Origin of the sequence: Mycobacterium sp. UNC410CL29Cvi84, from assembly GCF_000686745.1 — a bacterium.
In the GTDB taxonomy this organism is placed as follows: Bacteria; Actinomycetota; Actinomycetes; order Mycobacteriales; family Mycobacteriaceae; genus Mycobacterium; species Mycobacterium mucogenicum_B.
This window is the reverse complement of the sequence record NZ_JMLM01000009.1, coordinates 169337-280820: the sequence shown is the minus strand read 5'-3', so window position 1 is coordinate 280820 and position 111484 is coordinate 169337. Positions and strand designations below refer to the sequence as shown.

Below are 111484 nucleotides of genomic sequence, written 5' to 3'. Positions count from 1 at the left end.
GATGCCATAGCGCCCGTGCCCACGCCTGAGCCGGCACCGGCGGCCGACTCGCGGCCCGCCGAAGCCCCGGCGCCTCCCGTGTTCGAACCGACCGGCGACACCGCGCCCACGCCCGCGGCTGAGTCGACGCCCAGTCCCGCTCCGGTAGCCGGTGTCACTAAGCCCCCGGCGCCGGTGCGCACCCCGGTCGGTTATGTCCTCGGCGGCGGCGTAGTGCCACCGGCGGTGCTCGCGGACTTGGTGGCCCGCGGCGCCAAAGTCCGCACCGTCGCCTCAGCCACCGATCTGGACGCGGTGCCGCGCTACCGGCCCTCGACCGCGATCGATGAATTCGTCCGCATGCGGGCCATGACATGCATGTTCCCCGGCTGCGACCAGCCCGCCACCCACTGCGACCTCGACCACACGATCCCCTGGCCGGCCGGGCCAACCCATCCAGGCAACCTCAACCCGAAATGCCGAAAACACCACCTACTCAAAACGTTCTACGGCGGCCCCGACGGCTGGCAGGACCGTCAACAGCCCGACGGCACCATCGTGTGGACCGCGCCCACCGGCCACACCTACACCAGCGTGCCCGAGAGTCGAATCCTGTTTCCCCGCAAGATCACCGACACCCCGCTACCGGACGGGCCGCCGCCGGACGCCCCCGATCTGGACACTCCACCGGCGCCCGGCCGGGGCGTCATGATGCCCATCCGCCGCCGCACCCGCGCCCAGAACCAGGCTCAGCAGATCGCCTACGAACGCGCCCTCAACCAGGCCGATATCGACGAACGCGAAGCCGCACAAGAAGCATTCGACCGCCTACGTAAAGAACGCCAAGAACGCGAAGCCGCCGAGGCTGCCCCGGCCGCCGAATCAGCAGAGCAACAAGACATCCCGCCGCCACTCTGAGTGCGGCGTGAATACCCCTGAAAAGGCATGACTTTCAGGGGTATTCGGGCGTGAGCCGCAACGGGGATCAGCGGCTCCATGCTGGCTTCTCAACACCGAAGTTGCCACCGCTGACCACCTCGCGCCGGAAGAATACAGACAACCTTGCCTTCTCCGCCGCTAGCGGGAGCGTACCCCCGTTGCCGGTCGCTACACTGCAGGTCAGGACCTTCTTGAGCACAGTCGATTTGATGCTGAACCGGTATAGGACTGGAGGCGGTGTCATGGGTGCCGAAGCTGAAGTCTCAGGCGGACTTTCATTCGAATTGTCGCGGTTGGCGCGCACCTTGCAGAGTCAACAGGTCATGGACCTCGATTCCGACCGGCTGTTGCTCGAAGTCACCGAAACGGCCACCCAACTGCTGCCCAAGGTCGCACATGGTGGCGTGACGCTGGTTGTCAATCGCCGCCGCCGAACAGTCGAGTCGGTCGCGGCCACCGGAGCGATCCCCAGAACGCTCGACAGGTTGCAGGACGAACTTGGCGAAGGACCGTGCCTGGAATCGATCTGGAACCTGTACACCGTCCGTGTCGCGGACTATGCGACGGAGCCGCGGTGGCCGACCTTCGTCGCCGCGTTGCTCGCACAGACGCCCGTGCGCTCGAGTTTGTCCATTCAGCTCTACACCAATGAGAACGAGCTCGGGACGCTCAACTTGTACTCAGAAGAGGCCAACGTCTTCACCCATGACGTCGAGGAGACTGCCCTGACGCTGGCCGCTCACGCCGCGATCGGACTCGCCAACGCTCGCCGCGGCGACGAGCTCCAAAGTGCGTTGGCTTCGTGGGACATCATCGGCCAGGCCAAGGGCATTCTGATGGAACGGTTCAACATTCCGGTCGGCGCGGCCTTCACGATGCTGACGAAGCTGTCGCAGGAATTGAACATCCCCTTGTACGAAGTCGCACGCAAACTCATCTTCGACGAGCACCCACCGAAATAGAAGCTCGGCAGGTGGTGGGCACCTGCCGAGCTTCTGATAGTGGAGCGAGTGACGGGATTCGAACCCGTGTGAACGGCTTTGCAGGCCGGTGCCTAGCCACTCAGCCACACCCGCACTGATCACCACAGTGCCAGTCAACGGTTCGGCCGCCCAGGGTTGAGATCGCGGTGATTGCTACCCCTCGCAGCAATCCCCCACCGGCCGACCCACCACCGGGCCACCCTGCGGCCAGCCGGCCGGTGAGTCCTCCCACGGCTCCTGCCGGCCGTACGGGGTCAGATCCAGGAACGGATATCCGACCGCCGAGTGGTCGAGCCCGCGCGCGTATGCCGAATACGTGTGGAACACCTCGTCGCCGCGGCGCAGGAAAACGCTTGCGCCAGGCCAGTCTCCGCGCAGGTCGTCATCGGTCCAGCCGTCGGCGTGCAGTTCATCGAGCGTCTTGTAGTTGTATTCGACCGGCGCTCGCGCCCGGTCGAGTGTCACGTGGAAGTCATAGGTGAAGTCGCCGTTGCGCGACGAGTACCACGGGAACGTCCAGCCGTGCTGGTCGCGGTAGCGGGCAATGCTCGCATACGGCGCACGGGACACGCACGCGAACGTCACACCCTTGCCGTGCAACAGCTCTCGGTCCCCTTCGGTGAACGTGAGATCGGCCGCGGCAGTGCAGCTCGGGCAGCCGGCATCGACCGCGTCGATCCACATGAAGTGGTGGATGTAGAGCTGATTGCGGCCCTCGAACATATCGAGCAGGCCGACGGCACCATCTGGTCCGTCGAAGACATAGTCCTTCTCGACCTTCACCATCGGGAGCCGACGGCGTTCGGCGTTGACAGCGTCGCGCAGGTGCGTCGCTTCCCGCTCCCGGGCCAGCAGCTTCGTGCGGGCCCCGAGCCATTCCTCCCGCGTGACGACGTCGGGATAGGCAGTTGGTTGCGCGGACATGGGCATCACTCCTTGTCAGAAATCGGCCTATACAGAGACAGACTTCGACTGCCGCCAAAAGTCATCGGCGCGCGTTAGTTTGTCCCTCATGGAGTGGCTGGCAGATCCCGCCTTTTTCGGCGGTCCCGGGCAGGGTTCGCGTCAGATCATCGAACTCGTGGTCGCGTTCGGCCTGACCGCACTGATCGGACTCGAACGGGAAATCCAGGGCAAGAGCGCCGGGCTGCGCACCCAGACCATCGTCGGTACGGCGGCGGCGCTGATCATGCTGGTGAGCAAGTACGGGTTCGGCGACGTGCTGACCCCGGGTCTGGTGGTCGTCGACCCGTCACGTGTTGCGGCCCAGATCGTCTCGGGCATCGGGTTCCTGGGTGCGGGCATCATCATCGTGCGGCGTGGTTCGGTGCACGGGCTGACCACCGCCGCCTCGGTATGGGAGTCGGCGGCGATCGGCATGGCGGCCGGCGCCGGACTACTCCTGCTGGCCACCGTGATGACCGGGATGCACCTGCTGATCATCATCGGGTTCATGCCGCTCGCTCGACGGCTGGCGGCGCGGCTGGGCGGGTCGGTCCGCCTGCACATCACCTACGCCGACGACCGCGGCGTCCTACGCGATGTATTGCAGGCGTGCGGCCGGCGCGATTGGCAGATCACCGACCTCGAAACCGATCCGTCCGGCGAACCGCTCGGTGCGCCGCCCGGCCATGTCGGGGTTCAGCTGACGCTCGGTGGCGCGGGAGTCTTACGAGCCGCGTCGGTGCTGGCCCTGATCGATGGCGTGGCGGGCGTCCGCCAGCTGGAGGAAGACCCCGACTAGGTCAATCCGCGATCGCCCGGCTGACGTGTCCGGCGATCATCTCGTAGACGCCGCGCGTGATGTCCGTTGCGTTGCTCATGATGTTGTAGCCGTGGTCGACGCCGGGAACCTCGTAGTACTGTGCCAAAGCACCGACGGCCTCCAGCTTCTGGGCATACCGCCATGCTTCATCGCGCAGCCGGTCGTACTCGGCGGTGACGATCAATGCGGGGGCGATGCCGTCGATGCCGTCGGCGTTGGGGCCCCATGCCGGTGAGGCCAGCCGATCGCGGCGCTGTGCGGGGTCCGGGATGTACGCGGTGTCGAACACCTCGCTCATCCACGGCCGCATCACGGCCTTGTCCCCCAGCGTGGAATGCTTGTCCTTGCTGGCCGTCACCAAATCCAGTGGCGCATAGTGCAACATCTGCAGCTTGACCTCGGGGCCGCCCTGTTCCAAGGCGAGCCGGGCCGCAGCCGCCGAGAGACTGCCGCCGGCGCTCTGACCACCGACGCACAGCTTGTGGCCTTCCCATCCGCGCTCGGCGGCAGCTGCCCAGACGAGAACGTCGTACACCTGCTCGACGGGGGCAGGAAACCGGTGCCCCGGAGCCAACACGTAATCCGTATTCACCACAACAACATTCGCGTGCGCAGCGAGGAAACGGCACCAGGGATCGTCCTGTTCACGGTGGCCGACGACGAAGCCACCACCGTGAACATTCACGTAGACGCCTGCCGCCTGGTCACTCGGTTCCGGCCAGTACACCGTCGCCGCAGTGTCGCCGTGCCGGGTCGGAATCACGACCGACGTTGTGTTCCCTGCGATTTCAGGAAATCGAACACCTGGCTTGGGCGCGGGATTGATGGTCGACGAGAACAGCCGCGCGACAGCATCGGCAACGACGGGCTTGGCGAGGATTGACACGAAACCGACTGTACCGACGCCAGAACCGAAACCGTGGCCGCGATTAACCCACGCCCTTACCTGCCCTGAAGGACGCCACGCAGCCCAGCGCCGCCAGCCCGGCGAAGACCGCGAACAGCCACGTGGCACCGATAGCATCGGGCCGATCGACGGTGTTGACGACAATGCCCGCCAGACCGGCGCCAAACGCCCCACAGATCAGCTGCACCGTGTTGATCGCCGCCGCGGCCACCGTGCCCTGCGCGGGATCGTCGACCCGGCCCATGGCCCACACCGACAGGTGCGGCCATGCCATGCCGACGCCGGTGCCAGTGATCAGCAGCGAGAACGCCCAGACCGCAACCACCGCCGGGGACGCCCCGTCGACCTGACTCAGCGCCGCGGCGCCCAGGCCGATCGCCATCACCAACGGCGCCACCGCCACGATGCGCACCACCCGGGCGGGTGTGGTGACCGAGGCACTGACGATCTCGCTCACCGTCCAGCCGACGCTCAGCGCAACCGCGAGAAAGCCCGCCGTCAACGGCACCAGACCGGCCAGCCGCTGCCCGTACAGCGGCACGTACATGTCGGCCATGGTGGCCGCCATCAGTACGCCCAGGGTCACATAGATCCACTTGAACGGGCCGGGCCCGTAGGCGGTCTGCGGCAGCACGCTCACCGGCATCCGCCGATCGACGACGATGAAGACCCCGACCAGCGCCACACCGGCGGCCAGCAGCACCACCATCACGGGCACGCTGCGCTGGATGCCCGCGACGCTGATCGCCATTGCAGCGGAGCCGAGAATCACCAACGACCACAGCGGAATCCGCAGCGGCTCATGCTCCCGATCCCCTGACCTGCCCGGCAGACTCAGCGGCACCAGGACCATCACCGCGACGGTCAGGATCGCCAGCGCGCCGAACGCCCAGCGCCACACGCCCAGTTGCGCGAACAAGCCGCCCGACGAGGGGCCGAGCAACGTCCCGACACCCCACATCGCCGACACCAGGGCCGACGCCTTGGGCCAAAGCGATTGCGGCAGAGCCGTGTTGATCACGGCGTAGCCCAGCCCGGCCAGCGTGCCGCCCGCGGCGCCCTGCACCACGCGGCCGGCGAGCATCACCTCCATGGTCGGTGCCAGGGCGCACACCACACTGCCGAGCGCGAAAACACTGAACCCCAACAGATATGCGCGCCGCGGTCCGAACCGCGCCACCATGGCGCTGACGGTCGTCGCCGCCATCACCGACGCGACCAGGTACACCGTCGTGACCCAGGCATACAGGCGTCCGCCGCCGATGTCGGTCACGGCACTGGGCAGGAGGCTGATGGTCAGGAACTCGTTGGTCGCGTACAGCGCAACGCCACCGGCCAACACCGTCGACGCACCCAGATATCTGGGACCCAGCAGTTCCCGCCAGCTGCCGATCGTCACGGGGTCGGCGCGCATGTCGGTCACGTCCGCGACGCTAGGGGCTCAACCGCGGTTGAGGTCAAGGAGCGCTCATTTCAGGCCGGCCGCGTCCATCCCGCGCAGTTCCTTCTTGAGGTCGGCCACCTCGTCGCGAATGCGCGCCGCCAGCTCGAACTGCAGATCCCGGGCCGCGTTCATCATCTGCTCGGTGAGGTCCTTGATCAGGTCCGCCAACTCGGCACGCGGCATGTTCGCCGTGTCGCGGCCCTCGACGATGCCGGCGCTGACCGCACGCCCCGGCTCGCCCTGGGCCCGGCGACCGCGGGAGGCATTGCGGCCCGAACCGCCGATCTCGACGGTCTCGGTGTCCTCCGCCTCGCGGTACACCTGGTCGAGGATGTCGGCGATCTTCTTCCGCAACGGCTGCGGGTCGATGCCGTTCTCCTCGTTGTAGGCGATCTGCTTGGCGCGGCGACGTTCGGTCTCCTCGATGGCCGCCTGCATGGAGTCGGTGATCTTGTCGGCATACATGTGCACCTCGCCGGACACGTTGCGCGCCGCGCGGCCGATGGTCTGGATCAGGCTTCGCGTCGAGCGCAGGAAGCCCTCCTTGTCGGCATCGAGGATCGCGACGAGCGACACCTCGGGCAGGTCCAGGCCCTCACGCAGCAGGTTGATGCCGACCAGGACGTCGTAGTCGCCGAGCCGCAGCTGGCGCAGCAACTCCACACGGCGCAGCGTGTCGACCTCGGAGTGCAGGTAACGCACCCGAATGCCGGTCTCCAACAGATAGTCGGTGAGGTCCTCGGCCATCTTCTTGGTCAGCGTCGTCACCAGCACGCGCTCGTCGCGTTCGGTGCGCTTACGGATTTCCCCGATGAGGTCGTCGATCTGGCCCTTGGTCGGTTTGACGACGATCTTGGGGTCGACCAGACCCGTCGGGCGGATGACCTGCTCGACGAACTCGCCGCCGGACTGGGCCATCTCGTAGGAGCCGGGTGTTGCCGACAGGTACACCGTCTGGCCGATGAGGTCGGCGAACTCCTCCCAGGTCAGCGGCCGGTTGTCGACCGCCGACGGCAGCCGGAACCCGAAGTCGACGAGGTTCCGCTTGCGGGACATGTCGCCCTCGTACATGGCGCCGATCTGCGGCACCGTGACGTGCGACTCGTCGATGACGAGCAGGAAGTCCTCGGGGAAGTAATCCAGCAGCGTCGCCGGCGCCGAGCCCGCGGCGCGGCCGTCGATGTGCCGCGAATAGTTCTCGATGCCCGAGCAGAACCCGACCTGCTTCATCATCTCGACGTCGTAGTTGGTGCGCATCCGCAGCCGCTGCGCCTCCAGGAGCTTGCCCTGGCCTTCCAGCTGGGCGAGCCGCTCTTCCAGCTCCTGCTCGATGGTCGAGATCGCCATCGCCATGCGCTCCGGGCCGGCCACGTAGTGGGTGGCCGGGAAGATGCGCAGCGAGTCGACCTTGCGCACCACGTCACCGGTCAGCGGGTGCAGGTAGTAGAGCGCCTCGACCTCGTCACCGAAGAACTCGATGCGCACCGCCAGTTCCTCGTACGACGGGATGATCTCGACGGTGTCGCCGCGCACCCGGAACGCGCCGCGGGTGAACGCCACGTCGTTGCGGTTGTACTGAATGTCGACCAGCAGGCGCAGCAGCCCGTCGCGCGGCACGTCGTCGCCGACCTTCAGCTCGACGGAGCGATCCAGGTACGACTGCGGGGTACCCAAGCCGTAGATGCACGACACCGACGCCACCACCACGACATCGCGGCGGGACAGCAGGCTGGACGTCGCCGAGTGGCGCAGCCGCTCGACGTCGTCGTTGATCGAGCTGTCCTTCTCGATGTAGGTGTCCGTCTGGGCGATGTACGCCTCGGGCTGGTAGTAGTCATAGTACGAGACGAAGTACTCGACGGCGTTGTGCGGCAACATTTCCCGCAGTTCGTTGGCCAGCTGAGCGGCCAGGGTCTTGTTGGGCGCCATCACCAGCGTGGGACGCTGCAGCCGCTCGATGAGCCAGGCGGTGGTCGCGGACTTACCGGTACCGGTGGCGCCGAGCAGCACCACGTCACGCTCTCCCGCGGCGATCCGCCGCTCGAGTTCGTCGATGGCTGCCGGCTGGTCACCCGCCGGTTCGTACGGGCTGACCACTTCGAAGCGCCCGCCGGCCCGCACCATGGCGTCGACCGGCCGGTATTCCGAGTGCGCGAGGACGGGGTATTCGGTCGCGAAGGCCATGAGTACCAGGGTAGAGGCGGGCACCGACAGGCGCTGCCGACCGCCGGACGAGCGCGTACGCTGGCGCCATCCACGCACCCAAACACGAGACGTTCGATCTGGCTGCCCGCACGAACACCGATCCCAAAGGCATCGTGCGGGCCGTCGACGTGTATCGGGTGGAACCGTGGGGCCTGTACATGGCCCGTCCCACGCCCGGACGTCCGCAGTTCTACTACCTGGAATCGTGGCTGCTGCCGTCCATCGGCCTGCGGGCGAGCATCTTCCATTTCAATCCGGGATACGAACGCGACCAGGACTTCTACCTCGATGTCGGCCGGTTCACCGCCGGTGAGCAGTCCTGGACGTCGGAGGACCACTATCTGGATCTGGTCGTCCGGTCGGGCAAGAGCGTCGAGTTGGAGGACGTCGACGAACTTCTCGACGCGGTGCGTCACCACCTGCTGAGCACCGACGACGGCGAACGCGCCATCACGACGGCGACGGCCGCCATCGAAGGGCTGGCTCAGCACAATTATCAGCTGGGTAATTGGCTAGCCAGTCTCGGTATGTCACTGACCTGGCGCGACAGGTAATGTCAACAACCATGACATCGATCAGGCGCGGACGCATGGCCGCGGCATCGCTGGCGTGCGCCACCGCAGTGGCCACGAGCACCTCCCTGTTTCTCGCCGCGACGGCAGCTGCCGATCCGGCACCGCCGGCCCCGCCCGCACCGCCGGCGGTTCCGGCCGGCGACAGCACACCGCCGAGCGCGGGACCGCACAACGTCACCTACCGGGCCCGGATCGACGGGGTGTCCCGCGGGACACTGATCACCTATCGACTCACCGACACGCAGCTCAACTCCGCGACGCCCTCGTTGCTCCCGGGCGAGTCGTTCGAAGCCTCGGCCGTGCTCAACAACGCGGCGAACGCCGGCATGCAGGTGTCGATCCAATGGCCGTACTCGGCCAGCCTGCACTGCGAGATCCTGGTCGACGACGAGATCGTCGCCCAGGCCGACCAGTTCGTCGCCCCGCGCCTGACGCCGCAGCGCCAGGACCCCGGCTACGGCGTGCTCAGCTGCGGTTCGGTGACCGACTTCGACCCCAGCCAGCAGTACAGCGCCGAGCTACCGGGCACCCCGGCCGCAACGCCGGTCGCGCACTAAGGGCGCCAACCGGTTTCGTCGGCCCAGGCCCAGGCCCGTCGGTACGCACCGGCGAGCCAGGGCTCCTTGGCGTCGGCGTACTCCCCGCTGGTGGCCGGCGCAGCAGCCAACGCGTCGTGTTTGAGGGCCAGGTACTCGACCCGCTCGTCGGGGTTGGCCGCGATCCACGCCGGGAACAGCAACGCGAACTGCTGGCCGGGCCAGCCGTCGACGCGGATGTGCACGTTGGTCGGCCGGCCAGGATCGGCCGACGCGTGAAAGCGCTTCTGCCACAATGCCTTGTCGTCGGTGTGGTCGAATTCGGCGACCGTGCTGCGGGCATCGTCCTTCGCGACGTCTTCGTTGATATCCGCGACCCGCGGGTAGCCGGCGGCCAGCAGCAGGTCGGTGAGCTCGTCGGCCACCTCGAGTGACGGCACGGTCACCTGGATGTCGATGACGTCCTTGGCGTCCAGGCCCGGCACGGCCGTCGACCCGATGTGGTCGACCCGGACCGCCCGGTGGCCGCACGTGGTGCGCAGCCGGGCCAGGATGCGGCCGGCCTGCTCGGGCCAGGTCTCGTCATACGCCACCACGGCCGGTGCGATATTCGCCGGCACACCGGCCTGGACGTTGCGGGCGAACGGGACGATGCGCTGCTCCCACAGCTCGCGGGCCGCGGCCGCCAGTTCGTCGGCGCTGCCGTGGTTGTCCAGCCAGACGTCGGCGACGGCCTGACGCTGCTCGACGGTCGCCTGCGCCGCGATCCGGGCGCGGGCGTCCTCCTCCGAGAAACCGCGGTACTCGATCAGACGCGCGACCCGCACGTCCACGTCGGCGTGCACCATGACGACCAACGGGAACAGCGGCGCCATCTGCGACTCGACGAGCAGCGGAATATCTTCCACCACAACCGAACCCACCGGCGCGGCCTCGATGAGCTCGGCACGGCGCTTGCCGACCAACGGGTGCACGATGCCGTTGAGGGTCTTGCGCTTCTCGTCATCGCTGAACGCCACCGCGGCCAGCGCCGGCCGGTTGAGCGAACCGTCGGGCAGCAGGATGTCCTCACCGAAGGCCTCCACCAGGGCGGCCAGCCCTTCGGTGCCGGGTTCCACCACCTCACGGGCGATCACGTCGCCATCGACGACGATGCCGCCTTCTGCCGCGAAGGTCGATGACACAGTGGATTTTCCGGCGCCGATGCCGCCGCTCAGTCCGATACGAAGCACCGGGTCACCCTATCGGCCGCACAAACAAGAAATGCCCCGACCCAATGGGCCGGGGCATTTCTTGTTGACCTACTTAGGCGTTGCCGGCGAGCTTCTCGCGCAGCGCCGCCAGCTGGGCGTCGCTGGCCAGGGTGCCACCGGTCGACTCCTCGGAACGCGAGGAACCGCTGGTCGCCGGACGGGCAGCTGCCTCGGCGTCGGCCGCGGCGAACTTCTCCATCTGGGCGGTGTGCATCTTGTGGCGACGCTCGGCCTCGGCGTACCGGGCCTCCCACTCGTCACGCTGCTTCTCGAAGCCTTCCAGCCATTCGTTGCTGTCGGCGTCGAAGCCCTCGGGGAAGATGTAGTTGCCCTGCTCGTCGTAGCTGTCGGCCATGCCGTACTTCGACGGGTCGAACTCCTCGGTGTAGTCCTCGTTGGCCTGCTTGAGGCTCAGCGAGATGCGGCGACGCTCCAGGTCGATGTCGATGACCTTGACCATCGCGTCGTCGCCGACCTGGACCACCTGGTCCGGGACCTCGACGTGGCGCTCGGACAGCTCCGAGATGTGCACCAGGCCCTCGATGCCCTCTTCGACGCGGACGAACGCACCGAACGGAACCAGCTTGGTGACCTTGCCCGGCACGATCTGACCGATCGCGTGGGTGCGGGCGAAGTGGCGCCACGGGTCTTCCTGAGTCGCCTTGAGCGACAGCGAAACCCGCTCGCGGTCCATGTCGACGTCCAGCACCTCGACGGTGACCTCGTCGCCCACCTGAACCACCTCGGACGGGTGATCGATGTGCTTCCAGGACAGCTCCGAGACGTGCACCAGGCCGTCCACGCCGCCCAGATCGACGAACGCGCCGAAGTTGACGATCGAGGACACGACACCCTTGCGGATGGCGCCCTTGGTGAGCTGGTTGAGGAACTCGCTGCGGACCTCGGACTGGGTCTGCTCCAGCCAGGCGCGACGCGACAGGACCACGTTGTTGCGGTTCTTGTCGAGCTCGATGATCTTGGCCTCGATCTCCTTGCCGATGTACGGCTGCAGATCGCGGACACGGCGCATCTCGACGAGCGATGCGGGCAGGAAGCCGCGCAGACCGATGTCGAGGATCAGGCCGCCCTTGACGACCTCGATGACGGTGCCCTTGACGGCCTCGTCCTTTTCCTTGAGCTCCTCGATGGTGCCCCAGGCGCGCTCGTACTGAGCCCGCTTCTTGGACAGGATCAGACGGCCTTCCTTGTCCTCCTTGGTGAGGACCAGGGCTTCGACCTCATCGCCCACGGAAACGACCTCGTTGGGGTCGACGTCGTGCTTGATGGAAAGTTCGCGGGAAGGAATGACACCTTCGGTCTTGTAACCGATGTCGAGCAGGACCTCGTCGCGGTCAACCTTGACGATGGTGCCTTCGACGATGTCGCCATCGTTGAAGTACTTGATGGTTTTGTCGATGGCGGCGAGAAAATCCTCGGCCGAGCCGATGTCGTTGACGGCTACTTGCGGCGAGGTGACGGAGGGACTTGGCATGTGGTGGATGGCTCCGGACAGGTTTAATCGTAGGGACAAATTGCTTGTGTTCTTGTGATGCGTCGCGGCGTTGCCGCCTGGCGCTTCACGCGCACCCATAGCCCATGTGGACACAGGTACTTGTTGAGGGTACTAGACCCGTAGACGCAGGCCAAACGCGGTCTGCTCCACTGCAGGGGAATGACGTTCCGCCGATAGTCTTCGTGTCGTGTATCCCGCTCCGTCGCCCGTGCCGCCGCCATATCCATACCTGGCGCCGATGCCGCGGCGAATCCGCAAGGTCGGTGCGCCCCTCGGCGTGATCATCGGGCTCGGTGTGCTGATCGGCTGCGTCCTGATCCTGACCACCCTGACCAACCCGATCGGCATGACCATCGGGTTCGTGCTGGCCAGCATCGCGACGGCAGTGGTGCTGCTGACCTACCTGTGGTTCGACCGCTGGGAGCCCGAGCCGCCGCGGCTGCTGATCTTCGCGTTCGTCTGGGGCGCCTCCATCAGCGTCGTCATCTCGGTGGTCCTGGAAACCATGTCGACGCCGCTGCTCGGCAAGGACGGCTTCGCCGCGATGGCCATCGGCGCACCGGTGATCGAAGAGGCCGCCAAGGGCGTGTTCCTGCTGCTGATGATGACCGGCCGGCGCCGCAACGAACTGAACTCGCTGACGGACTGCCTGGTCTACGCGGGTTTCGTGGCCGCTGGCTTCGCGTGGCTGGAGAACATCTTCTACATCGCCATGGGCGAGACCATCGCGCATTCCCTGCTCACCGCCGCCCTGCGGCTGATCATGGGCCCGTTCGCGCATCCGCTGTTCACCAGCATGACCGGCATCGGCGTGTACCTCGCACTGCAGCACCGCGGCGCCGGCGCCAAGGTGCTCTACATCGGGCTCGGCTACCTCGCCGCGGTGGTCATGCACATGTTGTGGAACGGCTCGACCGTCGTAGGCGCCGGCGCCTACTTCGCCGTCTACCTGTTCTGGATGGTGCCGATCTTCACCCTCGCCATCGTCACCGGCGTGCTGGGCCGTCGCCGCGAGCAGCGGGTGGTCGCCGAGAAGCTGCCCGGGCTCATCGCCTCCGGCCTGATCACCCCGAACGAGGCGACGTGGCTCGGCTCGATGCGCACCCGCAAGGCGGCGATCGCGACGGCGACGCGGATCGGCGGCGCACCGGCCGGTAAATCAGTGAAGGAATTCGCCGTGCAGGTCGTCGAGCTGGCATTCGTCCGGGACCGCATCGACCGGGGCCTGGCCGACGAGCGGACCTATCAGCGGCACGCCGAGGAGGCATACTGGCTGACCGCGACGCGGGCGCAGGCGCCGGTGCTGCAGTGGCTGACGAATTACCGGGCGGCGTGACTTAACTATTTGCGCGGGCCAGCGATACTTCTTGCATGCTCGCGCATCTTCTCGACGTCCTGCCGGCGTTCCTGGTCGCGTCGGTGATCCTGGCCGCGCTGCCCGGACCGGCGACGGCCCTGTTCCTGCACCGATCGGTGCGCGACGGCCGTAAGGCGGGTCTGGCGGCAGTGGTCGGCAATGAGATCGGCGTCTGCGGGTGGACGCTGGCCGGCGGCGGCGGGCTCTCGATCCTGCTGACGGCCAACCACTGGCTGTCGCTGGCGCTGCACGTCGTCGGCGCCGCGATCTTGATCTGGCTGGGCATCAGCGCCTGGCGCAGTGCCAAGCACCCCACCGACATGGCCGTGACCCTGCCCCTGCGTGGACGGACCCCCGGCGCGGCGTTCCGCGCGGCGCTCGTGTCGATCGCCGCCAACCCGAAGGCCGCGGCCTTCGGCATCGTGGTGCTCCCCCAGTTCCTGCCGGCCGGCGGCCCGGTGCTGCCGACGCTGCTGGTACTCGCCGCCATCCAGTTGGTGATCGACACCTCGTGGTGCGTCGGCGTCGTGCTCGCGGCCGACCGGGCCCGGAACATCTTGAGCCGCACCCACATTCGCCGGCGCATCGAACGCGCCATGGGCGCGATCCTCGTCGCGCTCGGTATCGGCCTGGCCGCCGACGCTTAGTGCGCGGCGGCGTCCCAGCTGGGGCCGTAACCGACCGACACCTCGAGCGGCACGTCCAGCGGGTAGGCGCTGCCCATCTGCTCGCGGACCAGCGTCTCGAGTGCGTCCCGTTCGCCTTCGGCGACCTCGAACAACAACTCGTCGTGCACTTGGAGCAGGACTCGTGACTTCAGCCCGGCGTCCTTCATGGCGCGGTCGACGTTGATCATCGCGACCTTGATGATGTCGGCGGCACTGCCCTGGATGGGCGCGTTGAGCGCGGCCCGCTCGGCGGCCTCGCGGACGTTGCGGTTGCTGCTGTCGAGTTCGGGCAGGTAGCGCCGGCGGCCGAGCACCGTCGAGGTGTAGCCGTCCTTGCGGGCCTGTTCGACGACCGAGTGCAGGTAGTCGCGTACCCCGCCGAACCGGTCGAAGTACTGGTCCATCTGCTGTTTGGCTTCTTCGGTCGAGATCTTCAACTGCGACGCCAGGCCGTAGGCCGACAACCCGTAGGCCAGGCCGTAGGACATGGCCTTTACCCGACGGCGCAGCTCGGCGGTGACCTCTTCGCTCGGCACGCCGAAGGCCCGTGACGCGACGAAGGTGTGCAGGTCCTCGCCGGTGTTGAAGGCTTCGATCAGGCCGGCGTCGCCCGACAGGTGCGCCATGATGCGCATCTCGATCTGGCTGTAGTCGGCGGTCATGAGCTCGGAGAAGCCCTTGCCCACCACGAAGGCCTCACGGATCTGCCGGCCCGCTTCGGTGCGGATCGGGATGTTCTGCAGGTTCGGCTCGGTCGACGACAACCGGCCGGTGGCCGCGATCGTCTGGTTGAACGTGGTGTGGATCCGGCCGTCGGAGGCAACCGCGTTCAGGAGTCCGTCGACGGTGACCTTGAGCCGGGTCGCGTCGCGGTGCGCCAGCAGGTGCTGCAGGAACGGGTGCCCGGTCTTGTCCAGAAGTGATTGCAGCGCATCGGCATCCGTGGTGTAGCCGGTCTTGGTGCGCTTGGTCTTCGGCATCTCGAGCTTGTCGAACAGCACGACCTGGAGCTGCTTGGGCGAGCCCAGGTTGATCTGCTCACCGATCGCCGCGTAGGCGGCCTCGGCGGCGTCGCGAATCTGGTCGGAGAACTGGCTCTGCAGCCGGCCGAGCAGGTCGATGTCGACGGCGATGCCGGCGTTCTCCATCTCGGCGAGGGCGCGCTGCACCGGAAGCTCCATCTGGCCGAGCAGTGCCAGCGAGTCGATGCGGGCGAGTTCCACGTCCAGCGCGTCGGCCAGATCGCCGACCGCCGCGGCGCGCACGATCAGCGCCTGGACGGCGGCGTCGTCGACCTCGTCGGGGTCGTCGAGGAGCGAAAGCTGTTGCTCTTCCTTGGTTTCCGCGCGTAGTTCGCGGCCGAGGTACCGCACCGACAGGTCGTCGAGGGCGAAGCTGCGCTGTCCCGGGCGGACCAGATAGGCGGCCAGCGCGGTGTCCGACGTGACGCCGGCGAGGTTCCAGCCGCGGCCCAGCAGGTCATGCCACGCGAGCTTCGCCTCGTGCAGCGCCTTCGGCGGGCCCGGATCGGCCAGCCATGACGCCAGCGCCGCCTCGTCCTCGGCGTCCAGCCGCGCGGTGTCGATGTAGACGCCCTCGCCGCTGGCCGACACGATCGCGACCGCGGTGGCATCGGCGTCGAAGGCCTTGTGCGTGCCGGCGACGGCCATGCCGAAGCGGCTGCCGTTGCTGTGCTCGGAGAGCCAGGCCGCCAGGGTGCCCGGCTCCAGCAGTCCGCCGCGGACGTCGAAGCCGAGCTCGACCTCGGGCTCCACGGGCGACAGGGTCTCGAACAGCCGGTCCCGCAGCACGCGGAACTCGAGGTCATCGAACAGCTGGTGGATGCGGTCGCGGTCCCACGGCTGCACCCGCAGCGCCTCCGGGGTGTGCGCCAGCGGCACGTTCCGGACCAGGTCGGTCAGCTCACGGTTGAGGATGACGCTCGAGAGGTTGGCCCGCAGCGAGTCACCGACCTTGCCCTTGACCTCGTCGACATGGTCGACGAGCGCCTGCAGCGAGCCGTACTGGTTGATCCACTTGGATGCGGTCTTCTCCCCCACGCCGGGGATGCCGGGCAGGTTGTCGCTCGGGTCGCCGCGCAGGGCCGCGAAGTCCGGGTACTGCGTCGGGGTGAGGCCGTACTTCTCCACCACCGCCTCGGGAGTGAAGCGGTGCAGATCGCTGACGCCCTTCTTCGGGTACAGGACCGTCACGTCGTCGGTGACGAGCTGCAGCGAGTCACGGTCGCCGGTGACGACCAGCACCCGGAAATCCTCGGCCTCGGCCTGCGTGGCCAGCGTGGCGATCAGGTCGTCGGCCTCGAAGCCGTCTTCGGCCAGCACCGTGATGCCGAGTGCGCCCAGCACCTCTTTGGTGATGTCGATCTGGCCGCGGAACTCGTCGGGGGTGGCGGCCCGCCCCTCTTTGTACTCCGGGTATTTCTCCTTGCGGAAGGTCTTGCGGGAGACGTCGAAGGCGGCGGCGACGTGCGACGGCTTCTCGTCGCGCAGCAGATTGATGAGCATGGCGGTGAAGCCGTACACCGCGTTGGTGGTCAGCCCGCCCTGCGTCTTGAAGTTCTCGGCGGGTAGCGCGTAGAACGCTCGGAACGCCAGTGAATTGCCGTCCAGCAGCATCAAGGTGGGCTTGGTGGTGGGCGGGGCGTCCGTTGCGGTGGGGCTCACGGCCCTAACTCTATTCAGGCCCACCGACAGCGAGTAACCGCCGCGCCATGTTCACCAGCTCGCGGGCCGCGGGGCTCATCGGCCCGCCGGCCCGCCACGCGAACACCAGCCGCCCGCGCAGCGCCGGCGTCAGCTTGATCAGGTGCAGGTCGGTACGCGACCGCACCATCGATTGCGGCAACACGGCGACCCCCAAACCCCGCGCGGCAAGGTCGGCCAGCGCCTGCGGCGTGCTCGCCTCGAATGCGACGTGCACGTCGACGCCGACATCGGCGCACGCCGCGTCGAACTGGTGCCGGATGCCGGTGCCGACGGGCAGCGCGATGACGGCGCGGCCGGCCAGCTCCGCCAGCCGGAGAGTGCGCCGGGTGTGCCACGGATCGTCGAGGGCGACGGCAGCGACGATCGGCTGGTCGGTCACGACGACGGCGGCCAGCCCGGCCGGCAGCTCGCTACCGACCGACACGATGGCGGCGTCCAACTGCCCCGTGCGGACGCCCTCGATCAACGCGTCCGAGTTGTCGGTGCCGAGCGTGATGTCGACGAGTCGATGGGCCGCGTGGAACCGGGCCAGCAGGCTCGGCATGTCGACGTCGTGGGCGGTGACCGTGCCGATGGTGACGGCGCCGCGCACAAGGTCGCTCAATTCGGCGACCGCGGTCCGCGCATCGGCTGCCGCGGCGAGGGCCGCCCGCGCGTACGGCAGGACGGCCTGCCCCGCCGCCGTCAGCCGGACCTCCCGGCGAGCGCGGTCGAACAGCGGCTCGCCCAATTCGCGCTCCAGCCGGGCGATCTGGGCGCTGACCGCAGGTTGCGCGACGTGGATGCGCTCGGCGGCGCGGGTGAAGTTGGCTTCCTCCGCGACGGCGACGAAGTACTCGAACTGCCGCAGTTCCATAAGCAATGATTATAGTTTGTGGACCAGATCGATATTGGACTTATGGTTCTGGTGCGCTGAGGCTGGAGACATGACACCAGTACTCATCGCCGGCGCCGGTATCGGCGGACTCACCACAGCCCTGACGCTGCACGCGCGCGGCTTCGACGCGCTCGTGCTGGAACGCGCACACGACCTGCAGCCGTTGGGCGTTGGCATCAACCTGCTGCCGCATGCCGTTCGCGAACTCACCGGACTCGGCCTCGGCGACGCGTTGACCGCCATGGCCGTGGCCCCGTCGGCCATCCGCTTCTACTCCCATCGCGGCGACCTGTTGTTCACCGAGCCGCGTGGGCTGGCCGCGGGCGACGCCTACCCGCAGCTGTCGGTGCACCGTGGGCGGCTGCAGATGATGCTGCTCGACGCGGTGCGCGAACGTCTCGGCGCCGACGCGGTCCGCACCGGCAGCGGGGTCACCGGATTCCGGCAGCGCACCGACGGCGTCGTCGTGGACACCGCGGCAGGCGAGGTCGCGGGCTCTGCCCTCGTCGGCGCCGACGGCATCAATTCCGTGGTGCGCGCGGCCCTACATCCGGGCCATGACCCGTTGTTGTCATCCGGCATCACCATGTACCGCGGGGCCAGCGACATCACGCCGTTCCTCGACGGGCAGACCATGGCAATCGTCAAGGCCGACAACGGTGTTGACCTCATCACGTATCCAATCGGCGGCGGCCAGGTGAACTGGGTCCTCCAGGTGCCCACCGGGCAGCCCGGCCCGCTACAGGGCGACGCGAAATGGAACGCGCCCGCGACGGCCGACGACGTCCTGCCGCACGTGGCCGACTGGAACCTCGACTGGCTCGACATGGACGCGCTGATCGGCCACAGCCCAGCGCTGTTCAGCTACCCCATGGTCGACAAGGACCCCCTGCCCCACTGGGGCGACGGCCTGGTGACGCTGCTCGGCGACGCCGCCCACCCGATGTACCCCGTCGGTGCCAACGGTGCGTCGCAGTCGATCGTGGATGCGCGCGTACTCGCGGACGAACTCGCGGCTCATGGCTTCGCCGGGCTGCGCGACTACGAGAAGTCCCGGCGCGCCGAGACCGCTGACGTCATCGCCGCCAACCGCGAGATGCACGTCGCGGGGGCGTCGCGGGCGCCGGCGGATTTGGCGCGGGTCACCACCCGATACCGGACGGAGACGGCGAATAGCACCCGAGGCGGCGCAACTGCTCACTGATCGCGTCCGCCCGGTCCGTGATCACCGCGATGTGCCCGTCGGGCCGCACCAGCACGTAGGAGCCGGCCGGCACGTCGTACTCGGGTCCGGGCACCAGGCGCACCTGCGGGACACCGAAATCGACTGCTGCTCCGCCGAATTCGAGCACCGTCCAGTGCGGTCCACGGAAGACGTCGAACAGCCGGCGGCCGTCCGGCAACAGACCGTCGGGGGCGCGGTCACCGGCCTGTAGCGCGCCCGACGCGCGCTCCCCACCCGCCAGAGGCCCGCCCCGGTAGCTGATGTCCAGCTGATGGATGGCCGACGGCGCCGGCCCGGTCGCAGCGAAGCCCTGGCGGTGCAGCGCACCACTGAGCGCAAGTACGTTGGCCGCCACCGGCATCCGTTCGGCGGCGTAGCTGTCCAGTAGTTCGTCGGGCGCGCCGGCCAGCACGGCGGCCAGTTTCCAGCCGAGGTTGTAGGCGTCCTGCACGCCGGTGTTGACGCCCTGTCCCCCGGCCGGCGAATGGACGTGGGCGGCGTCACCGGCCAGCAGCACGCGACCCAGCCGGAACTGTTGTGCCATCAGCAGATTCACGCGGTACTCCGAAATCCACCGCAGGTCCGACAGCACGACATCGCGTCGCCCCGAACGCTGGTCGAGCAGTTCCCGCATGCCACCCAGGGTCAGTGCGGGCGGGTCCTCGCCCGGCGCCATCGTCACCACCAGCTGGAAGTGTTCGGTGCCCGGCAGGTTCCACAACGAGAACCGCTTGGTTTGGTCGCCGTCACGCGTCAGCAGGTGACAGCACCGGCCGTCGAGCCCGGTCGCGCGGACGTCGCCCACGATGATGCGTTCCTCGGTCAGCGCGCCGCCGAGAAACGCGACGCCGGACGCCTTGCGCACCGTGCTGCGACCGCCGTCCGCCCCGACGAGATAGTCGGCACGGATCGGGCCGCGGTCGGTCTGCACCGTCACACCATCGTCGTCTTGCTCGAAACCCGTTAACTCGGTACCAAATTCGATGATCCCCCCGAGTTCAGCGAACCGCGCCGCGAGGATCTGGTCGGTTCGCCACTGCGGGATCAGCCAAGTGAAGGGATACGGCACGGCCGGCGTGGCCGCGAGTTCGGGCAGGCCCAGGAGCTCGTAGATCGGCTTGGTCCAGACCACCTCCGCGCCGCGGTACAGGCGCATGGGTGGAAACGTCTCGCCGGCCGCGAGTACCGCACCGATGACGCCGAGGTCGTCGAACACCTCGAGGGTGCGCGGCTGCAGTCCCTTGCCGCGCGAACCTGGAAACAACGCCTGCGCCCGGTCCAGCACGCGCACCGGTACGCCGCGGCGCGCCAGCTCGATGGCGAGGGTCAGTCCGGTGGGTCCGGCGCCGGCGATCACCACGCTCATCGGGCACCGCCCAACAGCGGCAGCAGCACGTCGTCGATGAGCTGCGCACTGAAGGCGGCGTCGACGGGACGGTCGAGGTGCATCTGGCGCAGGATCATCGCCTCGGCGACGTCGTGGATCAGTTCGACGTCGGTGTCGGCGGCGATGTCGCCCCGCGCGATGGCGCGCTGGAGCGCGTCGTGGAACGGCGAAAGCTCCTCTTTGTCGAGATGCTGGCGGATGGCCTCGGCGAGTTGTTCGTCGTGGCGCATGAGCGTCGCGAGTTCCGCCGTGACCCGCGTCAACGGGTCGGCGACATTCGCGGCGACGGCGTCCATCACGGCGAACAGGTCGCTGCGCAGCGCCCCGGTATCGGGCATCGACGCGTTGCGGGCGGCGTCCGCGGCGTCGAGCGTGGCCCGGACGAGTTGAGCCTTGTTCGGCCACCGGCGATAGATCGTCGCCTTGCTTGCGCCCGCCCGAACTGCCACCGCGTCGGTGGTCAATGCCGCGTAGCCCCGCTCGACGAGCAACTCGGCCGTCGCCGCGAGCACCGCCTGTTCCCGCTCAGCTCCTCGCACCATGGCCAAAGTGTACGAAACAGTTTCGTACACTTCAATCAGGTTTTCCCGGCTGCCGGGATAAAACTGCAACACGTTTCAGTTTCTGGCCTGTCGGCAGTTACGCTGAGCTCGTGCCAGGAGTGACGGACGCCGGGAGTCAACCGGCAATTGAAGGTTGGTGGGACACCGACGAAAACGGTGCGCCACACCTGATCGGGGCCAAGTGCCCGCAGTGTGGGACCTACGTTTTCCCGCCCCGCGCCAACAACTGCCCCAGCCCAGCCTGTGACAGCGACGTGCTCGAGCCCGTCGCGCTGTCGCGCCGCGGCACGGTGTGGAGCTACACCGAGAACCGGTATCCCCCGCCGGCGCCGTACCCGGCCGCCGACCCGTTTGAGCCGTTCGCCATCGCCGCCGTCCAGCTGGAGGCCGAAGGCCTCATCGTGCTGGGCAAGGTCGTCGAGGGCACGCTCGCCGCGGACCTCAAGGTCGGCATGGAGATGGAACTGACCACCATGCCGCTGTACACGGACGCCGACGGTGTCGAGCGGACCACTTACGCGTGGAGGATCGCCGAATGAGCACGCCCGAACCGCTGTACATCCTCGGCGCGGGCATGCACCCGTGGGGCAAGTGGGGCCGCGACTTCACCGAGTACGGCGTCGTCGCCGCCCGCGCCGCGCTGGCTGAGGCCGGCCTGGACTGGCGTCAGATCCAGCTGGTCGCCGGCGCCGACACCATCCGCAACGGCTACCCCGGCTTCATCGCCGGTTCGACGTTCGCCCAGAAGCTGGGCTGGAACGGCGTGCCGGTGTCGTCGTCCTACGCCGCATGTGCCAGCGGTTCGCAGGCCCTGCAGAGCGCCCGCGCCCACATTCTGGCCGGCTTCTGTGACGTCGCGCTGGTCATCGGCGCCGACACCACGCCCAAGGGTGCCTTCGCCCCGGTCGGCGGCGAGCGCAAGAACGACCCCGACTGGCAGCGCTTCCACCTGCTGGGCGCCATGAACCCGGTGTACTTCGCCCTGCTGGCCCGCCGCCGCATGGACCTGTACGGCGCCACCTCCGAGGACTTCGCCCAGATCAAGGTGAAGAACTCCAAGCACGGCCTGAACAACCCGAATGCCCGCTACCACAAGGAGGCTTCGGTCGAGGACGTGCTGGCCAGCCCGGTCGTCTCCGACCCGCTGCGGCAGCTGGACATCTGTGCCACCTCGGACGGCGCGGCCGCGCTGATCGTGGCCAGCGCCGACTTCGCGCGCAAGCATCTCGGCTCGCTCGACGGTGTGCCGTCGGTGCGCGCGATCAGCACCGTCACCCCGCAGTACCCGCAGCACCTGCCCGAATTGCCGGACATCGCAACGGATTCCACCGCGGCCATCGCCGGACCGGAACGGGTGTTCAAGGACCAGATCCTCGATGCGGCGTACGCCGAGGCCGGCATCGGACCCGACGACGTCAACCTCGCGGAGGTCTACGACCTGTCGACCGCGCTGGAACTCGATTGGTACGAGCACCTGGGCCTGTGCGCCAAGGGCGAAGGCGAGCAGCTGCTGCGCTCCGGCGCCACCACCATCGGTGGCCGCGTGCCGGTCAACCCGTCGGGCGGTCTGGCGTGCTTCGGTGAGGCGATCCCCGCCCAGGCCATCGCGCAGGTGTGTGAGCTGACGTGGCAGCTGAAGGGGCAGGCCACCGGCCGCCAGGTCGAAGGTGCCCGCGTGGGCGTGACCGCGAACCAGGGCCTGTTCGGCCACGGTTCGTCCGTGATCGTCGCGCGCTAGTTTCCGAGCCGCCGAACGTGCGGGACACTCGACCAGTGATGATCTCGGTCCGGGTCAAGCCGGGCAGCCGCAAAGGGCCACTCGTCGAAACCGACGACGACGGCACGCTGGTCGTGTACGTCCGCGAGCAGGCGGTCGACGGCAAGGCCAACACCGCGGTGATCCGGGTGCTGGCCGAACATTTCGACGTACCGAAGTCGCGGGTCGAGCTGGTGTCCGGCGCCGCGGCCCGGATCAAGCGGTTCCGGATCGACGAATAGCGCGGATACTGCAGTCATGCCACGGATCACCGCCGTCCTCGGCGACATCACGCAGCAGGACGTCGACGCGATCGTCAACGCCGCCAACAGCGCGATGCGTGGTGGCGGCGGCGTCGACGGCGTCATCCACCGGGCGGGTGGGCCCGCGGTGCTCGCTGATTGCATCGAGCGTTTCCCGCACGGGCTGGCGACCGGCGACGCCGGCTGGACCACCGCAGGCAATCTCCCGGCCCGTTGGGTCATCCACACCGTCGGGCCGAATTACCGCGCGGGCCAACGCGATCCAGAGCTGCTGCGGTCCTGCTACCGGCGGTCACTCGACGTCGCGGACGAACTCGGCGCGCAGAGCGTGGCGTTCCCGTTGATCAGCGCGGGTATCTATGGCTGGCCGTTGGACGACGCGATCGCAATTGCACTCGAGACGGCCTCCGCCGCCGATACCGCCGTCACCGTCGTCAGATTCGTGGCGTTCAGCGACGATATCCACGACAAGATCCAGCGCCACCTGCCGTAGGCCCCAGCTCAGGCGACGCCGAGGTAGGCAGCTCGGATGCTGTCGTCCGTCAGCAGATCCCGGGCATTGCCGCTGCGGGTGACGGCGCCGGTCTCCAGGATGTAGGCCCGATCGGACCGACTCAATGCCTGCTGCGCGTTCTGCTCGACCAGCAGCACCGTGGTGCCCTGAGAGTTGATCTCGGAGATGATCCGGAAAATCTGCGAGATGACCATGGGCGCCAGACCCATCGACGGTTCGTCCAGCAGGAGCACCTTGGGCCGGGCCATCAGCGCGCGGCCGATCGCCAGCATCTGCTGCTCGCCACCGGACAGCGTGCCGCCGGCCTGCGACCGCCGTTCGGCCAGCCGCGGAAACGTCGTCAGTACCCAGTCGAGACGCTCGTCATGGTCATGCTTGGACTCGAATTTGCGCCCATAGCAGCCCATTTCGAGATTCTCGACGATGGTCATGCCCGGGAAGATGCCGCGGCCCTCGGGCGCCTGGATCAGGCCCGCGGTCACGCGGCGATGCGCCTTCATCTTCGAGACGTCCTCGCCGTCGAACCACACCGAGCCCGACGACAACGGCAACAGTCCGGAGATGGCCCGCATCATGGTGGTCTTGCCCGCGCCATTGGAGCCGAGCAGGGTGACCAGTTCACCCTTCCGGACGACCAGCGAAACACCGTGCAGCGCTTGAATTCTGCCGTAGTGGACGACGGCGTCACGGACCTCCAGCAGCACCGGCCGCGGGTCGAGGTCGGTGGACTCAGAGCTGGTCATCGGGCACCCCCAGGTAAGCGGCGATGACCTTCGGGTCTTCGCGGATCTCGGCCGGTAGGCCTTCGGCGATCTTGCGGCCGAACTCCAGCACCACGATCCGGTCGGTGACACCCATGACCAGCCGCATGTCGTGTTCGATCAGCAGCACGGTGTAGCCGTCGTCCCGGATCGCCTGGATCAGCTCGATGAGCGCGGACTTCTCGCTCGGATTGAAACCCGCGGCGGGCTCGTCCAGGCACAGCAGCTTCGGCTCGGTGGCCAGGGCCCGGGCGATCTCCAGCCGGCGCTGGTCTCCGTACGAGAGGTTCCGCGCCTTTTCCTCGCCGCGGTGCGCGATGCCCACGAATTGCAGCAGCGCCGCGGCACGTTCGATGGCATCGCGTTCCTCGCGGCGGTGCCGCGAGGTGCGCAGCAGCGCGCCCGGGACCGACGTCTTGTGCCGGGCGTCGGTGCCGACGACGACGTTCTCCAGCGCCGTCATCTCGCCCCACAGCCGGATGTTCTGGAACGTGCGAGCGATGCCGCGCCGCGTGATCTCGTGGCGCTTGATCTTGCCGAGCGGCGCGCCGTCGAACATCACCGATCCGGACGACGGCCGGTACACGCCGGTGATCGCGTTGAAGCAGGTGGTCTTGCCGGCGCCGTTGGGACCGATGAGACCGAGAATCTCGCCGCGCCGGATATCAAACGTCACCGCATCGAGCGCGGTGAGCCCGCCGAACTTGACCGTGAGATCGGTTGTGGCCAAGAGCTTCTCACCCTCGGCGACCTGCACGTCACGGTGCAGGGCGGCGAGTTCCTCGTCGGGCGCGGGCTCGAAGGTGTCGCTCATGCCGCCGCCTTCGTTTCGTCGGCATTGCGCAACAGCGCCCGCGCGGACTTGCCGTACGTCAGGAGCTGCTGGCGTACCGGGAACAGACCCTGCGGCCGGAAGATCATCAGCACGACCAGAGCCAGGCCGAAGAACAGGTACTTGAGGTCGCCGAGGTTGATGCCGAGGAAGTGCACCCCGAGCAACCGGTTGGGCAGGTACACGATGATGAACGCGCCGACGATCACGCCGAGTTTGTTGCCCTGGCCGCCGAGGACCACCGCGCACAGGAACAGCATCGAGTTGATGATGTTGAAGGTCGGCGGCGCGACGTACTGCACCTGGCCGGCATACAGCGCGCCCGACAGGCCGCCGATGCCCGCGCCGATGACGAACGCCCACAGCTTGAACTTGAAAGTGTTGACGCCCATGACTTCCGCGGCGTCCTCGTCCTCGCGGATGGCGACCCACGCCCGCCCGACGCGGCTGCGTTCCAGGTTGCCGACGAGCAGCAGGATGCCGACCATGAGCGCCAGTCCCAGCCAGAACCACCACGTGCCGTAGTTGGCGCTGCCGGCGGAGTTGCCGCTGGAGAACACCCCCGTCGGGAGTTTGTCGGTCTCCCCCAGCCGCGGATAGGCGATCTGGTTGAGGCCGCGGGCGCCGTTGGTCAGGTCGGAGAGGTTGTCGGCGAGGAGCCGGATGATCTCACCGAATCCCAGCGTCACGATGGCGAGGTAGTCACCGCGCAGCCGCAGCGTCGGGATACCCAGCACCAGGCCGGCCATGGCCGTGACCGCCATCGCCAGAGGGACACAGGCCAGCCAGGCCCAGTCCTTGTCGAGGAAGCCGTCGACCCCGACCTGGTTCCAGGGGCTGTCGGGGCTGGTCAGCAGCGCGACGGTGTAGGCGCCGACGGCGTAGAACCCGACATAGCCGAGGTCGAGCAATCCCGCTTGGCCCACAACCACATTGAGGCCGATCGCGATGATCGCCACCATCGCGAACTGCGCCATGGTGCCGCCGAAGCTGATGCCGGGCGTGTTGAGGAACGCCGGCGTGTGTAGCGGTAGGTACGCCACCAGAAGGAACACGAAGACACCGAAGGCCCACTTGGCCGGCCTCGACTGCTGGTCCCACCACTGGCGGATCTGGTCACCGGGCGCCAGCAGGTACCGGGCGCGGCCCTCATTTCGATGCTGCCCGCTCATGCGCGTGCCTTCCCGAGACTTTCACCGAGTATCCCGGTGGGACGGATCAACAGCACCAGCACGAGGAGGACGAACGCCACCACGTCGCGCCATTGGGTGCCGAAGAACGCCTGGCCGTAGTTCTCCATGATGCCGAGGATCAACCCACCGAGGAGCGCGCCCCGCAGGTTGCCGATACCGCCGAGCACGGCGGCCGAGAATGCCTTGATTCCCAACAGGAATCCGCCCGAGTAGATGATGCCCTGCGGCACCTTCAAGGTGTAGAGCAGCGCGGCGGCGCCCGCGAGCAGGCCACCGATGAGGAACGTCGTCATGATGATGCGCTCGCGGGACACGCCCATGAGGGTGGCGGTCGTCGGGTCCTGGGCGACGGCGCGGATACCGCGGCCGAACTTGGTGCGGTTGAGCGCGATGTCGGTGAGCAGCGCCAGCACGATGGCCGCCACGACGATGACGATGGTGACGTTCGAGATGTTCGCGCTGAAGAGCGTGAACTGAGTCTTGGGCTGCACCAGGATGATCGGCTGCTGGGCATTGCTGCCGCCGAATCCCTTGAGAATCTTCGGCAGCACGAAGTGCACGAATTCCTGGAGGACGAACGACATGCCGATGGCGGTGATGAGGAACGTCAGCCCCCGCGCGTTGCGGCGGCGCAGCGGCCGGTAGGCCACGACCTCCAGCCCGACGGCCGCGGCGCCGGAGACCAGCATCGCGACCACCATGGCGATGCCCAGATAGAAGATCGTCAACCCGACGCCCAGGTTGTAGGCGTTTCCGCTGGGCTTGAACCCGAGAATGATCTCCAGCGCGAAGTACGCGCCGAACATGCCGAGCATGAAGATTTCCGAGTGCGCGAAGTTGATCAGTCGCAGCACACCGAACACCAGGGTGTAGCCAACGGCGACCAGGGCATAGATCGCACCCCACGACAACCCGTCAACCGTCAACTGCCAGAACCCGTTCACCAGGTTGTCGACGTTGAAATTGATATTGGCCGCGGTGCACACGTAGTGGCCGACGCAGTCGGATGTCATCGGGTGGCGGCTCCTCGGTTATCGCGGTGGTGAGAGTCCAGGAACGACGACGCGCCCGGCACGGGGTCCGGACGCGTCGTCGTCTGCAGGTTCCTACTGGACCTTGTAGATCCAGATGAGGTTGGTGGTCAGCTCACCCTTGTTGTTCCACTGGTACTTGCGGGCCACACCCTGGCCTTCGTACTTGGTCACGAAGTCCAGCAGCGCGGGCCGCGTGACGGCGCCCGAGTCGATGCCCTTGACCAGGATGGTGCCCAGGTCGTAGCCCTCGGTGCTGTAGGTGCCGGGCTCCTGGCCGAACTTCTTGGTGTACTCCTCGGCGAACTGCTTGCTCGCCGGGCCGCACGGGCAGGACAGGATGGCGCCCTTGGTCGCCTCGCCGCCCTGCTTGACGAACTCGGGGTCCTTCGTGCCGTCGGCGCTGGCGAACGTTGCGGTCACGCCGCCGTCCTTGAGCTGCTGAGCGAACGTCGCGGCCTCGGCGTAGTAGCCGCTGTAGAAGATCGCGTCCGGCGCGGCGCCCTTGATCTGGGTGACGGCCGCCGAGAAGTCCTTGTCGCCCTTCTTGACCGAGATGTTGCACGCCGAGTCCGCAACCGGTCCCAGCGTGGTGCGCACGGCCGTGGCCAGGCCCAGGCCGTAGTCGGTGCTGTCGTCGACGACGCAGACCTTCTTGTAGTTGAGCGTGTTCTTCAGGTAGTTCGCGACCGACGGACCCTGCACGCCGTCGTTGGCCAGGCCGCGGAAGAAGGTCTTCCAGCCGTTCTCGCTCAGCGTCACGTTGGTGGCCGACGCGGTGGCGGCGACGAGGCCGGCCTGGTCGAAGACGGTGCCGGTGGCCTTGGTCTCGCCGGAGAAGGCGGGGCCGACGAGGCCGATGGTGAACTTGTCGTCGACGATCTGCGGCGCGATGCCCGTCGCCTTCTGCGGGTCGCCCTCGGTGTCGAAGGTCTTCAGCGTCACCTGGCAGCCGGGGTTCGCCGCGTTGTGCTTGTCGATGGCCAGCTGCACGCCGTCCTTGATGTTGATGCCCAGTGCGGCATCGGGGCCGTTCAGCGCGCCGGCCATGGCGATGTTCACCGGCGGGCAGGTGGCCTTGCCGTCACCGGCGGGATCGGCCGGAGTTGCGCCGGCGGCGCCCTTGACCTCGGCGCCGTTCTCGTCGATCTGCACCTGCTCGACGATCTTGAGATTCGAGCCGGCCGCGCCGCTCTGCTTCGGCTCAGATTGGCTGCATCCCGCCAGACCGAACACGATCAGACCGGCACTGCCGACTGCAAGAGCATTACGAGCTACGCGACTGCGCACGCTTCACCTCCGGGTCATGGTTACGTGGCACCGGATTCGGCCTGCACTCTTCGCAGGTGGGGCCGACTCCGCTGCTTCGCGTAGACAGTAACCAACACGGCGCGGCTATACGCGCTGTTGAGCGATGCTGCCCGACGTTGTCTTCATCGGACCTGTGTAAATGCTGCGGCCCGAAACACAGAGTTAACGGGACGCGGACGCAGGACTCAGCCGGCTGACGGTTCCGTCGCTTCCGCGGCCGGCGGATCCAGCGTCTCGACGACCACCTCGGCCACCCGTTTCATGGTGGTGCGCCGGTCCATCGCCGCCCGCTGAATCCACTTGAACGCCTCGGGTTCGGTCATGCCCTGCTTGGTCTGCAGGATGCCCTTGGCCCGCTCGACGAGCTTGCGCGTCTCCAACCGGTCGGACAGCGAGAGGACTTCCTTCTCCAGCGCCGTCAGCTCACCGAAGCGGCTGACCGCCACCTCGATGGCAGGCACCAGGTCCGTGATGGAGAACGGCTTGACCAGATAGGCCATGGCACCCGCGTCGCGGGCCCGTTCGACCAGCTCACGCTGGGAAAACGCGGTGAGGATCACAATGGGCGCGATGCGCTTGGCAGCGATCTCGGAAGCGGCGTCGATGCCGTCACGGCGCGGCATCTTCACGTCCATGATCACCAGGTCAGGCTTGAGCTGCTCGGCGAGTTCGACGGCCTCCTGGCCGTCGCCGGCCTCGCCGACGATCTCGTAGCCCTCCTCGCGGAGCATCTCCGCCAGGTCCAGCCGGATGAGCGCCTCATCCTCGGCCACGAGAACACGGCGCGGTGCGACTTCAGATGTTGACCCGGTCATCCCCGTATTGTCGCGTGAGCCGTCAAATGAAGCGACCTCGGGGCGCGGCGTGGCCCCGAGAATCACATCAACTATGGTGGTACACCGCACCCGATCAACCGGTGTGACGCCCTCGTATCCCAACTGGCAGAGGAAACGGATTCAAAACCCGTGCAGTGTGAGTTCGAATCTCACCGAGGGCACCAAAACTCGCCGCTAAACTGCACGCATGGGGGCACTGCGAGTCACTGCGGATGGACTGTTCGCCGTTGCCGGACAACTCGAGCAGCATGCCCAAGCTCTGTCGGCACACATCACCAGCGGTGCGCCGTTGCCTGAGGGCCAATCCACCGCGGATGTCGTCGCCGAGATCCAGTCGCACATTGATGCCGCGTCCGCCGCACATGCCGAACGGATCTGGTCTGTCGCCTCCTCACTGACCGCCGCCGGCCGCGCCTATACCGACTCCGACAGCTCTGCCTCGGCAGCATTGGCGGAGTAGCCGTGATGGCCGAACTCGAGTTGCCGACGCTGGCACAGATCACCGATTGGGATGTGCAACACCTCGTCGACGCTGCCGCGCAATGGAACAAGACCGCCGACCTGTGGGAGAACTCGTTCCACGACGTCTGGCAGGGCACCCTGCGCCCCGGCGGCACCACGTGGGAGGGCAGCGCGGCGGAAAACGCGCAGGACATCGCGTGGCGCGACCTCGTCAAGGTCCGTGGATCAGCCGATGCGCTGCGGGCCGCCGCGAGTATCGCCCACACCGGCGCGGCGTCGCTGTCCGATGTGAAACGACTGGCGCTCAACGCAATCGACGAGGCGCGCACCAACGAGTTCACCGTCTCCGAAGACCTGTCGGTGACCGAGGTCAGGTACCGGTTCGTGGCCAGGGAGCGCGAGTCGCGCGAGTCGATGGCCGACGACCACTCTGCCGACATTCGGCACTTCGCCGCGAATCTCGTTGCGCTGGACCGGGATATCGCGCACCGCCTCCGCGCGACCATGTCCGGGATCGGCGCCCCGTTCTATTCGGTCTGAGCCGTAAAACCTGAGCGCCTCCCCGGCGCATGACACGCCAGGGAGGCCTCGCCCAGACCCGGGTTATGCGCCCTGATGCTGGTGTGACTTGCCGTCCGCCGGCGAAGTCTTGCCACCGGTGTCGCTGTTCGACCGCCCCGCCGGCTTGGACGGTTCACTGGCCGCGGGGGTCGGCTTCTTCGCCTTGCCCGGCTTCTTGCCCTTGCCCTTGGTGGCCGGCTTGTCCTGGGCCGCACCGTCTTTGGCCGGCTTCTTGGACTCGCCCGTGCCCTTGGGCGCCTCCGACGCCGGCGAATCAGACTGCGGCGACTCCGCTTTCGGGGTTTCCGCCTTCGGGGTTTCTTCCCTGGGGCTCTCCACCTTGGGCGTCTCGGCCTTGGGCGTCTCTTCCTTCGGGGTTTCTTCCTTCGGGGTTTCTTCCTTCGGGGATTCAGCCTTCGGGGTTTCGGCCTTCGGCTCTTCCGCCTTGGGATCCGCTGTCTTGGGCTCCTCGGTCTTGGTCTCCACGGCCTTCGGGTCGACAGCTCCGGCGGTTTCGTGCTCGACAGCGTCGACGACCTTGACGTCGCCCGATCCCGACTTGTCGCCGGCCTTGACGTGGTCGGCGGTGTCCTTCGAACCACCCACCTGAGACTTCAGCTCAGTCGCGGCCCGGTTGACCTCCGACAGAGTGTCCGCACTGATCGCAGCGGCGGGCGCCAGGCTCGCAGTCACATTCGGTTGCGCCGCAGCCGGTTTGAAGATGCCTGCCAGCAGGCTCTGGAACGCCTTGACGGCATTGTTGACCGCGGTCTGCAGCGATGCGGTGAACGACGCGAAGGCTTTCTGGGCCTGAGCCAGCGCCTTCTGAATCAACTGGGCCAGCGCCACGATCGGCGAGACGATGACCGGCGGCAGACCGATGGCATCCGAGATCACCTTGACCGCCAGCTTCGCCGTCCAGTCCGCCTGGAAGATGCCGTAGCCGGTGTCCGTGCCCGGCGTGCCGTCGCGGGTGGTGTAGATGAATATCGGGCCGGTGTAGGTCAGCGCCCGCCAGGCAGTGATGAAGTCCGAGATGAAATCGGCCTGCTTCTGGTTGCTCGTGGGGTCGACGACGCCGAGTTGGTCCAGCACGGTCTGGAAGCCGTACTCGGTGGCCCAGATCAGCTTGTCACCGTCACCGTTCTGCACCATGATCGCCCGCATCTGCTGCAGCTGGTACAGCGGCGCGAGTGGGTTCAAGGCACCCTGCGAGAACTTCAGCACCTGGTTGAACTCGTACGGGTGGAACGAGATCGCATCGAAAAAGCCTTTGGCGCCGGCGGCATACATCGCGGCCAGGAAGGTCTGTGGAGACGACGTGAGTCCGAAGAAGTCCTGAATCGGCGCCAGGGCGCCCGCGATGACCGAGGCCGTCGGGTCCACACCGGTGGTCCCGTCGCCGCCTTTCAGGGTGGTGTAGACGGCCTTCAGGATGGCGGTGTATTTGGCGGCATCCATCGGCTGGAAGAACGTGAAGCTGTTGGGCTCGTTCCAGACCTCGTACGCGGAGATGACGTCGCCGTAGCGCGTGGCCACCTGCTTCACGAAGTCCGCGTAGACGGCTGGATCGGGTGCGCCGGCACCCGGGGTGGTGCCGCTGGGCGCCGCCCACAAGGGGGTGTGACTGATGACCGCCAGCACACCCATGTTGTGGGCACGCGCGGCGTCCATCACGTTGTTCATCAGAGTCCAGTTGGCGTCATTCGCCGCATCATTCGGACCCGTCATCTTGATCAACGCCCATGGGACGAAGACCCGGATGTTCTGCACCCCGATGGACTGCAGCTGGGTCAGGGTCTTGTCGATATCCGCCGGCGACAAGCCATAAAGGCTCGAGTCGGCGATGCCGATGGTCGAATGCGTGTCATCGATCTCGGCGGTGGGTACGACGTCGAGCGCGACCGTCCGGGTCGGCGCGGGCGTCACATGGCTGTAGGTGCAGATGACAGCCAACGGCATCAATACGACAACAACTCTCAGCATGAGAGCACGGACCAGACGGTTCACCGCAGTCCCCTTTCCGCCCTGGTCGTCGCCCCTCGACAACGACGCGTGGCAGTTAATTTACTGCTCCGACAACAATTTAATGAACTCAAATCCGAAATCTGATTGAAATAATCCGATCGTGCGAATCAAGCAAATATAGAGATGCCCTAAATACCCCTGGTATGTTCACAAACAGCTAATCAATATCGGTTTGCAAAATTGCCATGAGCAAGCATTCGTTTAGTATTTCCCCAGTTCACGCAGCTTTATCGACTTACAAGTAAGCCATTCGACGCAGCTGTCGAATATTTGGCAATTTTGATATTGATCGCGGCTGACCATACTTTTCGGTTGCGGCGAAGGGACACCCGGTACCAACGAATATCCCACTCAGCGAGCCCTCCTAAATGGCCACAGCGACTGGCCAATAGGGGTCCCGCAACCACTCCGAAGCGGCCCCGGCGGCGGCGCCGCGGCGGCCCGCTGTTCGCCTTCAGCGCAGTATCCGCAGGCGGGCACCAAATGCGGCCCCGCGCGTCTACCCTGAATCCATGGCGATCATGGACGACGCTCGCCTCTCCGGTGGCGCCGCGACCCCGGCCAGCGCCGATTTGGTCGCTGCCGTCCGCCGTTCGGTCTGTGTGCCGACCGCGACCGTCCGCGAGTGCCTGCGTCCCGACGCCGACATCCTGAGCCCGACGGTCGCCCGCAGCCGCCGGATTCTGACCCGCACCAGCCGCCTCGGCGCGGTGCTCAGCGTTTTCTTCGCCTTGCAGGCGTTGACCACAGGGCCTCACACGATGTGGATCGGCGCGGTCAACCTGGCCGGCGCGGTGCTCTTCCTCCTCGTCCCGGCGCTCTACCGGTTCGGCGAGCTCGTGGCCCCGGCGGCATTCATCCTCATCGCCTACGCCACGGTCACAGTCGTGACCATCAATGTGGGCACCGGCTCGGGAATTCTGCTGTATCTGACCGTTTCCGGTGCCATCGCGCTATTGATCGTGGGTCTCGAGCACGTGGGATTCGCGGCCGCCGTCGCCGCCGTCGGCATCGTCACCGCCAGCATCCTGGAATTCACGGTCCCGGCACACACCGGAGCGCAGACCGAGATGGAAAGCCGGGTGTCGTTCGTCATCATCGCGGTGTCGGCCTGCCTCATCGTGATGGCGACGGTCTGGTCGGTGCTGCGGGAGAACGCCATCGCCCAGCGCGCCATCCAAGCCGAATACCTGAGGTCCGAGACGCTGCTGGCGAACATCCTGCCCGAGTCCATCGCGCAGCGCCTCAAGGATCCCGCGCATTCGGTGATCGCCGACAAATTCGACGACGCCTCAATCCTTTTCGCCGACATCGCCGGCTACACCCAGCGCGCCAGCGACACCGCTCCGGCCGATCTGGTCCAGTTCCTGGACGCGCTGTACACCGGGCTCGATGCACTCGTCGACCGACACGGCCTGGAGAAGGTCAAGACGAGCGGTGACTCCTACATGGTGGTCAGCGGTATCCCGCACGGCCGGGCCGATCACCTCGAGGCGCTGGCCTGCCTGGCCCTGGACTTCGCCGACTCGGTCCGCGAACTGACCGACCCGAAGGGGCGTCCCGTCCCGGTCCGCATCGGCATCGCCGCCGGCCCCGTCGTGGCCGGTGTGGTGGGGTCACGCAAGTTCTTCTACGACGTCTGGGGCGACGCGGTGAACGTCGCGTCCCGCATGGAGAGCACCGATGTCGCCGGGCGAATCCAGGTGCCGCACAACGTGTATGAGCGTCTCCAGCACGCCTACGAATTCGAGGAGCGCGGCGAGATCGACGTCAAGGGCAAGGGCCTGATGCGCACCTGGTACCTGGTCGGGCGAACCTCCGCGGCCGGCTCGTCGCGAGCCGACGGTGCTCAGTCCAGCCCGTGCTCGATGGCGTAGCGCGCCGCTTCCACCCGATTGGCCACCTGCAGCTTGCGGAACGTCGCCTGCACGTGGTTCTCGACGGTGCGGTGACTCAGGGTCAGACGCTCGGCGATCTGCTTGGCGGTCAAGCCTTTTGCCACGTAACGGAGGATCTCGGTCTCCCGTTCCGTGAGCCCCGCGGCCGGGTCCGCTCCCGGCGCCTTGGCGATGCGCCGGTGCTCCCCCAGCACCAGACCGGCCAGGCCCGGAGTGAACACCGCACGCCCCTCACCCGTCGCGCGCACCGCGTCGGCCAGCTCGGCCTTGGAGGCGCTCTTCACCAGATACCCGGTGGCACCGGCCTTCACGGCCTCCAGCACGTCGTCGCGCTCGTCGGAGGCCGACAGCACCAGCACCCGGCTCGCTGGTGAGACCGCCAGCACCTGAGCGGTCGCCTCGACGCCGCTGCCGTCGGACAGACGCATGTCCATCAGCACCACCTGCGGCTTGACCACCGCGGCCCGGCGTCCCGCGGCCGCGACGCCGTCGGCGGTGGCCACCACGGTGAAGCCCGAGTCCTCGAGGTCACGGGCGACGGCGTCCCGCCAGATCGGGTGGTCGTCGACGACCATGACCGTCAGCTGCGGCTCAGACATCGCCGGCCGCCCTGGGCACGGTCAGCTCCCACTCTGTGCCGGCGCCCGGCGACGTCGTCAGCTCGGCCGTACCTCCGAGTGATTCCAGCCGTCCCACAATGGATTTCGTCACACCCATATGTCCCTCCGCAGCCGCCTGCGCCAACCGTCCGTCGGCGATCCCCACCCCATCGTCGCGGATGCTCACCACGACCTGTTCGCCGAGGTCCTCGACGAGGACGAAGGCCCGGGCCTGCGGGCCCGCATGCGCGACCGTGTTACCCAGCACATTGGCGACCGCGGCATCGAGTTCGCCTGCCACGGCGGCGTCGAGCAGCACCGGGTCCGGCGGCACGCTCACCGCGACGCGATCACCCGCGCGGCCACGGAGCATTTCCCCGACGTCGACCGACCCGCCCGTGGCCTCGTCCAGGCCGGAACTGACCAACCGGCGCAGCGCCCGTTCCTGCTCGCCGGCCAGCTGCGCGAGTTCCGTTGTCTCGCCACCGATTTCCCGCCCCTTGCGCGCCACCAGGGCCAGCACCTGGATGGCGCCGTCGTGCACCTGCCGGGACAGCCGCTCGCGCTCCGCGGTTGCCGCTGCCAATCGGATGGCGCGCTGCAGCTCCGCGTGGGCACGGCGCGCGGTCTGTGCGGCCATCCCGACGGCGAGCCCCACCGCCAACTCGATGACGAGCGTCGCCTGCCGACCGAGATTGGGGTCGAAGTAGCCCTTGAGCACCGCGCCGGCCGCCGTCACCAGCAGCCCGACGCCCATTCCGGCCGGCGGCCCCAGCTGAATGGCCGCGGACAGCGTCGCGTTGGTGGCCCACAACGTCGTCGGCCACGACTGGTTGCCGGCGATCCACGCCGGGGACGCCACCAGGTCGGTCGACAACACCAGCAGGATGACGACCACCACCTCGGCCAGCACCCAGGCCTTCCGTCGGCCGAAACCCTTCAGATAGGCCACGGCACACGCCAGGCTCCAGGCGATGAGGACCCCGAACAGCGCCCACGTGACGGTCGGGTGACGCAGATCGTCATTCACCGCGAGCTGAAAACCCAGGGCGTACAGGCAGCTGAGAAGCCGGAAGCCCTGCGCCGCCCGCCACAGCGGGGCGGCCGGGTCCGGTTCTGAGGCCAGGTGAACAGCCACTACATCACTTTGGACAGAAAAGCCTTCGTGCGTTCATGTTTCGGGTTGGCCATCACCTCGCGCGGGGCGCCGCGCTCGACCACGACTCCGCCGTCCATGAACACCAGCTCGTCGGCCACCTCGCGGGCGAAGCCCATCTCGTGCGTGACCACGATCATCGTCATGCCCTGTTGCGCAAGCTTCTTCATGACCGCGAGCACATCGCCGACCAGTTCCGGGTCTAGCGCCGAGGTCGGTTCGTCGAACAGCATGAGCTTGGGTTCCATCGCCAACGCGCGGGCGATCGCGACGCGCTGCTGCTGGCCGCCGGACAACTGCGCCGGGTACGCATCAGCCTTGCTGGACAACCCCACCTTGTCGAGCAGGTCCCGCGCACGACTCACCGCCGCGTCCCGCTTGACGCCCTTGACGTGCAACGGCGCCTCGATGATGTTCTCCAGCGCGGTCCGGTGCGGGAACAGGTTGAAATGCTGGAAGACCATGCCGACATCGCGGCGCTGGCGGGCGGCCTCCTTGGGCGGGAGTTCGTGCAGCTTGCCCCCGCGTTCGCGGTACCCGACCAGCTCCTCGTCGACGTACAACCGCCCGGCGCTGACCTGTTCCAGGTGGTTGATGCACCGCAGGAACGTCGACTTTCCGGAACCGGAGGGACCGACGAGCACGAGGACCTGGCCGCGCTCGACTTCGAGCGAGACGCCCTTGAGCACGTCGAGGGCACCGAAGCTCTTGCACACCTGTTCGGCGCGCACCATGGGGGTCATGCGGGCACACCCCCGTGGTCGCCCATCTGCGCCAGGGCAAGGGCCTCGAGCTGTTTGGTCGTCAGCTTGCGCGACGCACCCCGCGAGAAGTACCGCTCCAGGTAGAACTGTCCGACCATCAGCACGCTGGTGATGACCAGGTACCAGGTCGCGGCGACCAGCAGCAGCGGGATGGGCTGGAAGATCACCGCGGAGATGTCCCGGGTGCGGGTGTACAGCTCGAGCGTGTACGGCACGGCCGTGACCAGCGACGTGGTTTTCAGCATGCTGATCAGCTCGTTGCCGGTCGGCGGCACGATGACCCGCATCGCCTGCGGGAGAACGGTGCGCCGCATGGTCATCCACCACGACATGCCGAGAGCGACCGACGCCTCGGTCTGCCCCTCCGGGACGGAAATGATTCCGGCACGGATGATTTCGGCCATGTAGGCGGCTTCGTTGAGGCCCAGGCCGATGAAGGCCATCTCGAACGCCAGCGACAGTCCCTGCAGCTGGATGTGGAACAACGACGGACCGAACGGCACCCCGATCTGGATGTTCTGGTAGATCGACGGAAACAGGCCCCAGAACACCAGCTGCACGTACACCGGAGTACCGCGGAAAATCCACAGGTAGCCCCACGCGACCGCACGGAACACCGGGTTCGGCGACAACCGCATCACGGCCAGGACGACGCCGAGCACCAAGCCGATCGCCATCGCATAGATGGTGAGCTGCACGGTGTTCCACGCCGCCTCGGCCACCCGCACGTCGAGCAGGTACTTGAGATAGGTGTCCCAGCCGTACGCGGGGTTGGTCGCGGCTCCGTAGAGGAACAGCCCGGCGACAGCGATGATCGCGAAGGCCCCGACCCACCGCCAGGGATGTCGCAGTGGTACCGCGTGGATGGCGGCGGGACCGCTCGGGTCCGCCGCTGACTCAGCAGCCGTCACGTCAGCTGGTGGCCCCATTGATGACCGGCTTGTCGATCATTCCGGCCTGCACGCCCCAATTGGTCGCGATCTGCTTGTACGTGCCGTTGTCGATCAGGTGCTGCAATGCCTGCAGCAGCGACTGTGCCAACGGCGAGCCCTTCTTCACCGGCCACCCGTAGGGCGCTGAATCGAACACCTCGCCGGCCTGCACGAGCTTGCCGCCCGCCTGCTTGATCGCCCACAGCGTCACGGGCGAGTCCGCGGACATGGCGTCGGCCTGGCCGACGACAACGGCGTTGGCGGCCTGGTCCTGGTTGTCGAACTTCACCACGTCGATGGGCGGCTTACCGGCGTCGGTGCACGTCTTGGACTTGGCGGGCAGTTCCTCGGTGTCCTGCACCGTGGTCGACTCGACGGCGACCTTCTTGCCACAGGCGTTGTTGGGGTCGACGTGGTCACCTGCGCGCTGCGCCCACAGGCTGCCGGCCGAGAAGTAGGTGACGAAGTCGACCTGCTGCTCACGCTGCTTGCTGTCGGTGAAGGACGACATACCGACGTTGTAGGTGCCGGCCTGGATCGCCGGGATGATCTTCGAGAAGTCCGATTCTTCGCGGTAGTCGGCGGTCAGACCCAGCGTCTGCGCGATGGCGTTCATCAGGTCGACGTCGAATCCGACGACCTTGCCGCTCGGGTCCTTGTACTCGTTGGGCGCATACGGGATGTTGACGCCGACGATCAGCTTGCCGCTGGACTTGATGGCCTCCGGCACCGTGTTGGCGATGGACTCCACCTTGGCGGCGGGAGCCGCCGACGAACTCGATGCGGGCGAGCTGGATTCGGTGTTCTTCGTGCACCCCGACAGCGCCAACGCGCCACTGGCCGCCACCACCACCGCAATGCGCCACGCCGTGCCCCGACGGGTCTGACTCACACCTGACACGTTGCCTCTTCCTTCGTGCTCAACTCTGCCCCAGCCACAGCTGCCATGACACCCCGCCAGCGCGCATCGGTCGGCGTGCTGCGTTGGAGAGCACCTTAATGGCACGGTGGTCGCCAAGCAGCCCAATCGCCAGTTGTCCACATCTAGAACCACCGAAAAACAGTGTTGTCCGAACTCTGCGCAGCCTCCGTCAAATATGTGAGACTGCGTCAATGACCACGCAAACTCCGCCAAGTCTGTTGCAGCATCTGTGGAAAACCGAGCTCATCGCCGGCTTGATCTCCGTGGTACTGGGCGCCGCCGTGTTGGCCCAGCCGGGCATCTCGGTCGCGGTGGCAGCGATCTTCTTCGGGGCCTATCTGCTCGTCACCGGTATCGGCCAGGTGGTGTTCGCCTTCAGCCTGCACATCACCGCGGGCGGACGCGTACTGGCCTTCATCAGTGGCGCGGCATCTCTGGTGCTCGCGGTGCTGGCCTTCCGTCATATCGGCGATGCTGTGCTGCTGCTGGCCATCTGGATCGGCATCGGCTTCATCTTCCGCGGTGTGGCCACCACGGTGTCGGCGATCAGCGATCCGGGGCTGCCCGCCCGCGGGTGGAACATCTTCCTCGGCATCATCAGCCTGATCGCCGGTTTCGTCGTCCTGGGTTCGCCGATCGAGTCGATCGGCACGCTGGCGCTGGTGACGGGCATCTGGCTGGTGGTCACCGGCGTCGCCGAAGTGATCACCGCGTTCGGAATCCGCAAGGGCGCCAAGGCCGTTGACAAGGCCATCCACGAGGCGGCGACCAACGCCTGAGTCCACCGACCGTCTGCAGTTGTGTGGCCGGGCGCACGTGTGCGCCTGGCCACACAATTCGCTGTTCGGCGGGTCTGGACCACCGACCGGATGAACTACTACAGTAAGTCGTAGACCAATCCCTCCGGCTCGGGGAAGGCCCCATGGACGCACTGGACGTATCGAGGTGGCAGTTCGGGATCACCACCGTCTACCACTTCATCCTGGTCCCGCTGACCATCGGCCTCGCGCCGCTGCTGGCCGTCATGCAGACCATCTGGGTGGTGACGGGCAATCCGGCCTGGTACCGGCTGACCAAGTTCTTCGGCAAGCTGTTCCTGATCAACTTCGCCCTCGGCGTGGCCACGGGCATCGTGCAGGAATTCCAGTTCGGGATGAACTGGAGTGAGTACTCACGATTCGTCGGCGACGTGTTCGGCGCACCGCTGGCGCTGGAGGGCCTGGCGGCGTTCTTCTTCGAATCCACCTTCATCGGCCTGTGGATCTTCGGCTGGACCAAGCTGCCCCGCCTGGTGCACCTGGCGTGTATCTGGATCGTCGCGTTCGGGGTGAACGCGTCGGCGTTCTTCATCATCTCGGCCAACTCGTTCATGCAGCATCCCGTTGGCGCGCACTACAACCCGGAGACCGGCCGGGCGGAGCTGACCAGCATCTGGGAGCTGCTGACCAACAACACCGGCATCGCGGCGTTCACGCACACAGTCGGCGGCGCCATCCTGACGGCCTCCACGTTCGTCGCGGCGATCAGCGCCTGGTGGATGGTGCGCAGTGGCAACACCGAGGAATCGCGCACCATGTTCCGCCCCGCCGCCGTGCTGGGCTGCTGGGTCGCGCTGGTCGCCGCCGCCTCGCTCACGCTCACCGGCGACGCCCAGGGCAAGCTGATGTTCGTCCAGCAGCCCATGAAGATGGCCTCGGCAGAATCGTTGTGCCACACCCAAACCGATCCCGATTTCTCGGTCCTGACCATCGGTACCCACAACAACTGCGACAGCGTCGTGCACGTCATCGAGGTGCCGTACGTACTGCCGTTCCTCGCCGAGAGCAAGTTCGAGGGCGTCCGACTCGAGGGCGTGCAGGACCTGCAGAAGGCCTACGAGGCCAAATACGGTCCGGGTGACTACCGGCCCAACCTGTTCGTGACCTACTGGTCCTTCCGCATGATGATCGGATTGCTCGCGTTCCCTGGGCTTTTCGCGCTCACCACGCTGTGGTTGACACGCAAGGGCCGCATTCCCACGCAACGCTGGTTGAGCTTGTTCGCGCTCGTGACGCTGCCCATGCCGTTCCTGGCCAACAGCGCCGGCTGGGTCTTCACCGAGATGGGCCGCCAGCCCTGGGTGGTCGCCGCCAACCCGACCGGTGACCCCAACCTGCACCTGACCATCCGGCAGGGCGTGTCGGCGCACAGCGCAGGCACGGTGTGGATCTCGTTGCTCACCTTCACCGCGCTGTATGCGGCGCTCGCCGTCGTCTGGTTCTGGCTCATCCGCCGCTACACGCTCGAAGGGCCCCAGGAACACGACGCCGAACCGACACCACCGACCCCACCCGACAGCGACGACGTCGCCCCACTGTCGTTCGCGTACTAGGAAGGGGCAGCCATGACACTCCAGCATCTGTGGTTCATCATCCTGGCCGTGCTCTTCGTGGGCTTCTTCGTCCTGGAGGGCTTCGACTTCGGCGTCGGCATGCTCATGGAGTTCTTCGGCCGCGCCGCCGGCGGTGACGAGGCCGACGCCGAACGGCACCGCCGCGTCGCGCTCAACACCATCGGTCCCGTATGGGACGGCAACGAAGTCTGGCTGCTCACCGCCGGCGGATCCATGTTCGCGGCATTCCCCGGCATGTACGCCACGCTGTTCTCGGGCCTCTACCTGCCGCTGCTCGCGATCCTCGTCGGCATGATCGTCCGGGTCTGCGCCATCGAATGGCGCGGCAAGATCGACGACCCGCAGTGGCGCCGGTGGGCCGATATCGGCATCGCCCTGGGATCGTGGCTGCCCGCCGTGCTGTGGGGCGTGGCGTTCGCCTCCATCCTGCGCGGCCTCCCCGTCGACGCCCACCATCAGATTCAGCTGTCCTTCGGTGACGTCCTCAACCCGTACTCGATACTCGGCGGCCTCGCCACGGCGAGCCTCTTCGCGTTCCACGGCGCGGTGTTCGTCACGCTGAAAACCCAAGGGGCCGTGCACGACGACGCGCGCCGCTTCGCCACCCGACTCACCGTCCCGGTGACCCTGATCGTCGCCGGATTCGGCATCTGGACCCAGGTGGCCTACGGCAACGACGTGACCTGGATCGCGCTGGGAATCGCTGTCGTGGCACAGCTTTCGGCAGTCCGCCTGGTGTGGACGCGCCGCGCCGACGGGTGGGCGTTCGCCGCGACGGCCGTCGTCGTCGTCGCGGTGGTCGCGCTCCTGTTCAGCTGCCTGTACCCGAATCTCATTCCCTCGACCCTCAATCCGGCATGGAGCCTGACGATCCACAACGCGTCGTCGTCGCCCTACACCCTGAAGGTGATGACCTGGGCCGCTCTGGTGTTCACGCCGTTGGTGATCGGCTACCAGGCATGGTCGTACTGGGTGTTCCGGCAACGGATTTCGGCCGAGCAGATCCCGGCCTCCATCGGTCTGACCCGAAACGGCGGGCTGCACTGACCCGTTCGTCGACCAACCCCCGCATGACCGCCGGCCTGCGGCGGCATCTGGCGGCCACGGTCGGCAGCGGGGTCGTCATCACCGGCGCGGCGCTCGCCGCGGCAGTGCTCACCGCGCAGGTGGTGGCGGGGGTCATCACCACCGGCGCGCCACTATCGCACTGGGTACCCCAACTGCTGGCGCTCGCCGCACTCTGGTCGCTGCGTGCCGGCGCCCAGTGGTGGCAGGCCAGGCTCAGTCAGCACGGCGCCACCGCCATGATCGCCGATCTCGACGCGCAGGTGCTCACCGCCGTCACCGCGCTGCCGCCGCAGCGTCGACAGGCCGTGCACGACGAGGCCGCGATCCTGCTGACCCGCGGGCTGGACGGGCTGCGACCGTACTTCACCCGCTACCTGCCCGCGGTCGTCATGTCCGTGCTGCTGACCCCGGCGGCCGTCATCGTGATCGCCTGGTACGACGTGAAATCCGCGATCGTCGTGCTGATCGCGCTGCCGCTCATCCCGCTGTTCATGGTGCTGGTCGGTGTCATGACCACCGAGCGGTCGGCGGCCGCACTCGCCGCCATGGCCACGCTGCAGTCGCGTCTGCTCGACCTGATCGCGGGCATCCCCACGCTGCGTGCCCTGAACCGCGCCGAGGGCGCCGCGCCGCGCATCACCGAACTGTCCGACGCACACCGGCGTTCGGCCCTGGCCACGCTGCGGATCGCGTTCCTGTCGGCGCTCGTCCTGGAATTACTGGCGACACTCGGGGTGGCGCTGGTCGCCGTCGGCGTCGGTCTGCGCCTGGTCAGCGGCGGCGTCACCCTGCCGGTCGCGCTGACGGTGCTGCTCCTGGCACCCGAGGTGTTCTGGCCGCTGCGCCGCGTCGGCGTCGAATTTCATGCCGCCCAAGACGGCAAGGTCGCCTTCGAGCAGGCCTACCGGCTGCTGGAGAACGCCGGGCAACCCGAGTCCGGCACCGCCCGGATCGGCGCACGGCCGACCATCGACCTGAAACAGGTCAGCATCGAGGGCCGGGATGGCCCGGCTCCGCACAATCTGACGTTGCGGGCCGAGCCCGGCTCGGTGACTGTCCTGACCGGACCCAATGGCAGCGGAAAAAGCACAGCGCTGCAAGCGATTCTGGGGCTGACGACGCCCGACGCCGGCCGGGTGTCTCTCGGCGACGGCGAGCTCCGCGTCGAGGTCGGAGCGCTGGACCGGCAGCACTGGTGGCAACAGATCGGCTGGCTGCCGCAACGGCCCGTGCTCGTCCCGGGCACCGTGCGCGAGAACCTGGAATTGCTCGGCCCGCTGCCCGATCTCGACGGCGCCTGCCGTGCAGCGGGATTCGACGAGGTTCTGGCCACCCTGCCCGCCGGACTGGACACCGTGCTGGGCCGCGGCGGCTCCGGGCTGTCGCTGGGCCAGCGGCAGCGGCTGGCACTGGCGCGCGTACTCGGCCGGCCCACTCCGGTGCTGCTGCTCGACGAACCGACCTCACATCTGAACGCCGAGCTGGAACTCCAGGTCCTCCAAACGATCCGGGCCCGTGCCGAGGCCGGCGCGACCGTCATCGTCGTCGGACACCGGGCCACCGTGCTGGCCATCGGTGACGAGATCGTCCGGGTGGGAGGTGCGTCCCGTGTCCACAGTTAGATTCGCGGTCGACCTGCTCCGGCCCCGGCTTCCCCGCCTGGCGCTGGCCGTCTTCCTCGGGTCCGCGGCGCTCGGCAGCGCCCTCGCCCTGGCCGGGGTGTCGGCGTGGCTGATCACCCGGGCCTGGGAGCAGCCGCCGATCCTGGAGTTGACGGTCGCGGTGGTGGCCGTCCGGCTGTTCGGCATTTCCCGTGGCGTGCTGGGCTACTGCGAACGCCTGGCATCGCACGACGTGGCGCTGCGCGCCGCCGGCCGGGCCCGCACCGAGCTGTACCGGCGGCTGTCGGCCGCCCCGCCGGCGACGGTGCTGCGCCTGAGCAGCGGCGAATTGGTTTCGCGCGCAGGCGCTTCCGTCGACGACCTGGCCGACACCCTGGTGCGCGCCGTGCTGCCCGCCGCCGTGGCGACGGTGCTGTCGACCGCCGCGGTGATCGTCATCGCCGTCATCTCCCCCGCTGCCGCGCTCGCCCTGACCGCCGGACTGGTGGTAGCCGGAGTCTGGGCGCCATGGCAGGCGGCCCGCGCCGCGGAAGCCACCGAACGTCTTGCCGCAGCACACCATTCGGACCGTGACGCCGCCGTCATGCTGGCACTCGACCATGCCGCCGAACTGGCCGTAGCCGGCCGCCTCAGCGGTGTCATCGCGCAAGCCACCGCGGACCACCGCCGCTGGGGCGACGCCGCCGACCGCGCCGCCCGGCCCGCCGCCATCGCCGCCGCGGTTCCGATTCTGGCCACCGGTGCCAGCGCCATCGCCGCGATCCTCGCCGCCATCTCGCTCACGTCGGCGGTCGCACCCACGACATTGGCGATCCTCATGCTGCTGCCGCTGTCGGCGTTCGAAGCGACCGGCGCGCTGCCCGCCGCGGCCGTGCAGTTGACGCGGGCCCGTATCGCCATCACGCGGCTCACCGGCATGCTGGCCGAGCACCCCGACGACCGCGCCCTCGTGGCCGTCCCGCCGCTGCAGGTCGTACCCGGCGAACGGATTGCCGTATTGGGCGCCAGCGGTCGGGGCAAGACGACGCTGCTGCTGTCCACCGCCGATCGCCTGCGCGAAACCGATTCACCGGCAGGGTTTTTCGCCGAGGATGCGCACCTGTTCGACACCACGCTGCGGGACAACCTCCTGGTGGCCCGGGGCGACGCCACCGACGACGAGCTCATCGCCGCGCTGGCAAAGGTCGGCCTGGGCCCCTGGCTGGCGACGCTGCCGGACGGGTTGTCGACCCTGCTGATCGGCGGCGCTGCCGCCGTCTCCGCCGGACAGCGGCGCCGCCTGCTGCTCGCCCGTGCCCTGCTGACCGACTTCCCCGTCGTGCTCCTCGATGAACCCACCGAGCATCTCGACGCGGCGGACAGCCACCGCCTGCTCGCCGAACTCCTCACTCCCGGCGCATTGTTCGGCGCCGACCGGGCGGTCGTGGTGGCCACGCACCACCTGCCGCCGAGCCTGCACTGCACGGTGCTGAACCTGGACCTCAGCAAAGACGGGTACCCTGCGCAGTCATGAGCATGTATCCCGGTGGTGGGTATCCCCCGCCGCCACCGCCGCCGTACGCCAACCAGGGATACGGGGCATACACGTCGGCGCCGCGCAACGGCATGGGAACCGCCGCACTGGTTCTGGGCATCGTGGGACTGCTGACCTCGTGGTCGGTGGTCGGTGGACTGCTGTTCGGATTGGGCGCCGTGGCGTGCGGCGTCCTCGGCCGCGGCCGGGTCAAGCAGGGCCTCGCCGACAACGGCGTGGTGGCCGGTGCGGGCATCGTGCTCGGCGCGCTGGCGACCGTGCTGGCCGTCGTGTTCGTCTTCGTCGCGATCGGCTTCTACCGCCAGGTCGGGTTCGGTGACTACACCGACTGCATGACACGCGCCGGGCAGGACCAGAACGCACAGAACACCTGCGTCCAGGATTTCCGCGGCCGCATCGAGAAGGAGTTCGGTGTCACGGTCGGCTGAGCCGGGCCCCGTGACATACCAAAAGCCTTAGCCCGGAAAGTGTTTGACGATGCCTTCCTGGGTCACCGTCGCCAGCACCTGGCCGGCGCGGTCGAAGAAATGGCCGGACGCCAGGCCCCGGGAATCGGCGGCCACCGGTGACGTCGTCGAATACAGCACCCACTCGTCGAACTTGATGGGCCGGTGGAACCAGACGGTGTGGTTCATGGTGACCGCGAAAATCCGGTCGTGACCCCACGACAGGCCGTGGGTGGTGATGATCGAGTCCAGCAGCGTCGTGTCCGACGAATAGACCAGTGCCGCGGCGTGCAGCACCGGATCGTCGGGCATGGCACCCATGGTCTTGAGCCACACGCGGTTGTGGTCGAGCTTGCCGCCCTTGTCCCGCATCACCCAGGCCGGGTCGTTGGTGTAGCGCCATTCGATGGGCTTGAGCGCCTCGACGAACAGCGGAACGGTCTCCTCGTAGCCCTTCAGCAGGTCGTCAATCGTGGGCAGCGACAACGGATCCGGCACCACCGGGGCCTTGACCGAGTGCTCGAGACTGCGCCCGCCGGCCAGGTGCGACACCAGTGCCGTCGCCAGCAGGGTGTCGCCCTGCATGACGTCGACGCGGCGGTTCGCGAAGCGACGTTCGTCGCGCAGCCGGACCACCTTGAACTCCAGGTCGCGCTCCGGATCGCCACCGGCGATGAAGTGGGTCGACAGCGTCGTCGGCGGCAGCTTCGGCGGCACGGTGCGGCTGGCGGCGACGAAGGCCTGCGCCATCATCTGGCCACCGAAGGTACGGACCGGGTTCCGGCTCGGATGACCACCGGTGAAGGTGTCGTCATCGACCTGGGTGACGTCGAGAACCTTGAGCAGTTCCTCGAAATCAGCAGTCGTCACGCGTCGCTCCCGGTTAGTGATCTTCCTCCCCGATCCGGTGCACGTGGATCAGGTTGGTCGAGCCTACTGTGCCCGGAGGCGCACCCGCGACGATGACCACCAGGTCACCGCGCTTGTAGCGGTCCAGCTCCAGTAGCGCCTTGTCGACCTCCTGGATCATGCCGTCGGTGCTTTCCATCTTCGGGACGATGAACGTCTCGGTCCCCCAGGTCAGTGCCAGCTGGCTGCGCACCTCGGGCAGGTCAGTGAAGGCCAGCAGCGGCAGCGGCGTGTGCAGGCGGGACAGCCGGCGCACGGTGTCGCCCGACTGGGTGAAGGCGACCAGCGCCTTGGCGTCCAGCCGCTCGCCGATGTCGCGGGCCGCGTAGGAGATGACGCCACGTTTGGTGCGCGGCACGTGTGTCAACGGCGGCGCGTCCGTGGAGTTCGCCTCGACAGCTTTCACGATGCGCGCCATGGTCCGCACGGCCTCCAGCGCATGCTTGCCGACCGAGGTCTCACCGGAGAGCATGACGGCGTCGGCGCCGTCGAGAATCGCGTTCGCGACGTCCGAGGCCTCGGCCCGGGTGGGCCGGGAGTTCTCGATCATCGACTCCAGCATCTGGGTCGCCACGATGACGGGTTTGGCGTTCTCCCTGGCCATCTGGATGGCGCGCTTCTGCACCAGCGGCACTTCCTCGAGCGGCAGCTCGACGCCCAGGTCACCACGGGCGACCATGATCGCGTCGAAGGCCAGCACGATGGCCTCGAGATTGTCGACGGCTTCGGGCTTCTCCAGCTTGGCGATCACCGGCACCCGGCGCCCCACCGAGTCCATCACCTCGTGCACGAGTTCGATGTCGGCCGGCGACCGGACGAACGACAGCGCGATCAGGTCGACGCCGAGCTTCAAGGCGAACTTCAGGTCTTCGATGTCCTTCTCGGACAACGCCGGAACGGACACGTTCATCCCGGGCAGCGACAGGCCTTTGTTGTTGCTGACCGGCCCGCCCTCGGTGACGGTGCAGACGACGTCGTTGCCGTCGATCTTGTCGACCACCAGGCCGACCTTGCCGTCGTCGACGAGCAGGCGGTCACCGGCGCGGGCGTCCTCGGCCAGCTGCTTGTAGGTGGTCGACACGCGATCGTGGCTGCCTTCGCAGTCGTCGACGGTGATCCGCACCGTTTCGCCGGTGTGCCACTCGGTGGGACCGTCGGCGAAGCGACCGAGCCGAATCTTGGGGCCCTGCAGGTCGGCGAGAATGCCGACCGCGCGGCCGGCGGTGTCGGACGCCGCCCGCACGCGCTTGTACGCCGTCTCATGATCGGCGTGGGCACCATGGCTGAAATTCAGCCGCGCCACATCCATCCCAGCTTCCACCAGCGCCAGTACGGTCGCGTCGGTAGACGTAGCCGGGCCCAGGGTACAGACGATTTTTCCGCGCCTATTCACGGTGCATGAGCATAGTGGATCGATTCAGATAACGGCCCGTCGGGAGCGCCGTCGGCGCCTCGAACATCAGCCGAACAGCGAGTTGCTGGGCGGTGTCCGCAGCTCAGCGCGCTACGGCTGGGTGAACGTCGGCACCAGAGGGAAGCCCGGCAGATTACGGATCACCGTCCACACCAGCATCGCCACCAGAGCCGTCACCAGCGGTGGCGCCACCGACAGGCGGCGTCGCCAGCACACCACGAGCCAGACGGTCAGCAGCGGCAATCCCACGAGCGCGAAGACGTTGTCGACGACGGCAGCCGAGAAGTCACCGTGCAGCACGTCGTGCGTCATGCGCAGCCCGCCGCACAGCGGACAGTTCCAGCCGGTCAGAGCCTTGAATGGGCACGGCGGAAACCCGAATCCGGGGCGGTGCGGGTCGGCGACGCCGATGTACGTGAGGGCGGCCGCCGCCGCGGCCCCGGTGCCGGCCGCTCCCGCCACACGCGCGACCCTGGCGGCTGACGTCATCAGTCCATGATGCCCGGTGGGGGCTCGCTCGCCGCGGACTGAACAGGGAATTGGTACGTGCGATGTGCAAGTGCGAACGTCGGTGACCCCTCGACACCGACGTCCGCCGCGCGAACCCAGCGACAATATTGCCGTATTGTAACGGTTCGGGCAAACGTAGGCGAGGGTTATTGGCGCAACTGGCCGTGCCGGATCAGCTCGTTGACGGACTCTTCCCACCTGGCCAGCTCGGGATCAGAAGTGAACGACGCCTGCAGGTGCCGGTCGAGATGTCGGCGCAAGATGATCGAGCCCAGCGTCAGGACCAACGGATTCAGCCCGGCCCAGACCACGTCGAGCCCCTCGGCCGCGTCCCCGCTGTCGACCATGCGCTGCCACCGGTCGATGCCGATCCGCGCCATCGCGTCGAATATCGCTATGCCGCTTGGTGTTTCAGAAGCCACCGCCCGGCCCAGATAGTCCATGACCACCAGGTGGTCGGTGAGCAGGCCATGCACCGCCCTGCCGATCGCGGCAACCGAATCCGGGCCGGGGCTTTCTAGCGCGGCGAACATGGTCGAGCTGATGAGTTTCATCGCCACGTCGTCGACGGCCTTGATCAAACCGTCCTTGGTGCCGAAATGGTGCTGCACCAACCCCACTGACACGCCCGCGGTATCAGCCACCATCTGCAACGTCGCATCGGACGTGCCCCGCTGCGCAAACACCGTCAGCGCCGCATTGAGGATGCGGTCCTGCCGAGACTGCTGCAACTGCGCTCCGTCGGCTATGTCATCCACAGGAGACATCCAACCACCGCACAACCGATAACGACCGGCGACTGCGGAACATACCGTTCGCATGAATGTGCAGCTTGTGCGCACTTTTGCCCCGGGGTGGATGTGAGGTCGCGGTGGCCCTGCGCCTACGAAGTGGGTTTTGCGCCCTCAGTTCAGGGTCAACGGCGAGGGGCCGCCCGGCCGCGTTGACTCTGCGCTGACGGCGTTCGCCACTCGCACTTTTGCGCCCTCAGTTCAGGGTCAACAGCGAGGGTCGCCGAGCGTGCGCACAGTGCGTCCTCGGCGCCAGATCCGCGATCTGGCCGCACATTCGCGGCCCTGCAGGCTTGGCTCAGCCCTGACGGCGCCACCAACGACGGCGCGGGGCGGGCGGCTCCCACACGGGAACCCCAACGGGCTCAACCTTTTCGGTGACTGCGGCCTTCGGCGCAGCTTCTTCAGCCGGCTCAGAGTCGGCGTCGGCTTCATCGGCAGTTTCGTCGGTGCTGTCGTCGGCGTCTTCGGCTTCGTCAGCGTCTTCGGCCTCGGAATCCGTTGCTTCCTCGGACTCCTCCGCTGCGTCCTCGGCATCAGCACTGTCGTCGCCGTCGACGACATCAGTCTCCGCGGCGGCTTCGTCAGCGTCTTCAGCTTCGGAATCCGTTACTTCCTCGGACTCCTCGACGGCTTCAGCTTCCGCGGCATCCTCAACATCAGCGCTGTCGTCACCGTCGGCGACCTCAGTCTCCGCGGCGGCCTCGTCAGCCACCTCGTCGGATTCCGTTGTCCCCTCGGACTCCTCGGCTACCTCGACAGCTTCGGCTTCTTCGGCGTCATCAGCATCGACGTCGGACTCATCGGCCTCGACCTCCGCACCCTCGGAATCCGTTGCTTCCTCGGACTCCTCGGCCACCCCGACAGCTTCAGCCTCCGCGGCATCCCCAACATCAGCGCTGTCGTCGCCTTCGGCGATCTCCGCCTCAACGTCTTCGGCGTCAGCAGCCTCGGCTTCCGCCTCCGCGGTCTCGGGCTCTTCGGCATCCAGTTCTTCGGCCTCGGAGTCGGACTCGTCTGCTGCCTCGACTGCCTCGGAATCGACTGACTCGTCGGCGGATTCGTCGACGGATTCCTCGACCGCGCCCTCGGCGTCGCCGGCCTGCTCGGCGAGCGCCACGGTTTCGTCGGATTGGGTCTCGACGGCGTCGGCCTCGTCAGCGACGTCGGCATCGCCGTCCGAAGCGGCAGCGGCGCCGGCTGCGACAGCAACGGGCACGGCCAACAGGGCGCCCTCGGAGTCGGCCTCTTCGTCGGCTTCTTCGGCCTGCCGGCCACCGAGCGTCGACGGATCCTCACGGCCCCGCGGCGCCACCATCATGTAGACGACGGCACCGATGAACACGAACGTCGAGGTGAAGGAGTTGACGCGGATACCGGCGATCAGCGTCGCGGTGTCGCTGCGCATCAGCTCGACGCCGAAGCGGCCGACGCAGTAGGCGGCGACGTACAGCGCGAACAGCCGGCCGTGACCCAGCTTGAAGCGGCGGTCGGCCCACAGGAGGATGAAGAAAACCAGGAGGTTCCACAGCAATTCGTAGAGGAACGTCGGGTGTACGACCTCATAGACCTGCCCGGTCGAGACGCCGTTGAGCAGATGCGGGTTCACGACGCCGGAACCGTCACTGCGCTGGAAGATCTGGAGGCCCCAGGGCAGGTCGGTCGGCCGGCCGTACAGCTCCTGGTTGAAGTAGTTGCCGAGCCGGCCGATGGCCTGGGCCAGGATGATGCCGGGTGCGATGGCGTCACCGAACGCGGGCAGCGGAATTCCGTGCCTGCGGCAGCCGATCCAGGCGCCGACGCCACCGAGCGCGACCGCACCCCAGATACCGAGGCCGCCGTCCCAGATCCGGACGGCACCGGCGAAGCCCGCGCCGCCCTCGGCGAAGTAGGTGCGCCAGTCGGTCATCAGGTGGTACAGGCGACCACCGACGAGGCCGAACGGCACCGCCCACAGCGCGATGTCATAGATGACGCCCGGTTCACCACCGCGCGCGACCCATCGGCGATCGCCGATGATCAGCGCGGCGATGATGCCGGTGATGATGCAGAGCGCGTAGGCCCGGATCGGTACTGGCCCCAAGTGCCAGACGCCCTGGGCCGGACTCGGGATGTATGCCAGCAACGATGTGGTCACGCGGAAACTTTCTGTCGTACTCCGTGGGCCAGTTCTTCGGACAAAGCGCGTACCGCGGGGATGCCGCCGTCACCCAGCGCCGACACGAGCGCCGAGCCGACGATGACGCCGTCGGCGTAGGCGGCGATCTCGGCTGCCTGTTCGCGCGAGCGCACACCGAGGCCGACACCCACCGGGATGTCCGACACGGCACGCACCCGCGACACCAGTTCCGGCGCCATGTTCGACACGGCGTCGCGCGCACCGGTCACGCCCATGGTCGACGCGGCGTAGACGAACCCGCGCGAGGCCTGCACTGTGGCGGCCAGCCGCTCCGGGGTCGACGACGGCGCCACCAGGAAGATGCGGTCCAGGTTGTGGGCGTCGGAGACGCCGAACCATTCGTCGGCCTCGTCGGGGATGAGGTCGGGCGTGATGAGCCCGAGCCCGCCTGCCGACGCCAGGTCACGCGCGAAAGCGTCGACGCCCCAGCGCAACACCGGATTCCAGTAGGTCATGACGACGGCGTGCCCGCCGGCGTTGCTGATGGCCTCGACGGCCTTCAACGCGTCACGGACCCGAACCCCGTTCTGCAGAGCGGTGTTGGTGGCGGCGGCGATGACCGGGCCGTCCATGCCCGGATCGGAGTACGCGACGCCGACTTCGATGATGTCGCAACCGGATTCGGTCATCGCGACCATCGCGTCGATGGACGTCTGCACGTCCGGGTAGCCGGTCGGCAGGTACCCGATCAGCGCCGAACGCCCTTCGGCCCGGCACGATTCGAACAATCCAGCCAGTCGGCTCATGACGCTTCCCCAGTCTCACCCTCCAGTAGACCGAACCATTTCGCGGCGGTCTCGACGTCCTTGTCGCCGCGGCCGGACAGGTTCACCACGATCACCGAACCCGGGCCCAGCTCGCTACCCAGCTTCAACGCGCCCGCCACCGCGTGCGCCGACTCGATGGCCGGGATGATGCCCTCGGTGCGGCACAGAAGCCCGAACGCTTCCATGGCCTCGGTGTCGGTGACCGGCCGGTACTCGGCGCGGCCGATGTCCTTGAGGAAGGCATGTTCGGGACCGACGCCCGGGTAGTCCAAACCAGCTGAGATGGAATGCGATTCGATGGTCTGGCCATCCTCGTCCTGCAGCAGGTAGGAGAACGAGCCCTGGAACGCACCCGGCGACCCGCCGGTGAATGTAGCTGCGTGCCTTCCGGTTTCGACGCCGTCGCCGGCCGCTTCGAAACCGACCAGGCGCACCCCCGGATCGTCGATGAAGGCGTGGAAGACGCCGATGGCGTTCGATCCGCCGCCGACGCACGCCGTCACCGCGTCGGGCAGCCGGCCGGCCTGCTGCTGCACCTGGACCCGCGCCTCCATGCCGATGACGCGCTGGAAGTCGCGCACCATGACGGGGAACGGGTGCGGCCCGGCCGCGGTGCCGAAGCAGTAGTAGGTGTCGTCCGCGTTGGTGACCCAGTCGCGGAAGGCTTCGTTGATGGCGTCCTTGAGGGTCGCCGAACCGGCCTCGACCGACACCACGGTGCCGCCGAGCAGCCGCATCCGGGCCACGTTCAGCGCCTGCCGTGCGGTGTCGACCGCACCCATGTAGACGACGCACTCCAGGCCGAGCAGCGCGCAGGCCGTCGCGGTGGCGACGCCGTGCTGGCCGGCGCCCGTCTCGGCGATGACGCGGGTCTTGCCCATGCGCTTGGCCAGCAGAGCCTGCCCGAGCACGTTGTTGATCTTGTGAGAACCGGTGTGGTTCAGGTCTTCTCGTTTGAGGAAGAGTCGCGCACCGCCGGCATGTTCGGACAGTCGCGTCGCTTCGTAGAGCGGCGACGGCCGGCCGGTGTAGTGCTGCTGCAGCCGGTCGAGCTCGTCGAGGAAGGTCTGGTCGGTGCGGACCTTGTCGTAGGCCGCGGTGACTTCCTCGATGACCGCCATCAGGGCCTCGGGTACCAGCCGGCCGCCGTAGGCACCGAAGTGCCCCTTGGCGTCGGGGTCGTGGCTCGTGGCTTCGGCGACCGCCGCGCTCATCCGCGGCAATTCAGTACCTGTGTGATCAGACATGAGAACTCGGGCTGCTTCTTCGCGCAGGAGCCCGCAATTCAGCGGGCTGGTTTCGGGCAGGACGGGTGCGTGCCGGCCGTCACCAGGTCGGCGACGGCGCTGCGGGGGTCGCCACTGGTCACCAGGCCTTCACCGACCAGGACGGCGTCGGCGCCGGCACCGGCGTAGGCCAGCAGGTCGGCGGTGCCACGCACTCCCGACTCGGCGATCCGGATGATGTTGCTCGGCAGACCGGGTGCGATGCGGCCGAAGCAGTCGCGGTCGACCTCAAGGGTCTTGAGGTCGCGGGCGTTGACGCCGATGACCTTGGCACCGGCCTGGATGGCGCGGTCCGCTTCTTCCTCGGTGTGCACCTCGACCAGCGGGGTCATCCCGAGCGACTCGGTCCGGTCGATCATCGAGGTCAGCACCGACTGCTCCAGTGCCGCGACGATCAGCAGCAGCATGTCGGCGCCGTGCGCCCGGGCCTCGTGAATCTGGTACGGGGTGACGATGAAGTCCTTGCGCAGCACCGGGATCGACACCGCGGCACGCACGGCGTCCAGATCGGCCAGCGAACCGTTGAAGCGACGCTCCTCGGTCAGCACGCTGATCACGCGGGCACCGCCGGACTCGTAGGCCTTGGCCAGCTTGGCGGGATCGTCGATCTGCGCCAACGCCCCCTTGCTGGGGCTCGCCCGCTTCACTTCGGCGATGACGCCGATGCCCGGCTCCCGCAGCGCGGCGAGAGCGTCCTTGGCCGTCGGCGCCTTCTTGGCCCGCTCCTTGACCTCGGTCAGACTCAGCGCGGCTTCGCGGGTGGCAACATCAGCGCGAACTCCCTCGATGATGGAGTCGAGCACGGTCCCCGAAGTCATAACGCGTCGTCGTCCTTCCGTGCCGGTTCGGCAAGCCAGATGATCATCTCGAAGGGTAGTCGCCAGGGCGGCGCAGACTGCCACCGGGCCACGCTCATTTCCCGCCGCCGTCGTTCTGGGAGGGATCAGGTCCCTCGTTCCGGGTCGGATCATGGCCTTCGTCCAAGGCGTCCCAGATCATCCGTTCGGACATGCCGTCGGCGGCTTCTTCCTGTGCCGCCGCGCGGCGCGCGGCCGGCGCGGCATATTTCGACGTGGCCGGCGCCGCAGCACTCTGACCGGCCGAACGCATCAACAAAACGGCTCCGACCAGCGTCAACACGGCGGCGGCCAGCGTCACCCCGGCACCCCAGTAGTGCCGCTGCGTGCCCACGAGGAACATGACCGCGATCTGTGCCATGTCGGCGGCGCGCACCGAGACGTCGGTGACCACCCACAGGCTGATGGCCAGATATCCCATCCCGGCGCTCGCGACGGCGACCAGCAGCGCCAGCAGTCGCAGCGCCCAGCCCCGCACGGCGAGCGCCGCCACCGCGGCAGCGCCGGCCAGCAGCGCCAGCGGGATGAGGGCCGTGGACCAGGCCGCGCCGGACAGCGTCGTCGTCTTCGGCTGGCCCAGCCCGTCGAACGACGACACGTCGACCCAGGGCAGCCGGGAGGCGCCCCACAGCATCAGCGCGGCGACGAGCAGCAGCACCTGAGCGGTGCGGGTGGTCCTCACGGCTCGCTCAGGGTCTCGGCGGCCGCGATCGCCGCCAGGACGGCCTTGGCCTTGTTGGACGACTCGTTGTACTCGTACGGCCCGTTGGAGTCCGCGACGACGCCGCCACCGGCCTGCACGTAAGCGGTGCCGCCGCGCATCAGCGCGGTGCGGATCGCGATGGCGAAGTCGGCGTTACCAGCGAAGTCGAGGTACCCGAGCACACCGCCGTACAGGCCGCGGCGGGTCAGTTCGACCTCTTCGATGAGTTCCATGGCCCGGACCTTCGGCGCCCCCGACAGCGTCCCGGCCGGGAAACAGGCGGTGACGGCGTCCAACGCGGTCTTGTCGTCGGCGAGGTGGCCGGTGACGGTGGAGACCAGGTGCATGACGTGGCTGTAGCGCTCGATATGGCTGTAGTCCTCGACGCGGACGGTCCCCGGCCGGCAGACGCGGCCCAGGTCGTTGCGGCCCAGGTCGACCAGCATCAGGTGCTCAGAGCGCTCCTTGTCGTCGGCGAGGAGCTCCTTTTCGAGCAGGATGTCGTCCTCCTCGGTGGCGCCGCGCCACCGGGTGCCGGCGATGGGGTGTGTGGTCGCCACCCCGTCCTTCACGGTGACGAGCGCCTCCGGGCTGGAGCCGACGACCGAGAAGTCAAGGCCGCCTTCGGCATTGGGCACGTTGAGGAGATACATGTACGGGCTGGGGTTGGTCACCCGCAGGACCCGGTACACGTCGATGGGGTCGGCGGCGGTGTCCAGCTCGAAGCGCTGCGAGGGCACCACCTGGAACGCCTCGCCGGCCTCGATGTCGCCGACGAGCTTCTCGACGATGGCCGTGTACTCCTCGACCGTGCGCTGCTGGCGCGGTTGCGGCTGTGGGCGGCTGAAGGTCGCGATGCTCGACGGCAGCGGCTCCCCCAGCGCCTTGGTCATGACGTCGAGGCGGGAGACGGCGTCGTCGTAGGCCCAGTCGACGCGCTCGTCGGTGCCGTTCCAGTTGACCGCGTTGGCGATGAGCGTGATGGTGCCCTCGTGGTGGTCGACGGCGGCCATGTCGGTGGCCAGCAGCAGCACCATGTCCGGCAGTTTGAGGTCGTCGACCGCCAACTCCGGCAGCCGTTCCAGCCGGCGCACCATGTCGTAGGCGAAGTAACCCACCAGCCCGCTCGACAGTGGCGGCAGCCCCGGCACCGGCGCGGTCTGCAGCAGCGCCAGGGTGTCGCGCACGGCCTGCAGCGGGTCGCCGCCGCTCGGTGCGTCCTGCGGGGTGTTGCCGAGCCAGACGGCTTCGCCGTCACGGACCGTCAGCGCCGACGGGGCGCCCGCACCGATGAACGACCATCGCGACCACGAGCGCCCGTTCTCGGCCGATTCCAGCAGAAACGTGCCGGGACGGTTGGCGGCCAGCTTGCGGTAGGCCGACAACGGCGTCTCGCTGTCGGCGAGCACCTTGCGCGTCACCGGCACGACACGGTGCTCGGCGGCCAGCGCCTGGAATTCCTCACGTGAGGTCGTCTTCACGCGGTCATCCTCCCAGAAGTAGCGTGGCAACCATGAAACGTGGTGACGTCGTCGCAGAGTTCAATCTCCCCGACCAGACCGGGACGAACCGCAGCCTTTCCGAACTGCTGGCCGACGGGCCGATCGTGCTGTTCTTCTACCCCGCGGCGATGACGCCGGGCTGCACCATGGAGGCCTGCCACTTCCGGGACCTGGCGGCCGAGTTCGCCGCGGTCGGTGCGTCCCGGGTCGGGATCAGCATGGACGCGGTCGAGAAGCAGGACAAGTTCGCCGAGAAGCACAGCTTCGACTACCCGCTGCTGTCGGACACCTCCGGCGCGGTGGCCGAGGCGTTCGGTGTGAAACGTGGCCTGCTCGGCAAGCTGATGCCCGTCAAGCGGACCACGTTCGTCATCGACACCGACCGCAAGGTTCTCGAGGTGATCGCCAGCGAGATCTCGATGGACTCCCACGCCGACAAGGCGCTCGAGGTGCTCAGGGCGCGTTAGCCGCCCGGATCACCGCCGCCAGTGACGCGGTGAGCACCGAGTCACTGCGGCCGCACGACCAGCCGCCGCGGTGTTCGAGGTAGGTGACCGCCGTGTCGCCGATCGACTGCTGGGTGAGGCTCAGGATCTCGACGGGCCGGTCCACATCGGCCAGCGCCTGGGTCAACGCCTCGACCGGTCCGACGCCGCGGTGCGTACTCGTGCGGGCGATCCCGTTGACGGTCAGGGTGATCTCGGTGGTGTCGTCGCTGCTGGCGTGCCAGTCCTTCAGCTCCACCGGGCCACTGCAGCCCAGGTATGTCGCCTCGAACAGCTCGTACAGCTCGGCGGCGGTCACCTCGGCGCCACTGCCGTCGGTGTGGGTCTGCACATGCCGCGCGAAGTCGATCTGCAGCCGCCGCGGCAGGTCCAGTCCGTACCCGGTGTTCAGCAGGTAGGCGATGCCGCCCTTGCCGGATTGTGAGTTCACCCGGATGACGGCGTCATAACTGCGGCCGATGTCGGCCGGATCGATCGGCAGATACGGCACCCGCCAGTCGATTTCGCGTTCGGGCTGCCCGGCGGCTGCGGCTCGCGCGCGGTGCTCGGCCATGCCCTTCTTGATCGCGTCCTGATGCGTTCCCGAGAACGCGGTGTGCACCAGGTCGCCGACATACGGATGCCGTTCGTGGATCGGCATCCGGGTGCAGTGCGATACGTTGCGGGCGATCGCGTCGATGTCGGAGAAGTCGATCATCGGGTCGACGCCCTGCGCATACAGATTGAGCGCCAGGGTGGCGATGTCGACGTTGCCGGTGCGCTCGCCATTGCCGAACACGCAGCCTTCGACGCGTTGCGCGCCGGCCAGCACGGCCAGTTCGGCGCAGGCCACGCCGGTCCCCCGGTCATTGTGCGGGTGCACCGACAGGATCACCGCGTCGCGCCGGGCCAGGTTCCGGTGCATGTACTCGATCTGGTCGGCGTACACGTTGGGCGTCGCAACCTCAACGGTGGCAGGCAGATTCAGGATCACCGGCCGGCTCGCGGTGGCGTCCCACAGCTGCGTCACGGCGTCGCAGATCTCCAGCACATAATCGGGCTCGGTGAGGTTGAACACCTCCGGCGAGAACTGGAACCGGACGTTCGGCATGTCCTCGGTCAGGGTGAGCACGTCGAGCGCGCCGTGCAGGATCAGGCCGCGCAGCTCGTCGCGGTCCTTGCCCAGCACGGTGTTTCGCCATGTGGGCGCGGTCGCGGTGTACATGTGGATGACGACGTCGTTGCGCATACCTCGCACCGATTCGACCGTCCGCTCGATCAGGTCGCGGCGGGCCGGGGTGAACACCGCGATGGTGACATCCTCTGGTGCGATGTCGGTTTCGGCCAACAGCCGGACGAAGTCGAAGTCGGTTTGGGATGCCGACGGGTAGCCGACCTCGATCTCCTTGTAACCGATGGCGACGAGTTGCTCGAAGAATCGGCGTTTGCGCTCCGGGTCCATCGGCTCGGCGAGGGCCTGATTGCCGTCGCGCAGGTCGACGGGCACCCACAGCGGCGCGGTGGTTATTCGGTTACTGGGCCAATCCCTTTCGGCCACGGGAACATCCACCCGATTGAAGACATCGGTGTAGCGATGCCACGGCATGGGTGACGGCTGTTGACGGTTCCAGGAAGTGCTCATGAGTGGTCTGCTTTCGGTCAGGGATGAAAGTGACCGGTCGCGACAGAGCCCCACGGCAGGGGGCCGGTCGTTTCAGACCCCGCCGCGGCAGCCAAGGAGAAGCACGCGCGTCATGATGGGTAGACTATACACAACTCCTCAGACAAGTAGAGAGGCATCATGGTCGCGCAGGTACAGCGTCAACCCCTGGCGGCGCAAGCCGCGCAGCTCCTGCTGACGCGCATCAAAGACGGTGAATGGGCGCTCGGACAACGACTTCCGGGCGAGACGACGCTGGCCGCACAGCTCGGCGTCGGCCGCTCGACACTGCGCGAAGCCATCCGGGAACTGGCCGGGAAGGGCGTCCTCGACAGCCGTCAGGGTGCCGGTGTCTTCGTCACCGCCCTCGATGTCTCCGACGACTGGGACACCGTACTGCGCAGCGCGAACATCGCCTCGGTGATCGAGGCCCGGATCGCCATCGAGGCCGAGGGCGCGGCCCTGGCCGCCACCCGCCGCACGCCGGCCGACCTGCGCACCATCCGGCGCACGCTCGCCGCGCGCGGCGCCGTCGGCCAGTCGGTGCCCGAACACGTGGATGCGGACATGGCGTTTCACCGGGCCGTGATCGCCGCGGCCCACAATGACGTGCTGACCCAGCTGTTCGACGCGTTCCTCCCCCGACTGCGGCTGGCCATGATCGACATGCTGAAGATCCGCCCGATCACATCGGAGCCGTGCGACCACGCCCTGCATCAGCAACTCGCCGACGCCATCGTGGCGCGCGACCCCGACGCCGCGGCGGCCGCGAGCCGCACCCACCTGAGCGCTTTGAAGGAGTCGTTCACATGACCCCGGTCCTCGAACTCGACAACGTCACCTTCCGGCGCGAGGGCAAGCAGATCATCGACGGCGTCTCGCTGACGGTGCACGAGGGCGAGCACTGGGCGCTGCTCGGCCCGAACGGCGCAGGCAAGAGCACGCTGCTCGGCTTCTGCGGCGCAGTCACGTTCCCGACGACGGGCACCGTGCGGGTGCTGGGCGCACAGATGGGCCGCACCGACCTGGCGCCGCTGCGACGGTCGATCGGTCACGTCAATCCCCGGCACCGGTTGCAGTACCCGCTGACGGTGCGCGAGGTGGTCCTGACCGGCGTCACCGGCACCATCGACATCGCGGCACGCTGGACACCCACCGCCGACGACATCGCACGGGCCGACGATTTGATCGGCACCGTCGGATTGACCCACCGCGCCGACGCGGTGTGGCCGACGCTCTCGCAGGGCGAGCGTGGCCGGACCCTGATCGCCCGCGCGCTGATCGCCGAACCCCGGCTGCTGCTGCTCGACGAGCCGACCACCGGCCTCGATGTCGCCGCGCGCGAGCAGCTGCTGGAAACCCTTGATGCGCTGGAGCATTCACATCCCGAGATGGCGTCGATCCTGGTGACGCATCACCTCGAGGAGCTGCCGACGTCGACGTCGCACGCGCTGTTGATTTCCGACGGCCGCACTGTCGCGGTGGGCCCGGCGGTCGAGACCGTGACGACCGATCATGTGACAGAGGCCTTTTCGCACCCCATCGAGGTCGGCTGCGACCACGGCCGGTGGTCGGCGCGCGCCAAGGCCGGCCGGGTCATCGCGTAACTCTGACCGGGATTTGTGCACGATTTTCCGCGCTTGCCGCGGAAAATCGTGCACAAATCACTGGGTGGCGAACTCGCGGGCCTGCAGATACGCCCGCCAACCTCCGAATTCCGAGATGTCGGGCGCCGCGATGGCCCCCTCGTCGGCGCACACGAACCCGGTCTCCCAGGACCCGTCGTCGAGCTCGACCGCCGCCAGCCCCATCGGAGTCGGGAGGGCCGCCAGGAAGGTCCCGAGCGCCGCCGGCGAGAGCGACCAACGCTCCACCTCGAAAGCCCGTCCACCATGGGGCAGCCGCACCAGCGCGGGCTTGCCCGACGGCAGCGCTGTCATCCGATAGCGCTCGGCCGTGCGCGCCGGCCCGTCCCACCGCGCCCCGAGATCGTGGAGCTGACCGGCCAGCGGCTGATCACGCAGATGCGCTCCGGCCACGACCAGCGTCAGCACCCCGGCGCCCGCGCGCTCGGGCCAGGACGCCGCCGCACCGCGCTCGCCACCGCCCAGGCGGGCCGCGATGTCCGCGACCACGGCGTCATCGAAGGCCCGGCCCAGCACCGTGACGCCGAATTGTGCTGTGGTGCCGTCGGATTCGACGACCTCGCCCGCCGGAACCGCGACGCCGCACATGTCGAAGAGATTGCAGAAGTTGGTATACGTACCGATCCGGGCGTTGACCGCGACCGGGTCGGCCGCCACCTCGGCGAGCGTCGGGTGCAGCGGAGCGGTGGGGACGAGCAGCGCGTCGCACTCCCCCAGTGCCCGGAAGGCCCGCTCTCGCAGGCGGTCCAACTCACGACGGTCACGCAGCAGCCCGGTCGCGGTGTGGGAGCCGCCGGCGGTGATGATGGCCGCGACCGTCGGGTCCAGACCGGCGTCGGCACCGGCACCACTGATGAAGTCCCCCACCGCTTCCGTGCGTTCGGCGACCAGTGCCCCGTCGTACAGCAGCCGCGCGGCGGCCAGGAAGTCCGTCAGGTCGATGGGGACGATCCGCATCCCGGCGTCCCGCGCGGCGTCGACCGCGCGCTGGAACGCGACGTCCCAGCCGGGAGCCAGCGCCGGTAGCTCGGCGGGTACCGCCAGCACCGGCTCGGCCGGGGCGGCGAAGCGCGTCGACGCGGGCCACGGCCGCTGCGTCGTGGTTGCCATCACGGCCATGGCGCTCTCTGCCGTGGCCAGGTCACGCGCCAGGATCGTCACGCAGTCGTAGCTCGGGCAGGCCGGGACGACGCCCGTCGTCGACACCAGCCCGATCGTGCCCTTGATTCCGACCAGGCCCTGGAACGCCGCCGGCACCCGGCCGGATCCCGCGGTGTCCGTGGCGATTCCGATGTCAGCCGCACCGATGGCCACGGCGACGGCCGAACCCGACGACGAGCCGCCCGAGATCCGGTCCGGCCGCCGCGCGTCCCGCACCGCGCCGTAGGGGCTTCGAGTGCCGACGAGCCCGGTGGCGAACTGGTCCAGATTGGTCTTGCCGATCACGACCGCGCCGGCCGCCCGCAGCGCCGCCACCACCGGCGCGTCGGCATCCGGGGTGTAGGCGTAGCCCGGGCACGCCGCCGTGGTCGGCAGGCCCGCGACGTCGACGTTGTCCTTGACCGCCAGCAGCTGACCGGCCAGCGGTCCCTGCGCCTGTGCGACCTCGCGGCGCACGGTGTCCTCGTCCCGGACGGTGATGAAGGCCTCCGGTCGCTGCGTGATGGCCGCGTAGGCGGCGCTGATCCGGTCCGTCATGCGACTTCCTGTCCTGTTGTGGCGCACGGCTTCTTGCGCGCGCCGATCTCGCCACTGGCCTCCCAGCGGGCCCGCTCCTCGTTGCGGGCGGCGGTCATCCGCTGTCGTACCGCGGCGATGTCGTCGGCTTCCCTCGACAGGAAGTTGAGATAGTCCGCGATGCGGAACTCACCGTCGGTGATGTCGACCGTGCCGCGTCCGGCGGCGACGTCGGCCCGCAGGTCGGTCAGTTCCTCCGAGGACACCGGGTACCACGACACCTGGTCGAAGAACCGCAGCAGCCACGGCTGTTCGGGCTCGAAACCCGGTGCGGACAACGGGTATCGGTGGTTCCACACCTGCGTGGTGCGGCCCATCAACTGGTAGCCGCCCGGGCCTTCCATACCGTAGATGCACAGGTAGGCACCGCCGATCCCGACCGCGTTCTCCGGCGTCCAGGTGCGCGCCGGGTTGTACTTGGTGGTGACCACCCGGTGGCGGGGATCGACCGGGGTGGCGACGGGGGCGCCGAGGTAGACATCCCCCAGACCGAGCACGAGATAGCTTGCCGCATGGACGATGTCGAACACCTCCTGCTGCGACTCGAGGCCGTTCATCCGCCGGATGAACTCGATGTTGCTCGGGCACCACGGCGCGTCGTCGCGCACACCGTTGCGGTACCGGTCGATGGCGAGCCGGATGGTCGGGTCGTCCCAACTCAACGGCAGCCGCACCGAGCGGCTCGGCAGCACCAGTTGGTCGACGGGTCCGAGCGCGGACTCGAGGTCGAGCACGAAAGCCGTCATCGCCTGGTGGTCGGTGAGCGCGGCGTCGAACTTGACCTGCAGCGAACGGATCCCGGGCGTCAGGTCGATGATTCCCCGGGGCCGGTGCGCGTCGATCGCGGTGTGCAGCGCGTGCACCCGCGCCCGCAGCACGAGATCCAGTGTCATCGTGCCGTATTCGACCAGCAGGTTGTCATCACCGCTGCGGCGCAGGGTCATCGACGTCGTACCGTCGCCGGTGACGCCGCGGTGCAGGACACCGTCGTCGCCGTCACCGCGCGGGCTGCGCACCACCGGGGATGCCGCGCGCCGCGAGGTGCCCAGGGCCGCCAGCGGTGCCGCGGCACTGGCCCGCACCGGTACGAAGCGCACCCGATCGCCGGGCGTGAGCTGCCCGAGCTTCCAGCGGTCCGCCGACGTCACCGTCACCGGGCAGACGAAACCGCCGAGGCTGGGTCCGTCCGGACCGAGCAGGATCGGGGTATCGCCGGTGAAGTCCAGGGCGCCAACCGAATACGGGGTGTCGTGGATGTTCGACGGGTGCAGGCCGGCCTCACCGCCGTCGGGCCGGGCCCACTGCGGCTTCGGCCCGACCAGGCGCACACCCGTGCGGTCGAGGTTGTGGTCGACCAGATACGTGGCCTCGTAGAGGCTTTCGATGTCGGCGCGGGTGAAGAACTCCGGCGCGCCATGCGGTCCTTCGGTGACCGCCAGGCGCCATTCGTGGCCGATCGACGGGATCTCCTCATCGGTCAGCCGGCGCGGTCGTCCCCCCGGGGTACCCAGATCGAGACGGTCGCCGGCCGCGAGGGCCCGCCCACCGGCGCCGAACTTCCCGAGCGTGAACGTCGAACGCGAGCCGAGGTACGCCTCGGCCTCGATACCACCGGCCACCGCGATGTAGATGCGCATGCCGACGCCCTGCACCGCGCCGATCTCGAGCACACCGCCCTCCGGGACGGCGATGGGTGCCCACTGCCGTGCCGGGACCCCGTCGAGCGTGACCGATACCGGGGCGCCGGTGACGCAGACGACCGTCGCCTCGTCGAATCCCAGTGTCGGACCGGCCATCGTGGCCTCCAGGCCGGGTGCGCCCTCGGCGTTACCGACCGCGAGGTTGGCCAGCCGCAGTGACAGGTCGTCCATCGGGCCTGACGGCGGAACGCCCACCTGCCAGTAGCCGATGCGGCCCGGCCAGTCCTGGACGGTGGTGCTCGGCCCGGGCCGCAGCACGGTAAGGGCGGATGGCGCCATTCCGGTACTCCTTCGAATGCAGAACGCGGTGCGAGAGAACGTGGATCAGGACGGGCGGGTGACGATCATCCGCACCGGTGTCGGATCGAAGCCGTTGCACGGGTTGTTGATCTGCGGGCAGTTGGACACCAGCACGAGGACGTCGGTGTCGGCGCGCAGCGCCACCCGCAGTCCCGGCGCCGACAGCCCGTCGACGATGCCGAGCGTGCCGTCGGCCTCGACCGGCACGTTCATGAAGAAGTTGAGATTCGGTGCCAGGTCACGCTTTCCGAGGCCGTAGCGGGCGCCTTCGATCAGGAAGTTCTCGACGCACGCGTGCTGATGACGGGTGTGGTGGCCGTAGCGCAGGGTGTTGGACTCCTGCGAGCAGGCGCCGCCGACGGTGTCGTGATTGCCCACTTCGTCGGCAACAACAGTCATCAGTGCCCCACCGTCGCTGTCGCGCAACACCGTTCCGGTGCTGACGAACAGCGACTTCTGCGCCGTGATGGTGGTCTGGGCGCTGTACCGGCGGGACGTGTCGTGCGCCCCGTAGATCAGCGTGTCCACGGCCTGGTTGCCGTGCAGGTCGACGATGGTCAGCACATCGCCGGCCGCGACGATGGCCGACCAGGGACCGCGGGCCTCGACGATCTCGTCGAGGATGGTCGTGCCGGACACCAGCGCGGGGACCGAGTCGATGACGGTGCTCATGCGGGAACTCCTTCGGTGAGGTGCAGTGCGGTCCAGACGTCTTCGGTGTTGCGGTGCGCGCGTTCGTATTCGGGTCCGATCGTTTCGGCTCGGGCGGCCAGGTCGGCGAGGTCGGCGGGTGCCGACCAGGCCAGCACCTCCAGATCGGACGTGTCGAAGGTCGGCGATTCGTCGAGCGGGTGCGCGGTGTTGGCGATCGCCACGATCACCGGCAGGTGCACGAGCAGTTCGATCGCCGTGCCGGCTCCGGCCGAGCCCGTCGACACCAGCTGGCCCGCGTCGTCGGCGCGGACGCCGTGGAAGAACGACACGCCAGGGCCGACGTCGCGCGGACCCAGGCCGTGTTTGAGTGCGGCGAGCACCAGCAGCTCCCGGCCGGCCGGGCTGTCCGAGTGCGCGCTGCCGGCCCCGTAGCGGGCTTCGTTCTGGGATCGGGTTGTGGTGCCGCACAGGGCATCGTGGTGGCCCGAGGTGTCGGCGACGATGGTCGCCAGCACCCGTCCCTGGTCATCGAGCAGCGGGTGCCCGGTACCGAGATACGCCTGCCATGGCACCTTGACGGTGTCGGCGGTGTTCAGGCGCTCCCAGGGGGCGTCGGCGCGCCACAGCAGCAGGTGCGCGCACGCGCGGCCGTCGATGTCGGTGAGCCGCAACCGCGTTCCGCGGTCCAGCACCTTGCTGGTGTAGCGGCCGCCGGGCACCGTCTCGGCCCAGGTCAGGCGGTCGGCATCGACACCGGCCGGCGGTGTCGGCCACTGCGATGCCGGGACGACGGGCATGGCTGCGGTGTGGGTGCCGGCTTGCGCACGGGCGTGTGCGCGGGCGGCGGCGGTCGTCGAGGTGGTGGACGAAGAACTCACGAGAATCCTTTCGGCAGTTGTGGATTGGACGGGGTCAGAGCGACCCGACGGGGCGCGGGTGGGTCCGTCGGTACGGGAAGCACAGGGCGCCGAGCGCGACGATGGCGACGATGGTGAACGGCCCGGCCCACACCAGCAGCGGCATGGTGCCCGTCGGGTCGTAGATTTCCGGCCGCGGCCAGGCCAGGTTGATCACCATGGCCACGCCGTACACGACGGCGAAGATGTTGACCGGCAGACCCCAGCGGCCCAGCGAGAACAGCGGCCGGCCGCCGGCGTCGGTAACCGAAGCGTCCCAGCGCATTCCACGCAGCCGGTGCGCCAGGAGCGGCGCCGTCACCAGCAGGTAGGCGATGTAGATCGCGATGATGCAGACGCTGGCCAGGGTCGCGAAGATCGCGGAGTTGCCGACGTTCACCAGGAGCACACCGACGCACGCGACACCGACGACGATCGCGGGCGGAATGGGCGTCCCGGTAGCCGGATTGACGCGCGACAGCAGCGACGAGAACGGCAGCCGCTGGTCGCGTGCCATGGAGAACATCAGGCGGGTGGCCGCGGTCTGAATTGCCAGGGTGCAGATGAAGATCGCGATCGCCACGTCGACGAGGAGCAGCGTGCCCCACGGCGAGGACAGCACCGCACCCAGCACGTAGGGCAGGCCTTCGGTCGCCAGACGGCCGTCGGTCAGGCTCGGCGCCGCCATGAGTGCGCCGACGATCATCAGACCGCCACCGAGTGCCGAGACGGTGAGCGCCGACCGGATGGTGCGGGGGGCGACCCGACGCGCGTCGCGGGTCTCCTCGGCGAGTTCACCGGCCGAGCCGAAGCCGACCATGACGTAGGCGGCCATCAGGCCCGAGGCGATCCAGGCCCAGCCGTAGCCCGAACCCGCGCCGCCGGTATCGAAGACGACCTGCGGACCGCGCTGTGCGTGCGTGAAGAAGACACCGACGACGGCGATCACGCCGATGATCTCGCAGCACACGCCGATCGTCGCGACCCGCGACATCCAGCGCACCCCGATGCAGTTGATCGTGGTGGTGATGATCAGCAGCGCGGTACCCAGCAGCACGGCGTTGGCGGCGCCGTCGGCGGACGTCAGTGCGGTATCGGTGCCGATGATCTGGAAGCCCGACCACACCGCCGGCAGCACCACCTGCAGCGCGATCGCGGCGGCGGACGCCGTGATGATCTGGGCGACGATCATGAACCAGCCACCGAACCAGCCGACGACCTCACCGCCGAGGCGGCGGGCCCACTGGTAGATGGCCCCCGAGATCGGGTAGCGGGCCGCGAGTTCGGCGAAACACAGGGCCACCGCGAACTGTCCGATGAACACCACCGGCCAGGTCCAGAAGAACGCCGGACCGCCGAAACTGTATCCGAGGCCGAACAATTGGAAGATCGTGGTGAGGATCGACACGAACGAGAAACCGGCCGCGAACGAGGCGAACTTGCCCAGCGAGCGGTGCAGCTGTTGGTCGTAGCCGAACTCGGCGAGATCGTCGTGATCTGCCGGCGACGTGTTGGTCAATGTCATCCGATTCCGATTCTGCGAGGCCTAATACCTGTCAACTGACAGAATTAATGGGAAGCGTGACGCAGAGGGGTCACCGACGTTTCCGACGTGGGTCGCGATGTAACAGTTGCGTTTCACGCGAGCCGACGCTGCGCGGCTGACCGCAAGTGGCACAGTAGTGGCATGAGCCGCCCCGGCCGTCCCCGTCATCGCGATGCCCTACGCCCCGGCAGTACCGCCGTCGAACAGATCCTCGATGCCGCCGGAGAACTGTTTGTGACACAAGGCTTCACGGTGACCTCGACGCGGTCGATCGCCGAGGCCGTCGGCATCCGCCAGGCCTCGCTGTATCACCACTTCCCCAACAAAGAGGCCATCCTCGAGGCGCTGCTCGACGCGACGGTGGTGCCGTCGCTGGAGTTCGCGCGGCGCGTGACGCGCTCGGTGGACAATCCGAAGGCGGCCCTGTGGGCGGTGACGGCCGGTGACGCGGCCAACCTGCTGTCCGTGCCGTGGAACCTGGGCCGGCTCTATCTGCTGCCGGAGGTCGACGGCATCGAGGGCTTCCACCGCCGGCGCCGCGAGTTGCACGCCGTCTACCGCGAACTGGCGGTCGACGCCGTGGGCGGCCGCGACGAGTTCCGCTGCGGCCTGCCGGTGCGCCTGACCGAGACGGTCATCGCGCAGCGCGTCGACGATCCGGACATCACCGGTGACGAGGTGGCCGAAGCCATCGCCGATGCCGCCCTACGGGTGCTCGAGGTCGACGTCGACGACGCCCTGCGGGCCGAGGGACGCGCGCTGGTGAAGCAGCACCTGGCCGAGCCGGATTAGGCCTCGGGCGCGAGCAGCTGGTCGGCGTCGAAGCAGCTGTGGTCGCCGGTGTGGCAGGCCCCACCGACCTGGTCGACCTCGAGCAGCACGGCATCGCCGTCACAGTCCAGCCGCACCGAGTGCACGTACTGCGTGTGGCCCGATGTCAGACCCTTGACCCACTGCTCACCACGTGAGCGGGAAAAGTACGTCGCCTCACGGGTTTCCAGGGTGCGGGCCAGCGCGTCGTCGTCCATCCAGGCGACCATCAGCACGTCGCCGGTGCCGCGCTGCTGCACCACGGCGGTGAACAGCCCGGCCTCGTTGCGCTTGATGCGGGCGGCGATATTCGAATCGAGACTCATCAGTGCCCTCTGCTCTTCGCGCAAGCGCTCATCGCACCGTGATCCCTTCGGCCGCCATCGCTTCCTTCACCTGACCGATGGTCAGCTCGCGGAAGTGGAACACGCTGGCCGCCAGGACCGCATCGGCACCGGCCTGCACCGCGGGCGCGAAGTCGCCGACGGCGCCGGCTCCCCCGCTGGCGATCACCGGCACGCTCACCGCGGCGCGCACCGCCCGCAGCATCGCCAGGTCGAACCCGGCCTTGGTGCCGTCGGCGTCCATGGAGTTCAGCAGGATCTCCCCGACGCCGAGTTCGGCTCCGCGCGCGGCCCATTCGACGGCGTCGATGCCGGTACCGCGGCGGCCGCCGTGCGTCGTCACCTCCCAGCCGGACGGGGTGGGCTCGGAGCCTTCCGGCACGGTGCGGGCATCCACCGACAGCACGATGCACTGCGAACCGAACTGGCGCGACAGCTCCGACAGCAGCTCGGGCCGGGCGATGGCGGCGGTGTTGACCGAGACCTTGTCGGCACCGGCGCGCAGCAGCGTGTCGACGTCCTCGACCGAACGCACGCCGCCACCCACGGTCAGCGGGATGAACACCTGCTCGGCGGTGCGGCGCACCACCTCGAGCATGGTCGAGCGGCCCGACGACGACGCGGTTACGTCCAGGAACGTCAGCTCGTCGGCACCCTCTGCGTCATACGCGGCCGCCAGCTCGACGGGATCACCGGCGTCCCGCAGGTTCTCGAAGTTGACGCCCTTGACCACCCGGCCGCCGTCGACGTCCAGGCACGGGATGACGCGTGTTGCGAGACTCACAGGTAATCCTCCGGAATGCCAACGGATTTCACGATCTCCAGCATCCTCTCGTGCACACCGGGCGCGGCGGCCAACGCAGATTTCGAATCGGCCGTCCACGGCTCGCCGGCCAGGTCGGTGACGATACCGCCGGCGGCCCGGACCAGGGCCACACCCGCGGCGTGGTCCCAAATGTGGTGACCGAAGCTGATCGCACCGCCGAGGATGCCGGCGCCGACGTAGGCCAGGTCGAGGCCCGTGGCCCCGTGCATGCGCACCCGCGAGCATTCCCGCGTCAGGCCCGACAGGACCGCATTGCGCCACCGGCCCGGGAACCGGCCCTTCGAATCGATGTTGAAGGTCTGGATGCCGATGATCGATTCGGCCAGTGTGGTCGGGGCCAGCGGCGGCAATACCGTGTCACCGTCGCGGACGGGACCGTCCACGGTCGCGACGTAGCGCTGGCCCATGAACGGCAGCCAGGTCAGCCCGGCGACCGGAGTGCCCCGCCACAGCAGGCCGAGCAGGATCGCCGCCATGGGCGAACCGGCCGCGTAGTTGAACGTGCCGTCGATCGGGTCGAGCACCCACACCAGTTCGGAATCGATGGGCTCGCCACCGTATTCCTCACCGTGCACACCGATTCCGGTCGCCGACGTCAGCGCCGCGACGACCTGGCGCTCGATGGCGAGGTCGATCTCGGTGGCGAAGTCGTTGCCCTTCTTGCGAACTGCCGCGTCGGCCTGGTGGCCGGCGATGAACGGGGCGACGGCGTCGTCGAGGATGCCGGTCGCGGTCGCGACCAGCTCTGCCAACCTCGCCGATTCGATCACTTAACCGCAGCCAGCGCCTCAGGCAGCGTGAACCGCTCTGCGTACAAAGCCTTTCCGACGATGGCGCCCTCGACGCCCTGCCCGGTGAGCGTGGCGATGGCCCGCAGGTCGTCCAGGCTCGACACGCCGCCCGACGCGATGATCGGTGCGGTGGTGCGGCCGGCGACCGTGCTCAGCAGATCGAGGTTCGGGCCCGTCAGCGTGCCGTCCTTGGTGACGTCGGTGACGACGTAGCGCGAACACCCTTCACTATCAAGGCGTTCCAGCACCTCCCACAGGTCGCCGCCGTCGGTCTCCCAGCCGCGGCCCCGCAGCCGCCAGCTGCCGTTCTCGAACTGCACGTCCAGACCGACCGCCACGCGGTCGCCGTACTCGCCGATGGCGCGCTTGCACCACTCCGGGCTCTCCAGCGCGGCGGTACCGATGTTCACGCGGGCACAGCCGGTGTCCATGGCCGCCTTGAGTGAGGCGTCATCGCGGATGCCGCCCGAAAGCTCCACTGCGACATCGAGTTTGCCGACCACCTCGGCCAGCAGTTCCCGGTTGCTACCGCGGCCGAAAGCGGCGTCCAGGTCCACCAGGTGCACCCAGTCGGCACCGTCGCGCTGCCAGGTCTGCGCAGCCTCCAGCGCCGAACCGTAATCGGTCTCGCTGCCGGCCTTGCCCTGCACCAGCCGCACTGCCTTGCCGTCGACCACATCAACGGCCGGCAACAAAATCAAACTCATAGCCCCTCAACCCAATTCGCCAACAGCGTCGCACCTGCGTCGCCGCTCTTCTCCGGATGAAACTGTGTCGCCGACAGCGCGCCGTCTTCGACGGCGGCGATGAACGGCACGTGATGCGTGGCCCAGGTGACCTTCGCGTCGGGATGGCCACCCCACTGCTGGGCGGCGTAGGAATGCACGAAGTAGAACCGGGTGTCCGCGTCGAGCCCCTTGAACAGGGTGCTGCCGGCCGCGGCATCGACGGTGTTCCAGCCCATGTGCGGAATCACCGGCGCGTCGAGCCGGGTGACCTCGCCGGGCCACTGGCCGCAGCCCTCGGTCTGCACGCCGAATTCCACGCCCTTCGAGAACAGAATCTGCATGCCGACGCACACACCCAGCACCGGGTGACCCGCAGCCAGCCGGTCGGCGATGATCTTCTCCCCGCCGATCGACCGCAGACCCGTCATGCAGGCCTCGTAGGCGCCGACGCCGGGCACCACCAGACCGTCGGCGGCAGCCGCGGCAGCGGCGTCCGAGGTGACCTCGACGTCAGCGCCCACCCGCTCGAGGGCGCGCTGCGCGGACCGGAGATTGCCCGAACCGTAGTCCAGAACGACGAGTTTCTTGGTCACAGAGTGCCCTTGGTCGACGGCACCCCGGCCACGCGTGGGTCGGGTTCGACGGCCTGACGCAGCGCGCGCGCCACGGCCTTGTACTGCGCCTCGGTGATGTGGTGCGGGTCGCGGCCGTACAGCGTGCGCACGTGCAGCGCGATCTTGGCGTTGAATGCCAGCGACTCGAACACGTGCCGGTTGATCACGGTGTGGTACGGCACCGACGACCCGGCGATGGTGAAGGACACCATCGACTCGGGTTCGCCGGTGTGCACGAAGTACGGACGGCCCGAAACATCAACGGCCGCATGGGCCAAGGTCTCGTCCATCGGGATGAACGCATCGCCGAAGCGGCGGATGCCCTTCTTGTCGCCCAGAGCCTGGCCGAGCGCCTGACCGAGGACGATCGCGGTGTCCTCGACGGTGTGGTGGCCCTCGATCTCGACGTCGCCCTTGGCGTGCACCGTCAGATCGAAGCTGGCGTGCGTGCCCAAGGAGGTCAGCATGTGGTCGAAGAACGGCACCCCGGTGCTGATGTCGACCTGGCCGGTGCCGTCGAGGTCGATCTCGACGACGATGCTGGATTCCTTGGTGGTGCGTTCCACGCGGGCACGGCGGGTCATGAAACTCCTTGTGGGGCTAGTTCCGATGCGGCGAGCTTGGCGCTGACTTCCAGCAGGGCGTCGTTCTCCGAGGCCAAACCGACGGTGGTGCGCAGGAATCCAGGAATCCCGACGTCGCGGATCAGCACACCGGCGTCGAGGTAGCGCTGCCAGGTCGCCGCGGCGTCGGCGAACTCACCGAACAGGATGAAGTTGGCGTCACTGGGGATCACCCGGAAACCCATGTCGGACAACGCCGCTGCCACCCGGTCCCGCTCCGCCGCCAGGGTGGCGACGCTGCTCAGCGTCTCATCGGCATGGCGGAGCGCCGCACGCGCGGCCGCCTGCGTCAGCACCGACAGGTGATACGGCAACCGCACCAGCAGCATCGCGTCGATCACGGCGGGGTCCGCCACCAGGTAACCCAGCCGCCCGCCGGCGAAGGCGAACGCCTTGCTCATGGTGCGGCTGATGATCAGCTTGGCCGGGTACTCGGCGAGCAGCGCCACACCGCTTGGCTGCGACGAGAACTCGCCGTACGCCTCGTCCAGGATCAAGACGCCCGGGGTGACGTCGAGCAGGCGGCGCAGGTCGTCGAGCGGAACGCTCTGCCCGGTCGGGTTGTTGGGGCTGGTCACGAAGACGACGTCGGGCTGCTGCGCCTCGATCGCGGCCACGGCCACGTCGACGTCGAGACCGAAATCGGTCGCCCGGGTCGCCGACAGCCACTCGGTCTGAGTGCCGTCCGAGATGATCGGGTGCATCGAGTACGACGGCACGAACCCGAGCGCGCTGCGGCCCGGCCCGCCGAACGCCTGCAGCAGCTGCTGCAGGATTTCGTTGGAACCGTTTGCCGCCCAGAGGTTTTCCGCCGTCAGCGCGACACCCGTCTGCGCCTGCATGTACGCGGCCAGATCGGTACGCAGCGCCGTGGCGTCGCGGTCCGGGTACCGGTGCAACTCGGTGGCAGCCACGGCGACCGATGCGGCGACGTCGTCGACCAGTGCCTGCGTCGGCGGGTGCGGGTTCTCGTTGGTGTTGAGCCGCACCGGAACGACGAGTTGCGGTGCGCCGTAGGGCGATTTGCCGCGCAGGTTCTCCCGCAGCGGCAGGTCGGCCAAGGAAATCTTCTTGCCCATCAGAGCCTTCTGTTCTTCGCGCAAGCGCTCATCAGCGTTCGAACCTCCGGCGTACGGCCTCACCGTGCGCCGGCAGGTTCTCGGCATTGGCCAACGTGATCACGTGACCCGCAACATCTTTCAGGGCCGCCTCGGTGTAGTCGACGACGTGGATGCCACGCAGGAACGTCTGCACCGACAGGCCACTGGAGTGCCGCGCGCAGCCGGCGGTGGGCAGCACGTGGTTGGACCCGGCGCAGTAGTCGCCGAGGCTCACCGGCGACCAGGCGCCGACGAAAATGGCACCCGCCGAACGGATTCGGCCCGCAACCTCCGCGGCGTCGACGGTCTGGATCTCCAGGTGCTCGGCGGCGTAGGCGTTCACCACCCGCACGCCGGCGTCGAGGTCGTCGACAAGCACGATGGCCGACTGCTTGCCGTTCAGGGCGACCGTCACGCGCTCGCGGTGCAGCGTCGTGGCGACCTGCGCGGCCACCTCGACATCGGTGGCGTCGGCCAGCTTCTCACTGGTGGTGACCAGCACGCTGGCGGCCATCTCGTCGTGCTCGGCCTGGCTGATCAGATCGGCGGCGATGTGCACCGGGTCGGCCGAGTTGTCGGCCAGGATGGCGATCTCCGTCGGGCCGGCCTCGGCGTCGATGCCCACCTGGGAGCGGCAGATGCGCTTGGCGGCCGTGACGAAGATGTTGCCCGGCCCGGTGATCATGTCGACCGGCGCGAGTTCTTCGCCGGTCGTGTCCACGCCGCCGTACGCCAGCAGCGCGATGCCCTGGGCACCGCCGACGGCCCACACCTCGTCGACCCCGAGCAGGGCCGCCGCGGCGAGGATGGTCGGGTGCGGCAGTCCGCCGTGGTCCTTCTGCGGTGGGCTGGCGATCACCAGGGAGTCGACGCCGGCGGTCTGGGCCGGGACGACGTTCATCACGACACTCGACGGGTAGACGGCGTTGCCGCCCGGTACGTAAAGCCCCACACGCTCGACGGGGACCCACCGCTCGGTGACGGTCGCGCCCGGGGCCAGCGTCGTGGTGGTGTCGGTGCGGCGCTGGTCGGCGTGCACGGCGCGGGTCCGCTCGATCGCGACCTCGAGGGCCACCCGCACGTCGGCGGGCAGGCGGGTCAGCGCGGCGTCCAGCTCCGCCTTGGGGACGCGCACGGCCGCCGGCCGCACCCCATCGAACGACTCTCCGTACTCCAGTGCCGCCACCGCGCCGCGTTCGACCACGGCGTCGACGATCGGGCGTACCTTGGGCAGCACCGCATCTACGTCGACACCGCCTCGAGGCAGCACGGAACGCAACTCTGCGGCGGTCAGCACACGGTTACGCAGGTCGATACGGGACATCTGTATCTCGGCCATCGATTCAATTGTCCCTGATCAGTCCAGTTCATAAAAATCCGCCACCACGTGGCGGCCTAGGCGACTGTCGAGCTCTCCAGCGCGCTCTTGATGATCGGCGCCGCCTGTTCCATCGAGGCCCGCAACGGGCCCGCGGCTTCGTCGGGCAGGACGTCACGCGACCAGAGGAATCGGCAGCGCGCCGGACCGACGGCCGTAACCCGCATCACCGCGTTGTCGTGCACCGGGCGCGCGGTATCACCGATCAACGAGTAGGCGACTCGACAATCGGCGTCATCGCGACTGACCAGGCGTTCTCGGCCGACGAAACCGTCGGCGAACGTCACGACCCGAACGTTGCCTGCTGACTCGCAAGACACCACGAAGCCGGGAGCCATGCGCACGGGACCGGCCTCCCAGTCCCCGATCACCTGCCACACCTGGTCGCGGTCTGCCTCAACATCGAACTCAACGTGAATGAATGCCATGCCGCCAGTCTGGGCGGTGGCCGACCGGACGTCTTGAACATTCTTGCGGGCCGTCGCCGTCATCCGACCGTGTCGGTCCCCACCGATAACGTCACCGGCATGTTGACCGCGCAGACGCTGGTCGCGCGACCCGACTTCAGCATCGCGACCTGGTGCTGCACGGGTGCCGACGAGGCCTGGTCCGAGCCCGAGTGCGCGATCGACGGCCGCGTCGTGCTGGTCCGTTCGGGCAGTTTTCACCGCCGCAGCGCCGGCGGTCCCGTCGAACACGATCCGACGCTCGGCTATCTCGGTCTGCCCGGGGAGGGCGAGCAATTTGCCCATCCGCACGGGGGCGACCAGTGCACGTCACTGCAGCTCGGCGCCGCGAGTTGGTGGCAGCTCGCCGGCGAACCCCAGCGGACCGGGTCCACGCCGGTCTATGTCGACGCCCGACTGGAACTGGCACACCGGCGATTGCTGGGCGACGAAGGCACCGACCCCGACTATCAGATCGCCGAACAACTGGTCTTGCTGGTGGGTTCGGCGCTGCGGTCGGCGGCAACACGGCCGATCCCCGCGTCCGATTCGCCGTCTCGGACTTCGGAGCGGCGATTGGTGGCGCGAGCCCGCGAAGCGATCCGCCAGGGCGATGACACCGCCGCAGGACTGTTCCCCCTCGCCGCTGCCCTCGGGGTGTCGCCCTACCGTCTGAGCCGATCGTTCAGCAACGAGCTGGGGGTATCGGTCACGCGGTATCGCAATCGGGTCCGCGTGGGACGGGCCCTCGACCATCTGCACCGCGGTGACACCACGCTCGCCGATGTCGCGGCCACGCTGGGGTTCGCCGACCAGGCCCACTTCTGCCGGACGCTGCGTGAGCAGACGGGGTACACCCCGACCGTCGTCCGGCGCGAACTGCGCCGCGCCGCCACGGGCTAGCGGCTCTTCCCATCGGCAGGACCGTCACGCACGTGCACGCCGGACTATTGTCCGAGAGCAAGCCGAATCGAATACGGAGGCGTCAATGTCAAGCCGTCAGGACCACCCCAACAACGCCGCCGGCGTGCCGATGATCTTCCCGGTGTGGTTGGAGAACTTCCAGATCAAGTACATCAACCCGGCGTTGCGCCCGTTGTCCAAGAAGCTGCCGGGGTTCTCGGTCATCAAGCACCGCGGCCGCAAGTCCGGCAAGGAGTTCGAGACCATCGTCACCTCGTACCGCAAGGGCGATGTGCTGGCGATCGGGCTGGCTCACGGCAAGACCAATTGGGTCAAGAACGTGCTCGCCGCGGGCGAGGCCGACATCCACGTCGCGCGCCGGGATCTGCACCTGGTGAATCCGCGCATCCTGCCCGCGGGTACCAGTGACCCTTCGCTGCCGCGGATCGCACAGATCGTGGCCAAGCGCAGCGGCGTGTTCGTCGCCGACATCGCCCACTGACAAACCGGGGGCCACGCTGAGTGTCAGCGTGGCCCCCGGTCCGTCAACGGCTACTTGCAGATGTCGTTGATCTGCTTGCTGTCGGCGCCGGCGTCGTCCAGGCGCACCTTCTGCTGCGGATCGTCGGTCTGAGAACCGGCCGTCGCCGCGGCCCCGATGTCCAGCAGGGTGTTCGCGTACTTGCGCGCCGCTGTCGCGAGATCGGCCGGGGCGGCCGGGTCGATCCGGTTCAACAGATACTGGCCACCGGTGATCAGCGCCAGACGCGCATTGGCCGCCACGGCCAGGGCACCGGTCGTGTCGTCCGGCCCGCCGGGGACCGCCAGGTTGGTGTTGATCGCGATGCCCTTGCTGACGGTCTTCATGGCGTCACAGAGCGCGATCTTGGCCGTGTCCTGCTCGGCCTCGGTGTACTTCTTGTCTTGGTTCTTCACCGCGTACAGCGCGTAGCCACCGATGCCGGCGGCGATCAGGCCGATGACCACGGCCGCAATCGCGATGATCTGCGTGACGGACATCGAACCCGACGCCTGGTCGGTGTCTTTTGCGGCTTTGCTCAGCGTGGTGGTCTTGTCTTCGGTCTTCTCGTCTTCCGCCATGCTCGTGATAGTAGCGGCCGAGTTACGTATCGAGGCCGACGTCGAGCACCCGTACCGAATGCGTCAGCGCGCCGATGGCGAGGAAGTCGACCCCGGTCGAGGCGTAGGCCGCGGCCGAATCGAGGCTGAGACCACCCGACGATTCCAGCTTGGTGCCGGGCGCGCGGGCGTCGCGGCGCTGCACCGCGATCTGCGTCTGCCAGACCGGGAAGTTGTCCAGCAACACCAATTCGACGTTCTCACCGAGGATTTCGTCGAGCTGCTCGAGCGAATCCACCTCGACCTCGCACGGCAGATCCGGCGCCACCGCACGGACCGCCTGCAGGGCCGCCAGCACCGATCCGGCGGCTGCGACGTGGTTGTCCTTGATGAGTGCGGCATCGCCCAACCCCAGCCGGTGGTTGACACCGCCGCCGACGCGCACCGCGTACTTCTGCAACAACCGCAGTCCGGGCAACGTCTTTCGGGTGTCACGGATAGCGGTGTCGGTCCCGGCCACCTCCTGCACCCAGCGGGCCGTCTCGGTGGCGATGCCCGACAGATGGCAGACGAGGTTCAGCATCGTGCGTTCGGCGGTCAGGAGGGCCCGTGTCGGGGCCTCGACGGTCAGCACCGCATCGCCGGGCTTGACCTCGACGCCGTCCTCGGCGCGGTCGAGGATCCGGTAGGCGCCCTCGCCGATCACCTTGTCCAGCACCAGAACCGCGATGTCCAGGCCCGCGATGACGCCCGGCTGCCGCGACACCATCGACGCGACCGTGGTGGCGTCGGCGGACACCGTCGCCACCGAGGTGACGTCCGGCCCATAGCGCAGATCCTCGTCGAGCGCGCGATCGATGATCGCGTGCGCGTCGGCCAATTCCGCTGCGTTCAATGCCATCAGTTGCACACTCCTATCGGCAGGGCGGCCACCGCACGCCCGGCGGCATCCAGCCGCACATCGATCGATACCCCGAAGGCCGGATCGCGATCCGGTCGGTCACTGCGGTGGTGGCAGCCACGGGATTCCGCGCGCACGGCCGCAGCGGCAGCAACCGCCGAGGCCGTCACGGTCAAGGCCGCATCCTCGACGGCGGCACGGTCCGACATGGCCGTGCCGCGGGCGCCGGCGAGCAACTCGCCCAGCCGGCCCAGCCCGGCGGCGTCGCGCACCACCGAGGCGTAGCTCGTCATGTCACGTTGCAGCACATCGCGATTCAGCGCGGGCCGCTTGCCCAGATCCGGCTCCGGTACCCGGTTTCCGCCGGCGTCGCGGGCCTGCTCCGCCGCCGCACGACCGGCCCGGCCACCGACCACCAATCCCTCCAGCAGGCTGTTGGAGGCCAGGCGGTTGGCGCCGTGCATACCGGTGCGTCCGACCTCGCCGGCGGCGTACAGACCCGCCATCTCGGTGCGGCCGAACACGTCGGTGACCACACCCCCGCAGCTGTAATGGGCGCCCGGCACCACCGGAATCGGTTGGCGCGCAGGGTCGATGCCGGCCGCCAGGCACGCGGCCGTGACCGTCGGGAACCGGGCGGCGACGTCGGGGACGCCGCGCGCGTCGAGGTAGACGTAGTCGTCGCCGGTGGCCGCGAGGCGGGCATCGATCGCGGCGGCCACGACGTCGCGCGGAGCCAGGTCCCCCATCGGGTGCACACCGTCGGTCACCGAGTCGCCGCGGAGGTCACGCAGGACGGCCCCTTCGCCGCGCAAGGCTTCGGTGATCAGCGGGCACCGGCCGCCGGCCGCGCCGGTGTACAGCATCGTCGGGTGAAACTGGATGAATTCGATGTCACGGACCGGTAATCCGGCGCGCAGCGCCAGGGCGATGCCGTCGCCGGTCGAACCGTCCGGATTCGTCGTCGCGGTGTACAGCTGCCCCAGGCCACCGGTCGCCAGGATCACCGACGGCGCCGTCAGCACACCCGGTCCTTCAGGACTCAGCACCAGCAGACCGCTGACCGCACCGTCGTGGTGCAGGACCTGCAGCGCAACATGATTGGGTCGGATGTCGAGCGTCTGGGTCGCGGCGGCCAGTGCGCGCTGCACCTCGGCACCGGTGGCATCGCCACCGGCATGGATGATGCGGCGGCGGCTGTGCCCACCCTCGCGGGTCAGGGACCAATCCCCCGGCCCGGCTTCGTCGAAAGCCGCACCGGCGCCGACCAATTCACGCACGGCGGCATAGCCGTCGGCGACGATCGAGGTGACCGCGTCGACATCGCACAAGCCGGCCCCGGCCGCGACGGTGTCGGCGACGTGCGCCTGCACCGAATCATCGGTGTCGGGGATGACGACCGCGATGCCGCCCTGGGCATAAGCGGTCGCCGTCTCGCCGGACTTGCCGACGACCACGACGCGGCTGCCGGCCAGCTGGGCGGCACGCGCCGCCGCGAGGCCGGCGACCCCTGTGCCGACGACGATGACGTCGGCCCGCTGGCGCCAGTAGCCGCGGCCGCCGCAAGCAGCCGTCCGACGGCCCGCGTGGGCGCTCACGCTATTCCCCGCCGCCGGGCTGCCCGATCCCGATCATGCGCTGCACGCTCAACCGAGCTGCGGCTGCGACATCTTCGTCGACGTGAACTTCGTCGGCACCGTCCCGCAGGCAGCGCAGCAGCGCGGCCGGCGTGATCATCTTCATGTATGGGCAGGAGGCCCGATCGTTGACGGCGAGAAACTCGGTTTCCGGTGCGGCACGGCGCAACTGGTGCAGCATGCCGATTTCGGTGGCGACCAGGACCTGCTTGGCGTGGGTCTCGCGGGCGGCGTCGAGCATGCCGCCGGTCGACAGGATTTTGACCCGGTCGTCGGGCACCGCGCCCTCGCCGGCCAGGTACAGAGCCGAGGTGGCGCAACCGCATTCGGGGTGCACGAAGAGTTCGGCGTCGGGGTGCGAGCGGGCCTGGTCGGCGAGCTCGTCACCGTTGATGCCGGCGTGCACGTGGCATTCGCCGGCCCAGATGTGCAGGTTGTCCCGACCCGTCATGCGGCGCACGTGGGCACCGAGGAACTGGTCCGGGCAGAACAGCACGGTCTTGTCCGCGGGAATCGAGGCGACGACCTCGACCGCGTTGGACGACGTGCAGCAAATGTCGGTGAGGGCTTTGACGGCCGCGGTGGTGTTCACGTAGGACACCACGACCGCGTCCGGGTAGTCGGCCTTCCAGGCCCGCAGGTCGTCGGCGGTGATCGAATCGGCCAGCGAGCAGCCCGCCCGCTGGTCCGGGATCAGCACCGTCTTGGCCGGCGACAGGATTTTGGCGGTCTCGGCCATGAAGTGCACACCGCAGAACACGATGGTGTCCTCAGCGGCGTCCGCAGCGATCCGCGACAGCGCCAGCGAGTCGCCCACATGGTCGGCGATGTCCTGAATCTCGGGCAGCTGGTAGTTGTGCGCGAGGATTGTGGCGTTGCGTTCCTTGGCAAGGCGACGCACTTCGTCTGCCCACTGCCCGTCGGCGACCACGTCGCCGAAACCTTCGAACTCCGCCGCACGGTCCAGAACCGTCATGGCCGTCTCCTTTGAACCTGGCCAGGTTTTCGACTTATGATCGAAAACATGCCACATACTAGCACTGCACACGAAATGTTCACCTTCGTGTACCGCGCGCGAGGGCACCGGGCCTGACCGCAGCCCTCGCGAAGCGGCTACGCAGCGGGTGGTCGACCGCTATGACTGCGCGCCCGACCAGCAAAGACGACCGAGAGCGTCCGGGCTCAACGTCTCGTACCGCCCGCCAAGGTGGTGCCGGCTCGGAGCAGGAGATACGTCAGCCCTATCGCCGCGCCGACGACAATGACGAGATGAGCGCCAATCGGGCCGGTGGAAATCGAGCCCGCCGGACTGACCATGAGGAACCACGACGCGACGCCGACGGCAACCGCCGTCGCTATCACGAGAATGCGGCCGCCGGCGCCCGCCAATAGCGGGCGCGCCGATTCCAGGGTCCGCGAGCCAAATCTGCCAATTCGTGAACTGCCGACCCGTCCGGCAAGCACACCCCACGAAACAAAGGCGCCGTATGCCACAACGGCATTGCTGAAATCGATGTTCATGATCAGCAACACGACCAGATGAAATATGGTCGCGACAGCCAGCGTGATCCGGAACGCGCGCCACCAAAGTAACGCAATGAGGAAGGACAACTCGAAAACGACGGTGAGCCAGTCGACGGCCTCCCACGCGACCGGCACATCATGTTCAGCTATCCACCGGGCCAGCCAGTGCGTCCGCCCTTGTGTCACGAAGCCGAGTACGAAGTATCCGCGCGAGGCTTGGCTTGAGAATGACAGCCAGCCGGTGAGGACCTTGGTCAGCGCCGCGGCGAAAAATCCCCAGCCGATCAGCAGAGCCAACAATCGCAAGGGCCACTGTGGCTGAACAGAGGTTTCATTTCTGCGCCGAAGGGCGTCGAGGGAATAGCGGTTCCCCCAGTTGGCGAAGGCCAATACCAGCGGCGGCAATGTCAACAAGATCGTGTGGTCGATCTTGCCCAGACAGAACGTCACACCATAGGTGGCGGAGAGTATGAGCCAAGCAGCCAGCGACACATACTTCGTCCATATGCCCAGACCGAGCATGACGAGAATGACTGACCGAAGAACTTCCATCCCGCTGAGTACCGGCATTGAAGGGAATCCCGATAGGAGTTGAAGTGGCCCGGGCGGCGGATGAAACATGAAATCGGGATACTCGGCCAGCCACGTGATGTCGGGCGCGACCAGTAGGACGCTGACCGCATAAACGATGCGGGATATGCCCAAATCCTCAGGGGTGAACGGTCCATCTTCGACCCAGCGGTCGAATTTATCGATGACCCTCACTTCGCATTTCCGAAATCGATGCTGACGGTACGCAGCGGCGCGTATTCGACTCTGGACGGCTCGGCCGCCTCATATATCGCCGTCCGCCACACGATGTCCAAGCCGACAACTTCTCGGCCAGGAAACCGCGCCGTGATCTTTGATCGCAGCCAGGCGATTGCTTCGGGATCAGACCCGAAAGTGTCGTTGTCATATGCGGTCGAAAATGCGATCAATGGCACCGACGGGCCCGGGGGCAGGATGGTCTCTATCGGCGCAGACTCCGCATGCCCGTCCGCGAAACGAACGACAAGCCCGGGCTCTTTCGCCTTGGGCACACCAGTTTCCAATAAGCAGCCGGGACAGTTCGCCGGGAATCCGGGAAGGATGAGAGCCGGGTAGGGTTCCCCGCGCGCAATACCGAGAAAGACGTACTGCAGCAGGGCAATCCACAAAAAAGTGACCGCAAATATCATCCGCACGGTGCGCTTGTCGGCCGAGCCGCAGGATCGCGTCACCGAAGATGTCCTACCCGCCCGAGGTGCAAGAAGAACTCGCGCTGAGCCACTTCTCCCCCTTCCACATCCCAGGTGCCAAATCCCCCGAACCAGCAACCTTTGAACGCACTCAGGACGTTACCAAGCACATGCCTGCCCGAGGGCGAAGTTGACGGCCCAAATGGACTCGTACGGCGTCGTGACCTGCCGTGGCGCCGACTACACGGCGGGGTCGGGCGGCTCGACTTCGGCCTGCCATCGGCCCGCGTCGGCGCGATCTGGCGAAGACGGATCAGCTGCCGATGGGGCCTCAGAGCGCCCCTGGCAGTTCAGCCACGTCTGTTGCGTCTGGACGGCGATGGCGTCGTTCGCAGTCCCGGTGCCGTCCCATAGCCCCCGACCGGCAACCGTCACGATGGGCCAGAAGTACGCCGCGACATCGCGCACCTGCCGGATCGGGATCCGCGTGGACACGGCGGCGTAGTGCAACCAGTAGTCGTCCGCCCGGGGGCACACGTGGGCGAACGCTTCGCCCTGATCCCGCAGTGCCCCAAGCAGTTCCGGAGGGTAGGCGACACCGGATACGCCGGTCGCGAACACCGTCTCGGAGGCTTCGGTCGTGGTGCACATCGGCCAGGTTCGGTACGGACCGTCGCTGCGGATGCGCGCACGGAAAGCGGTGACCTCCCCGGGTCGATGTGCGGCGAGCAGCTCCGCGAGCCAGGTGGGCGGGTAGTAGACGTCGTCGTCCGCCGTGACGAGGGTGCGGTCGGGTTCATCCGGCAATATCTCGTTGGTGTACGGGAAGTACTTCTTGTGCGGTCCGTAGTCGCGGCAATGACGAATTTCCAATCCGCGGGCCTGCAGTCGTTTCAATGTTGCCGGCGGATCGAGGTACGCGTCACGGTCATCGAGCCACAGGATCAATCGGCGAGGCTTGACGGCGCCGGCACCGATTGTCTCGATCGTTTGCCACACCGTAGAAATCCGCTTGCCGTAGCTCGTCAGCGACACGTTGGCGGTACCGGTGCCGACGACAGACTCAGCGGACCTGTGGTTTCGCACGAGCAGACGCGCGCCCAGTGTGCCCAGCTCCGCGAAGGTGCATACCCACCCGAGCGGATCCGTTGGGTGAATGCCGATATTGCGCATGGCCCCACCGGCCTTCCCCCGCGTGGCGAACACGAAGCTTTGCTGCAATCGCACGTGAGTCTAATGGCTGAGGCGAGATTCTTCTTTTCGAAGAGCACTTGCTGACGGAGTGACGGATTTGCCGGCCGATTGTCGAATTCGGCCGGCCACACCACCTCCGCCGGCCGCTTTTGATCTCCGATGTTTTCGACTTAAAATCGAAAACGTGACGGACGTGGGGACTGCGCATGAAGTGCTCGCCGTCGTCTTCCAGGTGCGCCACCTCGACAGCAAGACACCGCAGCTCAGCGTGCTGCTCTGGGAGCGCGCCATGGAGCCGCAACGCGGCGCGTGGTCCCTGCCCGGCGGTCAGCTGCGGCACGACGAAGACATGGTCAGTTCCGTCCGGCGTCAGCTCGCCGAGAAGGTCGACCTGCGCGAACTGACCCACCTCGAGCAGCTCGCGGTCTTCTCCGAGCCCAAGCGCGTGCCCGGCCCGCGCACCATCGCCTCGACCTTCCTGGGCCTGGTGCCCTCCCCCGCAACACCCGAACTGCCGGGCGACACACGCTGGCATCCGGTGTCGGCACTGCCACCCATGGCCTTCGACCACGGCCCGATGATCACGCACGCGCACGCCCGACTGGTCGCCAAGATGTCCTACACCAACATCGGATTCGCCTTGGCACCAAAGGAATTCACCCTCACCACGTTGCGGGACATCTACGCCGCCACTTTGGGCCACCCGGTGGATCCGACCAATCTGCAGCGCGTGCTGGCCCGGCGCGGCGTCATCACCCCGACCGGCACGACGGCCCGCTCCGGACGCAGCGGCGGCCGCCCCGCCGCGCTGTACCGCTTCACCGACTCCACATACCGCGTCACAGACGAGTTCGCCGCGTTGCGTCCACCTAGTTAGTTGCTCTACGCATCGTGACGTAGGTCACTTTCAGGCCACATTTCGCGAGCCGGAATTGGTTTTTAAGGGTTCCTTAAGACATGATTTCCCGATGACCATGGGCAATGCAGCCAGGGCGTTCGACGCCGAGTGGATCGGCCAGCCGTACCACGAGGAACTCCAGCCCGGCACCCGCCCACTGCGGCCCAGCGAGGACTCGTTCTACGTGCCGCCCGTCGGCTTCGAACTCACCGCGCCCGGCACCGTCCTGCGGTCCCGTGACGTCGAGCTCGGCTTCATGGGCGTCATCCCCCAGGGCGTCACCGCCACCCAGCTGCTGTACCGCAGTACCGATCTCAACGGCAGCGCGCAGGCCGCGGTGACCACCGTCCTGCTGCCCGTCGGCCACAACGCCGACACGCGCTGCCCCATCGTGTCGTATCAGTGCGCCATCGACGCGGTCTCCGACGCCTGCTTCCCGTCCTACGCCCTGCGCCGTCGCGCCCGGGCCCTGGGCTCGGTGGCACAGCTCGAATACATGCTCGTCGCCGCGGTCCTCGCGCAGGGCTGGGCCGTGTCCATCCCGGATCACGAAGGCACCGACGGCATCTGGGGCGCGCCGCACGAACCCGGGTACCACATCCTCGACGGCCTGCGCGCCGCCATCAACACCGAATCACTCGGCCTGTACGCCGACGCGCCGATCGGCCTGTGGGGCTACTCGGGCGGCGGCCTCGCCAGTGCCTGGGCCGCGGAGGAATACGCCAACTACGCGCCCGAGCTCAATGTCGTCGGCGCCGCCCTCGGCTCTCCGGTGGCCAACCTGGGCAACGTCTTCAACCAGCTGAACGGCACCTCCAAGGCGGGCCTGCCGGCCACCGTCATCGCGGCGCTCATGCACATCTACCCAGGCCTGAACCGCGTCATCCATGAGCACGCCACCGAGGCCGGTAAGGCGATGCTGCGCAACATCGAGGGCATGACCACCGCCGAGGCGGTGATCCGGCACGCCGGACTCGACTTCGACACCCTGCTGAAGTCGCCGCTGCAGGAAGTGCTCGAGACCCCAGAGGTGCAGCACGTCTTCGAGAGCATCAAGCTCGGCAAGACGGCGCCGACCCCGCCGCTGCTGATCATGCAGGCCGTGTACGACCAGATCATCGCCGTCGGGAACATCGACGAGCTGACCGACACCTACGTCATGGGCGGCTCGCACGTGACCTACCACCGCGACATCCTCAGCGAGCACATCGCGCTGCACCCGCTGGCCGCGCCGATGACGCTGAACTGGCTCGCCGAACGGTTCGACGGCAAGCCGCTGGGCCCGACCGTACGTACGTCGTGGCCGGCCCTGCTGAACCCGGCGACCTACCTCGGCCTGCTCAAGCTGGGCGTCGTCAGCACGAAGGTTCTGCTGGGACTTCCGATTGGGCGTCGGTAGCCACCGGGGCGACGGCTGCCGGTAGCCGGACCGGCGCCGGCTCCACCGGCGGCCAGGCGCCCAGATCGTCGCGCTTGGTCGCCAGCGTGCAGAACAGATAGACCAGCGCCGCAACGCCGGCCGGGAAAATCAGCGTCGTGGCGATGACCCATGGCGAGTGGCCGAAGAACACCGGCGGCGCCTCGACGAGGTAACCCACCCGATGCTCGGGCGACAACGGCGCGCCCGCGAGATCCGGTGTCCCATAACGCCAATGCGCGACGACGGCGCCCACGCCCGTGAGCGCGCCCGCGGCTGCCACATTGCCGAGCGCCAGCGCGCCGGCCAGCAGCGGCCCGCGATGCGCGCGCCATTGCCACACCAATGTCGCGGCCACGACGGCGATCACCGTCAACAGACCGACCGCCAACGCACCGCCCAGGAACACCCGGTCCGATTCGTCACCGAAGTACCCGTGGATGCGCTGACCCTTCTTGGTCAGCGCGACGACGGCGTCGACCGGCGGGGCGAGGAACGCCCACACCACGCCGCCGAGAGCGCCGGTCAGCGCCAGGCCGACGACGACCCGCAGCGCCGCGGCGCGATGCGAAAGCGTTGGCGCCGAGGCTGTTTCAGCGGGCTGAGTCACCGTTGAGTTTCCAGGTCCTTCGAGTCCACCACCCCGTGCCGGGAGCACTTGGCCCGCCAGCCGTCGGGGCGCACCTGCACCACCATGCGTCGGCCGCATTCAGCGCACCAGCGGGGCGCCTCCAGACCGAGCTGGGCCGTGGTCGGCATGACGGCGCCGTCGACGGCGTCCGCCGCGACACCGGTGTACACGTTGAACTTGCCGGCACTGACGGGTGCGGGCAATTCTCTGGTCATCACGTCTAGTTCTACAGGGTGGCGTTCAGAGCCTTGATCGGCATCTGCAGATCGTCCAGCAGTTCCAGGTCCGACTCGGCCGGGCGACCCAGCGTCGTCAGGTAGTTGCCGACGATGACGGCGTTGATGCCGCCCAGGATGCCCTGCTTGGCGCCCAGGTCGCCGAGGGTGATCTCGCGGCCACCGGCGAAGCGCAGCATGGTGCGCGGCATGGCCAGACGGAACGCGGCGACGGCGCGCAGCGCGTCGGCGGCCGGCAGCACCTCGAGGTCACCGAACGGGGTGCCCGGGCGCGGGTTCAGGAAGTTCAGCGGGACCTCGTGTGGGTTCAGCTCCGCGAGGTTCGCGGCGAACTCGGCACGCTGCTCCAGCGTCTCGCCCATGCCGAGGATGCCGCCGCAGCAGACCTCCATGCCGGCTTCGCGGACCATCTCCAGCGTCTTCCAGCGCTCTTCCCAGGTGTGGGTCGTGACGACGTTGGGGAAGTACGACTTCGAGGTCTCCAGGTTGTGGTTGTAGCGGTGCACACCCATGGCCTTGAGGCGGTCGACCTGCTCCTGATCGAGCATGCCCAGCGAGCAGGCGATCTGGATGTCGACCTCGTTGCGGATGGCCTCGATGCCGGCGGCCACCTGGGCCAGCAGACGCTCGTCGGGTCCACGCACCGCGGCGACGATGCAGAACTCGGTGGCACCGGTCTTGGCGGTCTGCTTCGCAGCCTCGACGAGGCTCGGGACGTCCAGCCACGCGCTACGCACCGGGGAGGCGAACAGACCCGACTGCGAGCAGAAGTGGCAGTCCTCAGGGCAACCGCCGGTCTTGAGGCTGATGATGCCCTCGACCTCGACCTCGGGACCACACCACTTCATGCGCACCTCGTGCGCGAGGGCCAGCAGGTCCTCCAGTCGGTCGTCGGGCAGCTGCAGAACCTCGAGCACCTGCTCCTGGCTCAGGCCTTCGCCACGCTCGAGCACCTGCTCGCGGGCTACACCCAAAACATCGGTCGCGGCCTGAGTCATCGGCACTCCTTACTTCAGGCCGACTGCGGCCTACAACTTGAACGGTGTTTAGGATACAGACGTGCAACTGCACCGAAGCGACGTGGTGGCCAAGGCCGCCGAAATCCTGGACAACTACGGGATCGCCGACCTGACCATGCGCAGGCTGGCGCGTGAACTGAGCGTCAGCCCAGGCGCTCTGTACTGGCATTTCGCCGACAAGCAGGAGCTGCTGGGCGCCGTCGCCGACCGCCTGCTGGCCAGCGCGGCGACCGTTCCGGCCGGCGGCGAATGGCCGGACCGCATCGTCGCCCTGTGTTCGGCGCTGCGCGACGCGCTGCTGTCCGCCACCGACGGCGCCGAGCTGGTGTCGGCCAGTTTCTCCGCCGGGCGATCAGCCGAGCTGAGCCGCATCGTGGCGGCCCTCACCGACGCGTGCGTCGAATCTGGGCTGACGGCGCACGACGCCGACCTCGCGGCCCGCACCATCGTCTACTACGTGCTGGGCTTCACCGCCGACGAACAGTCCCGCATCCAGTGGGACGCGGCCGGCGCCACGGTGGCCGACAGCGAGGCGGTGTGGTCCGAAAATGCCGGTGGCCGTTTCACTTTCGGCCTCGGTCTGCTCGTCGACGGGCTCGCGGCGCACGCCATCAGCCGCCGCAGCTGAGGCCGGGACACGCGTCGAGGGCCGGCCACCGCACCGGGTGCGTCAGCCGAGCAGAATCTCCGTGCGGGTGTCGCCGTTCCACAGCCGCAGTCGGGTCGCGGTGGCGCTGATCTCGGCCGGCCGGCCGGCAATGCCGAGTGCCCTGGCGAGCCGATCCAGCGGGATACGACGCGCCAGGGTGACGTGTGGCGTCCAGTCACCCGGCTCGGTGTGCGGCACGGGGCCCGGCCGTAGATACGGCGCGGCGAGCGCGCAGACCTCGGCGTGCAGGTCGAGCAGGTCGGCGGTGGGCACCACGAGACGGGCCAGGACTCCGGCGGAGCGGCCGAACACCAGCGTGGCGCCTAAACGGGCCCAGAACGGGAACCGCCCGTCGACACCGGCCAACGCCGGCACCACCGCCTCGTCGATCTGCTGGGCAACACACAAGGTGGCATGTGGACGAGCGGCGGGCGGTTGAGCGACGATCCCCGCCGCGCGCAGGTCGTCCCAGGCGCGCCGGATCACGGCCTCGGTGTCGAGGTCGAACAGCAGCTCGACCGAGTGCACCATGTCAGCCGACCAGGCTCGAAACCCATTGCGGATCAAACGCTTTCGCGCTCACGGCAGCGAACTCCCCGGGCGACAACAGGCCCGCGCCGTCTGGCAGCACGGCACGCACCGGAGCGATGTCCGCGAGCGCACCCCGGTTGGATGCTTCCGCGAGACCCGGCTCCTGCGGCCAACTGCCGATCACCAGTCCGGCGCACGCGATGTCATGCGCGGCAAGCGATTCGACGGTCAGGCCGGTGTGGTTGAGAGTGCCCAGACCCGGTGCGACGACGACCAGGACCGCGGCCCCGAGTTCGACGGCCAGGTCGCGCAATGTCGTGCCGTCGGCGCCGAGTTGGACGAGTAGTCCCCCGGCGCCCTCGACGAGGGTCAGCTGACGGGGCCGGTCGACGTTGCGGACCAGAGCGACCAACTCGTCGCGCGTCGGCAACTCCATACCGGCCAACTCGGCGGCCGCGACGGGTGCGAGTGGTTCGGGATAGCGCCAGCCCGGCACGAGCGACGTGACGTCCGCCAGGCGACCCACCTCGGCCAGATCGTCGTCACCGTGGCCGGCGGCCGGCGAGATTCCGGTCTGCACCGCCTTGCACACCGCGACGTCCAGACCGGCCTGGCGGGCGGCACTGGCCAGCGCCGCGGTGGCGATGGTCTTGCCGACGCCAGTATCGGTCCCGGCGACCAGCAGCAGCGTCACGACTGCACCAGCGCGAGCACCTCGCCGAGCACCCGCCCGGCCAAATCCAGTTCGCTGTCGTCGAGCGACGCGCGCGCCGTCAGGCGCAGACGCGAGGTGCCGGCCGGCACCGACGGGGGCCGGAAGCAGCCGACCCGAACTCCGCGGTCCAGGCACGCCGACGCCGCGGCCAGCGCGACCTCGGGGTCACCCAGGATCACCGAGACGACGGCCGAATCAGGCGTGTGGACGGCGCCGCCGAACCGGGCCAGCGTCGCGGCGTGCGTCAGCACGGCCTGCGCCCGCCAGGGCTCGGCGATGAGGACATGCAGCGCGGCCTGCGCGGCGCCGACGGCGGCCGGAGCCAGACCGGTGTCGAAGATGAACGTGCGCGCGGCGTCGATGAGGTGCGCCCGCACGGCGGCCGGCCCGAGCACCGCGCCGCCCTGGCTGCCGAGCGACTTGGACAGCGTCGTCGTCACCACGATGTCGGGCTCGCCGGCCAGGCCGACTTCGTGCACCAGGCCGCGGCCACCGGTGCCGCGCACGCCGAGGCCGTGAGCCTCGTCGACGATCAGGAGCGCGCCGTGCCGGCGACAGACCTCGTGCAGGGCGCGCAAGGGCGCGAGGGCACCGTCGGTGGAGAACACCGAATCGGTGATCACGACGGCCCGCTCCTCGGACCGGCTGACCAGCGCGGTCTCCACGGCGCCGACGTCGTTGTGCGGGGACACCACCACGCGCGCTCGGGACAGCCGACAGGCGTCGACGAGTGAGGCGTGGCTGTAGGCGTCGGAGACGACCAGTGAGCCCGGCCCCGACAGCGCCGCCACCGCAGCGATGTTGGCGGTGTAGCCGGACGAGAACACCAGCGCCGACTCGGCGCCCATGAAGTCGGCCAGCTCGGCCTCGAACTCCTCGTGCAGTTCGGTATTGCCGGTGACCAGGCGCGATCCGCCGGAACCCGCGCCCCAGGTGTGCAGCGCCGTCACGCCGCCCGCGATGACGTCGGGATGCTGGGTCAGGCCGAGATAGTCGTTGGACGCCAGGTCCAGTTCGGTGGCCACCGCGGGCCGGACCCGCAGCGACCGACGCAGACCCGCGGCCCGGCGCTGGCGTTCGACATCGGCGAGCCAGGCCAGCGGCGAGTGATCAGTCATCGGCGCGCTCTCCTGACTCCAGTGCAATTGAACGGTGTTCAGGTTAACGCACGGGCAACGGCGACCACAGCAGAGGTGATCTGGTCGATCTCGTCGGGCGTGCAGATGAAGGGCGGCATCACGTACAGCAGCTTGCCGAAGGGCCGCAGCCACACACCGTGCTCGATCGCGGTGACCGTGGCCAGCGCCATGTTCACGGGCTCGCACATCTCGACGACGCCGATGGCGCCCAGCACGCGCACGTCGGCGACCGACGGCAGGTCGGCGGCCGGTGCCAGACCGCGCCGCAGCCCGTCCGCGATGGTCGCCACTCGTGTCTTCCAGTCCTCGCTCAACAGCAGCTCGACGGCCGCCACCGACACCGCGCACGCCAGCGCGTTGGCCATGAACGTCGGCCCGTGCATGAGCGCGCCCGGCTCGCCCGAGCTGATCACCCGCGCTATCTCGGCGGTGCACAGCGTTGCCGCCAGCGTCACATAGCCACCCGTCAGCGCCTTGCCGACGCACATGATGTCGGGGCTGACGCCGGCATGGTCGGCGGCGAACAGCTCGCCCGTCCGCCCGAAACCGGTCGCGATCTCGTCGAAGATCAGCAGCACGTCGTGCCGGTCGCAGATGTCGCGCAGTGCCGTCAGGTACCGCTGGTCGTGGAACCGCATGCCGCCGGCGCCCTGGACCACGGGCTCGACGATGACGGCAGCGAGCTCGTCCACATGCGCGGCCAGCTGGGCCTCGAAGGCCTCGACATAGGCCGGGTCGAATTCCGCGGGCACGCGCGGCGCGAAGATCTGGGGCATCAGCACATCGGTCCAGATCGAGTGCATGCCACCGTCCGGGTCGCAGACGCTCATCGGGGTGAAGGTGTCGCCGTGGTAGCCGCCGCGCCACGTCATCAGCTTGTGCCGGCCGGGACGGCCGAGGCTGCGCTGGTACTGCAGCGCCATCTTCGCGGCGACCTCGACGGAGACCGAACCGGAGTCCGAGAAGAACACCGTGTCCAGTCCGGCCGGGGTGATCTCGACGAGCAGCTGCGCCAGCCGTGCCGCGGGCTCATGCGTGAGGCCGCCGAACATGACGTGGTTCATCCTGCTCAGTTGCCGGGTGATCGCGGCATCGAGCACCGGATGTCCGTGCCCGTGCACCGCCGTCCACCACGAGCTCATCGCGTCGATGACCTGCACCGGCCGGCCCTCGTGGATGAGGGTCAGCATGATGCCATGCGCCTCGGTGGCAACCACCGCCGGCAAAGCCTCGGCGCCGATGGTGCTGTACGGATGCCAGATGTGGGCGGTGTCGATCGCCGAGATTTCGGCAGGGTTCAGCGCTGGCACGAGGACCGAGCCTAATCGCCCGCCGAGCACGTCGAAACGGGCGTGCTCAGCACGCGGGCGACTCGCCGTTACATGAACGTGGCCTGGATCTTGGGTAGATTGACATTCGACCATGACGACTCTTGCAGCACCGCGGCCGGCGTCGCAGCCCGGGTCGGGCAACGCCGAGCGCGTCTCCGACAGCGGTGCGGACGCCGCGGCGGGCAATGCGCCGAGCGCGTTCTACCGCCACGACCTGGACGGCCTGCGCGGCATCGCCATCGCGATGGTCGCGGCCTTTCACGTGTGGTTCGGCCGCGTCTCCGGCGGCGTCGACGTCTTCCTCGCGCTGTCCGGCTTCTTCTTCGGCGGCAAACTCCTGCGGATCGCGCTGACGCCGAACGCGCCGCTGTCCCCCGGTCCGCAGCTGCGCCGCCTGGTCCGTCGCCTGCTGCCGGCGCTGATCGTCGTGCTCGCCGCGGGCGCCGTGCTGACCATCGTGATCCAGCCTCAGACCCGCTGGGAGACGTTCGCCGACCAGAGCCTGGCCAGCCTCGGCTACTACCAGAACTGGGAACTCGCCGAGACCGCGTCGAACTACCTGCGGGCCGGCGAATCCGTCAGCCCCCTGCAGCACCTCTGGTCGATGTCGGTGCAGGGCCAGTTCTATGTCGCGTTCCTGGCGCTGATCTTCGGCTTCGCGTACCTGTTCCGGCGCCGGCTCGGCGACCGGCTCCGGCCGGCGTTCATCGCGCTGCTCAGCGTCCTGACCGTCGCGTCGTTCGTCTACGCGATCTTCGCGCACCAGGCCGACCAGGTGAGCGCGTACTACGACAGCTTCGCCCGCGCCTGGGAGCTGCTGCTCGGCGCTCTCGTCGGCGCGCTGGTGCCGTCCGTCCGGTGGCCGATGTGGCTGCGCAACGTGGTGTCGGTGGTCGCGCTGGCGGCCATCCTGTCGTGCGGCGCCCTGATCGACGGCGTGCGGGAATTTCCGGGGCCGTGGGCGCTGGTTCCGGTCGGCGCGACCATGCTTTTCATCCTCAGTGCCGCAAATCACACCGAGCGGCTGCCGGCGCCGAACCGGCTCCTGGCCACCGGCCCGTTCCTGTCGCTCGGCACCATGGCGTACTCGTTGTATCTCTGGCACTGGCCGCTCCTGATCTTCTGGCTGGCCTACAGCGGCCACAGCCGGGCCCATTTCGTCGACGGCACCGTCGTGCTGCTCGTCTCCGGAGTACTGGCCTGGCTCACCACCCGCTATGTGGAGAACCCGCTGCGCCGGCCGGCGACGACGGGTTCGGCCGGATTCGCCGGGCTGCGGCGGCCCACGGCGGTACTGGGGACACTCGTCGCCGTGATGGGCGTGACGCTCACCGCCACCGCATTCACGTGGCGCGAGCACATGAACACCGCCCGCGCCAACGGCAAGGAACTCGCCACCCTGTCTGCGGTCGACTATCCGGGCGCCCGTGCCCTGCTGCACCACGCCCGGGTGCCGAAGCTGCCGTTCCGCCCGACGGTGCTCGAGGCGCACGACGACGTGCCCGCGACGACGGCTGACAGCTGTATCGCCGACTTCGACGACCTGTCGATCCGAAACTGCACCTACGGTGACGCGCAGGCGCCCCGCACCATCGCGCTGGCCGGCGGCTCGCACGCCGAGCACTGGATCACCGCACTGGACCTGCTCGGCAAGCGCTATCACTTCAAGGTCGTGACCTATCTGAAGATGGGCTGTCCACTGTCGACCGAGCAGAACCCGCTGGTGATGGGCGACAACCGGCCGTACCCGAAGTGTTACGAGTGGAACGAGCTGGTCATGCCGAAGCTGGTGGCCGACCACCCGAGCTTCGTCTTCACCACCTCCACGCGGCCCTGGAACATCAAGTCCGGTGACGTGATGCCCGGCACGTACATCGGTATCTGGCAGCGCCTGTCGGATGCGAACATCCCGATTCTGGCGATGCGCGACACTCCGTGGCTGGTCCGGGACGGTAAGCCGTTCTTCCCGGCCGACTGCCTTGCCAGCGGCGGCAATTCGACGTCCTGCGGCATCGCCCGCTCCGAGGTACTGTCCGACCACAACCCGACCCTCGATTTCGTCGCGCAGTTCCCACTGTTGAAACCGCTCGACATGAGTGACGCGGTGTGCCGCCCCGACATCTGCCGCGCTGTGGAGGGAAATGTGTTGCTATACCACGACTCTCATCACCTGTCCGCCACCTACATGCGCACCATGACCGGCGAACTCGGCCGCCAGGTCGGGGCTGCCACCGGCTGGTGGTGAGCTGCCTTCATGGTTGTTGGCGTCTGGCCGGGTAGCGCCTATCCCCTCGGTGCGACCTACGACGGTTCCGGCACCAATTTTTCAGTGTTCTCCGAAGTCGCCGAGCGCGTCGAGCTGTGCCTGATCGCCAAGGACGGCAGCGAAGAACGCGTCAACCTCGACGAGGTCGACAGCTACGTGTGGCACTGCTATCTGCCGACGGTCACGCCCGGGCAGCGGTACGGATTTCGCGTGTACGGACCGTGGGACCCGGCCAATGGACACCGCTGCGATCCGAGCAAGCTGCTGCTCGATCCCTACGGCAAGTCGTTCCACGGCGACTTCGACTTCAGCCAGGCGCTGTACTCCTATGACTTGACGGCGCCATCGGCCACCGGTGAGCCGCCCGGCGTCGATTCGTTGGGGCACACCATGACCAGTGTGGTCATCAACCCATTCTTCAACTGGGACAACGACCGTGTGCTGCGGACGCCGTATCACGAGACGGTGATCTACGAGGCCCACGTCAAGGGTATGACGCAGACGCACCCGGCGATCCCCGAGGAACTGCGCGGCACCTACGCCGGACTCGCCCACCCGGCGATCATCGAGCACCTACGGTCGCTCGGCGTAACGGCCATCGAACTGATGCCCGTGCACCAGTTCCTGCACGACCACCGGCTGCTGGACCTCGGGCTGCGAAACTACTGGGGCTACAACACGTTCGGCTTCTTCGCGCCGCACTACCAGTACTCGGGGAATCAACACGCCGGCAGCGCGGTCGCCGAGTTCAAGACCATGGTGAAGTCGTTCCACGACGCCGGCATCGAAGTCATCCTGGACGTGGTCTACAACCACACCGCCGAAGGCAACCACCTCGGCCCGACGCTGAACTTCCGCGGCATCGACAACGCCGCCTACTACCGGCTCGATGACGACGACCTGTCGCTCTACAAGGACTTCACCGGCACCGGCAACAGCCTCAACGCCCGTCATCCCCACACGCTGCAGCTGATCATGGATTCGCTGCGGTACTGGGTACTGGAGATGCACGTCGACGGCTTCCGATTCGACCTCGCCTCCACGCTGGCCCGGGAGTTCTACGACGTGGACCGGCTCTCGGCGTTTTTCGATCTGGTGCAACAGGATCCGGTGATCAGCCAGGTGAAACTGATCGCCGAACCGTGGGATGTCGGCGAGGGCGGCTACCAGGTCGGCAACTTCCCAGGTTTGTGGACCGAGTGGAACGGGAAATACCGCGACACTGTGCGCGACTACTGGCGGGGCGAGCCCGCGACCCTGGGCGAGTTCGCCTCGCGACTGACCGGTTCCTCGGACCTGTACGAGGCGACCGGCCGGCGACCGAGCGCGAGCATCAACTTCGTCACCTGCCACGACGGCTTCACACTGACCGACCTGGTGTCCTATAACGAGAAGCACAACGAGGCCAACGGCGAGGACAACCGCGACGGCGAGAGCCACAACCGGTCGTGGAACTGCGGCGTCGAAGGCCCGACCGACGACCCGGAGATCCTCGAGCTCCGCGAACGGCAGCGCCGCAACATCTTCGCGACGCTGATGCTGTCGCAGGGCACACCGATGATCAGTCACGGTGACGAGATCGGGCGCACCCAGCAGGGCAACAACAACGTCTACTGCCAGGACAACACACTGTCGTGGATGGACTGGACCATGTGCGAGACCAACGCGGCACTGCTGGAATTCACCCGCACCGTGGTGGCATTCCGGCGCAAGCATCCCGTCTTCCGGCGCCGGCGGTTCCTGGCCGGGCAACCGGTACGCAGCACCGGGCAGGTCCGCGACATCGCATGGCTGACTCCCGCGGGTGAAGAGATGACGCTCGAGGACTGGGATTCCGGCTTCGGCAAGAGCATCTCGGTATTCCTCAACGGCGACGCGATACCCGAACCCAACGCCCGCGGTGAGCGCGTCACCGACAACTCGTTCCTGCTGTGCTTCAACGCCCACGACGAGGCACTCGATTTCGTGATTCCCGGCGAGGACTACGGGGCGAGCTGGGCGGCGGCGCTGGACACCGCGGACCCGCACGGCCACACCGAACTGGTGGCCGCCGCCGGCGAGACGATTTCACTGCAGGCCCGCTCGCTGCTGGTGCTACGTAAGACGGCGTGATGACGGTGCCGGTCTCGCCCGTAGTCGCCACGTACCGGCTGCAGATGCGCAGCGACGGAATGACTTTCGACGACGCGTTGGCGCTGCTGCCCTACCTCGACGATCTCGGCGTCTCGCACCTGTACCTGTCGCCGGTGCTGACGGCCGTGACCGGGTCGACGCACGGCTACGACGTCACCGACCCGACGGCCGTCTCGGCGGAGCTCGGTGGGCCGGAGGGCTTTTCCCGGCTGTCCGCCGCCGCGCGGGCGCGCGGCATGGGGCTCGTCGTCGACATCGTGCCGAACCACGTCGGCGTCGAACAACCCGAACAGAATCCGTGGTGGTGGGACGTCCTGACGCACGGTCGGGCATCACGCTTCGCCCACTTCTTCGACATCGACTGGGATCTGGACCCCGACGGCCGAATCGTGTTGCCGGTGCTGGGTTCCGACTCCGACGTCGATGATCTCGCCGTCGACGGTGACGTGCTGCGGCTGGGTGACCGGACCTGGCCGATCCGGCCCGGCACCGGCGCCGGCACGGCCGCAGAGGTCTATGCCCGGCAGGCGTACCGGCTGACGGGCTGGCAGTCCGGTTCCTGTGGCTACCGGCGGTTCTTCTCCATCACCTCACTGGCGGCGGTGCGCCAAGAGGACCTCGACGTGTTCGACGCCAGCCACGCCGAGATCGCGCGCTGGTTCCGTAACGGGCTGGTGGACGGTTTGCGGGTCGACCACATCGACGGGTTGACCGATCCCGCAGGCTATCTCGTGCGGCTGCGGGAACTGGCCGGAGACGACGCCTGGATCGTCGCCGAGAAGATTCTGGCCGCCGACGAGCCGCTGGACCCCAGCCTCCCCATCGCGGGCACCACCGGCTACGACGTGCTGCGGGAGATCGGCGGGCTCTTCGTCGACCCGGACGGCGCCGCCGCGCTCACGGAACTGGCCCGCGAAACCCATAGCGATGCCCGGGAACTGAAGATCAAGGCCGCCACCGAAACCCTGGCCAGCGAGTTGGCCCGGCTGTGCCGTGCGATCACGCGGGCCGCCGGCGACGACGATCCCGCCCTCCCGGCCGCCGTCGCCCAACTGCTCAGCCACGCCGGCGTGTATCGCACCGACTACCCCGTGCTGGCCGCGACGCTGCCCGAAGCCATCAACCAAACCCTCAGCACCGCACCGGAACTGGCATCGGCGCTGCAGCTGGTCGTCACCGCCATCGAGCAGCCCGAACCGGCGGCGCGGTTGCAGCAGTTGTGCGGAGCGACGACGGCCAAGGCTATCGAGGACACCCTCTTCTACCGAGACGCGCGGCTGGTGTCGTTGAACGAGGTCGGTGGCACACCGGAACGGTTCGGCATGAGCACGGCCGAGTTTCACCAGCGCGCCGTGGCGCGCGCACGCGACTGGCCCGCCACCTTGGTGACCCTGTCCACCCACGACACCAAGCGCGGCGAGGATGTGCGGGCCCGCATCACGGTGCTGTCCCAGCGCGCCGAGCACTGGGCGCAGCGCGTCGGCCGCTGGAACACGGTGTGCGTACCACCCGACGAGGGCACCGGATTGTTCCTGTGGCAGAACATCATCGGTGTCTGGCCCACCGCGGGCGACGTCGACGACGCCGTCCGCGCGCGGCTGCACTCCTATGCCGAGAAGGCGATTCGCGAAGCCGAGCTGCACACCGACTGGGAGCAGCCGGACCGGGAGTTCGAAGATGCGGTCCACGACTGGATCGATGCGCTGATCGACGGCCCGATCGCGGCCGAGATCACCACGTTTGTCGGGCAGCTCGACGAGGCCGCGCGTTGCGATGCCGTCGCGCAGAAACTGCTCGCCCTGACGGTGCCGGGTATCCCCGACATCTACCAGGGCACCGAACTGTTCGACGACAGCCTGGTGGACCCCGACAATCGCCGTCCGGTGGATTTCGCTCTCCGACAGCGTGAGCTCGATACCTTGAACCACCCCAAGATTCGGGTCGTGGCGGCAGCGTTGCGGTCACGCCGGGAGCGGCCGGCGACGTACCTGTCGGGCGACTACACGCCCGTCGCCGCCGACGGTCCCGCCGCTGACCACGTGATCGCATTCCAGCGGGGTACCGACGTTCTGGTGGTCGTCCCCCGCTGGACGCTGAAGCTCAACGAATCCGATTGCGCCGAAACCACTCTGGCTTTGCCAGCCGGCGACTGGACCGACCGGCTGACCGGCCGCACCTGGTCGGGCACCGTCGCCGCCAACACGCTGTTCGCCGAACTGCCCGGCGTACTTCTGGAGAAAGCCGATGGCTGACCACGAATTCTCGGTCTGGGCGCCCACACCGAACGACGTCGCACTCGACGCCGACGGGATCCGGTATCCGATGACCCGCTCCGACGACGGGTGGTGGCGCGTCACCGTCGACGTGCCGGCCGACGTCCGGTACGGCTTCGTCCTTGACGACTCCGAACCACTGCCCGACCCCCGTTCGCCGCGGCAACCCGATGGCGTGCACGGGTTTTCGCAGCTGTGGACATCCGCACCGCCGGCCCCCTGGCCAGGCCGGGCCATCGACGGCGCGGTGATCTACGAACTGCACGTCGGCACGTTCACCGCGGCCGGCACGTTCGACGCCGCAATCGAGCGGCTGGACCACCTCGTCGACCTCGGCGTGGACTTCGTCGAACTCATGCCGGTCAACGCCTTCAGCGGCAGCCACGGCTGGGGCTACGACGGCGTGCTGTGGTACGCCGTGCACGAACCCTACGGCGGCCCTTCGGGTCTCGTGCACTTCGTCGACGCCTGCCACCAACGGGGCCTGGGCGTGCTACTCGACGCGGTGTTCAATCACCTTGGCCCATCAGGGAATTACCTGCCCAAGTTCGGGCCGTACCTGACGGTGGGCCGGACCCCGTGGGGTGAGGCGATCAACATCGCCGCCGCCGACTCCGATCCGGTCCGCCGGTACATCATCGACTGCGCCCTGCGCTGGATGCGGGACTTCGGCATCGACGGCCTGCGACTGGACGCGGTGCACGCACTGGTCGACACCACGGCGGTTCATCTGCTGGAAGAGCTGGCCACCGAAACCGATGCGTTGGCAACCGAACTCGGCCGCCCGTTGTCCCTGATCGCCGAGAGCGACCTCAACGACCCGCGGCTGATCACTCCGCGTGCCCGCGGTGGCTACGGCCTCGCCGCCCAGTGGGACGACGACATCCACCACGCCATCCACACCGCGGTGTCCGGCGAACGGCAGGGCTACTACGCCGATTTCGGGTCGATGCAGGCACTCGCCACCACCCTCGCACGTGGCTTCTTCCACGCCGGCACCTACTCGTCTTTCCGGCGCCGGCGCCACGGCCGGCCGCTGGACACCACGAGCATTCCGGCCACCCGGCTGCTGGCCTATACCTGCACGCACGATCAGGTCGGCAACCGGGCGATCGGCGACCGCCCGTCGCAGAACCTCGACTTCGGACAGCTGGCGGTCAAGGCCGCGCTGGTCCTCGGATCGCCCTATACGGCAATGCTTTTCATGGGCGAGGAGTGGGGCGCGTCGACGCCGTTCCAGTTCTTCAGCTCACATCCCGAGCCCGAGCTGGCACGCGCGACGGCCGAGGGCCGCAAGGCCGAGTTCGCCGACCACGGCTGGGCCGCCGACGACATCCCCGATCCGCAGGACCCCGCCACGTTTCAGCGTTCCAAACTCGACTGGGACAAGGTCGGCACGGGCGAGCACGCCCGGCTGCTGCGGATCTACCGCGACCTGATCACGTTGCGGCGCACCGAACCCGACTTCGCCGACCCCTGGCTGGACCACCTGCGCGTCGAGTTCGACGAGACCGACCGCTGGATCGTCATGCATCGCGGGGCGTTCGCCGTCGCGTGCAACCTCGGTGAGCAGCCCGCCGTCGTGCCCGTCACCGGCGAGTCGGTCCTGAGCTCAGCCGAGCCGCAGATCGGGACAAACGCCACGACACTGCCCGGCCACAGCTTCGCGATCCTCCGTCGACGCCCCTAGGTCAGGTAACGGTAAGCCGGTGACCCCGGCTCCAACGGCTCCACGTGGATGCCCGAATTGTGCATCCGCTCCAGCAACCCGTCGAAGTTGGCGGCCGAGCCGAGTTCGATGCCGACGAGCGCGGCGCCGGTCTCCCGGTTGTTGCGCTTGACGTATTCGAACAGGGTGATGTCGTCGTTGGGTCCGAGCACCTCGTCGAGGAATCGCCGCAGCGCGCCGGGCTCCTGCGGGAAGTCCACCAGGAAGTAGTGCTTGAGACCCAGATGCACCAGTGACCGCTCGAGCACCTCGCCGTAGCGCGAGACATCGTTATTGCCACCGGAGATCAGGCACACGACCGTCGAGCCGGGCTCGACACCGTTCTCCATCAACGCCGCCACGGACAGCGCGCCCGCGGGCTCGGCGATGATGCCCTCGTTCTGGTACAGGTCGAGCATTGCGGTGCACACCGCGCCCTCGTCGACGGTCGTCACCGAGACCATGTCGCCTGCCGCGGCGAGCGCCGCGTAGGTCAGCTCCCCGGCCCGGGCCACCGCAGCGCCGTCGACGAACTGGTCGACGTGCTCCAGCGTGACCGGCTCGCCCTTGGCGAGCGCCGAGATCATCGACGCCGCACCTGCGGGCTCGGCGCCGAGCACGGCGGTCGCCTTGGTGTGCGCGGTCAGGTAGGTGGTGATGCCGCTGATGCAGCCGCCGCCACCCACCGGCACGATCACCAGGTCGGGTTCGCCGTCCAGCTGCTCGAGGATCTCGACGGCGATGGTGCCCTGCCCGGCCATGGTGCGCAGGTCGTCATACGGCGGGACCAGCGTGGCGCCCGTCCGGGCGACATCCTCGAGCGCGGCCTCGGCGGCCAGGTCGTAGGTGGCGCCGCCGACGATCAGCTCGATGAAGTCGCCACCGTGGTAGCGGATGCGGTCCCGCTTCTGCTTGGGGGTCTTGGCCGGGACATAGACGCGGCCGTGCACACCCATCGAGCGACAGGCCAGCGCGAAACCCTGGGCGTGGTTGCCCGCCGACGAGCACACCACACCGGCGGCCTTCTCCTCGTCGGAGAGCTGCATCAGCAGGTTGTAGGCACCGCGCAGCTTGTACGAGCGCACCGCCTGCAGGTCCTCACGCTTGAGGTACACCTGGGCGCCGGTCAGCGCCGACAGCCGGTCGCTGTACTGCAGCGGGGTGCGGGTGACCACCGAGGAAATTCGCCGGGCAGCCGCATCGATGTCGGCCGCGGCAAGCGGCGACGTCCTGTGGGTTCCCTGGCTCAGCTCGGCAGACACCATCTAATGGTGTCATCTCGGTGCAAAACTGAGCGCATGGACCCCACTCCAGAACCCTTGCCGCCGGCGGTCAGGACATTCGTCGAGCGGACACACCGTCTGACCAGCAACGCCGAACACCATGTGCCGTCGTGGCTCCGCCCGGGTGATCCGGAGAACCGGCTGCCGGTGATCTTCGCGATCCTGGCGGCGGTGACGTTGCAGCGCGCGATCCCTGTGCAGTACACCGTCCCGGAAATACCCCGGTGGCCGTTGATCACTCTGGAGCTGCTGCTGGTGGCCGTCCTGATGATCATCAATCCGGTGCGGCTGTCCCGCCAGACCACCGTCGGCCGCTGGACCATGATCGTGCTGACCGCGGCGATCACGCTCGACAACACGGCATCAGCGATCATCCTCGACCTGAACATCCTGTCCGGCAAGGTGAGCAACGACGCGGGCGTCCTATTGGGCAGCGGCGCAGCGATTTTCATCACCAACATCATCGTGTTCGGCATCTGGTACTGGGAGCTGGACCGTGGCGGCCCATTTGCGCGGCGGGCCGGCGACAACCCGTACCCGGATTTCCAGTTCCCGCAGATGAGCGACCCGCAGAACGCCAAACCCAATTGGCGCCCGACTTTCGTCGACTACCTGTACACCAGCTACACCAATGTGGTCGCGTTCTCGCCCACCGACACCATGCCCCTGTCGCGCTGGGCCAAGACGATGATGACCGTGCAGTCGATGGTCGCAGTGTCGACCACCGCGCTGGTGGTGGCGCGCGCCGTCAACGTGCTCAAGTAGGCCCCCGCAGACGCGCGGAGCACGGCGGACTCAGCCGCAGTCGCGATGGGGTTCCAGCAGTTCGGCCTGCCCCACCTCGGGTCGGGTGGTCGGCAGCCACCGCCGCGTCGACTCGAGCGACCGTTCGATGAGCTCGCCCGAACGGGAGAAGTCGATCGGCGACACCCGCACCGGACACAACGGCGGCACCACATGCAGTTCGACCGCTCCCTCGAACCGCTCGACGTCCGTCGCCAGCCGCCGGTTGATCGCCAGCGTGAACGCGTGCATCGCCATGGCCAGTGCAGCGCGCGGCGGTTCCGGCATGGCGCACGAATAGCCCGTCGGCAGCACCCACACCTCGGTCGCGCCCAGTTCCACCGCATAGGACAGCGGTGTGTTGTTCACCACGCCGCCGTCGACCAGATCGCGTCCGCCGATCCGCACCGGCGGCAGGACCGCGGGGATGGCGGCGCTGGCGACGATCGCATCGACGGCGTCGCCCGACGACAGGAGGACGTCCTGCCCGGAGAGCACGTCGGTGGCCACCACGTGCAGTGGCGTGGGCGCGTCCTGCAGCCGCCGGAACCGCAGATTCTGGCGCAGCAGCGTGCGGATGCCGATATCGGAAACCAGATGCGGCCGGCGCCCCAGAAACCCGAGCAGTCCCATACTCGGGCTGGTCGGGAACACTTTGCGGCGCGACAGGGTCCGCCACAGATCGGCCAGCGCCAGGGCCCCGTCGTGGTCGGACCGCCCCGCGATCCAGCCGCCGTTGAGGGCACCGACAGAGGTGCCGACGATCAGATCCGGCTTGATGCCGGCCTCGGCCAGACCCAGCAGCATGCCCACCTGGATGGACCCCAGGCTGCCGCCGCCGGACAGCACGAACGCCGTGGTCATGGTCTTTCTCCGTCCTCCGCCGCGGGTTGTAGCGGAAGCCGCACGACGAACGTGGTGTCGCCCGGTTGTGAGGCCACGAACAGCTCCCCGCCGTGCCGGTCGACAACGATCTGCCGGGCCAGGTGCAGGCCCAGGCCGGTACCTTCACCGAGCGGTTTCGTGGTGAAGAACGGGTCGAAAATGCGCCCGCGGATGTCGGCCGGAATTCCGCCGCCGGTGTCGCTGATCTCTACACGGACCGCATCGTCCTCGAACCGGCTGCGCACCGTCAGTCTCCCTGAGCCGGCCGGCCGCATGGCGCCGATGGCGTTCTCGATGATGTGCGTCCATACCTGATTGAGTTCGGCGGGATGGCAAAGCAATTCAGGTATCGACGGGCCGAAGTCCGTGATCACTTCGACCGGCGTACCCGCGCCGATCCGGCCGGCGAACATCCGCAGGGTACTGGTCAGAAGTGCGTCGACGTCCGCGAACTGGAACGGCGCGCTGTTCAGCTGGGTGTACTGCTTGACGTCGGTGACCAGGCCCGAAATCCGTTGTGCGGCATCATGAACCTGATGGGTCAGCAGTTCGGCCTCGACCCGGTGCCGCAACCATGTCACGGCCCGCGGCAACCAGTCCGGCTGCCGGTCACCCGGCACCAGCTGTTCGAGCCATTCACAGTCCAGGCCGGCCTCGACGAACGTCGGCGCAATGTCCCAAGCATCCGCTATCCCCCGGTTGGACAACCAGTCCCCGACCTCATCCTCCAGGTCGCTCGCCTGCATCGCCGACAGCGGCCGCCCCGACGTAGCGGCCACCTTCGCGACCACGTCAGTTTGCGCCCGACCCAGGAAAGTCAGGGCCGCGCTGTCGAATTCGCTGTCCACCAGTGGCGCGAGGAGAGCATCCAGCCGGCTGCGCAGGTCGGTCGCGGCGCGGACGACGGCCGCCACCGGGTTGTTGAGTTCGTGCGTCAAACCGGCCGAGAGCTGTCCGAGCGCCAGCATCCGGTCCCGTTCGTCGGCGACGCGGTGCTGCTTCTCCGCGGTCTCCGCCAGTCCATCGATGAGGTGCACAGCCATCGGGAACTGGCTCTTGACGAAAGCACCGAATTCGTCGGCAGGCATGACGAAGAACCGCGTCCGCCGGGTGGCCCGCACCGAGAACCGGTTCCGGTCATGACCGACGGGGCTGAACGCCGACCGGGCACCGAAGTAGACGCCGGGCTGCGACGTTCGATCGATCTCCAGTTCCCGGCCGCCGGCACGCTTGGAGAGCACCAATTCGCCGTCGATGAGTACCCGCAGCGGCGTGACGGGGTCGCCTTCGGCGATGACCGGCCCCGGGCCGAACACCTCGATGTGACCGGCGTGACAGAGCTGCGCCAGCTGCTCGTCCGTCAACGACTCGAACAGGAACAGTTCCCTCAGTTCCTCGGGTAAGCACTGCTGGCGGTCACCACCGACGTCTGTCACGCCGACACACTAAGCCCGCCCGGCCGATGAGCCGCGGTCATTCGGATCAATCCGCGTCCGGGTCACAACACGACGCGCACCGGAATCGAGACGACTCGGATGCGTCATTCACGCACTCGATCCGGTCCCGCAGCCCTGCCCGGCAGCTGGCGTCGACGCCCCGTGTCGCCGGTCACGGAATTGCTCACCCCGCCCGAACATCCGCTAGAGTGAACAGCGCCAGGCCGCAGTAACCCCGGGCCCCAAATTTCGCCGCCACGAGCGGCCTACCGCCGAGAGGCGTTCTGCGGTCTGGCTTTAACTTCTCCGCCGCCTTTCGCCGACATTCTCGGCGCCAGCGTCAATCGAGCGAATCGGTGCGCCACAGCCCGGCTGCGGCATGCAGCTCGTTGGCGATCCGGGTGAACGTCACCGCACGGTCGGTGAGTTCCGCGGCGCGCTCCGGCGCCGTCGTCGTCGCGTCCTCGGCCAGGCTCGTGCAACCGGCCGCACTCACGCGGCAGTACGCCGCCGCGCGCTCCAGCGCGACGGCGAAATCGCCCTCGAAGACGCCGCGCAGAATCCGGTCGGCGAGCTCACGGATCTCGGTCGGCCCGACGGGCGTCTCCGCACCGGCGACCACGGGGTCGATCGAATGCAGTACCTCGGTGCCGCGGCCGAACATCAGGCTGGCCGAATAGGGGTCCGTGCGGATCGACAGCCGCAGCAGATAGACGCGCCACAGCGCACCGGGCAGACTGCGCGCCCCGGCACCCGCCCACAACTCGGCGATGGTCTCGATGCCGTGCTCGTCGGTGTACGCCACCAGCCGGGAGACCACGTCGGGGTCCGGATAGCTGCGGACACGTTCCAGCAGCGCCGCCGCGGTCTCGTGGGCGACGCGACTGTCCTGGACGGGATCCTCGACGTCGTGGAACGCCTCGAAGCCGCGGCCCAGGAACTTGGTCGGCTTGTGAATCCGCCGACGGTCGTCAGTCATGCACTATTTCTTTCCCGCCGCCGCGCGAGCCGTCAGCGCCAACCGTCGGCGTCTTTGGCGGCCTGCAGCAGCACTTCGCACAGTTCTTTCAATTCAGTGGGTCCGGCGCCTTCGGCAACTGCGGTCGCGACGTCCTCGGCCGCACACCGTACCTGATAAACGCGGTCGGAGAGCGCCGCCGCTTCCTCCGCGCTGAGCACCACCGAGTCCTCGGCCAGGTTGGTTCCCTTGACCATCGCCCGCTGCTCGTAGGCCCGCTGCCGGCACGACTGACGGCAGTACTGGCGACGACGGCCCATGCCCGCGTCGGCCACCTCCCGGCCACACCACCGGCACGGCTGCGCCTTCGAGCGCTTCATGTCCGCCTCACGATCGTGACTGTATCCGGCGGGCGGCCGAACCCCGGTATCATGGACAATCGAGTCGGGAACTTCACGGCGCTGGCCTGCGTTGATTCCCTGTCGCTATACCAAGGGAGTGATTTTCGATGGCTGATCGTGTCCTGCGAGGCAGTCGCCTCGGAGCTGTGAGCTACGAGACCGACCGTAACCATGACCTGGCGCCGCGGCAGGTGGCCCGCTACCGCACCGACAACGGCGAGGAATTCGAAGTTCCGTTCGCCGACGATGCGGAGATCCCCGGCACCTGGGCGTGCAAGAACGGCATGGAAGGCACCCTGCTCGAGGGTGACGTTCCCGAGCCCAAGAAGGTCAAGCCGCCGCGTACCCACTGGGACATGCTGCTCGAGCGTCGTTCCATCGAGGAGCTCGAAGAGCTGCTCAAGGAGCGCCTGGAGCTGATCAAGACCCGCCGCCGCGGCTGATCGCGCCAACAAAAAAGCCCCGCCGCGAGGCGGGGCTTTTTGGTCTGCGTGACTAGCGGACGACGCCGCGGGCACGGTCCAGCCGGCCGCGGATGCCCCACTTCGCCACCTGCGACATGGCCTCGCGGATGTTCGACCCGCTCATCTTCGACACACCCAGTTCGCGCTCGGTGAACGTGATGGGCACCTCGACGACGGTGAAGCCCGCGTTGATGGCGCGCCACGTCAGGTCGATCTGGAAGCAGTAGCCCTTCGAATCGACGTCGTCGAGGCCGATCTTCTCCAGCACGTCGTGCCGGTAGGCGCGGTATCCGGCCGTGATGTCGTGAATCTTGACGCCCAGCAGCACCCGGGCATAGGTGTTCGCGGTGCGCGACAGGACGAGCCGGCGATGCGGCCAGTTACGGATGGCACCGCCCGGGACGTAGCGCGAGCCGATGGCCAGGTCGGCGCCGGCGTCGACGGCGTCCAGCAGGCGGTAGAGCTCCTCGGGCGCGTGGCTGCCGTCGGCGTCCATCTCGACCAGCACGCTGTAACCGCGGCCCAGGCCCCACGCGAATCCGGCGAGGTACGCGGCGCCCAGACCGCCCTTGCCCGCGCGGTGCATGACGTGCACGCGGTCGGGATCGGCCAGCGCCAGCTCATCGGCCAGCTGACCGGTGCCGTCGGGGCTGTCGTCGTCGACGACGAGCACGTGGACGTCCGGGCGGGCGGCATGCACCCGGCCGACGATCAACGGCAGGTTCTCGCGCTCGTTGTAGGTCGGAATGATGACCAGCGTGCGCTGACTCGGACGGTCGTCGCCCATGGTCATTACCCCTGTTCGCTCTCGGTGTCGGTATCGGTGTCAGGCGCAGCCGGGCTGCCGTCCTGATCTGCCGCGGCCGCCTCGCGGCGGCGCACGAGGTTCCTATTGTGCAGCATGGCTGCAAGAAGAGCCGAAACGCCGACTGCGATGAGCACGCCATTGATGACCGGGCCCCATCTCGTGGCGAGCGTCAGATCGGTCTTCAACCGCACCTGACGGTCGAGGTAACCGGGCTGGAAGAACTCGGTGCGCTCGAGGACCTGGCCGTTCGGAGCGACCACCGCACTGATGCCGGTGGTACCCGCGACGACGACGTACCGGTCGTGTTCGACGGCGCGCAGCCGGGCGAACGCCAGCTGCTGCACGCTCATCGGTTCGTCGAACGTCGCGTTGTTCGCGGGCACTGCCAGCAACTGCGCGCCATTGAGGACGGACTGCCGGGCGGCACGGTCGAAGATGACCTCCCAGCAGGTCGTCACCCCGATCGGCACGCCCGCGGCGGTGACGACGCCGTTGCCGTTGCCCGGCACGAAGTAGCCGGCCCGATCGGCGTACGACGACAGCAGCCGGAAGAAGCTGCGCCAGGGCAGGTACTCGCCGAACGGCTGGACGATGGCCTTGTCGTGGCGATCCCCCGGCCCGTCGGTCCCGTTCCACACGATCACCGAGTTGGTGGTCACCGGGTGCTCCGGTGTGTACTCCGGCGCCGCCAGCACGGTGCCCACCAGGATCGGCGCGTGGATCGCCGCCGACGCGGCCGAGATCAGTTCCGCGGCGTCGGCGTTGACAAGCGGGTCGATGTCCGACGAGTTCTCCGGCCAGATCACCACCGTCGGCTGCGGTGCACGGCCGGCGCGGACGTCCTCGGCCAGCTGCTTGGTCTCGCGCACGTGGTTGTCGAGTACCGCGCGGCGCTGGGCGTTGAAGTCCAGGCCGAGACGCGGCACATTGCCCTGGATGGCGGCGACGTTGATCGCGGGGTCGTCACCCGCACCGGCTCCGGCCTTGCGGACGTGCGGCCAGGCCAGCACGGTGAGCAGCAGGACCACCGCGATGCAGATGCCCGGGATGAAGACTTCCGGCGGTGCCGCGGCGCCGGTGCGGTGGTCGTGACGCCAGTGCCGGACCGCCTCGAGCACGATGGCCGTCGCGCTGAAACCGATGAGCGCCACCGCGAACGACACCAGCGGCGCACCGCCGAGCTGCGCGAGCGGCAGCAGCGGGCTGTCGGTCTGGCTGAAGGCCACGACACCCCACGGGAAGCCGCCGAACGGCACCGTCGACTTGAGCCATTCGGCCGCCACCCACAGCGCGGCGAACCACAGTGGCCACGCCGGTAGCCGCCGCACGAGGACGGCGGTCAGGCCGAACACACCCGTGAAGAACGCCTCCAGCGCCGACAGCATCAGCCATGGCGCCGGGCCGACGAAATTGCTGATCCACGGCAGCAGCAGCGTGTAGAACGCCAGGCCGCCCAGCATGCCGTAGCCGAAACCACCTGCGGGCGTGGTGCGTTCGTCGATCAGCACCCAGGCCAGCAGCGCCAGTGCGACGAACGACAGGTACCAGAGGTCGAACGGCGGGAAGCTCGCGCACAGCAGCAGACCGGCCACGACGGCCGCGGCCAGCCGGACCAGTCGCGGCTCGAAGAACTGCCTCAGGCCGGTGATGATCCGCGCGCCGCGGCCCGGGCCTTGCGGCTGCTCCGGTTCTGCGGGTGTCTCCGGCTCTGCCTCGGTTTCCGGCTTCACCTCGGCTTCCGGGGGCGCCTCGGTGTGTTCAGTGTCTTGGGTGTCTTGGGTGTCTTCGGTGTCTGCCGTGTCTTCGGTGCCTTCGGTGCGCTCAGCCATGGATCAGCTCACCGCGGTGCACGGTCTGCAGGCAGGTCGGCAGCTCGTCGTCGGGACCGAGTGGTGGCAGCGCCGGTACGCGCGACCGCGGATCGGTCGACCAGCGCTGCACGGCGTCGGCCGGTGCGGTGACGTCGAGGGCGTCGGCGCCGCCGGGCACCTGCCACACGGCGTACGACGCGACGGCACCGGGCACCAGCGTCCCGGTCATCCCGTCACGGACGCCGCCGGCCCGCCAGGCGCCGCGGCTGGCCGCCAGGAACGCCGAGCGCGCCGAGATGGCACTGCCCGCTGTCCGGTGACTGATGGCCGCGCGCACTGATTCCCACGGATTGATGCTGGTGACAGGACTGTCCGAACCGAAGGCGAGGGGCACGCCTTGCGATGCTAACAGCGCAAACGGGTTCAAACCCTGCGCTCGATCGACACCGAGACGCTGGGCGTACATGCCGTCGGCGCCGCCCCACAGCGCGTCGAAATTGGGCTGCATGCTGGCGACGACGCCCCAGGAGCCGAGCTTGCGCGCCTGCTCCGCGTCCACCATCTCGAGGTGCTCCAGCCGGTGACCACAGCGCGCCACCGCGGGTGCCCCGAACGCGGCCACGGTCCGGTCGAGGGCTTCGACGACGGTGGCGACCGCGGCGTCGCCGATGACGTGGAAGCCCGCGGTGATACCGGCCTCGGTGCAGGCCAGCAGATGTGCGGTGACGGCGTCGGTGTCCAGGTAGGTGTTGCCACAGCACTCGGGCGCATCGGTGTAGGGCTGCTGCAGCCAGGCGGTGCGCGAGCCGAGCGCGCCATCGATGAAGAGGTCACCCGCCAGACCCTGGGCCCCGGTCCGGGCCATCAGGTCGCGGGCCGCGGCCGCGTCGGCGACGGCCTCGCCCCAGTAGCCGACGATGTCGACGCCGTGTTCGGTGGCGCGCAGGTCGGTCCAGTCGTCGAGGCCGCCGATCTCGGGGCCCGCGCACTCGTGGACCGCGACGATGCCGTTGCGGGCGGCCAGGTCGAGCGCGGCGCGCTGGGCGTCGCGGCGTTGCGCTGCGCTGAGCAGGTTGCGGGCCGCGGCGCGCACGCGGTGGTGGGCGTCGGCGGTCAGCGGTCCCTGCGCGGAGAAGCCCGCGGCGTCGGCAAGGCCGGGCACCAGCTGCCGCAGTCCCGTCGTCGCGACGGCCGAGTGCACATCGACCCGGGCCAGGTAGGCAGGCCGACCGCCGAGCACGCCGTCGAGGTCCGCGGTGGTCGGGACGAGGCGGTCGGGCCAGCCGGATTCATCCCAGCCGTGGCCCCAGACGACGCCGTCCGGGTGCTGCGCGGCGTGTTCGGCCAGCAGGGTCAGCAGGTGCGGCAACGACGTCGCGGTGCGCAGGTCGAGCCCGACCACGGTGAGCCCCGTGGCGGTCAGGTGCACGTGGCTGTCGACGAACGCAGGCGCCACGAATGCGCCCTCGAGATCGACGATGGTGGCGTCTGGATGCAGTGCCCGGCCGATGTCGTCGGATCCGAGCCACGCCACCACTCCGTCACGGATCGCGATGGCAGTGGCGTCGGGCGCCGCGGGGCTGTGAATACGACCGCCCAGCAGCAGCGTCGTCGCAAAGGTGGTCACGAAGGTGACAGGTTAGTCCGTTCAGCCGGCGTGCCGGTGCACAGCGACCGGTGAGCTGTCGATGACCTCGATCACTTCGCCGTCGATGTACTCGCCGCGACCGCGGTAGCGCTCATCGTGGTTGATGTAGATCACCTGGGTCGGGAAGTCCATCGGGGTGAGCCGACGGCCGAACAGGGCGTTCGCCGCCGGCCGCACCGCGCGCCGGGTGAACGGCACCAGCATGAGCGCCCCGAGCACCGAGCTGGCCAGCCCGGGAACGACGACCAGCACCGTGCCGAGAGCCACCAACAGACTGTCGGTGGCCAGTGTCGGGTCGGCCGATCGGGCGCTCAGCGCCTCGGACAACCTGCTGAAATGCCGGGTGATCTGCGTGCCGGCGATGGCCAGACCGGCGGCAAAGGTGGCCAACAGCGCCAGTAATGTCCAAGCCACACCGATGGTCGAGGCCAGGGCTGCCAGCACCGCGACCTCGACCAAGGCATAAACCAGAAACAGTCGCATCGCCATGCCCTGGACAACGCCGGAACGCCGGAATTGGTTCCTAGCCGCCGGGAAGCGGCTCGACCTCGATGGCCGCGTGCACCTTCTCGACACCGCCGCGGATGATCGCCTGCGGGATCCACCACCAGGCGTGC

At 68.1% G+C, this 111484-nt stretch carries 107 protein-coding genes and 2 tRNA genes (1 of these 109 only partly in view); 37 read left to right on the top strand and 72 right to left on the bottom strand.

Annotated elements, in window-relative coordinates; translation table 11 throughout:
- A partial coding sequence (locus tag BR47_RS30575) for an HNH endonuclease signature motif containing protein (RefSeq protein WP_502685824.1) occupies positions 1–897 on the top strand: 897 nt, incomplete at its 5' end.
- Between the two features lie 50 nt (positions 898–947).
- Positions 948–1880 (top strand): GAF and ANTAR domain-containing protein, encoded by a 933-nt coding sequence (locus BR47_RS30570; RefSeq protein WP_231506709.1) that lies wholly within the window; start codon positions 948–950, stop codon positions 1878–1880.
- 40 nt (positions 1881–1920) lie between these two features.
- Here the strand turns inward: BR47_RS30570 and BR47_RS0114840 are convergent.
- Positions 1921–1994: transfer RNA gene (locus BR47_RS0114840), tRNA-Cys, on the bottom strand.
- Between the two features lie 60 nt (positions 1995–2054).
- Complete coding sequence (locus BR47_RS0114835) at positions 2055–2825, bottom strand: DUF899 domain-containing protein (RefSeq protein ID WP_502685823.1); 771 nt, start codon at positions 2823–2825, stop codon at positions 2055–2057.
- Positions 2826–2913: 88 nt separating this feature from the next.
- Between BR47_RS0114835 and BR47_RS0114830 the strand changes: the two genes are divergently transcribed.
- On the top strand, positions 2914–3645 hold the full coding sequence (locus BR47_RS0114830) for an MgtC/SapB family protein (RefSeq protein ID WP_029119999.1): 732 nt from the start codon (positions 2914–2916) through the stop codon (positions 3643–3645).
- 1 nt (position 3646) lies between these two features.
- On the opposite strand, the gene BR47_RS0114825 is transcribed toward BR47_RS0114830, so the two are convergent.
- The 3 genes from BR47_RS0114825 to uvrB are packed head-to-tail and all read right to left on the bottom strand — an operon-like array spanning position 3647 to position 8201.
- Positions 3647–4552 (bottom strand): alpha/beta hydrolase, encoded by a 906-nt coding sequence (locus tag BR47_RS0114825; RefSeq protein WP_029119998.1) that lies wholly within the window; start codon positions 4550–4552, stop codon positions 3647–3649.
- 43 nt (positions 4553–4595) lie between these two features.
- Positions 4596–5987, bottom strand: a complete 1392-nt coding sequence (locus BR47_RS0114820) for an MFS transporter (protein WP_036427368.1) — start codon at positions 5985–5987, stop codon at positions 4596–4598.
- 54 nt (positions 5988–6041) lie between these two features.
- Entirely contained in the window at positions 6042–8201 is a 2160-nt protein-coding gene (uvrB, locus tag BR47_RS0114815) for an excinuclease ABC subunit UvrB (protein WP_029119996.1), read from the bottom strand.
- A 68-nt stretch (positions 8202–8269) separates the two neighbouring features.
- Between uvrB and BR47_RS0114810 the strand changes: the two genes are divergently transcribed.
- Positions 8270–8776, top strand: a complete 507-nt coding sequence (locus BR47_RS0114810) for a ribonuclease FAU-1 family protein (RefSeq protein WP_081633520.1) — start codon at positions 8270–8272, stop codon at positions 8774–8776.
- An 11-nt stretch (positions 8777–8787) separates the two neighbouring features.
- Positions 8788–9354 carry a hypothetical protein gene (locus BR47_RS30565; RefSeq protein WP_081831295.1) on the top strand — a complete coding sequence of 189 codons (567 nt, stop codon included), beginning with the start codon at positions 8788–8790 and terminating at the stop codon, positions 9352–9354.
- On the opposite strand, the gene coaE is transcribed toward BR47_RS30565, so the two are convergent.
- Together coaE and rpsA are read right to left on the bottom strand one after the other, a co-directional pair.
- Entirely contained in the window at positions 9351–10565 is a 1215-nt protein-coding gene (gene coaE / locus BR47_RS0114800) for a dephospho-CoA kinase (RefSeq protein WP_029119995.1), read from the bottom strand. The genes BR47_RS30565 and coaE overlap by 4 nt on opposite strands.
- Positions 10566–10638: 73 nt before the next feature.
- On the bottom strand, positions 10639–12078 hold the full coding sequence (gene rpsA / locus BR47_RS0114795) for a 30S ribosomal protein S1 (protein WP_020103282.1): 1440 nt from the start codon (positions 12076–12078) through the stop codon (positions 10639–10641).
- 259 nt (positions 12079–12337) lie between these two features.
- On the opposite strand from rpsA, the gene BR47_RS0114790 reads away from it, so the two are divergent.
- Both BR47_RS0114790 and BR47_RS0114785 read left to right on the top strand, forming a co-directional pair.
- Positions 12338–13435 carry a PrsW family intramembrane metalloprotease gene (locus tag BR47_RS0114790; protein WP_020103281.1) on the top strand — a complete coding sequence of 366 codons (1098 nt, stop codon included), beginning with the start codon at positions 12338–12340 and terminating at the stop codon, positions 13433–13435.
- A gap of 35 nt (positions 13436–13470) precedes the next feature.
- Complete coding sequence (locus tag BR47_RS0114785) at positions 13471–14103, top strand: LysE family translocator (protein ID WP_029119994.1); 633 nt, start codon at positions 13471–13473, stop codon at positions 14101–14103.
- On the opposite strand, the gene polA is transcribed toward BR47_RS0114785, so the two are convergent.
- Positions 14100–16760, bottom strand: a complete 2661-nt coding sequence (gene polA / locus BR47_RS0114780; protein WP_051634810.1) for a DNA polymerase I — start codon at positions 16758–16760, stop codon at positions 14100–14102. The two genes, BR47_RS0114785 and polA, sit on opposite strands and share 4 nt — an antisense overlap.
- A 58-nt stretch (positions 16761–16818) precedes the next feature.
- Entirely contained in the window at positions 16819–17706 is an 888-nt protein-coding gene (locus BR47_RS0114775; RefSeq protein ID WP_029119992.1) for a LysR family transcriptional regulator, read from the bottom strand.
- Positions 17707–17776: 70 nt separating this feature from the next.
- Between BR47_RS0114775 and BR47_RS0114770 the strand changes: the two genes are divergently transcribed.
- Complete coding sequence (locus BR47_RS0114770) at positions 17777–18931, top strand: FAD-dependent monooxygenase (RefSeq protein WP_029119991.1); 1155 nt, start codon at positions 17777–17779, stop codon at positions 18929–18931.
- Here the strand turns inward: BR47_RS0114770 and BR47_RS0114765 are convergent.
- Both BR47_RS0114765 and BR47_RS0114760 read right to left on the bottom strand, forming a co-directional pair.
- A complete protein-coding gene (locus BR47_RS0114765) occupies positions 18870–20318 on the bottom strand; it encodes an FAD-dependent monooxygenase (RefSeq protein ID WP_029119990.1) in 1449 nt (482 codons plus the stop codon). The genes BR47_RS0114770 and BR47_RS0114765 overlap by 62 nt on opposite strands.
- Positions 20315–20881 (bottom strand): TetR/AcrR family transcriptional regulator, encoded by a 567-nt coding sequence (locus BR47_RS0114760; protein WP_020103275.1) that lies wholly within the window; start codon positions 20879–20881, stop codon positions 20315–20317. The genes BR47_RS0114765 and BR47_RS0114760 overlap by 4 nt, the downstream gene beginning before the upstream one ends.
- A 119-nt stretch (positions 20882–21000) precedes the next feature.
- Here BR47_RS0114760 and BR47_RS0114755 point away from each other — a divergent pair, with 119 nt between their 5' ends.
- Genes BR47_RS0114755 through BR47_RS0114740 form a run of 4 tightly spaced genes read left to right on the top strand, consistent with a single transcriptional unit; the run spans position 21001 to position 23414 of the window.
- Positions 21001–21441 carry a Zn-ribbon domain-containing OB-fold protein gene (locus tag BR47_RS0114755; RefSeq protein WP_177127388.1) on the top strand — a complete coding sequence of 147 codons (441 nt, stop codon included), beginning with the start codon at positions 21001–21003 and terminating at the stop codon, positions 21439–21441.
- Positions 21438–22640, top strand: a complete 1203-nt coding sequence (locus tag BR47_RS0114750; RefSeq protein ID WP_020103273.1) for a lipid-transfer protein — start codon at positions 21438–21440, stop codon at positions 22638–22640. Before BR47_RS0114755 ends, BR47_RS0114750 begins: the two co-directional genes overlap by 4 nt.
- A gap of 38 nt (positions 22641–22678) precedes the next feature.
- The gene (locus tag BR47_RS0114745; protein ID WP_029119989.1) at positions 22679–22900 is read left to right on the top strand and encodes a DUF167 domain-containing protein; all 222 of its coding nucleotides are present in this window, start codon (positions 22679–22681) and stop codon (positions 22898–22900) included.
- A 16-nt stretch (positions 22901–22916) separates the two neighbouring features.
- Positions 22917–23414, top strand: coding sequence for an O-acetyl-ADP-ribose deacetylase (locus BR47_RS0114740; RefSeq protein ID WP_029119988.1), 498 nt, complete (start codon positions 22917–22919; stop codon positions 23412–23414).
- Positions 23415–23422: 8 nt separating this feature from the next.
- On the opposite strand, the gene BR47_RS0114735 is transcribed toward BR47_RS0114740, so the two are convergent.
- The 6 genes from BR47_RS0114735 to BR47_RS0114710 all read right to left on the bottom strand — a co-directional run bounded on the left by BR47_RS0114735 (position 23423) and on the right by BR47_RS0114710 (position 29378).
- Complete coding sequence (locus BR47_RS0114735) at positions 23423–24178, bottom strand: ABC transporter ATP-binding protein (protein WP_029119987.1); 756 nt, start codon at positions 24176–24178, stop codon at positions 23423–23425.
- The gene (locus BR47_RS0114730; protein ID WP_020103269.1) at positions 24165–25010 is read right to left on the bottom strand and encodes an ABC transporter ATP-binding protein; all 846 of its coding nucleotides are present in this window, start codon (positions 25008–25010) and stop codon (positions 24165–24167) included. Before BR47_RS0114730 ends, BR47_RS0114735 begins: the two co-directional genes overlap by 14 nt.
- Complete coding sequence (locus BR47_RS0114725; protein WP_020103268.1) at positions 25007–26200, bottom strand: branched-chain amino acid ABC transporter permease; 1194 nt, start codon at positions 26198–26200, stop codon at positions 25007–25009. The genes BR47_RS0114730 and BR47_RS0114725 overlap by 4 nt, the downstream gene beginning before the upstream one ends.
- Positions 26197–27234, bottom strand: a complete 1038-nt coding sequence (locus tag BR47_RS0114720) for a branched-chain amino acid ABC transporter permease (RefSeq protein ID WP_029119986.1) — start codon at positions 27232–27234, stop codon at positions 26197–26199. The genes BR47_RS0114725 and BR47_RS0114720 overlap by 4 nt, the downstream gene beginning before the upstream one ends.
- Before the next feature lie 93 nt (positions 27235–27327).
- Positions 27328–28542 carry a branched-chain amino acid ABC transporter substrate-binding protein gene (locus tag BR47_RS0114715; RefSeq protein ID WP_029105639.1) on the bottom strand — a complete coding sequence of 405 codons (1215 nt, stop codon included), beginning with the start codon at positions 28540–28542 and terminating at the stop codon, positions 27328–27330.
- Positions 28543–28748: 206 nt separating this feature from the next.
- Positions 28749–29378, bottom strand: coding sequence for an ANTAR domain-containing response regulator (locus BR47_RS0114710; protein ID WP_029105638.1), 630 nt, complete (start codon positions 29376–29378; stop codon positions 28749–28751).
- A 108-nt stretch (positions 29379–29486) separates the two neighbouring features.
- Between BR47_RS0114710 and BR47_RS0114705 the strand changes: the two genes are divergently transcribed.
- The 3 genes from BR47_RS0114705 to BR47_RS0114695 all read left to right on the top strand — a co-directional run bounded on the left by BR47_RS0114705 (position 29487) and on the right by BR47_RS0114695 (position 30401).
- Positions 29487–29563, top strand: a tRNA-Leu gene (locus BR47_RS0114705).
- A gap of 23 nt (positions 29564–29586) precedes the next feature.
- Positions 29587–29859 (top strand): hypothetical protein, encoded by a 273-nt coding sequence (locus BR47_RS0114700; RefSeq protein ID WP_020103264.1) that lies wholly within the window; start codon positions 29587–29589, stop codon positions 29857–29859.
- A gap of 5 nt (positions 29860–29864) precedes the next feature.
- Positions 29865–30401, top strand: a complete 537-nt coding sequence (locus tag BR47_RS0114695; RefSeq protein WP_020103263.1) for a hypothetical protein — start codon at positions 29865–29867, stop codon at positions 30399–30401.
- Positions 30402–30464: 63 nt separating this feature from the next.
- Here BR47_RS0114695 and BR47_RS32110 read toward each other — a convergent pair whose 3' ends face one another.
- Positions 30465–32384: a cellulase family glycosylhydrolase gene (locus BR47_RS32110; RefSeq protein ID WP_177127383.1), complete on the bottom strand. Its 1920-nt coding sequence runs from the start codon at positions 32382–32384 to the stop codon at positions 30465–30467.
- Positions 32385–32962: 578 nt separating this feature from the next.
- Between BR47_RS32110 and BR47_RS0114685 the strand changes: the two genes are divergently transcribed.
- Entirely contained in the window at positions 32963–34327 is a 1365-nt protein-coding gene (locus BR47_RS0114685) for an adenylate/guanylate cyclase domain-containing protein (RefSeq protein WP_029119985.1), read from the top strand.
- On the opposite strand, the gene BR47_RS0114680 is transcribed toward BR47_RS0114685, so the two are convergent.
- From BR47_RS0114680 to BR47_RS0114660, 5 genes are read right to left on the bottom strand one after another with little or no spacing between them, the layout of a single operon-like run.
- Positions 34300–34947, bottom strand: coding sequence for a response regulator (locus BR47_RS0114680; protein ID WP_020103260.1), 648 nt, complete (start codon positions 34945–34947; stop codon positions 34300–34302). The two genes, BR47_RS0114685 and BR47_RS0114680, sit on opposite strands and share 28 nt — an antisense overlap.
- Positions 34940–36073 carry a MacS family sensor histidine kinase gene (macS, locus tag BR47_RS0114675; RefSeq protein WP_036427362.1) on the bottom strand — a complete coding sequence of 378 codons (1134 nt, stop codon included), beginning with the start codon at positions 36071–36073 and terminating at the stop codon, positions 34940–34942. Before macS ends, BR47_RS0114680 begins: the two co-directional genes overlap by 8 nt.
- 11 nt (positions 36074–36084) lie before the next feature.
- Entirely contained in the window at positions 36085–36837 is a 753-nt protein-coding gene (locus BR47_RS0114670) for an amino acid ABC transporter ATP-binding protein (protein WP_177127387.1), read from the bottom strand.
- A 5-nt stretch (positions 36838–36842) separates the two neighbouring features.
- Positions 36843–37796, bottom strand: a complete 954-nt coding sequence (locus BR47_RS0114665; protein WP_051634797.1) for an amino acid ABC transporter permease — start codon at positions 37794–37796, stop codon at positions 36843–36845.
- Positions 37780–38691 carry an ABC transporter substrate-binding protein gene (locus tag BR47_RS0114660; RefSeq protein ID WP_029119981.1) on the bottom strand — a complete coding sequence of 304 codons (912 nt, stop codon included), beginning with the start codon at positions 38689–38691 and terminating at the stop codon, positions 37780–37782. Before BR47_RS0114660 ends, BR47_RS0114665 begins: the two co-directional genes overlap by 17 nt.
- Positions 38692–38894: 203 nt before the next feature.
- On the opposite strand from BR47_RS0114660, the gene BR47_RS30555 reads away from it, so the two are divergent.
- From BR47_RS30555 to BR47_RS0114630, 6 genes are all read left to right on the top strand, one after another.
- Positions 38895–39500, top strand: coding sequence for an HdeD family acid-resistance protein (locus BR47_RS30555; RefSeq protein ID WP_502685825.1), 606 nt, complete (start codon positions 38895–38897; stop codon positions 39498–39500).
- A 143-nt stretch (positions 39501–39643) separates the two neighbouring features.
- Positions 39644–41092, top strand: a complete 1449-nt coding sequence (locus BR47_RS0114650) for a cytochrome ubiquinol oxidase subunit I (protein WP_020103254.1) — start codon at positions 39644–39646, stop codon at positions 41090–41092.
- A 12-nt stretch (positions 41093–41104) separates the two neighbouring features.
- Positions 41105–42160, top strand: a complete 1056-nt coding sequence (cydB, locus tag BR47_RS0114645) for a cytochrome d ubiquinol oxidase subunit II (RefSeq protein WP_029119980.1) — start codon at positions 41105–41107, stop codon at positions 42158–42160.
- Positions 42161–42183: 23 nt separating this feature from the next.
- Entirely contained in the window at positions 42184–43803 is a 1620-nt protein-coding gene (gene cydD / locus BR47_RS0114640) for a thiol reductant ABC exporter subunit CydD (RefSeq protein WP_036427327.1), read from the top strand.
- Entirely contained in the window at positions 43790–45316 is a 1527-nt protein-coding gene (locus tag BR47_RS0114635) for an ATP-binding cassette domain-containing protein (protein WP_029119978.1), read from the top strand. Before cydD ends, BR47_RS0114635 begins: the two co-directional genes overlap by 14 nt.
- Positions 45313–45765 carry a DUF4190 domain-containing protein gene (locus BR47_RS0114630; RefSeq protein WP_029119977.1) on the top strand — a complete coding sequence of 151 codons (453 nt, stop codon included), beginning with the start codon at positions 45313–45315 and terminating at the stop codon, positions 45763–45765. The genes BR47_RS0114635 and BR47_RS0114630 overlap by 4 nt, the downstream gene beginning before the upstream one ends.
- A gap of 27 nt (positions 45766–45792) precedes the next feature.
- Here the strand turns inward: BR47_RS0114630 and BR47_RS0114625 are convergent, their stop codons facing one another.
- From BR47_RS0114625 to BR47_RS0114580, 10 genes are all read right to left on the bottom strand, one after another.
- Positions 45793–46653 carry an acyl-CoA thioesterase II gene (locus BR47_RS0114625; protein WP_020103249.1) on the bottom strand — a complete coding sequence of 287 codons (861 nt, stop codon included), beginning with the start codon at positions 46651–46653 and terminating at the stop codon, positions 45793–45795.
- 13 nt (positions 46654–46666) lie between these two features.
- On the bottom strand, positions 46667–48085 hold the full coding sequence (gene pyk / locus BR47_RS0114620; protein ID WP_029105636.1) for a pyruvate kinase: 1419 nt from the start codon (positions 48083–48085) through the stop codon (positions 46667–46669).
- A 111-nt stretch (positions 48086–48196) separates the two neighbouring features.
- The gene (locus tag BR47_RS0114615) at positions 48197–48595 is read right to left on the bottom strand and encodes a DUF2752 domain-containing protein (protein WP_029119976.1); all 399 of its coding nucleotides are present in this window, start codon (positions 48593–48595) and stop codon (positions 48197–48199) included.
- Positions 48596–48762: 167 nt separating this feature from the next.
- The gene (locus BR47_RS0114610; protein ID WP_064986752.1) at positions 48763–49383 is read right to left on the bottom strand and encodes a TetR/AcrR family transcriptional regulator; all 621 of its coding nucleotides are present in this window, start codon (positions 49381–49383) and stop codon (positions 48763–48765) included.
- Positions 49384–49705: 322 nt separating this feature from the next.
- On the bottom strand, positions 49706–51544 hold the full coding sequence (lgt, locus tag BR47_RS0114605; protein WP_029119975.1) for a prolipoprotein diacylglyceryl transferase: 1839 nt from the start codon (positions 51542–51544) through the stop codon (positions 49706–49708).
- Positions 51541–52332 carry a tryptophan synthase subunit alpha gene (trpA, locus tag BR47_RS0114600; RefSeq protein WP_029119974.1) on the bottom strand — a complete coding sequence of 264 codons (792 nt, stop codon included), beginning with the start codon at positions 52330–52332 and terminating at the stop codon, positions 51541–51543. The genes lgt and trpA overlap by 4 nt, the downstream gene beginning before the upstream one ends.
- Positions 52329–53600: a tryptophan synthase subunit beta gene (gene trpB, locus BR47_RS0114595; RefSeq protein WP_029119973.1), complete on the bottom strand. Its 1272-nt coding sequence runs from the start codon at positions 53598–53600 to the stop codon at positions 52329–52331. The genes trpA and trpB overlap by 4 nt, the downstream gene beginning before the upstream one ends.
- 38 nt (positions 53601–53638) lie before the next feature.
- Positions 53639–54457, bottom strand: a complete 819-nt coding sequence (trpC, locus tag BR47_RS0114590; RefSeq protein ID WP_020103242.1) for an indole-3-glycerol phosphate synthase TrpC — start codon at positions 54455–54457, stop codon at positions 53639–53641.
- Between the two features lie 94 nt (positions 54458–54551).
- Positions 54552–55178, bottom strand: a complete 627-nt coding sequence (locus BR47_RS0114585; RefSeq protein ID WP_029119972.1) for a TIGR02234 family membrane protein — start codon at positions 55176–55178, stop codon at positions 54552–54554.
- Entirely contained in the window at positions 55175–56710 is a 1536-nt protein-coding gene (locus BR47_RS0114580) for an anthranilate synthase component I (protein WP_171024456.1), read from the bottom strand. The genes BR47_RS0114585 and BR47_RS0114580 overlap by 4 nt, the downstream gene beginning before the upstream one ends.
- Before the next feature lie 2 nt (positions 56711–56712).
- Between BR47_RS0114580 and BR47_RS0114575 the strand changes: the two genes are divergently transcribed.
- Positions 56713–57168, top strand: a complete 456-nt coding sequence (locus BR47_RS0114575) for a peroxiredoxin (protein WP_020103239.1) — start codon at positions 56713–56715, stop codon at positions 57166–57168.
- On the opposite strand, the gene BR47_RS0114570 is transcribed toward BR47_RS0114575, so the two are convergent.
- Positions 57155–58792 carry a 2-isopropylmalate synthase gene (locus BR47_RS0114570; protein WP_029119970.1) on the bottom strand — a complete coding sequence of 546 codons (1638 nt, stop codon included), beginning with the start codon at positions 58790–58792 and terminating at the stop codon, positions 57155–57157. The two genes, BR47_RS0114575 and BR47_RS0114570, sit on opposite strands and share 14 nt — an antisense overlap.
- A 195-nt stretch (positions 58793–58987) precedes the next feature.
- On the opposite strand from BR47_RS0114570, the gene BR47_RS0114565 reads away from it, so the two are divergent.
- Positions 58988–59659 (top strand): FadR/GntR family transcriptional regulator, encoded by a 672-nt coding sequence (locus BR47_RS0114565; RefSeq protein ID WP_029119969.1) that lies wholly within the window; start codon positions 58988–58990, stop codon positions 59657–59659.
- Positions 59656–60453: an ABC transporter ATP-binding protein gene (locus BR47_RS0114560; RefSeq protein WP_029119968.1), complete on the top strand. Its 798-nt coding sequence runs from the start codon at positions 59656–59658 to the stop codon at positions 60451–60453. The genes BR47_RS0114565 and BR47_RS0114560 overlap by 4 nt, the downstream gene beginning before the upstream one ends.
- Positions 60454–60510: 57 nt before the next feature.
- Here BR47_RS0114560 and atzF read toward each other — a convergent pair whose 3' ends face one another.
- The 5 genes from atzF to BR47_RS0114535 are packed head-to-tail and all read right to left on the bottom strand — an operon-like array spanning position 60511 to position 67304.
- Positions 60511–62190 (bottom strand): allophanate hydrolase, encoded by a 1680-nt coding sequence (atzF, locus tag BR47_RS0114555; RefSeq protein ID WP_029119967.1) that lies wholly within the window; start codon positions 62188–62190, stop codon positions 60511–60513.
- Entirely contained in the window at positions 62187–64208 is a 2022-nt protein-coding gene (locus BR47_RS30550) for a 5-oxoprolinase/urea amidolyase family protein (RefSeq protein ID WP_036421264.1), read from the bottom strand. Before BR47_RS30550 ends, atzF begins: the two co-directional genes overlap by 4 nt.
- 45 nt (positions 64209–64253) lie before the next feature.
- A complete protein-coding gene (locus BR47_RS0114545) occupies positions 64254–64901 on the bottom strand; it encodes an urea amidolyase associated protein UAAP2 (protein ID WP_029119966.1) in 648 nt (215 codons plus the stop codon).
- Positions 64898–65761 carry an urea amidolyase associated protein UAAP1 gene (locus BR47_RS0114540; RefSeq protein ID WP_020103232.1) on the bottom strand — a complete coding sequence of 288 codons (864 nt, stop codon included), beginning with the start codon at positions 65759–65761 and terminating at the stop codon, positions 64898–64900. Before BR47_RS0114540 ends, BR47_RS0114545 begins: the two co-directional genes overlap by 4 nt.
- Before the next feature lie 34 nt (positions 65762–65795).
- Positions 65796–67304, bottom strand: coding sequence for an amino acid permease (locus tag BR47_RS0114535; protein ID WP_020103231.1), 1509 nt, complete (start codon positions 67302–67304; stop codon positions 65796–65798).
- A 162-nt stretch (positions 67305–67466) separates the two neighbouring features.
- On the opposite strand from BR47_RS0114535, the gene BR47_RS0114530 reads away from it, so the two are divergent.
- Positions 67467–68117, top strand: a complete 651-nt coding sequence (locus tag BR47_RS0114530) for a TetR/AcrR family transcriptional regulator (protein WP_029119965.1) — start codon at positions 67467–67469, stop codon at positions 68115–68117.
- On the opposite strand, the gene hisI is transcribed toward BR47_RS0114530, so the two are convergent.
- The 9 genes from hisI to BR47_RS0114485 are packed head-to-tail and all read right to left on the bottom strand — an operon-like array spanning position 68114 to position 74967.
- Positions 68114–68461, bottom strand: a complete 348-nt coding sequence (hisI, locus tag BR47_RS0114525; RefSeq protein WP_020103229.1) for a phosphoribosyl-AMP cyclohydrolase — start codon at positions 68459–68461, stop codon at positions 68114–68116. The genes BR47_RS0114530 and hisI overlap by 4 nt on opposite strands.
- A gap of 28 nt (positions 68462–68489) precedes the next feature.
- Positions 68490–69290: an imidazole glycerol phosphate synthase subunit HisF gene (gene hisF, locus BR47_RS0114520; RefSeq protein WP_177127386.1), complete on the bottom strand. Its 801-nt coding sequence runs from the start codon at positions 69288–69290 to the stop codon at positions 68490–68492.
- On the bottom strand, positions 69260–70075 hold the full coding sequence (locus BR47_RS0114515) for an inositol monophosphatase family protein (protein ID WP_029119963.1): 816 nt from the start codon (positions 70073–70075) through the stop codon (positions 69260–69262). The genes hisF and BR47_RS0114515 overlap by 31 nt, the downstream gene beginning before the upstream one ends.
- Entirely contained in the window at positions 70072–70803 is a 732-nt protein-coding gene (gene priA / locus BR47_RS0114510) for a bifunctional 1-(5-phosphoribosyl)-5-((5-phosphoribosylamino)methylideneamino)imidazole-4-carboxamide isomerase/phosphoribosylanthranilate isomerase PriA (protein WP_029119962.1), read from the bottom strand. The genes BR47_RS0114515 and priA overlap by 4 nt, the downstream gene beginning before the upstream one ends.
- Entirely contained in the window at positions 70800–71417 is a 618-nt protein-coding gene (hisH, locus tag BR47_RS0114505) for an imidazole glycerol phosphate synthase subunit HisH (protein WP_029119961.1), read from the bottom strand. The genes priA and hisH overlap by 4 nt, the downstream gene beginning before the upstream one ends.
- Complete coding sequence (gene hisB, locus BR47_RS0114500) at positions 71414–72022, bottom strand: imidazoleglycerol-phosphate dehydratase HisB (protein ID WP_020103224.1); 609 nt, start codon at positions 72020–72022, stop codon at positions 71414–71416. Before hisB ends, hisH begins: the two co-directional genes overlap by 4 nt.
- On the bottom strand, positions 72019–73140 hold the full coding sequence (locus tag BR47_RS0114495; RefSeq protein WP_036427353.1) for a histidinol-phosphate transaminase: 1122 nt from the start codon (positions 73138–73140) through the stop codon (positions 72019–72021). The genes hisB and BR47_RS0114495 overlap by 4 nt, the downstream gene beginning before the upstream one ends.
- 31 nt (positions 73141–73171) lie before the next feature.
- Positions 73172–74500 carry a histidinol dehydrogenase gene (gene hisD / locus BR47_RS0114490; protein ID WP_029119959.1) on the bottom strand — a complete coding sequence of 443 codons (1329 nt, stop codon included), beginning with the start codon at positions 74498–74500 and terminating at the stop codon, positions 73172–73174.
- A 56-nt stretch (positions 74501–74556) separates the two neighbouring features.
- Positions 74557–74967: an SRPBCC family protein gene (locus BR47_RS0114485; protein ID WP_029119958.1), complete on the bottom strand. Its 411-nt coding sequence runs from the start codon at positions 74965–74967 to the stop codon at positions 74557–74559.
- Positions 74968–75066: 99 nt separating this feature from the next.
- Here BR47_RS0114485 and BR47_RS0114480 point away from each other — a divergent pair, with 99 nt between their 5' ends.
- On the top strand, positions 75067–75888 hold the full coding sequence (locus tag BR47_RS0114480) for a helix-turn-helix domain-containing protein (RefSeq protein WP_029105629.1): 822 nt from the start codon (positions 75067–75069) through the stop codon (positions 75886–75888).
- A gap of 85 nt (positions 75889–75973) precedes the next feature.
- A complete protein-coding gene (locus BR47_RS0114475) occupies positions 75974–76390 on the top strand; it encodes a nitroreductase family deazaflavin-dependent oxidoreductase (RefSeq protein WP_029119957.1) in 417 nt (138 codons plus the stop codon).
- A gap of 50 nt (positions 76391–76440) precedes the next feature.
- Here the strand turns inward: BR47_RS0114475 and BR47_RS0114470 are convergent, their stop codons facing one another.
- The 7 genes from BR47_RS0114470 to BR47_RS0114440 all read right to left on the bottom strand — a co-directional run bounded on the left by BR47_RS0114470 (position 76441) and on the right by BR47_RS0114440 (position 83456).
- Positions 76441–76989, bottom strand: coding sequence for a hypothetical protein (locus tag BR47_RS0114470; protein WP_051634796.1), 549 nt, complete (start codon positions 76987–76989; stop codon positions 76441–76443).
- Positions 76990–77011: 22 nt separating this feature from the next.
- Entirely contained in the window at positions 77012–77869 is an 858-nt protein-coding gene (gene nadC, locus BR47_RS0114465; RefSeq protein ID WP_020103217.1) for a carboxylating nicotinate-nucleotide diphosphorylase, read from the bottom strand.
- Positions 77869–79467: an L-aspartate oxidase gene (locus tag BR47_RS30545; RefSeq protein ID WP_036427324.1), complete on the bottom strand. Its 1599-nt coding sequence runs from the start codon at positions 79465–79467 to the stop codon at positions 77869–77871. The genes nadC and BR47_RS30545 overlap by 1 nt, the downstream gene beginning before the upstream one ends.
- A 1-nt stretch (position 79468) precedes the next feature.
- A complete protein-coding gene (gene nadA / locus BR47_RS0114455) occupies positions 79469–80482 on the bottom strand; it encodes a quinolinate synthase NadA (RefSeq protein ID WP_020103215.1) in 1014 nt (337 codons plus the stop codon).
- 206 nt (positions 80483–80688) lie between these two features.
- Entirely contained in the window at positions 80689–81795 is a 1107-nt protein-coding gene (locus BR47_RS0114450; RefSeq protein ID WP_029119956.1) for an HTTM domain-containing protein, read from the bottom strand.
- Positions 81792–82292, bottom strand: a complete 501-nt coding sequence (locus BR47_RS0114445) for a hypothetical protein (RefSeq protein WP_029119955.1) — start codon at positions 82290–82292, stop codon at positions 81792–81794. The genes BR47_RS0114450 and BR47_RS0114445 overlap by 4 nt, the downstream gene beginning before the upstream one ends.
- Positions 82293–82490: 198 nt before the next feature.
- Positions 82491–83456, bottom strand: coding sequence for a hypothetical protein (locus BR47_RS0114440; protein WP_231506708.1), 966 nt, complete (start codon positions 83454–83456; stop codon positions 82491–82493).
- A 172-nt stretch (positions 83457–83628) separates the two neighbouring features.
- On the opposite strand from BR47_RS0114440, the gene BR47_RS0114435 reads away from it, so the two are divergent.
- Entirely contained in the window at positions 83629–84321 is a 693-nt protein-coding gene (locus BR47_RS0114435; protein ID WP_036421260.1) for an NUDIX hydrolase, read from the top strand.
- Positions 84322–84412: 91 nt separating this feature from the next.
- On the top strand, positions 84413–85741 hold the full coding sequence (locus tag BR47_RS0114430) for a lipase family protein (protein ID WP_029119953.1): 1329 nt from the start codon (positions 84413–84415) through the stop codon (positions 85739–85741).
- Here the strand turns inward: BR47_RS0114430 and BR47_RS30540 are convergent.
- From BR47_RS30540 to bioB, 3 genes are read right to left on the bottom strand one after another with little or no spacing between them, the layout of a single operon-like run.
- Positions 85698–86369 (bottom strand): DUF2567 domain-containing protein, encoded by a 672-nt coding sequence (locus BR47_RS30540; protein WP_036427323.1) that lies wholly within the window; start codon positions 86367–86369, stop codon positions 85698–85700. The genes BR47_RS0114430 and BR47_RS30540 overlap by 44 nt on opposite strands.
- Complete coding sequence (gene bsaP / locus BR47_RS0114420; protein WP_029119952.1) at positions 86366–86605, bottom strand: biotin synthase auxiliary protein BsaP; 240 nt, start codon at positions 86603–86605, stop codon at positions 86366–86368. Before bsaP ends, BR47_RS30540 begins: the two co-directional genes overlap by 4 nt.
- An 11-nt stretch (positions 86606–86616) precedes the next feature.
- Positions 86617–87624 (bottom strand): biotin synthase BioB, encoded by a 1008-nt coding sequence (gene bioB / locus BR47_RS0114415; protein ID WP_020103207.1) that lies wholly within the window; start codon positions 87622–87624, stop codon positions 86617–86619.
- A 61-nt stretch (positions 87625–87685) separates the two neighbouring features.
- Here bioB and BR47_RS0114410 point away from each other — a divergent pair, with 61 nt between their 5' ends.
- On the top strand, positions 87686–88273 hold the full coding sequence (locus BR47_RS0114410) for a TetR family transcriptional regulator (protein WP_029119951.1): 588 nt from the start codon (positions 87686–87688) through the stop codon (positions 88271–88273).
- A gap of 42 nt (positions 88274–88315) precedes the next feature.
- Here BR47_RS0114410 and BR47_RS0114405 read toward each other — a convergent pair whose 3' ends face one another.
- From BR47_RS0114405 to BR47_RS0114390, 4 genes are read right to left on the bottom strand one after another with little or no spacing between them, the layout of a single operon-like run.
- A complete protein-coding gene (locus tag BR47_RS0114405) occupies positions 88316–88825 on the bottom strand; it encodes a 2'-5' RNA ligase family protein (RefSeq protein ID WP_029119950.1) in 510 nt (169 codons plus the stop codon).
- Between the two features lies 1 nt (position 88826).
- A complete protein-coding gene (gene bioD, locus BR47_RS0114400) occupies positions 88827–89519 on the bottom strand; it encodes a dethiobiotin synthase (protein WP_029119949.1) in 693 nt (230 codons plus the stop codon).
- Positions 89516–90658 carry an 8-amino-7-oxononanoate synthase gene (locus BR47_RS0114395; protein ID WP_029119948.1) on the bottom strand — a complete coding sequence of 381 codons (1143 nt, stop codon included), beginning with the start codon at positions 90656–90658 and terminating at the stop codon, positions 89516–89518. Before BR47_RS0114395 ends, bioD begins: the two co-directional genes overlap by 4 nt.
- A 38-nt stretch (positions 90659–90696) precedes the next feature.
- The gene (locus tag BR47_RS0114390; protein WP_029119947.1) at positions 90697–91989 is read right to left on the bottom strand and encodes an adenosylmethionine--8-amino-7-oxononanoate transaminase; all 1293 of its coding nucleotides are present in this window, start codon (positions 91987–91989) and stop codon (positions 90697–90699) included.
- A 112-nt stretch (positions 91990–92101) separates the two neighbouring features.
- Between BR47_RS0114390 and sucT the strand changes: the two genes are divergently transcribed.
- From sucT to treZ, 4 genes are read left to right on the top strand one after another with little or no spacing between them, the layout of a single operon-like run.
- Positions 92102–94255 (top strand): acetyltransferase SucT, encoded by a 2154-nt coding sequence (sucT, locus tag BR47_RS0114385; RefSeq protein WP_029119946.1) that lies wholly within the window; start codon positions 92102–92104, stop codon positions 94253–94255.
- A 9-nt stretch (positions 94256–94264) separates the two neighbouring features.
- Positions 94265–96388: a glycogen debranching protein GlgX gene (glgX, locus tag BR47_RS0114380; protein WP_029119945.1), complete on the top strand. Its 2124-nt coding sequence runs from the start codon at positions 94265–94267 to the stop codon at positions 96386–96388.
- Positions 96388–98661 carry a malto-oligosyltrehalose synthase gene (treY, locus tag BR47_RS0114375; RefSeq protein WP_029119944.1) on the top strand — a complete coding sequence of 758 codons (2274 nt, stop codon included), beginning with the start codon at positions 96388–96390 and terminating at the stop codon, positions 98659–98661. Before glgX ends, treY begins: the two co-directional genes overlap by 1 nt.
- Positions 98654–100372 (top strand): malto-oligosyltrehalose trehalohydrolase, encoded by a 1719-nt coding sequence (treZ, locus tag BR47_RS0114370; protein ID WP_029119943.1) that lies wholly within the window; start codon positions 98654–98656, stop codon positions 100370–100372. The genes treY and treZ overlap by 8 nt, the downstream gene beginning before the upstream one ends.
- On the opposite strand, the gene ilvA is transcribed toward treZ, so the two are convergent.
- The gene (ilvA, locus tag BR47_RS0114365) at positions 100369–101652 is read right to left on the bottom strand and encodes a threonine ammonia-lyase IlvA (protein ID WP_029119942.1); all 1284 of its coding nucleotides are present in this window, start codon (positions 101650–101652) and stop codon (positions 100369–100371) included. The genes treZ and ilvA overlap by 4 nt on opposite strands.
- 36 nt (positions 101653–101688) lie before the next feature.
- Between ilvA and BR47_RS0114360 the strand changes: the two genes are divergently transcribed.
- Positions 101689–102438 carry a hypothetical protein gene (locus BR47_RS0114360; protein ID WP_225433774.1) on the top strand — a complete coding sequence of 250 codons (750 nt, stop codon included), beginning with the start codon at positions 101689–101691 and terminating at the stop codon, positions 102436–102438.
- 30 nt (positions 102439–102468) lie between these two features.
- Here the strand turns inward: BR47_RS0114360 and BR47_RS0114355 are convergent, their stop codons facing one another.
- From BR47_RS0114355 to BR47_RS0114340, 4 genes are all read right to left on the bottom strand, one after another.
- Entirely contained in the window at positions 102469–103320 is an 852-nt protein-coding gene (locus BR47_RS0114355) for a patatin-like phospholipase family protein (RefSeq protein WP_029119940.1), read from the bottom strand.
- Complete coding sequence (locus BR47_RS0114350; RefSeq protein ID WP_029119939.1) at positions 103317–104777, bottom strand: ATP-binding protein; 1461 nt, start codon at positions 104775–104777, stop codon at positions 103317–103319. The genes BR47_RS0114355 and BR47_RS0114350 overlap by 4 nt, the downstream gene beginning before the upstream one ends.
- A gap of 340 nt (positions 104778–105117) precedes the next feature.
- On the bottom strand, positions 105118–105756 hold the full coding sequence (locus BR47_RS0114345) for a hypothetical protein (protein WP_029119938.1): 639 nt from the start codon (positions 105754–105756) through the stop codon (positions 105118–105120).
- Between the two features lie 32 nt (positions 105757–105788).
- Positions 105789–106115 (bottom strand): hypothetical protein, encoded by a 327-nt coding sequence (locus tag BR47_RS0114340; protein ID WP_029119937.1) that lies wholly within the window; start codon positions 106113–106115, stop codon positions 105789–105791.
- Between the two features lie 128 nt (positions 106116–106243).
- Here BR47_RS0114340 and BR47_RS0114335 point away from each other — a divergent pair, with 128 nt between their 5' ends.
- Positions 106244–106579, top strand: coding sequence for an RNA polymerase-binding protein RbpA (locus BR47_RS0114335; protein ID WP_029105623.1), 336 nt, complete (start codon positions 106244–106246; stop codon positions 106577–106579).
- A gap of 52 nt (positions 106580–106631) precedes the next feature.
- On the opposite strand, the gene BR47_RS0114330 is transcribed toward BR47_RS0114335, so the two are convergent.
- The 5 genes in view from BR47_RS0114330 to BR47_RS0114310 are tightly spaced (at most 34 nt apart) and all read right to left on the bottom strand, a layout consistent with a single transcriptional unit that may run on beyond the window.
- The gene (locus BR47_RS0114330) at positions 106632–107393 is read right to left on the bottom strand and encodes a polyprenol monophosphomannose synthase (RefSeq protein ID WP_020103190.1); all 762 of its coding nucleotides are present in this window, start codon (positions 107391–107393) and stop codon (positions 106632–106634) included.
- A complete protein-coding gene (gene lnt / locus BR47_RS0114325) occupies positions 107393–109237 on the bottom strand; it encodes an apolipoprotein N-acyltransferase (RefSeq protein WP_029119936.1) in 1845 nt (614 codons plus the stop codon). The genes BR47_RS0114330 and lnt overlap by 1 nt, the downstream gene beginning before the upstream one ends.
- Positions 109230–110846: an amidohydrolase gene (locus BR47_RS0114320; RefSeq protein WP_029119935.1), complete on the bottom strand. Its 1617-nt coding sequence runs from the start codon at positions 110844–110846 to the stop codon at positions 109230–109232. Before BR47_RS0114320 ends, lnt begins: the two co-directional genes overlap by 8 nt.
- A 21-nt stretch (positions 110847–110867) precedes the next feature.
- The gene (locus tag BR47_RS0114315) at positions 110868–111356 is read right to left on the bottom strand and encodes an FxsA family protein (protein WP_029119934.1); all 489 of its coding nucleotides are present in this window, start codon (positions 111354–111356) and stop codon (positions 110868–110870) included.
- 34 nt (positions 111357–111390) lie between these two features.
- Positions 111391–111484 carry the 3' portion of a PPOX class F420-dependent oxidoreductase gene (locus tag BR47_RS0114310; protein ID WP_020103186.1) on the bottom strand. Its footprint extends 299 nt past the window's final position, so the window shows 94 of its 393 coding nt (coding positions 300–393); the start codon falls outside the window, past its right edge — the gene reads right to left on this strand; it ends in the stop codon at positions 111391–111393.

What these genes read in the sequence shown, in the direction of transcription:
- BR47_RS0114835 (WP_502685823.1), bottom strand. Translation starts at nt 2,825, where the DNA reads ATGTCCGCGCAACCAACTGCCTATCCCGACGTCGTCACGCGGGAGGAA.
- BR47_RS0114830 (WP_029119999.1), top strand. Translation starts at nt 2,914, where the DNA reads ATGGAGTGGCTGGCAGATCCCGCCTTTTTCGGCGGTCCCGGGCAGGGT.
- BR47_RS0114820 (WP_036427368.1), bottom strand. Translation starts at nt 5,987, where the DNA reads ATGCGCGCCGACCCCGTGACGATCGGCAGCTGGCGGGAACTGCTGGGT.
- uvrB (WP_029119996.1), bottom strand. Translation starts at nt 8,201, where the DNA reads ATGGCCTTCGCGACCGAATACCCCGTCCTCGCGCACTCGGAATACCGG.
- BR47_RS30565 (WP_081831295.1), top strand. Translation starts at nt 8,788, where the DNA reads ATGACATCGATCAGGCGCGGACGCATGGCCGCGGCATCGCTGGCGTGC.
- rpsA (WP_020103282.1), bottom strand. Translation starts at nt 12,078, where the DNA reads ATGCCAAGTCCCTCCGTCACCTCGCCGCAAGTAGCCGTCAACGACATC.
- BR47_RS0114790 (WP_020103281.1), top strand. Translation starts at nt 12,338, where the DNA reads ATGCCGCGGCGAATCCGCAAGGTCGGTGCGCCCCTCGGCGTGATCATC.
- BR47_RS0114785 (WP_029119994.1), top strand. Translation starts at nt 13,471, where the DNA reads ATGCTCGCGCATCTTCTCGACGTCCTGCCGGCGTTCCTGGTCGCGTCG.
- polA (WP_051634810.1), bottom strand. Translation starts at nt 16,760, where the DNA reads ATGCTGCTGGACGGCAATTCACTGGCGTTCCGAGCGTTCTACGCGCTA.
- BR47_RS0114775 (WP_029119992.1), bottom strand. Translation starts at nt 17,706, where the DNA reads ATGGAACTGCGGCAGTTCGAGTACTTCGTCGCCGTCGCGGAGGAAGCC.
- BR47_RS0114770 (WP_029119991.1), top strand. Translation starts at nt 17,777, where the DNA reads ATGACACCAGTACTCATCGCCGGCGCCGGTATCGGCGGACTCACCACA.
- BR47_RS0114765 (WP_029119990.1), bottom strand. Translation starts at nt 20,318, where the DNA reads ATGAGCGTGGTGATCGCCGGCGCCGGACCCACCGGACTGACCCTCGCC.
- BR47_RS0114760 (WP_020103275.1), bottom strand. Translation starts at nt 20,881, where the DNA reads ATGGTGCGAGGAGCTGAGCGGGAACAGGCGGTGCTCGCGGCGACGGCC.
- BR47_RS0114750 (WP_020103273.1), top strand. Translation starts at nt 21,438, where the DNA reads ATGAGCACGCCCGAACCGCTGTACATCCTCGGCGCGGGCATGCACCCG.
- BR47_RS0114745 (WP_029119989.1), top strand. Translation starts at nt 22,679, where the DNA reads ATGATCTCGGTCCGGGTCAAGCCGGGCAGCCGCAAAGGGCCACTCGTC.
- BR47_RS0114740 (WP_029119988.1), top strand. Translation starts at nt 22,917, where the DNA reads ATGCCACGGATCACCGCCGTCCTCGGCGACATCACGCAGCAGGACGTC.
- BR47_RS0114735 (WP_029119987.1), bottom strand. Translation starts at nt 24,178, where the DNA reads ATGACCAGCTCTGAGTCCACCGACCTCGACCCGCGGCCGGTGCTGCTG.
- BR47_RS0114730 (WP_020103269.1), bottom strand. Translation starts at nt 25,010, where the DNA reads ATGAGCGACACCTTCGAGCCCGCGCCCGACGAGGAACTCGCCGCCCTG.
- BR47_RS0114725 (WP_020103268.1), bottom strand. Translation starts at nt 26,200, where the DNA reads ATGAGCGGGCAGCATCGAAATGAGGGCCGCGCCCGGTACCTGCTGGCG.
- BR47_RS0114720 (WP_029119986.1), bottom strand. Translation starts at nt 27,234, where the DNA reads ATGACATCCGACTGCGTCGGCCACTACGTGTGCACCGCGGCCAATATC.
- BR47_RS0114710 (WP_029105638.1), bottom strand. Translation starts at nt 29,378, where the DNA reads ATGACCGGGTCAACATCTGAAGTCGCACCGCGCCGTGTTCTCGTGGCC.
- BR47_RS0114700 (WP_020103264.1), top strand. Translation starts at nt 29,587, where the DNA reads ATGGGGGCACTGCGAGTCACTGCGGATGGACTGTTCGCCGTTGCCGGA.
- BR47_RS0114695 (WP_020103263.1), top strand. Translation starts at nt 29,865, where the DNA reads ATGGCCGAACTCGAGTTGCCGACGCTGGCACAGATCACCGATTGGGAT.
- BR47_RS32110 (WP_177127383.1), bottom strand. Translation starts at nt 32,384, where the DNA reads ATGCCGTTGGCTGTCATCTGCACCTACAGCCATGTGACGCCCGCGCCG.
- BR47_RS0114685 (WP_029119985.1), top strand. Translation starts at nt 32,963, where the DNA reads ATGGCGATCATGGACGACGCTCGCCTCTCCGGTGGCGCCGCGACCCCG.
- BR47_RS0114680 (WP_020103260.1), bottom strand. Translation starts at nt 34,947, where the DNA reads ATGTCTGAGCCGCAGCTGACGGTCATGGTCGTCGACGACCACCCGATC.
- BR47_RS0114670 (WP_177127387.1), bottom strand. Translation starts at nt 36,837, where the DNA reads ATGGTGCGCGCCGAACAGGTGTGCAAGAGCTTCGGTGCCCTCGACGTG.
- BR47_RS0114665 (WP_051634797.1), bottom strand. Translation starts at nt 37,796, where the DNA reads ATGGGGCCACCAGCTGACGTGACGGCTGCTGAGTCAGCGGCGGACCCG.
- BR47_RS0114650 (WP_020103254.1), top strand. Translation starts at nt 39,644, where the DNA reads ATGGACGCACTGGACGTATCGAGGTGGCAGTTCGGGATCACCACCGTC.
- cydB (WP_029119980.1), top strand. Translation starts at nt 41,105, where the DNA reads ATGACACTCCAGCATCTGTGGTTCATCATCCTGGCCGTGCTCTTCGTG.
- cydD (WP_036427327.1), top strand. Translation starts at nt 42,184, where the DNA reads ATGACCGCCGGCCTGCGGCGGCATCTGGCGGCCACGGTCGGCAGCGGG.
- BR47_RS0114630 (WP_029119977.1), top strand. Translation starts at nt 45,313, where the DNA reads ATGAGCATGTATCCCGGTGGTGGGTATCCCCCGCCGCCACCGCCGCCG.
- BR47_RS0114615 (WP_029119976.1), bottom strand. Translation starts at nt 48,595, where the DNA reads ATGACGTCAGCCGCCAGGGTCGCGCGTGTGGCGGGAGCGGCCGGCACC.
- BR47_RS0114610 (WP_064986752.1), bottom strand. Translation starts at nt 49,383, where the DNA reads ATGTCTCCTGTGGATGACATAGCCGACGGAGCGCAGTTGCAGCAGTCT.
- trpA (WP_029119974.1), bottom strand. Translation starts at nt 52,332, where the DNA reads ATGAGCCGACTGGCTGGATTGTTCGAATCGTGCCGGGCCGAAGGGCGT.
- trpB (WP_029119973.1), bottom strand. Translation starts at nt 53,600, where the DNA reads ATGTCTGATCACACAGGTACTGAATTGCCGCGGATGAGCGCGGCGGTC.
- trpC (WP_020103242.1), bottom strand. Translation starts at nt 54,457, where the DNA reads ATGACTTCGGGGACCGTGCTCGACTCCATCATCGAGGGAGTTCGCGCT.
- BR47_RS0114575 (WP_020103239.1), top strand. Translation starts at nt 56,713, where the DNA reads ATGAAACGTGGTGACGTCGTCGCAGAGTTCAATCTCCCCGACCAGACC.
- BR47_RS0114570 (WP_029119970.1), bottom strand. Translation starts at nt 58,792, where the DNA reads ATGCCGTGGCATCGCTACACCGATGTCTTCAATCGGGTGGATGTTCCC.
- BR47_RS0114565 (WP_029119969.1), top strand. Translation starts at nt 58,988, where the DNA reads ATGGTCGCGCAGGTACAGCGTCAACCCCTGGCGGCGCAAGCCGCGCAG.
- BR47_RS0114560 (WP_029119968.1), top strand. Translation starts at nt 59,656, where the DNA reads ATGACCCCGGTCCTCGAACTCGACAACGTCACCTTCCGGCGCGAGGGC.
- atzF (WP_029119967.1), bottom strand. Translation starts at nt 62,190, where the DNA reads ATGACGGACCGGATCAGCGCCGCCTACGCGGCCATCACGCAGCGACCG.
- BR47_RS30550 (WP_036421264.1), bottom strand. Translation starts at nt 64,208, where the DNA reads ATGGCGCCATCCGCCCTTACCGTGCTGCGGCCCGGGCCGAGCACCACC.
- BR47_RS0114545 (WP_029119966.1), bottom strand. Translation starts at nt 64,901, where the DNA reads ATGAGCACCGTCATCGACTCGGTCCCCGCGCTGGTGTCCGGCACGACC.
- BR47_RS0114535 (WP_020103231.1), bottom strand. Translation starts at nt 67,304, where the DNA reads ATGACATTGACCAACACGTCGCCGGCAGATCACGACGATCTCGCCGAG.
- BR47_RS0114530 (WP_029119965.1), top strand. Translation starts at nt 67,467, where the DNA reads ATGAGCCGCCCCGGCCGTCCCCGTCATCGCGATGCCCTACGCCCCGGC.
- hisI (WP_020103229.1), bottom strand. Translation starts at nt 68,461, where the DNA reads ATGAGTCTCGATTCGAATATCGCCGCCCGCATCAAGCGCAACGAGGCC.
- priA (WP_029119962.1), bottom strand. Translation starts at nt 70,803, where the DNA reads ATGAGTTTGATTTTGTTGCCGGCCGTTGATGTGGTCGACGGCAAGGCA.
- hisB (WP_020103224.1), bottom strand. Translation starts at nt 72,022, where the DNA reads ATGACCCGCCGTGCCCGCGTGGAACGCACCACCAAGGAATCCAGCATC.
- BR47_RS0114495 (WP_036427353.1), bottom strand. Translation starts at nt 73,140, where the DNA reads ATGGGCAAGAAGATTTCCTTGGCCGACCTGCCGCTGCGGGAGAACCTG.
- hisD (WP_029119959.1), bottom strand. Translation starts at nt 74,500, where the DNA reads ATGGCCGAGATACAGATGTCCCGTATCGACCTGCGTAACCGTGTGCTG.
- BR47_RS0114485 (WP_029119958.1), bottom strand. Translation starts at nt 74,967, where the DNA reads ATGGCATTCATTCACGTTGAGTTCGATGTTGAGGCAGACCGCGACCAG.
- BR47_RS0114480 (WP_029105629.1), top strand. Translation starts at nt 75,067, where the DNA reads ATGTTGACCGCGCAGACGCTGGTCGCGCGACCCGACTTCAGCATCGCG.
- BR47_RS0114475 (WP_029119957.1), top strand. Translation starts at nt 75,974, where the DNA reads ATGTCAAGCCGTCAGGACCACCCCAACAACGCCGCCGGCGTGCCGATG.
- BR47_RS0114470 (WP_051634796.1), bottom strand. Translation starts at nt 76,989, where the DNA reads ATGGCGGAAGACGAGAAGACCGAAGACAAGACCACCACGCTGAGCAAA.
- nadC (WP_020103217.1), bottom strand. Translation starts at nt 77,869, where the DNA reads ATGGCATTGAACGCAGCGGAATTGGCCGACGCGCACGCGATCATCGAT.
- nadA (WP_020103215.1), bottom strand. Translation starts at nt 80,482, where the DNA reads ATGACGGTTCTGGACCGTGCGGCGGAGTTCGAAGGTTTCGGCGACGTG.
- BR47_RS0114430 (WP_029119953.1), top strand. Translation starts at nt 84,413, where the DNA reads ATGACCATGGGCAATGCAGCCAGGGCGTTCGACGCCGAGTGGATCGGC.
- bsaP (WP_029119952.1), bottom strand. Translation starts at nt 86,605, where the DNA reads ATGACCAGAGAATTGCCCGCACCCGTCAGTGCCGGCAAGTTCAACGTG.
- bioB (WP_020103207.1), bottom strand. Translation starts at nt 87,624, where the DNA reads ATGACTCAGGCCGCGACCGATGTTTTGGGTGTAGCCCGCGAGCAGGTG.
- BR47_RS0114405 (WP_029119950.1), bottom strand. Translation starts at nt 88,825, where the DNA reads ATGGTGCACTCGGTCGAGCTGCTGTTCGACCTCGACACCGAGGCCGTG.
- BR47_RS0114395 (WP_029119948.1), bottom strand. Translation starts at nt 90,658, where the DNA reads ATGACTGATCACTCGCCGCTGGCCTGGCTCGCCGATGTCGAACGCCAG.
- sucT (WP_029119946.1), top strand. Translation starts at nt 92,102, where the DNA reads ATGACGACTCTTGCAGCACCGCGGCCGGCGTCGCAGCCCGGGTCGGGC.
- glgX (WP_029119945.1), top strand. Translation starts at nt 94,265, where the DNA reads ATGGTTGTTGGCGTCTGGCCGGGTAGCGCCTATCCCCTCGGTGCGACC.
- treY (WP_029119944.1), top strand. Translation starts at nt 96,388, where the DNA reads ATGACGGTGCCGGTCTCGCCCGTAGTCGCCACGTACCGGCTGCAGATG.
- treZ (WP_029119943.1), top strand. Translation starts at nt 98,654, where the DNA reads ATGGCTGACCACGAATTCTCGGTCTGGGCGCCCACACCGAACGACGTC.
- BR47_RS0114360 (WP_225433774.1), top strand. Translation starts at nt 101,689, where the DNA reads ATGGACCCCACTCCAGAACCCTTGCCGCCGGCGGTCAGGACATTCGTC.
- BR47_RS0114355 (WP_029119940.1), bottom strand. Translation starts at nt 103,320, where the DNA reads ATGACCACGGCGTTCGTGCTGTCCGGCGGCGGCAGCCTGGGGTCCATC.
- BR47_RS0114345 (WP_029119938.1), bottom strand. Translation starts at nt 105,756, where the DNA reads ATGACTGACGACCGTCGGCGGATTCACAAGCCGACCAAGTTCCTGGGC.
- BR47_RS0114340 (WP_029119937.1), bottom strand. Translation starts at nt 106,115, where the DNA reads ATGAAGCGCTCGAAGGCGCAGCCGTGCCGGTGGTGTGGCCGGGAGGTG.
- BR47_RS0114335 (WP_029105623.1), top strand. Translation starts at nt 106,244, where the DNA reads ATGGCTGATCGTGTCCTGCGAGGCAGTCGCCTCGGAGCTGTGAGCTAC.
- BR47_RS0114330 (WP_020103190.1), bottom strand. Translation starts at nt 107,393, where the DNA reads ATGACCATGGGCGACGACCGTCCGAGTCAGCGCACGCTGGTCATCATT.
- lnt (WP_029119936.1), bottom strand. Translation starts at nt 109,237, where the DNA reads ATGGCTGAGCGCACCGAAGGCACCGAAGACACGGCAGACACCGAAGAC.
- BR47_RS0114315 (WP_029119934.1), bottom strand. Translation starts at nt 111,356, where the DNA reads ATGGCGATGCGACTGTTTCTGGTTTATGCCTTGGTCGAGGTCGCGGTG.